The following is a 90530-nucleotide window of genomic DNA, read 5'->3' on the forward strand; positions in this document are numbered from 1 at the left end:
AATGGCGAATTCTACAAAGTCGGCACGAACGCGTTCAGCACTCTCTCGGAAGCGGTCAGCGCCGCAGAGGAGAACAGCGTCCTGACCGTCGCGGGCGCAAACTACGGCAGCGCCGCGCTCAACATCAACGCGTCCCAGACCTGGAAGGCGGGCGACGATGCCGCCATCACCGGACTCGCTACAATCAACATCGCTGACGGCGTCACGTGGAACAACCTCGCCGCGATCGACATCGCCGCCGGTTCCACCCTGAAGCTCAACGACCGCAACAACACCAATCCGGACAATGGCGGCATCTGGCGCGAATACACGTTGAACGGCAGGATTACCGGCGGCGGCCGCCTGGAATACATGAGCAGCCAGACGAATGCGAACACCAGCCTGATTCTGGGCAACGGCCTGTATGCCGGTGCGGCGGACGGCGCCGGCATCGCGGTTGGAGCGCGCCGTCTCTACCTGAACGGCAACGGCGCGAATGTCACGGTCGTCAGCTATGCTCCCAACATGATTCTTGACGGAATCTGGGGCGGCAGTGCCGTGGCGGGAGCCGCGATCAATCAGGACCTGACGGTCAAGGTCGACGGAGTCGGCTTCTCCGGAGTGACCGACGGGATTTACGGCGGCGGCCGGGATGCCGACATCATCGGCAATATCAGGGTCGAGCTTGCCAATATCCCCGGCGGCAATGCCAAAATTGACGTATTCGGAGGCAATGTTCTGGACAGCGTCGCCGGAGACCGCGGCGTAATTACCGGCAATATCTCCATTACGATCACCGACAGCACCGTGGGCCGCGTGTTCGGCGGCAGTGAAAGCGGCGGCAGCATGACCGGAAACACTTCCGTGACGCTGACCAACTCGACCGCCGGAGCGGTCTACGGCGGCGGCGGCGGCACCTTTGCGGTGAACGGCAACACGTCGGTCACGCTGACCGGCTCCACCGTCGGCTCCGCGACCGGCGCCGGAACCGTCTATGCCGGAGCCATGCAGACAGACGGCAAGGTGACCGGGACCGCCATCCTGATCGTGACGGATTCCACTATTTACGGACGCGTCGGCGGCCCCAACGGCAGCGTCGGGCGCACCAGCATCACGTTGAACGGCAACACCGTAGTCGGCGGCGACAAGGTGTATGTCGAAAGCATGGCCAGTTCGGTGTTCGGCGGCACGGTCGACGAACGCGGCGGCGCGGGTTCCACCTTTATCAGCGTCGGCGGCAACACCCGGCTGCTCGGCAGCGCCTTCCAGACCGGAACGGCCGGCGGCAATCTCTACGGCGGCAGCCGCCAGTATTCGTGGGTGACCGGCGACACCGAAGTCGAAATCAAGGATAACGCCTCAATCGCCGGTTCGGTGTTCGGCGGCGGCATCGGCAACGGCTACAAGGGCTATGACGGCGTCGGCGGCAATACGTCGATCACGGTTTCCGGCAGCGCCGAAGTCGTCGGCGACATCTACGGCGGCGGCGAAACGAGCAACGGCGACGACGGCGGCTACTCGGTCAAGGGCAATACCGAAATCACCATCCGGGACAACGCCGGTGTCCACAGCATCTACGCCGGAGGCAAGGCGGGCACGGTCGGCGGCACCGGCACGATCACCGTCTGCGGCGGCACTTTCGCGGCCGGTTCGGTGATTGACGGCGCCAATGTTGCGGGCGGCACCACCCTGAACCTTGAAAACGTCGCTTCGGTCGCCGATGTCACGTTCCGGAACCTGGCGCTGGTCAATGTGAAGCAGGATATGGCCTATTCCCTGAACCGGTTCGTGAACGTCGCGGAAATCTCGATCTCCGCCGGCAAGACCCTGACGCTGGATGCGGCCAACACCGATGTGACGCTCGGCTCGGACGTCACCGGCGACGGCAAATTCGCGGTAAACGCCCGTGATTTCTACGCCAACGGCAAAAGCGTTACACTGAGCGACAGCACCATCACCGGCAAGGTGACCGGGGCGACTTACACGACTCCCGGCGGCAAGGACTTCACCTCCACCGACCTGACGTTGAACAATGCGGCGGTAACCGGGGATGTCTACGGCGGCTCTTATTACACCGGCCATGTCGGTTCGGCCAAGGTCACCATCAACGGCGGCACCTACAACGGCCGCGTCTACGGCGGCAGCATCACCGACTATTACTACGATGAAATCACGGTGGACCATGCGGAAACCGTGATCACCGCCGGAACCTTCGCCAAGGAAGTCTACGGCGGCAGCGGGGCGGCTTCCTCCGTCAAGCTCGGTTCGAGCCTGACGATCTCCGGCGGCACCTTCTCCAATTCGGTGTTCGGCGGCGGGGGCGGCGGTTCCTTCGTCGGCGGTTACACGCTTGATGCCGGTAATATACCGGTGGAAGACGCCTCCCTGCCGAAAGCGGACAGCACCCTTACCATCACCGGCGGGACCTTCAACACCAAGTCCTCGAACAGCATCGGCGGCGTCTACGGCGGCAATGCCCACGGTTTCGTAACCGGCAACGCCTCCGTTGCAGTGACCGGAACGGATACCGTCAGCATCACCGGTCCGGTTGTCGGCGGCAACAACGCCTCCAGTCCCTCCGGCCGGGCGGCCAACTACATCGGCGGCAACGCCTCCGTAATCATCGGCAACGCCCATGCGGTGATTGCCGGAAACGTGGCCGGCGGTTCCAGCAGCCGGAAGTACGAGGGCGGCGGCTCCGCGACGCTGGTCAAGGGCAACAGCTCCGTGACCATCTCGGCCGGAACGGTCAACGGCAATGTCTACGGCGGCGGCTTCGGGATTTCCGGCGGCATTTCGACCGTGAACGGCAATACCTCCGTGACAGTTTCGGGAGGCACGGTGAACGGCAACATCTATGCCGGAGGCAATGAGTTCAGTACGGTCGGCGGCAACGTCACCGTCACGGTCAGTGGCGGCAATATCACCGCCGACCTGATCGACGGCTGCAACGTCTCGGTGGATGGGACCAGCACCTTCGTCTATGACGATGCCGCGACCTTCAGCGTCAGGACGGTCCGGAACTTCGACAAACTGGTCATCAACCGCAACGCCGACCTGACCGGAACCGAATTCAAGGAGATCGGCGCTCTGGAGCTCGGCGCCGGTGTCGATGATGTGAAGTTCGACAAACTCACATTCAGCGAGGATGCGTCATTGACGGTCGGAAAAAACACGACGCTGCGGGGCGAATTCACGCTCGGCAAGCGTAATTCGGAAGTCGTCCAGAAGGCCGATATTACCGGTACGATGACAGGCGCCGGCGGAGAATCCGTCCTGTACGTCAGCGGTAAGCGCGCGGAAGTGAATCTCTCCGGCGATATCAGCAATGCGGCTCACGGCATCAAATTCGGCGGCAACGAACTTATCGTCGATACGATCGGTTCAATGGACCTGAGCACCGGCAGCAGGCATACCTATTGCAACGGCATCTTCGCCAACAGCGATAATGGAGACCTGACGACTGTGGTCGGCCGTATGACCGGTCGAATTTCCGTCGAGGAATTCGGCGGCCAGTTCGCAAACGGCATTTTCATGGACGGCGGCGCCAGCAGCACCTTCAAATTGAATGAATTTGCAGCCGGCGCTTCCATCCGGGCTTACAGCGCCGGCGGTTTTGCCTCCGGTTTCAGCAACCAGGCGGATTTCGACGGTAATGCGCCTGCGGATGTCCGCGGTACGGCGGTCGCCCTGACGGAAATCGCCCCCCTGGCCGGTTCGATCGAAGCATATGCCGATCAATATGCCGCAGTCGGCGTCAACGTCTCCGGTGAAGCCAGAGGCGATCTGACGGTCGGAACCCTCTCCGGCAGCATCTACGCCGAACTCTCGCAGAGCTCCAACTATCACGAAGGAGCATACGGCCTGATGACCGGCACGGAAAACGCAGACGGCACTTCCATCCTGACGGTCCGCGATCTCTCCGGCACGGTTGCTGCCAATGCCGTCTCCGCGAAGAATGACGACGGCCGGACGATGGCATACGGTCTTGTCGCCGGCACCAGCGTCAATGCGACGATTTCCGGTACGGTCTTCGCCGGCAGCTATCAGGGCAATGACCTGATGGCGAAGCTCGCCGGAGTCCGCAACGGCAGCGTCGCGGCCGATTCGCTTGCGGCTTACGCAACCGGAATTGCGATTGTCGGCGGCAGCCGGAGCGATACGATCACGCTGAAGAGCGGCGCCATGATCTTCGGCGATATCGATCTTGGAACCGGTGACGATACACTGACGATGGAAAACGGCGTCACCGTGAACGGGAAGATCAGCCTCGGCGACGGCAATGACAAGATCACCGTCAACGGAACTTTCTCCGGAACGATCGATCTCGGCGGCGGCCAAAACACGCTGACGATTTCCGCTGCGACTGACCTGACGAACAGTACTCTCACCGGTACGCTTTCACGTCTGGAAGTGGCGGCCGGCAAGACCGGTACGGTAGCTGTCGATGACGCGCTCCTCGCCGCTTCGGGAGAACTCTGCATCAGTGTGGACGGCCGCAGCTACGACAGCACGGAAGCGGCGGTCAGCGTCACCGCCCCGCTGGATTCGAGCCTGTCGATTTCGATCGAAGTCCCGGCGGTCTGGGGCGGTGTGGAGAGTGCGAAAGAGATCATCCTGATCAGGAACCTGACCGGTTCGACCGGCGGGCTCGGCATCGACGGCATGACGATCACCGTCTTCGGCAAGCTCGGCAAGGTTTCCGGCGAACTCGGTTCCGCGCAGGTCGGCGGAGCGGCCACGGTCGATTTCGGCATGGGAGCGAACTGGGGCCTCAAGCTCAATGCAAACGGCGACCTGGTGTTCTACAACGATATGCCCCGAACCATGGCGGCATTCAACGAACCGTCGATCGCCTCGGCGATGAACTGCCTCGCGACCGAAAACATCGTCTCCGGCTGCGGCAGCACGCTCGACGCGCTGAACCTCAACCTGGACGCCGACAACAAGAAACAGTTGGCGTAAACAACAAATTCCAAACAACCAATAAGGATTGAGAGAAAAATGGAAAAATTCGACTACGAACGTCCTGAACTGATTGAGTTCAGTGATTGGAATGGCATTCAGGGAGCCGACAGCTCCGGCACCGGCGGAGAAGGCGGACAGCCCTGAGCCCCCTCCCCCGCAACTCCGGGCGGCGACAGTTTACCACTGCTGCCGCCCGGATATTTTTCCGCACAATTGCCGAAACCGCTTGACAAGAATACATTCATCCTGTAGTTTATAGTGATTATACAAGAATAAGCATTAAAGTGTGACAGTTCCTTTCATGGTCCGGTATCTGGATTTAAACAAGCGAGTACAATGGCAGGCGGAAAATGAGTCCACCGTGCTCCTGCTCGATAAGATGGGTGATATCGCCGGTCTATCCTTTACGGCCTCTCCGGAAAACGCTTCACCGCTTTTTGATTTTTCCCTGATTCCCGAACCGGTTTCTCCGTCGGGGGAAATCAAATGGATGGATACGCTTTATTTCGCCTCCGACAGCGACTGCCGTCACCTGCGCGCCATTGGCAGAATCCGCAACCGGACGCCGGAGGAACTGGGTTTCCTTTACCGCCGTCTCTTTTTCTACGGGCTGCTTTCCGAACTATTGGCGGGGGAACTTTTTTACTTTCACGGCGGCCTGCTGGTTCACAATGGTTCCGGAACACTGTTTTCCGGTCCCAGCGGAGTCGGCAAGAGTACGTTTGCCCGGCGGATCACCCCGGATTTTGAAGTACGCAGTGATGATCTGGTGCTGCTTTACCGCAAAACAGGCCAGTGGTTCGCCCATCCGGCCCCCACCTGGAGCATCTGGTTCGCCAATACGGCGCTGCCGCGCCGCTATCGGACGGCGGAACCGGTCCCGTTGCGGAATTTCATCCTGCTCGGCCGCGATCAGGTTGAATCCTTTTCCACCCGGCTGCCGCTTCCGCTCCGGCAGATCGGGCTTTCCCGGGCCTTGAATGACCTCGTCCATATCCTCGCCTCGCCGTGTCCGCCGGAGTTCCGCCGGCGTTTATCCCAAAATATCCTGCACGGCGCCTCCGAATTATGCCGAAGCCTGCCGGGCGGCTATTTCAAGCTGAACCTGACCGATGATCCCCGGAGCAATCCGGACTTCCGGCGGTTCCTCGACTCCTGATCTAACAACCAACTCAAGGAAATACCATGAAAGTCAATCCAGAAATCATTCTGCGTGAAGAGTTTGACGGCAGCGCATTTCTGTTCAATCCCGACGACGGCCAGATCTTCGGCCTGAATCCGACCGCGAAGTTCATCTGGAAAAGCTTGGCCCGCGACGAAACGCCGGAGCAGATTCTGGCCGGCCTCGCCGAACACAGCGCCTCCCCCCTCCCCCCGGAGGCGGAGAAAGACCTGAATGATTTTCTGCTCCAGCTGCAGGACAAAGGCTACCTGTCACGGAATTGAACCATGCCCAGTTCTCCCGTCTGGTCCGCCTCCTCTCCTGAAAACTCCGGCTTTACCGGGGTATGGCGTCTCCTGCGCCCGGAGCTGATTCCGGAAAAACGGCGAATCGCCCTGCTTGGGGCCATCGTGCTGATCTCCACCGCGATCAGCTACCTCTCTCCATGGCTTCAGCGCAAATGCATCAACGCACTGGAGATCCGGGTCTGGGAGCCGGCGGTCCAGTTCGCCGCCGCGGTCTTTTCCGCCATCGCCGCGGCCCGGCTGCTCGACGCGGCGGAGACCTATCTGGTCAATATCCTGAATACCCGGATCGGCCTCTCCCTGAAGCGGCGCATGCTCGGCAGCCTGCTCGGCCTTTCCGCCGCCAGCATTTCCCGGCTCGGCAGCGGTTATATCGCCGGGCGGCTGTTGAACGACCTCGATACGAGCAGCTATCTCTATTCCGGCGTGCTCTGTTCGGGGGTGCGCAATGCGCTGAAAATCATCGGCGGCTTCTGCTTCATCGCGCTGTTCGACTGGCGGATCGCCGCCGGATTGCTGCCCGCCCTCGCCTGTTACTGGCCGGTCGCCGCATTGTTCCGCCGCCGCCAATATCAGCTGGCGCTTGAAGTCTGCGAGCGCCGCGCCGAATCCAACCGCACCATCTATGACGCGCTGCGCAATATCACGCTGGTCAAGGCCGGGACGGCCGAACAACAGGCGAACGACCGGTTCCACAGCGAATTGAACTCCATCGAGCAGCTCCAGCTGCGCCGTTTCAAGCTGGACAACCTGTTCCGGGCCGCTCTGCTGCTTCTGCCCGGCATCTGCTACGCCGGAGTCGCCGCGCTCGGCATTCACATGATTCTGGCCGAACGCTGGACGCTCGGTGAATTCTGGGCGTTGAATTGCTATCTGTCCTATCTCTTCAATCCGCTTCAGGCACTGTGTGCCTCCACGGTCCGGGTCCAGCAGGCGGTTGCGGCGGCAGGACGGCTGCTGCAATTGCAGCGCCTGATGCCGGAGCCGGGCGGCGGTTCAAGAAAGGCCGACCGCCTCACCGGAAAAATCACAATCCGGCGCCTGAATTTCTCCTATGATGCCGCCACTCCGGTTTTCCGCGATTTTTCTCTGGAAATCTCTCCGGGCGAAAAGGTGGTGATCACCGGAGAAAGCGGTTGCGGGAAAAGCACTCTCGCCGCCTTGCTGCTCAGTTTCTACCGCCCCACTTCCGGGGAAATTCTTTTCGACGACCATCCGCAGCATGAGTACGAGCTTGCCACCCTGCGCCGCCGGATCGGTTACCTGAGCCAGGTCACCGAATTTTTCAACGGCACCATTCGGGATAATTTGAGCAGCGGACTCGATCGGGCTCCTGATGACGCCGAACTGCTTCAGGCCCTACGGACCGCCGGGGTCGACGAGCTTCTCCGCCATCTGCCGGACGGCCTGGACAGCCGGATTTTTGAAGGCGGAGCCAATTTTTCCGTCGGGGAACGGCTGCGGCTGGCGCTCGCCCGCGAGCTGTTGCGCGACAGCGATATCATCATTTTCGACGAATCCACCGCCAATCTGGACCCGGTGCACGAGCAGCAGCTGCTCGACGTGATCGACCGTCACTTCAGCACGAAAACCATTCTGCTGATCTCGCACCGCGAAAGCAGCATCGCCCACTTCTCCCGCCGGATTCATCTGGAAAAACTCCGGGAGCGCTCATGAACTACATCTATCACGGCAACAGCATGAAGCGCGTTTTTCAGGCGGGCGACGTGCCGGAACTGCGGGAAATTCCGTTCCATGAGTTCCGGCGCGGCGATATCGTCTGCTTCCGCCGCCCGGATGGAGCAGAGGTGATTCACCGTGTGTATCACACCGCTCCGGAGGCGCTGACCACATGGGGAGACAACAACCTTCGGCCCGACCCGGAACCGGTCCGTGCGGAGTGGAATCCCCGGCTGGCGGTCGGCTTTCGGCGCGGAGATAACCGTTTCCTTCTGCCGCGCGGACATGCCGGGATGCGGCAATTCCGGTTCAACCGCCTGCGATTCCATCTGCGCCGTCTGTGCGGCATTCCGTTCCGATTTCTCGCCCGCGGTGCGCGATGGTGGGGAATCCGGCAACTGGAGTACGAAACCTTCGCTCGGGACCGCCATTATTTTTACCGCGGCAAACCGATTGCCCGGAAGCGCAAAAACGGCCCCCTCGAATATCGCCGCTGGTATTACCGGTTGTTTTTCTTCATTCAGGAAGACGATTCCGTCTCACGCTGAAGAAACCGTTATTTTTTCCGCTCCAGCACTTGCAAAATCAACTTTATGGATTATGTTAAGTAACAGTTCGGCATATTGCGGGGTGGAGCAGTGGTAGCTCGTCAGGCTCATAACCTGAAGGCCAATGGTTCGATTCCATTCCCCGCTACCATTTTTCCAGCTCAGAAATGCCGAGAGAGCAACTGAAAAATGGCAAAGTCACAAGTTTGTGTAAAATTTGTGCAAATCCAGAGAGATGCAGCAACGACAGTCCTCCCTGTCAAATCACAACGGATCACAATGATCCAATCAGGGAGGAGTTGCCATGTCAATCAAAATCCGAAGCAAAAAGTTCCATTACCGTTTCATGGTTGCCGGAGTCAGTTATTCCGGCATCTGTAAAGGCTGTGAAATTCCGCCGGGAGCTTCTGCGCGGGAAATTGCCACTTTCAAAAAGCGCGCAGAACACTTTGAGGCATCCGAGCGTACCCGCATTCTTCGCGAAAATGAAGAGCAGAAAGAGATCGAACGGGATATCCGCCGCAACAAAACGGTCATCGCACTCGTCGAAAACTATAAGTATGAATTGACCGGCGGTCATCCTGTCCTCTTGGATGAAGCGTTTGAATTGGCCGCTCAGAAACCATCCAGACGTATCGCCCAACCCAGTTATGCCGGCTTGAAGAAAACTTACTGGCAGGATTTCTGTGCCTATATAGCGCACTTTTATCCCGATATCACGGAAATTTCCCATATCCAGCGTTTGCACTGCGAAGCCTATGTCAAATATCTGACCGATAACGGACATTTCCGGAAAGAAATCCGGTATACTGTTCAAAATGGTCACATGTCACGCGAAGTCTGCTATCACAGCCGTTATCGGATTTCGGCCAAGACGATCAAAGAAATCGTCTGCGTTTGCCGAGGGATCTTCACCCGCCTGATGGAAGATGCCGGGCTGATTGTCAATCCCTGGAACGAAGTTATCCTGCCGGAAGAAGAGAGCACTCCCCGGAGAATCTACACTCAGGAGGAAATCGCAAGAATCGCCGAAGGGATATCCGAAGATCCGCAGCGAATGTGAAACGTCTATCAAGGCCAATCCGATCAGTTTGATCTCTGGTGTCAATACGCCCGTTTCTGCCGTCCCCTCTTTCTGATCGGAGCTTCCGGTTGGCCTGAAGTCGATATCTGTACAATGACCTGGGATAATGTCGATTGGAAAGCGCGGGCCATCATACGTAACCGCAGCAAAACCGGAGCGAATATGGTTCTGTTTTTTACCCCCGATATAGAAAAACTGCTTCGGTTTTAGCCGCAAACCGGTCAATATGTCTTCCCGGAACATGCGGAAATGTATCTGCGCCATTCCGGTTGTGTTTCGTACCGTGTAATCAAATTCCTGAAAGGACTTGGCATCACGACTTCAATACAGATACCGGAACGCCGGGCCGCCAGCGTCAAAGATCATCACAGCCTTCGCCACTCTTATTGTACCCTGGCAAATAAAGCCAGAATTCCGGTCAGTGTCAGAATGAAGCTTGCCGGTCATAAAACGGTAGCGATGGCGGAACACTACGCCAATCACAACGATCTGGATGATCTACGGGAAGCCGCACAACATCTTCCTACTCTTTTGCCAGCCGCCTCTTCCGACGCGTACCCAACAGTCCGGCGGAACAGATTGGCTAATCTGGCATATACACTGCCACCGGAAACGATTGATTATATTCTTTCTCTTGCCATTCCTGCCAAATCAAGTTAATTTCTCTCTTTTTTGATTCCCGGCGAGGTCCAAGTTGAAAATCTTCAAGAAGTTTTCAACTTGACCTTTTGAAAAACTCCTTTTTACTCAAAATTATTTATGAAAGCAATGAAGATAGGTTTGAAATCAAAGTTGCGTGGAAAGGCGGTTCGTCTGATCGATATCTATTATCTTGCCCTCGACACAATATCCGCATTGTTGAAAAACTCCCCACCTCAAAACATCACGCTGGCAGACGGTGTGAAGAGTCTTCAAAAACATCTGCCCGCAGCCGAAGAAATTCTTCAAACAATGCCGGTTTCGGGAGTCAATGTGGAAAATCCACTTCAAGCCATGCAACTGTATGTTTCCACTGTAGAAACCGGAATCACTCGAAAGTTGCCGATTTATGCCAGAGTCCTCAAAAAATTAAATGAGGCGGTAGAAAGTTCCGATTTTTCCGATTCACAAAAAGAAAAGTTATTGGAAATTGCGGTTGAATCATATCTGGCCGGCTGGCTGGCTCTGCTCACTCAGTTCGATCTTTTCTCTGAAAAACTGGATGATCTTCTTGTGCAGACCCGGTGTACAACGCGCGAAGAGATGATGCACGAACTCCGAGAAAAACGTTCCATCGGTGAAATTCTACGGAGATTGGAAGAACTTCAGAAGGCCGACATTCAGGCGATAAAACCGAAGCATCCATTGACACTTGCAGAAAAAGTCGCCATCATCAATACAGCCTTTCGACGCCTTAGTGACCTTGGAATAAAACATTCGTTTACCGGAAGGACCATTCAAAATTGGGACAACGGCAGATGTCCCTATGAAGGATACAGTGCTTTGTTCAATGAGATTGAATTGGCTTCCTGGGCCCCAATAAGATCATCGGAGAGATTAGGAGCAAGCAGGCACTCCGCAATATTATTCCCGGTTTATCCGAAGAGGAGATGTCACGGCGGCTGAAGAAACACTGATTTTCTCATAATTCTTCAATGGTTTTATGACGCTTCTACTTCTGGGGCGTCTTTTTTCGTCTTAAAATCCGGAAACGATCCGGAAATGAAAACCAGAAGTATTGAACGTGATTTCGTGATTTTTCCTGAAGAAAACGGAAAAATCCGCTTCCCTGATGCAGGCGCGTTTGCAAACCGAAACGACAAACCAACATCAGGGAGAAAAATCAATGAGAATTCAGAATCAATCTCATGCCATCGTATTGAACACGGCGGTTAATCTGCTGCGCGAACACTATCCCGGCCTTACAAGCGAACAGTTGCATGCAACCTTGAGCCATTCGGAAATTCAGGGCAGCGTTCAGAAGAAGCTGACGCGCCGCGAATGCGCCGGGCTTCTGGGCGTGTCGGTCAACAGCGTGAACCGTTATATCAAAAACGGCAAACTGAAGGCGGTCAATATCAGTCCGCGACTGGTCCGCATTGATCCTGAAAGCGTTCGGGAGCTGTTGAACCATGGCATACCGGAGGATGAAATCATCGTTCCGCAATGCCATGGGAAGGAGGCGGCCAGATGAACACCGGTGCCGTCATTCCTGCGGAAATCCTGTCCCGGACGGATTTGCCCATCTACGTCAAACTCGTTTACGGCCGGATGAGCGTTCTGCTTGAACGGCATGGTTCGCTGGTTCTGACCACGGAAGAACTTGCGAACCAATGCGGCATCACGCCGCGTCAGGCGGCGAAGTCGTTGCGGTATCTGGTGATGCTGGAACTGATCCGGTTTCACCGCTCCCTTGATGACCGCAGATTGATCCATGTATTCCAGAAAATGAAGTAAACATACGGCGGCGAACGGGCAGTACGACCGTTCGCCGCATCCTGCCATGGATATTTTGATTTCCACCGAAAAACTGAGTTTGTCCCCGGAAATGCTCCGCGAACTTGCCACCTGTCGCAAGAGCTCGGAGGCGGCTGTTTATGCTTGTCAGCAAAAGATCATCGATGATGCCGAAAAGTTCCACCACTTCCACCGGAAACGGCACGAGAAAGCATTACGGCGGAGCATACAATGGGGAGCGGAATACGATGTTTACCTGCAAAAGTATCTTGTGGCGGGCCTCAAACTGAAAACCGCCCGAACCGCCGCCCGAAGGGATTTCATAGCCGCCCATCCACGTCCGAAAAACGCGGACGATCTCATCCGTACCGATGAATTTCCGGGACTCTCCGCTCCATCACTCCGCTATTATCATAGGGCGTATCAGACTTCATTACAATCTACTCCCGCAGAGTAATCCTGCAGATAAATCTGTAAAAAATGAATGAAAAGTAACCCAGTTGGCTCTTTGATATTTCGCTTTTTCTATGAAACGTCATGTAAGAAGTTCCGAATGCGACCGGAGGACCGGAGAAAACGTCAAATCGACGATACACCGAAATCGGGCTGAACCGGAGGAGAGTATATGACGGGAACCATCCGGCATCACCAGCAACCCCGCACCACCTTGAGGAACCGTGATGTCGATCTCGAATTCATCGCCATTTATCCTCCAATCGGAGAGGTAGCGGCAATATTCAGAACGGCAGGCGGAAACGACCGGCATCGGTTGTATTTCCAGATACCGTTTGCCGGGCTGCTCCCAACTGTGCCGAAAACCACCAAGGTAACGAAACATCCAGGCACTGATATCGCCGTACATGATGTGGTTACGTGATGAAGTTCCGTTCCACATTTCTCCGAGAGTAGTCATCCCCAGATCAATCCAGTGCGCCCAGCCGGGGAATTGGCGTTGTGTGAAAAAACGGAGCGCAAGATCAGCGCGGCCGTTTTCCGCCAGGACGCGCGGAATGTACTTTGCGCCGAGAATGCCGAAATCACACGCGTACTCCGTCTTTTCAGCGTATTCAATCAGAAATTCGAGTGCACCAAATTTCTCTTTTTCCGGAACCAGTCCATGATAAAGTGCGCAGCCTGTTGCAGTGAATTCGCCGATGCCGTTGCCGGTTCCATAGCGACCGCCTCCGAGATGAAATCTGCGATGAAATGCCTGAGCAATCGAATCCGCAAGAACCGTATAACGAATCTCGTCAGCCTTGTTGCCGAGCAGTTGGGCGAACTTCGCCAGATATTTTGCATCTCTGTAATAATAACCGGTCGAAGTGATTTGCGCCGGGCAGATTTTCTCCCAGTCAGGCGGGCACCAGTCGCCAAGACCGAAGAAAAGTATATGATCGGTTGCCATGAATTCGCAAAAACCAAGATACCGTTTCATTCCGTCATAATGTTCCCGAATCGCGCCGTCATCCCCGGTATGAAGATAAAGATCATACGGCAGGGAAAAGAGTACACTGTCCCAAGCCGGACCGCTTCCCCAGTTGAACCCGAAGCCCCCAGTCGGCGCGAGTGCAGGAAGCTGGCCGCTCCGGCGTTGGAGATCGCCAAGAATCCGTAACCAGCCGCGATAACCGGAAGCGGCTTCGAAGTTGAATAGTCCCGTTTCGGCAGCCAGCATCACATCGCAGGTCCACCCGCTTTTTTCACGGTGGGGACAGTCAGTCGGAATTCCTACATAGTTGGAACGGTAGGAATTGAGTGTCATGCTTTGAAGGCGGTTGAGCGTTGAATCAGATGTGACAATCTCTCCTGCCGTCTTGAATGCCGTACCGACCTCACGGGCTTCGATTTTGTGGATCTTTGCCCTGCCTCGGATTTTCGCCTCAATATACCGGAAACCGTGATAGGTGAAACGCGGTTCCCAAATTTCAGTCCCGCTGCCTTTCAAGATATAGCGATCGGTCTGGAATTCCCCGGAGTGGATATACATATCCTGATATTCCACGGAAAGCTCTCCAGCCGGAGTCAGCCGTTCAGCATAGCGGAGAATAATTTCCGCTCCTGCTTCCCCCTCGACAAAAATACGAGCCCAACCGGCAAGATTGCGTCCGGCATCATAAACATTGAATTTTTCAGTCGGCCGGGCGATGAATGTCGCCAGTACTTTGCATGGAGGCTGCAGTTCCTGCTCCAAGTCTCCTCCGGGAGGGGCGATCCGCATTGCCGGCGGCCATTTCGTATCGTCGAAACCGTTGGTACACCAGCCGGGCATTTCCAGCCGGGCATCATAGAACTCACCATTACGCAGAGCATTGAAAGTGATCGGACTCTCGCCGACACGCCAACTCTCATCAGAACACAGAACTTCACGCCCGTCCAGCTCCAGCTTCAAGGTCATTTTAGGACAATCCCGCCATGAAGCCGCCCAAAAGCACCATTCATCTTTTGTGTTAGGGTTGTACCAACCGTTGCCGAGAATTACGCCGACGGTATTCCGACCCGGCTTCAGATAAGCGGTCACATCATAAACCGCATAGTTAATTCGAGTCAGATAGTTGCTTGGAACCGGATCAAGCACACGATCTCCAACCTTGTGTCCGTTGAGATATAGTTCGTAAAAACCGAGACCGCAGATCAGAATACGGCCATTTTGAAACGAATTGCTGACTTCGAACTCACGACGAAAAACAGGTGCGTTTTCCCGGGTATCCACCTCGTATCCACGTTTCTTTCCTGGAGCAGCAATCCAGAAACCGAGCCTGATATTACAATTTTGCATGAGAACTCCAGACTTCACGGAATTGCGACTTTTGTACCGCCGATAAAAGCGACAGAAACATCGTCAGCCGTCAATTCCCGCAGATTCATGGAATCGACATGACCGTCCGCATAAGCAAGATTTGCCGTTTCATTATGGACAAGGCCGAGGCCGCCGCCGATATCAACACGCGGTTCAAAACAATAGATACCTCGGGATTCATCCCCTTTTTTCTGCGTATCAGCAAAAACCGGTATTTTTGTCGGGGCTTTCATACGTCCGGTTACCATGCCGAAAAAAGAGGGAGAATTTCTAAGAAAAAAATCACCATACGTTTCTTTCTTCATTGCGTACCAGTTGCAGGTGGAACTATTCGGCTGGTAAGCCTGGTCCGGATGATTGATACCCAAAGAGGCATTGAAATTATTCGAGTCGTTATTGGTGGATTGCGGAGTTGTTTTCGGACAATAAACCATTTTCACATCCAGATTAAGTACCTTGGTAATCCATCTGCCATCCCAAACATAATAAATGCCCTCATAATCGCCGGCATACAGAATCTGCGCTTTCATCAACTGATTCAACTTGCCGGAGCAGGAGGTTTTCTTCGCAGTTTCCCGCGCCTTGTTCAGCGCCGGGAGCAACATGCCTGCCAAAACAGCAATGATAGCTATAACCACAAGCAACTCTATTAGCGTAAATTTTTTGCCGTTTTCCTGCCTGCCGATAGCTGCAACACTGAATCTGGAATGAAGTTTCATTTGTCTTTCCTTTCCGTTGATTGGAGAATGAATTTCTTTACAACCGGGTCCTCAATAAAACTCCGGGCCATAACTTCGATACCACGAGTGTTAGGGTGGACACCACCTCCATATTCTTTTTTCATATTGCCGTTACCGTCATTCATAACCTCATACCAATCATGCAGTAAAATTTGCTCCTGCCTGCAATATTGCCGCAGCAGTTGATTCAACTTCACGGCTCGTTCCGGCTGCGGACGCGGCAGAATCGTGCAAACGATTACGTTGATTCGTGCCGAACGGAGACGTCTGATGATATATTTCAGGTCAGTCATTGCCTGAGTCGCAGAAGAATTGTTGGTCCCCAGTAAAAGCAACACCAAGTCAGGCCGAAGCGCAATTACATCGCTTTCAAGACGTTTTCTGGCGTTGATCGTGTCGTCACACGCCATTCCGCCGTTGCCGATCTCAAGCCCGGCCAATTTCCCTACTGTATCCTGCCATCTGCAGTGATGCGTAATTGAATCTCCAAAAGCCAGAATCCCGCCTTGATGTCCACCGCCGGCAATCTCCAGTTTTTCCACCGATACGGGAGCATCGAACGCCACGAAGCCGGAACGAAACAGCGTCGGCAGCGGTGCGCCTCCTCTCCAAATTTCTTTCCCGTTCACCTTGACGACAACCGAGGTGAATTCAGAGAGGACTTCCAGACTGTTCACCGCTGCGGTTTCCAGCTGGCGCCGGAAGACAACCTGTTCCGGCTTCCATACCGTCCCCTCCCGCCTCCGGACGGAAACGGTAAACAAACCTGTTGCCCCATCCAGTAGAAAGTAATAGCCGTTATCCGGTATGCCCACATGTTCCACCAGCCGCAGCCCCGCCTTGCCCTCCGGCTTCACAAAGCGGAAAGCAGTTTGAATTTTCACTTTTTTCAAAGCAGAGTACTGAGCCGCATAAAGCGCCTCAAAGTCGCCGCCGGAGTTCTGAAGGCCCGCACCGACATGCCGCCAAGCTCCTTCCTTGCTCAGTTTCCCCTGCAAACTGGCCCGGACCGGCCAGACCGTTTTTCCGGCGATCTGCGGTGTATACGGTTTCCCGTTCACGGTATTTCCCTGAAAAGTCAGCTTTTCGGCATTGATAATTTTAAATGCTTCTTTTTGCGGATTTACAATCCGGTTGTTGATAAACTCAATTCCGGAGGAACTCGCAATCGTAAATGCAGGCTGATGGCAATTGACCAATTCATTGTTCTCGAAAGTTACATGACGAACGTGACGGCCTGTGGCGATTTCGTTATCTGGATTCAGAACATAAAACTCAGTCCGGAGACCACCGGAATTGCGGATTTTGCAGTTTCGCATCAAAACGTTGATCGGCGGCGGCCCTTCACGCCAGGTCGTAAAAGCACCGATTTTTGAGGCAAAGGACTCGATATTGGCAATTGTTACATTTTCCACCAGTGCGTTATCACACTGAATTACCGGACCGCAATTACGATTGTCGGCAAACACGCAGTCGGCAATGACTTCCCAGGCGCCGGCCCGAAACGGATTGAATGCGACATCCGGCATTTCCCGCCTGGACTTTCCGAAGTAAATTTCTCTTAACTCATCTTCCGCCGGCGGTTCGCTGTTCAGAGAATCAAAAGACTTGATTCGACTTGGAATCTGTTCTTTGACCATGGTTGCGCTTACGTTGTATTTACCCCAGTTCCGCCGTACTGTCGTTTCCGTCGCGGTGAGGCCGGCCCGGATTTCTCCCGTGGCGGAATCATAGACATAAGTGATATCGCCGGCAAGGGCTTCTCCGCCGTGTGTAAGCAGTTGATGATCCTGTACGGCGGCGACATACCAGCCCCGGTTATAAGTGTTGATCGGGTCGTCGCCCATTGCACGGAATTCGCAGTCGATTACAGTTGGTCCGATTCCGCTGTACAAACCGGAATTAGCGGCATGGATACCATCGCCGTTGGTAGTAAAGCTCAGGCCCGGCAACGGAACAATTCGTACTTTTGAATAGGTGCTGGCGTGTGAAGCATGGTTGACCAGCGCCAGATCCCAGGAATTGTGAATCGTAATCCGGTCCAACATACAGAAACGGCTGCAGGAAAATACCACCACCGAACCGCCTCGACGTCCCGGACAGGCAATACGCATGCCCGATCGCACTTTATGAAACGGGCCGCGCCGAACTGCCATTCGGATTTTTCCTGAAGGCAACGTCACCAGACTGTCAGGTACGGGCCAAAGATCTCCCGTAACCAGTGAGCCGTCTCTCCTGAAGCACAACTTGGGGCCGCCGTACCCGGCAACCTGCGGCGCATCTGCCGGCAGGGAGGGAACGATATGCCTTCCGGTTATCGTCTGTGCTTCCGGGTCTACCGATTCCACCTCCATTTCCATGAAAGGAACGGTGCGGTTCAACAGAACCAGATTTCGCAGTTGAATATTTTCCGATTTAAAAACGCGAACCCCATTTTTCTCATTCACACCAAAAATCAAAGTGGTATCGGGCGTTTCACCTTCAACAGTAATATTTTTCTGATTGTGGAAAGCAAGATGGCTCTCCTCATTATCAACCCGGTGAACCTTATTGAGAAGATAACGTCCTTTGGGCAGGAATAGTTTCACCGGAACGCCATTCATTCCGGCGATCTTTGCAAGTGCTGTCTGAAAAGCATCGGAATCATCGGTAACACCATCGCCTTGGGCACCGAAATCACGGATGGAAAGAACTATCTCCTTCTGTTCACAGAACAGCCGGGCGAGTTTCTCTTCATCCGATAGATAAGTACAGAGATTCTTAAGATGTAAAATAGCACGTTCCGCAAAGAAAATATCATCCTTGTCTGCTGATTTGAAAGCGGATTCGATATAAGCGGCAAGTCGCTCTGCCATTTCCAGACGCCGGGAAATCCGTTTCCGTTGAATCGGAGTGAACGCCTCGCCGAACCGGGTTTGAAACCCGGCAATCCATTCTCTCTGTGCGGCAAGCTCTACCGGCAACTTCCGATGCAGCTCTGCAGCACGCGCCTCCGAGAAACCCTCCGGATCAAAACAACGAGCGGATTGCGCACTGACGGCTATCAGACTGCAACAACAGAAAAAAGCAGTCAGTAAGAACCTTTTCTTCATCAAAATCATTCCTTATCATTCCTTTCCGGTTATTTTCCCATGATGTCATGGACAAAATCATCTGCGACTTGATTCAAGTCGATATCCCAGTAATCCACAGGAAGAGAACAGAAGTATTCCAGGCCCAAGTTACGATGCAGAAGCAGTCGCAAATCTTCCGGAACACGGATTCCGAGTTCCAACACTGCTTGAATCGCACCTTGCACAGCGGAATCCGGCATCACGATCAATAAATCCGGCCGCGTCGAGCGAGTCAATAATTCCCTTGTGAAGTCATAAACCGCCGCACCGCAATTTTGCGTAAAGCCACCGCAGAGGGGGAATTGCCGTATATATTTCGGCATCAATTTGATTCCGATGCGCCGAAAGCGCTCTGGAAAATGTTCATAAATGTCTTCCGGTGCTATCAGAGCAACCCGCCTGGCTTCAAATTGTTTCACCAACCCGGCAACATGTTCCAAATGATAATCGATAGTGGGATAAAAGTACCGAATCGGAAAGTTACCGAAAAACTCACGCCAACTGATAACCGCAACAGCTTGAATTCTTCCGGCGGCAACTGCATCGGCCAAGTCCTGCGGCGGACTCTTCTGCTCGGAAAAGTCCCGATAATCATTGAACACAATGCAGGAAGCACCTTTGGCAGTCAATTTCTGTTCAACCAGCGAAGCAAACATGTAAGTGTACATAATGTTGCCATTCTGCCGCATGGAATGATCGATATAAATACCAATCCGGGTAAAGTCACCACGTTTGGGGGCAACAAATGTCCCATGCCCCTGCGAACGGGTCAGATACCCTTGAAGAACCAGTTCGTTAATCGCAAGTTTCACGGAATAGGGATTCGTATTCCAATATGCTGCCATTTCTCGCAACGATGGAAAGCAATCTCCGGTCGAAAACTGATTCGATTCAAGCTTTTCGCGCAGATAACTCGCCAACTCGACATGAAACCCTACATTCCGCGGAGGAATAAAATCGCAAAATTCTTTGGCCGCTATCTTTTTCATGAATATCTCCTGTACTTCTGTACCTGCGAAATTAATTATACAACATTTTACAAAAAAAAGCAATACCAATATTGAAAAATATTCAATTTTATTGAAACAGTTATAACTTTAATCGGAAATACTGCCTGGAAAAAATATCTTGAATGCTAACAAGCCGATCAAATCGTTTTTTGTTCCAGAAGCAGAATATCAGGCATGAAGCTAAGGCCAGTAAACAGTTCTTCCAACAAGCCAGGTTTCATTCTTTGCAAGCTATTCCACCGGCATAATCCTACACGCGAGCAGTTCGCCGCGGATGCAGTATACGCGCTCCGTTTCCATGCTTTCGAATAACGCTTCCATCGACTCGTCGGAGGCGAGCTGTACCATTCCAATCTCACAGATAAATTGGAGTGACAGAAAATCCTTTGATGCTTCGATATGCGTAACCATCGCCCAGGAGAGCAGATAGTTCCTGTTCTCCGTAGTGAGTTTAAAGCGCGGAAGCAGCGCTTCCCCCATACTTACGGTAAACCATTTTTTCATAATTTTTATGCCCCTTTTGATTGATTATTGGTGTTGAACTTTTATTACAGATCGAGCCCGCCTCGGTCTCGCGGATGCTCTCGCTCCCATTGTTCACGTCGGCGGTCGATTTCCTGTTGCTTTTCCATGATTACTTTCTGGAGTTTCCGGAACTCTCCGACGGTCATGCCGTCGAGATTTCTGCCTGCGGAGCTCGGGGGAAGCCCGCTTTCAATGTTTCGCCGGACAGCATTCTTCATCATCCAGCTGGCCGGATCGTGGAAGGTGATCCGGTCGATGAGTTCCGAGGCTTCGCGGCTGCTGATGTTCTCCGGAATCTTTTCAAGCCGTCCTTCTTCGTGAAGCTCCCGAAGCGTGCGCATCTGCCAATCCGCCATCGGGTTGCGGCGGCGCTCTTCGGCCAGCTTCTGCTGCCGTTCCTGCTCCCGGAGTTGTTCGAGCAGTTTTTCAGCGTCTTCCCGGTCCGGCTCCGCAGGCCACTCTTTCAGAAGTCCAGCCGTTGCAAACGACTTCAACTCATCCATCTGCCGGTCCGTGGCCGGGCTATCAGTGTTATCTGCATTCCCTTGCGGGGACGAAACTGCGCGGGGAATTCGCGCGTGCCGTGTATATCCGTGACGGGCGTTCGCCTGTCGTCCGGCCCGGTGCGGGAACCTATGCGGTCGGAGTGTTCGGATTTGAAGGCAGCTGGCACACGCTTCTTTGCACCAATACAACCGGGACATCGCTGTATGCGGACGCCGCCAACGATTTCCGTCCTTATGCGGACAGCGCGGACGGCTGGAACGTGTCGTTCGACATTCCGGGCATGACGCCCGCCGAAAGCAGCGTGGAGAGCGGTTCATGGACTCACTCCGTCCGGAAGTTTCAGTTCAAGGCTCTTGACGGCAGCCGGAAACATGATGTTACCGCATACTGGAGCGCGCCGGCGCCCGGAGTCCTTTATGATTTTCCCTCCGAAACCGTCGCCGTCTCCGACAACACGCTTCAATATCCTTGCGCTCCGGCCGGGATCATCGCGGAGTGTGACGGAAAGATCGGAATTTTTCCTGCGGAACACTTTGATCCGTCCCGGCTCAGCGCGAACTGGCTCGTCCTCTGCTGGGAGAATCCGGCAGCCAAGATGCCGGTTCTGCTGGTATTTGAAAAACGGCCGCACTCACTGCGCGTCACAGATGGAAGTCTGCGCATCGGGCGGAAAGGCGGCGTCGGCAAGTTCGCCGCGGCAACTCTGTACGGCGCGGCTCCGCAGGACCCCGCATGGGGCAGCTGGTCAACCGTTCCGGGAGAGGTGAAGGGACAGATCGCCGCAGTTGTTCCTCTGCTGACTTATTTTCCGCTTGAAATGGAGGAGTTTTACGAAAATGACCGGAAAGGGCGGATCACGGTCTGGAACCGTGTGATTTCCGCCGTGAAACTGGCTCCGCAGGCAAGTGAATATGTCCCTTTCCCCCCGCTTTTTTGCCAGGCTTTATCGGGAAAGAGTTCGATTGCCGGATGTGACCCGCTGGAGAAAAGCCCGCTGATGACCAAATTCGGCCCTTTCCGTTTCCGAAAGGGGAAACTGCTGAGTTACCGGCTGGAAGCTCCCGATCTGCTGGATCGCATCCCGCTGCGGCCCGACGGCGAGGAGGAGCTGATCGCCGAGTACAACCGCGTCATCAGCGAACGCTCCATCTCCGACGAGTGGCGGGAAAACCATCTCTCCGACCAGGCGCTCGGCCTGATGCACGGCTGGCTGCTGATGGATGAACGCAGCCGGAAAACGCTGAATGTCTTTCAGACTCCGGGACAGCTCGACCGCATTGCAGAAGGTGAAGCCTTTTACGGCCGGGCCCGCGCCGACGCCAGCTGGCTGATTCCGACATTTCATGTCGAACCGGCGACCGGGAAAAGCGCATGGCTCGCCGGCTGGCGCGGTTTCCGTCACGGTTCCCCCATGAAAGGAGACATGACGGCATTCAACATGCAGCTGCTGCAGTTTCCGCTGGCGCAGGGCAAGTGGTTCGGCCGGTGGGACCTGGTGGAACGGCACTGGAACCGGCTGCGGGAGTATTACTCCGCCGTTCCGTTCTGCCAGACCTGGCGCGCTCCCGGCATGAACTGTACGAATACAGGCATCATCCTCTCCAGCGATATGTACGGGGACGGGTTCCGGTGTTACTCCATCATGTACCGTCTGGCGCAGGCGATGAAAGATGAGGAACTGGAGGACAATGCGCTCTATCTTGCCGCCAAGCAGACCGCTTCGACAACCGCGCTTCTCAATCCCAATATTCCGGTTGTCGCGCGGCATCTGCACAATACCGGCGGGAAAGAGGTGCCGGACGGCGACGGCGGCTGGCATTTCGGAGTGGACAACCGGGGAATTTTCACGCTGGACTGGGAACCGGAAAATCCCAATGCGTGGAATGCGCCCTGGCAGCTGGCCGGATGCGTCAGCTATGACCACCCGTTCTTCGGCATGCTGACGCGTTTCCTGCCGGAAAGCACGCTGGCGATCCTGAACGAGCAGAAGCGGCGCGTGCCCGGCTTCTTCCTGCCGGATTATCTGGTGTCGCCCGCTTACGGCGCCCGCATCTGCAATGCGCACAATTCTTTGAAGCTCATGGCGTTTCTGCACGCTCCGAAAGCGGAAGTGCGCGAATTGTACCGTACCTTCGCCGTGGATTATCTCGCCGATGAAGGCCCGTCTTCCGTTCCTGCCGAAGCATGGAAAAAATATCACGGCGGCAGTCACTTCTGGGATTGGCCGCTGCGGGTGAACTCACTCCCGCACATCATCGCGCAGAATGATCCGGTCTGGATCGGGGATTTCGGCAGAATGCGGCTCTATCAGGGCTCCTACGACCGGGGAACGCGCACGGCACGAATTGAGCTCGGAGCGGAAACCGATGACACGCTGGTGATCGTTTCACAGGCGAAACCGGATGCCGTTTCGGTCAATCAGACTCCGGCGAAGTTTACCGCCGGCGCATGGGGATGCGACTATTCCATTCCGATTCCTAAAGGCGCGGCGGTCGTCCGCGTCGAACTGCCGGAACTGCCGGAACCGTCTCCTTTCAGTGGAACGATTCAGCCGACAATTGCGCTGTCTTCCGCACCGGCTCCGGCCGGAAAGCCCGCCGTTCAGATACCGGCACGGCAGTTCAAAGTCGGCAGGTGCGTGCAGGTCGACCTGACGAAAGTGGTCAACCAGCCGCTGAACGACTCTCTGCCGGATGCGCGGCAGGATCGCTGGAAATTCCCGGCGGCTGGAAAGCCGGTTCAAATCTGCGGAGTTCCTTTCACCTTCAATGCCAAAGGGCTTGTCATGCTTCGCGGGCATGAGAGACCGCAGAAGCCGCAATCGGTCCGGATTCCGGTTCCCGGAGACGGTTCGTTCCGCCGCATCTTCTTCCTGCACGGAAGCTGTTACAGCCGGAACGGTCGGGTGCTGACTTACCGTCTGCATTTCACGGACGGGCAGACGCGGGATATTGAGGTTTTCAATCGCGCACAGATCGGCGAGTGGAAAGCCAAGCCGGGAAGCGATTCTCTGGAATATCTTCCGGCGGCGCCGGCAAGCGGACTGTTTAAAGCCGCGGCTCCGGGACAGTGGGGCGAAGGGGTGGGCGGATATGTATTCGCCTGGGAGAACAATGTCCGGGCCAGAGGCATGACGGCGCAGGGCGTTGATCAGCAGGGGGCTGCTCGTCTGGAATCCATCGAAGCGTTTTCCGCGGGTGAAGGTGTTCCGCTCATTTTGGCCGTCACATTGGAGAAATGATCTTATGGACTTTCAGACACCGTGGTTTGATTTCCGGCTCACCGGCCTGGCGGACGGTTGGACGTGCGATTACACATGCCGCCGTGAGACGGAGGACGTCTGCATTGCCGGATTCCAGTTCCGCAACGTTCAGCCCGGCAGGCTTCCCGCCTGCCGTCTGGAGTTCCGGATCCCATGGCGGGACATGCAGATCAAGTGGATGCCCCGCAGAAACATGACCGACTGCCACCATTTTTTCCCCGGCTGGTGGAACGGCGGGAAATTTCCGTATGCCGTCACCCACAATCAGCTGCTTTACGTCTTTGCGAACGAAGCCGGACAAAACCGTCTGGCGTTCGCATGTTCCGAATGCTGCCGGGCGGTGCTGGCGACCTGCGGCGTGTCGGGAGAATATATCGAATGCGAACTCTTTTTCAACACGACCGCTTCCGATCCGGCGTCAGGATTTTCGTTTGAATTGAAATTCGACCGCCGGGAACTGGCTTACGATCGTGTCCTTGCCGATCTGGCGGAGTGGCAGGCCCGGCAGTATGCCCCGGCTCCGATTCCGGAAACGGCTTTTCTTCCGGTCTATTCCACCTGGTATCAGTTCCAGAAGGATGTGTCTCAGGCCGAATTGGAGAAGGAACTGCCGGAAGCGGCTGCCGCCGGATTGAAAAACATCATCATCGACGACGGCTGGCAGTGCGCCGGAAACGGCGGCGGCGATGACATGTCCTCCACGGGGGAATGGCTGCCGGATCAGACAAAATTTCCCGATCTTGCGGCCTTTTCAGAACGCTGCGGAGAGTATGGCGTCGGATGTCTTCTCTGGGTAGGGCTTCCGTTCGTCGGGAAAAAATGCGCCGCCGTTTACGAGAAATTCCGGGGGAAGTACCTGCTCGAAAACGATTCGTTTGCCATTCTCGATCCGCGTTTCCCGGAAGTCCGGCGGCACCTTGTCGGAGTCTGCCGGAGGCTGGTGTCGGATTACGGGCTGGCGGGCCTGAAACTGGATTTCATCGATCAGGTCCACCTGCTGGGCAGGAAAGATCCGATGGGGGAAGATGCCGCCGGACGGGATTTCCGTTCTCTGGAAAAGGCGCTTGACCGGTTGCTTGATGAGATCCATTCGGAATTGTGCAGCCTCCGGAAGGACGTGCTGATCGAGTTCCGGCAGTTTTACAGCGGGCCGTCCATCCGGCAGTATTGCAACATCCTCCGGGCGCAGGATTGCCCCGGCGATGAATTTCAGAACCGCATGCGTACCGTCGATCTGCGGTTGACTGCCGCCCCGGCGGCGGTTCACGCCGATATGATGACGTGGCATCCCGCGGAAAAAGTTCCGGTCATTCTGCGCCAGCTCCTGAATACGCTTTTCTCCGTGCCGCAGATTTCCGTCCGGCTCGCCGACGCGCCGGAGGAAGTCCGGCGGGCGCTGGCCGGTTATCTGAACTTTACGCAGGAATACCGTGAACTTCTGCAGAAAGGCCGTTTAAGCGCTTCGCATCCGGAGCATTGCTATCCTGTGGTGTCAAGCACGCTCGGCGATGAAATGCTGATCGCTGTTTATGCAGACGGACAGGTGATCGAGCCGCCGCGCGGCCTCGGGTGCGTGGTCGTCGTCAATGCAAGCTGGTGGGACGGTGTTTTTCTGCGGGTGCAATCCAGTGTGGCAGTGAAGATTTTCGACATATTCGGATCCCCCCTCCGGGAAGAAACGCTTTCACCGGGAATACGGGAAATCGCCGTCCCTTCGACCGGTTACGCATTGCTCACGCCGGACGGAGCCGACCGGCATTTTATTTCTGAACGCTGAAAGGGGAAAATGATGTCATATATTTCAATTGCCGCCTCGCCGCAGTATTCCACCGTTACACTTCAGGTCGGCTTGAAGGAAAGATTGCGCTGTCTCCATATTTCGGATACCCATCTGCTCTTTTCCGACGGGCGTGACTGCCAAGCAAAATACGATGTGGCGCTTCGGCGCTGGGGAGAATACGTTTACGCCAATGTAGGGCGCAACGTCACTTATTTTCTGGATGCGCTCCTTTACGCGAAACGGAACGGTCTCCTGCTGCTCCACACCGGGGATCTGATCGACTTCTATTCTCCCGCCAATCTTGAGGCGGCGGAACGGCTTCTGGAGCTGGCCGGAGTGGACTGTTTCCTGTGTGCGGGAAATCACGAATACACCAATTATTCCGGCCAGCATCCGGAGAGCCCGGAGGAGCAGGAGGAAGCACGCCGGGAAGTTCCGAAAATTTTTGCCGACAGACTCGATTTTGCTTCCAGAATCATCGGCGGAGTCAACTTTATCGCCATTGACAACAGCTCGGGATTTTTCCCGAAGGAATCATTCGACTTCTTTAATGCGGAAGCCGCCAGGGGGCTGCCGATGATTCTGCTGATTCACATTCCGATCTATACGCCCGGAGTGCTTGCGATGCTTCGGGACGAGGAAAACGTCAGGGATTTCAGCTTGTGCGCCATCCCGGAGAATCTTCCGGGTGCCGGTTGCAGATATGCTCCGACGGATGCCGTGACACTGAAATTTGTCCGGCGGCTGAAAAGCGAACCTTTGCTGAAAGCAGTGCTGGCGGGACACGTCCACGCTCATCGCAACCAGATGGATGAACTTGCTGCGAATCTTCCCCAGCTTGTGGCGGGCGGAGGATATTATGGCTGCGGCACGATTATTGAAATCAGTTGACCTGCCATCATCACAAGCAATCCTGTATGATATGCCAATAGATTATAAAGCAGTGATGAATGCAGATCCTTGATGCTGATCGCCCGGCGGCCTTCCGGCTTTTTCGTCGTTTTGATTCCAAGTCCTTCCAGAAAACGCTTGATTCGGTACGAAACCAGCGAAGCATCGTGCAGATACATTTCGGCATGTACCGGAAATACATATCCTCCTCGTCGCGGAAGAGTTTTCAGATAATTCTCCAAAGCCGACAGAATCGGAATTGCCATATCGACGCCGGTTTTGCGGCGCTTGCGGAAGATCATCCGGGTTGCCCATGAAATTTCATCCCATTTGAAAGTACAGATGTCGCCTTCGGTCAGACCGGTCACGGCGGCAACCAGAAACAGCGGACGGCAGAACTCCGAAAGTTCGTCATCCCGGAAAATGGCCCGCTTGATGAGTGCAAGTTCCGGTTCGGAGAAAATCTCCCGGTCGGTCTGTTTCCACTCTGGAGTAATCACATTTGCCCACGGATTCATGACGAGTCCGGCGTCTTCAGAAAGCTTTGTGAAAATGGTAATCTTCGGATAAGTCACTTTCATAAATGCCAGAAGATCATTCTCCAAACGCAGTTTCTGCCTGACGATATGTTCCGCCGGTATCTGCTTCGACGGTTTCTCCAGTGAAAGCGCAACGGTGTTCTTTGAGACGGAATTTGCCTTCAAAAAAATGCAAACGAATTATATACTTGTTATTCATATAATTCACAATACCTTAACTTGCCTTATTTACAAGCTAAAGTTATCATGGGTCTTGAATAATATTTCAGAGTAATGCCACCTCCTGCAAGAAGTAATTCTTGTGCAAAATTTGTGCAAAATAACCTTGAAATGTTATGGCGAATCCTCTATATTTACAATAAATCACAAGGGATGCTGTTTGAGCTCGCTTTGATGGATCTGTTGCGGGATTGTTCAGGCTCATAACCTGAAGGCCAATGGTTCGATTCCATTCCCCGCTACCATTTTTCAGTTTCAGCCAATCGAAAAGGATTGGCTTTTTTCATTTGTGTTCAGTAGATTACGCCCCAAGTTCCCGCCATCGGGTTGATCGCCGCCTTGTTCTCTTGTTTTTCACCGAATACCATTTTGCAATCAAGTTGGATAAACATCACGATATACAAAAATGGTCGTGATACTGAAGATAGCTCCAGATTCAGATAATAACGAGTTTGGATGAAGCGTTTGAATTGGCCGCTCAGAAACCATCCAGACATATCGCCCGATCCAGGTGAGGTAAAGGAAAAATTGGAAGCCGAAATTGTATGTAATGGAGAAGCGTGGGAAACGCTGTGATTTTTACAGGGGGGTCTGACAATTTTTGACCGTTGTGAAAAAGCGGTGCGGGCCGGGAAATTCCCGTAACCGATTTCTCGGTTCAACCGCTTCCCTGATACCCGGGTATCAGGGAAGCGCGTTTGATCGAATGATACCGACTCCCCGCCGGTCAGTTCGAACGCCTCGCCGCCGCCGTGAAGTTCGTGATATTGCTTGCGCTTTGGACCGTGCGCCTTCAAACACGCTCCATTGCGCCTCAAGTTCCCGTTTGAAGGCCAGCTTCAAAACTGTATGTCACCAATGTAACGTATGATTATTACTGAATTGTCTCCAATGTCGGGAGCTCATGAAGGTATTTTCTCAGTATCTCCTGCGAAAAGCCGTTGTTTTCAATGATTTCGCGGTAAAATGCGGCACTCGGCTTCGGAGTCCGTTCAAAGGTCTTGAAGTCCACATTCACGAGACCGAAGCGGGGCAGGAAGGAACTCCATTCGTAGTTGTCCATCAGCGACCAGTAGAGATAGCCGCGTACATCCATGCCCCGCTTGAGCGCATCATGCACCGCAGAAAGGTAAAGCGCCAGGTAGACGATGCGGAAGCGGTCGTCATTGCAGCTGCAGCCGTTCTCCGTAATGTAAATCGGCTTGTCGCGGAAACGTTCCAGCATGGCGGTCATGCCTTCGGGATACATCTCCTCCAGATAAAAATCCTTGTCGATCATCCGCAGCTTCTTGTGCGGAAAACGGGAAGCGGACAGATCCTTCCGGCGGGAATCGATGAGTTCCCGCGTATAAAGGTTGACCGCCCAATAGTCCGCCGCCCCTTTGAGTTCCGGGCACTCCTCCGCTTCGCCGAACGGCGAAACCAGTTCTCCGGTGGCGATCGCGTGCAGGAAGCAGCCGTTGTACTGAAAATCCCGGTACGCCGCCATGATCCGGTCCAGCTCGTCATAATAGCGGTACGGAAAAGTCTGTGTCGCCATATGCGCCGAACTGACCGGCACATCGCAAAGCGATTTGATCAGGCGGTAGGTTTTGGCATGGGCGACCAGATGGTTGAAGCCCAGCTGCGTGTCGATCCTGGTATGGGTGGATTCATTGATGACCAGATAGAAGTCGGCCAATCCGGCCAAGGTTTTCACGACCTCTTCCGCATAGCGTAGAAAATACGGAAGATTCTCCCGCTTCCAGAAGCCGCCCTTCGCCGCGAACCATTGCGGCACGGTGAAGTGGTTCAGCGTAACGAACGTTTTGATGCCGAGCTGCTTGAACAGTTCGCTCATCTCCTTGTAATGATCGAGCGCCGACCGGTCGAAGCGGCCTTCCTCCGGTTCCACCCGGCTCCATTCGACGGAGTAGCGATAGGCATGATGCCCCAGCGAAGCGACCAGTTGCGCGTCTTCCCGGAAAAGCCGCCAGTTGTCGCAGGCTTTCCCGGAGGGTTCTTCCCTTTTATCCTTCTGTTCCTGATACCAGGCGTCGCTGTGGATATTGTCGCCCTCGACCTGATGGCCGGCGGAGGCGCTGCCCCACAGAAATCCTTTCGGGAAACTGAAATCCGGCAGGCTGAAAACATCGTACATGATAGGCTCCTTTTGCTGATAACCTTGTTATAGAATGAAAACGTTTCCGACGAACCCGTGTTTGCTCAGCGGCAAAGCCCGGCCGCACGGCACGCCGGAGCCGTCCGCCGGGCGGTCGGCATAGGCCGGATTGTCCGCTGTCCGGATCAGCAGCGTATTGCGGCCCGGTTTCAGCTTCCCGCCGATCTCAAAACGGCACTGCGGCCCGATTTCGGCGCCGCAATAACTGCCGTTCAGCCAGAGCTCCGCACAATCGCCGCATTCGGGAATCACCAGTGTTTCCGCGGAAACGCCGTCCCAGTCGAATTCGGCTTCATAACGGATTTCTCCGCAGAAGCGGGTCAGGTTTTCCTCGACGGTGAGGTTGACCGCCGCTGAGTTTTCCCGGATGACCCGGAACGCCCCGGCGTCTCCGGCCTCGCGCAGGGAGATGCGGTAACGCAACGGCAGTTCGCGCATCGCTTTTTCCCCGGACCGGAAAAGCGGCAGTCCGGGTTCGTCCCGGTTGAAAATGACGACGAGCAGTTCCTGCGGGCGCACCGCGAGCCGGATGCCCTCCGGTTCCGCGGCCAACCGGAAAAGCCGGTTCTTCCACGGGTCGTAGAGAACGGCGTTCTCCGTCGCGGCCACCTGAAACCGGGCGTCCGTCCGGCCTTCGTTGCAGAAGAAATAACAAATTGCGCCGTCTTCGCCGCGCATGCCGAAGTAACGCAGTTCCGGCATCGCGGGGGAGATCCGCAGCCGTCCGGGACAGATGCCGCCGAGCCGTTCCGCCAGCGCCGGAACCGGAACGGCATACAGATTGCCGGGTAAAGAAGCCATTGCGGGAGAATCCGGTTCTTCGGTGCGTTCCGGCATCATTCCGGCGAACAGCAGGGGAACGCCCTGCGCCGCCAGAACCTCAAACCGCTCCAGCAATTTTTCCGGCAGGACCGTCGAACCGGGAACGATCAGCGCACTGTAACTTGCCGGGCCGACCCGCAGCCGGGAGTTTTCCGCTTCGGCGTCGCGCAGCAGCGTGTCGGCCGGGAGGATATCGTAATCGAATCCGCCCCGCGTCAGCGCCGCGCAAACCTCGTCCAGGGATGTCACCGCCCCCTGATTGACCCAGTCGCCCTCCGCATTGTAATAGATTGCGACATCGGCCAGGTGTTCGCCGCCGGCGAGCAGATGGCAGACCCGCTGGGCATAACGCATCAGCTTGCAGAAAATCCCGTATTGCGGATTGAAACCGCCGGCGTAAAACGCCGGGGCGAGGTAGCTCATGCAATAGCCCGGCGGCGTGAAACCACCACCGTTCCTGTGTTCGTCCGCATCCCCCCGGAACACTTCCGGCAGACACATCGAATAGGCGTGCGGAATATAGTGATTCACCCCGGAAGCGAGGTAAAAATTCAGGATCGCGCGCATGAACGACAACCCGGCATTCCAGCCGTAGGCGCCGAAAATCTCGCAGACCGAACGGCCGCGCATCCTCGGATTGTGCCGGGCGAGCGAAACCGCCAGCTTCGGCATGGTGTACTGATAGAAAAGCGTATTCTTGAGTTGAGTCCCCTGATTCAGCGCGTGGGGCATCGAGGTGATCCCCGGAATCGTCTGGCCGAGCACGGTGTCGATGCCTGCCATGTGCTGCCCGGCCATCGCCCGGAAAAAGTGCCCGCATCCCCAGCCGGTGCGCATATGCGCGCCTTCGTCTTCAAGGACATGCCCGATATATTCGACGCCGTGACGTTCGCACCAGTCGCCCAGCCGGCAGCTGTAATTTTCGCGCCAGAGGCCGGTGATCAGGTCCATATAGGCGAGCCTCAGGGCGGTGTCGCCGGGGGATACCGCATCCCACAATGCGGGCAGCCGGAGCATCAGCTCGTCTTCGGTCATCCGGCACCTGGCCGCGAGGAGCCGCGCCATGTCGGCGCTCCACGGATAAAGCCGCCGGAGCTGGCCCATCCGGTGTTCGGCATAATCGTCTCCGTATTGGCCGTCGCAGTTGCCGAACGCCGGTTCGTCGGAGAAAAATCCGGCAAAGACCGTGCCGAAATAAGCGGAAAAACGGTCATGGATCTTTTCATGCACCTCGTCGATCAGATGCCGGCAGGAGTTTGCCGAAACCATTGTGATATAGTTGGCGAACATCCCCTGCCGGGCGGGATCGGCGGTCATCACGAAATAGATGCGCCAGATGCCCTCCGGCAGGTCAAGCATGCAGAGGCCGTCTTTGATGCTGCCGCTCAGGTCGACCGGGTCGCCGGTGCACTCGCCGCTCCGTCCGTCGCGGCGATATGCCGCTATTGCGAGGATGGTTTCGGCGGCGGTATGTTCCGGCAGGAAAGCGGCTCCGGCGGAAAGCGGCCCGACGACATCCATCAGCTCAATCCGCAGGCATTGCTGGCGGAACGGCGCATTTTCCGGGCGTTTCAGGGAGTCGTTCGCGCTGCCGGTATTCACATGCGAATCGTCGAGCAGCCAGACGCGCATCCGGCAGGCGGCGGCATATTGCAGGACTTCTTCAAAAAGCCGCATCCACGGTTCCGTGCAGAACCAGTCGCCGCCGCGGTTTTCAAAGATGAACTCCGAAATGCCCGCGCGGCGGATCGCATCCATCTCCTTTCTGACCTGTTCCGCACTCTCTCCTGTATACCAGAGCAGCGGGATCAGGTAGCTGCCGGTCCGGTCCGACAAACACTCCGAAATTTTTTGAGAAATCATACTATCTCCTATGTACCCCAAAAAGTTGCCACCCTTCCTCCTTCGCCGAGGCTGCGGAGGACAAGTCGGGCTTGTCATCCACAGCGCTTGCGCGACGGATGATACTTTTCGGGGGCCCCGCTCTACAGTGTTCCGTGCGGCTCCGCCGTACCCACACCTTCGAGAAAGGAATCGTTAATACTTCGATGGTATTGACATACCATCTTCTTGCGGATCGTAAATCAACATAAGATGTGCCTGCCCGGGGCAAGCGGCAGTTCGCGGCCGCCGGGCAGCCGGGCCGAAGCTGGGAGTCCGGGAGGAACTTCCGCTTCCCAGTACAGTTCTCCCTCCGGCGTCAGGCTCCAGGAACTGGCGATACGCCCGAAGGGGGAGTCGAACACCGCTTCCACCGGCGAGAAACGGCGGTCCGGAATGATTTCGAAAACCAGGCCGTCATGACGGTAGTGGATTCCGGCCAGCCAGCTTACCAGAAATTCGGAAACCGCTCCGTAGGCATAGTGATTGAAACTGTTCATCGAAACGTCGCCGAACCCTTTTTCCCGCGAAAAGCTGTCCCACCGTTCCCAGAACGTCGTCGCCCCCTGCCTGACCTGAAAAAGCCATGACGGACACTCCCGTTGCAGCAGCAGGTCGCAGGCGCACCGGGTGCGGCCGAAGCGCGCCAATGTCGGCAGGATCAGGGCGGTGCCGAGAAATCCGGTCGAAAGTTTCGTCCCGTTGCCGCGAATCCGCTGCTCGAGCAGGTCCAGATTGCCGGTGACGGCGCCGGGGGCGGCCAGCCCGAATGACAGCGCCAGCACCAGCGCGGTCTGGGTCGCGGGACGAACCAGGCCGGCGCCGTCGGTGAACTTCCGCCGGAACGCCCGTTTCACATTTTCGGCAAGTTTCAGGAAATGATCGCGGTCGCCGGGAATCTGCAGGATTCCGGCCGCCTCGGCGACGTTTTCCGCACAATGGGCGAAATAGGCGGTCGCCACCAGCTCAGGCGGAGTCTCCTCCGGCGCGAGCCAGTCGCCGAACTGCCCTTCGCCGCCGATGACGAAATCCTCCGAGCGGGAAAGCTGGTAATGCAAAGCGCGTTTCATCGCCTCATAATTTTCCGCCAGCACCGCCGTCGAACCGTAGTGGCGGTAAAGAGCGCAGGGGAGCAGGGTCACGGCATCCCCCCACCCCGCCGCGCCGTCGTTGATGTGCAGCACCGCCGGAGCGATCGAGGGGGCGGCGCCTTCCGGCGTGAAGCCGTCCCGGATATCGCGGAGATATTTCCGGAAAAAAGCCAGACAGTCCATATTCAGCATCGCCGCGGGAGCGAAAATCTGCGCGTCACCGGTCCAGCCGAGCCGCTCGTCACGCTGCGGGCAGTCGGTCGGAATCTCCAGAAAGTTGCTGCGCTGTCCCCAGAGAGCATTGAGCCACAGCCGGTTGACGCCGGAGTCGCCGCATGAAAAGCGGCACCGATCCGGCATCGCGCTGTACATGACCAGCGCGGTAACGTCCAGCTCCTCCGGCGGAATCCGGTCGAACTGCCAGCCGTCTATCTGCAGATAGCGGAACCCGTGAAAAGTGAACTTCGGCACATATTCCGCGGCCTGTTCCACGGGACCTGCGCAGATGTAGCTGTCCTGCGAACGGGCTCCACGGTAATTCAGCGTGTAGAGCGAGCCGTCCGGCTCCAGAATCTCGGCGGTCGCAAAGGTGTACCGCCTGCCGGGAATCCCGCGCGGCCGCACCCGGAACGTGCCGGAGAAGTTCTGGCCGAAATCCCAGATGCAGACGTCTTTTTTCGGACGCAGCAGCCGGACCGGTTTCAACTCCCGCATATACCGGACCGGCGGGGCGCTTTTCTGAACGAGCCAGGGCGTCTCCGCAACTTCGCCGCTTTCGCGGGCGGCCTCCCACGCGCCGTCGTCGAAGCCGGGAGTATTCCAGCCGGGCATTTCCAGCCGGGCGTCGTAATCTTCCCCGTCATAGAGATCGGAGCCGAGGATCGGCCCGGTCGCCGTTTTCCAGCCGGAATCGGTGACCACGGATTCGCGCCGTCCGTCCCGGTAGACCAGCTCCAGATGCGCAAGCAGCTCCGGGTGCGGATGATAGACGTTGCGCATCCGCAGCACGGTGAGGTTGCCGCAGCACCAGCCTTCCGCCAGGATCACCCCGAGCGCGTGTCTGCCCGGCGGCAGGCGGTCGGAAAGATCATAGGAAAGAAACTGAATCTGTTTCCTGAAATCGGTCCAGCCGGGGGCGAGAAGATCGCCGCCGATCCGGGTTCCGTCCAGAGACGGTTCAAAAACTCCGCGCGCCGTGATCGAGAGCACCGCCCGGCGCAAACCGTCGCCGACGGTGAACTCGCGCCGGAAGTGCGGGGCCGGAGCCGCCGCCGCACAGCAGTTTCCGGCAAACCGGATCCAGCGCGCGCCGTGCCAGTCGCCGGGCGACAGCAACGCAACCTCAAACGTGTTTTCCACGGAAAAGGGCGACGGGCTGCCGTCCCGGTCGAAAACGCGGATGCAAAAGCTGACCCGGTCGCCGGCTTTCAGCCCGGCGCCCCGCCACGGGACTCCCCGGCAGGCGGTCCCGACGACCCGGCCGGAATCCCAGAGCAACCGCCCGTCCGCGCCGGATGCCACGATCTGATAACCGCCTTGCCGGGAATCGGGAGAATCCGTTTCGATGCGCCAGGAGAACTCCACCTGCGGCGACGCGACGAAAAGAAGCTCCCCGGTGCAGTCGCGGTCGTTGACCTGCACCCCGGTTACAGCCAGAATACTCATGGGGTCTTTTTACTTTACAGAGAATCCCGGTAACGGATGTCCAGCACAATCCCATCGGCATCAATGAGCTTGATCCGGTCGGTTCCGGCAAGTTCGGGCAGAGGGGCGCCGGGAACCAGTTCCACATTCTTCCGGCCGTCGGCGTCCGAAGCGACGAGTTTCGCTCCGGCAGGCATTTCCTTTGCCTGAAGTTTTCCGTCCTTCAGGGAGATGAGCCGGGGATATTCCGCGATGGCGATCGTCTTCTGCGGACGCACCCGGCAGCTGAGCATGCCGTCCTGCGGCGTCAGCTCCCGTCCGGTCGTCAGTTCGACGTAGTGGACGTCTTCGCGGGGGGCGACCTTCAGCAGCGGCTGATCGACGGTGTATCCGGTCGCGTTGAAAAGCGTCCAGATCCGCTTCCGGTCAGAGGCGAAGCGATTGGCGTAAACCCCTTTGGCGGCACTGTCGACCAGCGGCTCGATTTCGCCATAATCGAAAGCGTCGTTGTTGTCGAGCAGCAGCGACCGGATATGGTCGGGGTACTCGCCGGAGTTGTAAACGCCGACCGCATTCCACAGCCACAGATCGTGCGGAGCGGGCTTGTGGTCGCCCGCATCCTCGATGATTTCAAAGAGCTTGCAGTTCCGGAAATAGAAGCGCAGCAGATTGATCTGAGCCGGGCGGGCGAAGCTCCGGCGGGCGATGCCGTCGTAACTCAGCGCTCCGTCGAGCGTGGAAACCAGCATGTCGTAACCCGGAAACTCGGTCAGCAGCAGCACTTCCTTGCCGGAGCGGCCGAGTTTCTCCCGGATGCCGCGCGTGATGTAGGCGACCGCCTGAAGCACCGGATTGCCCCAGCCTTCATTCGAAAAGAGATGCTCGTGCATGGTGCTGAAGCAGAGATGCCCGCCGCCGCCGAATTCATCGAGACGCACGCCGTCCGCGCCGGTTTCCTCGACGACCCGCACCACGTCGTCGATCGTGTAATCGGCGAACTTTCCGGCATTAACGCACATGGCGTACTGGTGAAATTTGGCGACGATTCCCGGAGGCATGGTCGGATTGGCGACATCGTGCGCCGGAGCGCATTTGTACTGATGGTTTATGACCGCAAATTCGGGAACCATCTTCGCGTTTCTCGCGGAGGCGTCCATCAGCACCGCGTCGTAATAGAGCAGCGCCACCTGACCGGCATTCTTGAGATCCTGAAGATGCTGCCGGAAAGCGGGCAGCCCGCCCCACTGCGGATTGTAGCCGTCGTAATCGCCGAGCGCATACGAAAGCACTTTTTCGCCGGTGGCCGGATCGCGCCAGACCAGCACTTTTTCCACCCACGGGTCTTTGGCGAATCTGCCGATTTCCTCAAACGGCAGCTTCCAGTAGAGCGATTTGGTGAGCGTCCACCAGCTGCACAGCTCCCAGATGTCGGCGGGGCGTTTGTGGTGTTTCCCCTGATACGAGGTGTCGTACTTGCCGTCTTTCCAGAGCGGGGAGCCGAGCCCCATGCCGGCGCGGTAGTTCCACCGGCCGGTAAGCTTGCCGGGGAAGGCCTGCCGGGGCCAGACGCCGGACGCCCAGTCGGCGTAACGCTGCATCGCCGCTTTCCAGTTGCCCGCATGGGTGCCGATCACGGCGTCCGGCAGGGAGACCTTCACGCCGGGGGCGTAGGGGCGTTCGGCATAGTCGATCGCCATGCCCGCATACTCTCCCTCGGAAAGGGCGTGCGGCCAGTGGTGCTCCGACTCGAAAAATCCAGGCGTGGTGCCGGTGCAGAGGTGGTACAGATCGGGATGCTTCACCCCTTTTCCCTTGCGCAGGTTCAAAAACTTGTAGGAAGCCTCCGGGTCGTCGCCGCGCAGATAGACGCCGCCGCCGGAAGTGCGTGAAAAGAGATCGACCATCTGCCACCAGGCGTCGTTCTGGCCGTAGGCGCTGCGGAAGCGGCAGTTTTCGCCGCCGATGATGCCGCCGCCGAAGGGAAAGCAATAGAAATCGTCTTCCGGCTTTGCGGAGAGCGTGATCCCGTCCAGATGCGGAAAGGCCAGTGCAAAGTCGGCGCCGGACTCCCCGCGGTTCGTGACATCGAGCTTGAAACGCAGTTCATCCCGTTCCGCGATGACCGAAACAGTGCATTCCAGTCTGGGTTCTTCCAGAAAAACGACCGCCTGAAAACCGTTCGACAGCGACTTGACCGACGTCACTTTTCCGTCCCGGGCATCGTAGGTCCTGCCGCCGGCATGGATGCGGAAAATCCGGGTTTCATCTGCGGCTTTCAGGATGTTTCTATTGACTTCCGCACAGAACAGGCTCTTGAGCGCCAGTGCGGGAGCAAGCTGGAATTCCGCCCGAATCGCCTCATTTTCAAGGATGGCGGTCGAGTTGTCGATCCGGCAGGAGGGTGCGGCGCCGGTGCGCACGCCGGCGGGAGCGCTCACTTCGGGCGTCATATCGGGGCGGGCGACAGGCCACTCCAAGGCGGGGGCGAATGACGCCCTCACCGACCGCACCTTGCCGTTGCGGCACTCGACGGCGAACGGAACTCCCGTGTTGAAGCTCAGCGTATTGCCGCTGCGGGTGAAAGCGACCGCGGCGCCCTTTTCGTCAACTGCGGAAAATTCAGCACCCGGCTCCGTGGCAAACGCAAGGGTCAGCGGCCGGGATTCATCCCAGTGCCGCCGCAATTCCAGACGGAAAAGCTCCCCTTCGTCCGCCGCATAAGCGAACAGCTGTTCGGAGTCGCCGACGATGCCGTTCCCGGCCTTCCACTCCGCGCTCCCCTGCTCCCCGACGCTGGAGAGCCTGAGCCGCATCATGAATTCGCCGCACTCCTGATTCTGCTCGCGGTTCCAGTCACGGCTCCAACTTTTCCCGCCGTCGCGGCTGACGGAGCTGGCGGTATTCTTCACGCTCCGGTCGATGCTGGGATAGATGAAATCGTCGCCGTCATCGACTTTGGCTACCGAAATCGAAATCTCCTCACGATTCAGCAGCAGCGACTTGTCGATCGGAATTTCGACCCAGTCGTTGAGTTTGTTGGAAGTCGCGCTGCGGGCGGGCAGCCGCGGATCGGCGGTATTGAGCACGATCTCCTTTCCGCCATCGAACCGGATGCGGAATTTTTCAGTCAGGCCGTTCGGTGCCTCTTGGTTGAGCGCCGTGCTGTAATCGAATACGCCGATGTGCAGCTTCAGATAGACCTTGTCCGCCTTTTCAAGGCTTCCGGCGGGGAGCTTCGTCAGCGGGAACACCTTCGCGGCGATATTGCCGGGACCGTTGCAGGGCAGGACGTCGAACGGATTCAACCCGCCCCAGCTGTTGTTGTCATTGGCCAGCTCCAGCACGCCGGGCCGGGGGGAATCCACCCGCCAGGAACCGGTCAACTTCTCCGAATCGACCAGCTTGAGCCGCATCATGAATTCGCCACTGCGTTGATGCGTGGCGCGATTCCAGTCACGACTCCAGGTTTTACCTCCGTCGCGGCTGACGAAACTGGCGGTATTGTTCACATTCCGATCGACGCTGGGATAGATGAAATCGTCTCCGTCATCGACCTTGGCGACCGATATAGCGATCCTGTCGCGGTTGAGCAGCAGCGACTTGTCAATCGGAATCTCGACCCAGTCATTGAGTCTGTTGGAAGTCGCGCTGCGGGCCGGCAGCCGCGGATCGGAGGTGTTGAGCACGATCTCCTCGCCGCCATCGAACTGGATTCGGAATTTTTCAGTCAGACCATTCGGAGCTTCTTTATTAAGATCCTTGCTGTAATCCAACACACCGATATGGAGCCTCAGATAGACCTTGTCCGCTTTCGCGAGGCTCCCGGCAGGCAGCTTATCCAGCGGAAACTCTTTTCTTGCAATGCAGTTGGAACCATTGCACGGCAGAACATCGAAGCCGTTCAGCCCGCCCCAGCGATTGCTGTCGTTGGCCAGCTCCAGCACGCCGGGCAGGGGGGAGTCCACCCGCCACTCCGCGCCGATCAGCGGCAGTAATGCGACAGAAGCAATTGCGGAGGCGGTAATTCTTTTCAATTCATTGTACATCATCATTTTTTCCTGCAGATAGTTTGATTCAGGGAAGCACGACCTTCACGGACGTGCTGTTGAGGATATATGCTCCCGGCCAGACTTTTCCATCGTTTCTCCACTGCTGGATGTCACCGGCTGAAATAGCGGAAACGTGGCCGTCGGCCCAGCCGATGTTGGCTTTCTGGTTATGCCGCAAATCAATGCCGGAAGCGCCGGTGGTAAGGGAGAAAGAGTAAGCCTGCATCATAGTGGAGGTCTCCCAGGTATCGGCATAAATCAGGAACTGGGAAGCGTTTTTGATTTTGGGGAAAGAGATAATCGTCCCCTCCCCCAGTCCCACGGTACTGGGATGCACAAACGCCTGCGGATTCTCGTTGTAGTTCGGCGTATGCGCCGGCCCCTGCTCGCCATCCGTCGCATTGCCGGGCACACCGTAGATCGCCCCGAACTTTGTGCTCTCCTCATCTGAATTCGGCTCGGGAATCGCAGCAGCAGGCACAGCCGGACAACTGGCCACCTTGAAAGAGGGAAGACGGCGCGGATAAAGACCCGCCTGCCCCCAGGCAGTCACATACGTGCCGCGAACCATGCAGTTCAGGAGTGTATGCCAGGCCGCTCCATTTCCTTTCAGGAACGCAATGCCGTTATAGTCATCGGCATACTGTTGCGTCGCGAGCATGCACTGCTTGAGGTTGTTTGTGCAGCTGATTGCTTTCGCGCTGTCGCGAGCGCGGTTGAGGGCCGGCAGCAGCATGCCCGCCAGAATCGCAATGATCGCTATTACAACGAGCAGCTCAATAAGGGTGAAATTGTGTTTTTCCGTACTTACCGTCGTTTTCATAATGGAATGTTCCTTTCTGACTTCCTGCAAAAGTCGCTTGAGTTTACGGATAAATTGTTCCGTCAACAATATTATACTATGAGACTGCTTGTTCAACAAGTGCAATTCTCTTATAAATATGGATTTTTCTATCAAACCAACGCTACCGTTCCGGTTTCGGTGCCCCGCCGGAAACACCGTCAATCCCCGGATGGATCCGTTACCGGCTCCGCAGATTCTTCGCCGGCGTTCCGGCCGTTGACCACCCGCCCGTCGTCCGCGTCATTGCGTTTCCGGGTGCGCAGCGCCCGGAACAGCTTCACCACATCGGCGGCGCCTCCGATCAGGAACCAGATGGTCGTGCCGATGCCGAGCCCGAATCCCAGCATCACATAGCCCCGCCACAGCCGGAGCCAGTGCAGCGGCTGCCAGCCCAGCACGAAGTGTCCGAGCGTACCTGCGACGAAGGCGACTGTCCAGAGCAAAGTCCACAGGAGCGACGCGAAAAAGAGCAGGCGGTCAAACCGTGTGAATTCATCAGTCAACCCGAAGATCCTCCAGATTTTACCGGCGGACCATACCTCCCGGTGTTCGCCGGAGATGTCGTACTTGCCGCGATGAAGCATTTTTTCGAGGTTGAAATTTTCCGTGCCGTGCACCTTGCGGTCGATATACGAAACGATGAAATAGCTTGCGAACCCGGTCAGGGTGATCGCAAACGCGAGGACCTGGCTGTTGACCGGGAAGCGTTCCCGGCGGGCGAGCAGCCACTGTGCAGCGGATTCCGGCGCATGTTCGGCCAGCACCGGAGCGAGGGCCGGCCAGCACTGCTGCAGCGCGATGCTGCCGAGCGCCAGTCCCGAACCGAGGATCATCGCCACCCAGGCGCCGAGCGTCGAACCGCTCCGGCTGTACAGGCCGCCGATCAGCACCGCGCCCGCGCCGCCCGTGAAAATCGCACCGGTGATCTGGAAGAAAAGCAGAATGTATTCGGTCTGCTTGAAGAGCCAGCTGAAGAAGAAAGCAAAAACTCCGACGAAGACGATCGACAGCCGCAGCAGCAGGATATGCTGTTTTTCGGTGAACGGTTTCTTGCGGAAGGGCATGATCACATCCTGCACGAAGATGGACCCCCAGCTGTGCATGTAGGAGTCATCGGTCGAGAGCATCGCCGCCAGCATCAGCGCCGCGAACAATCCGAGCAGTCCGGGCGGCAGGATGTGGGAGAGAAACAGCGGCACGCGCGCCTGGCTGACCTCCTGCCCGTGAAGCGTGCCGAGCGTTTCCGCAACCGTCTGTGCGCTGTCGGCATATTGCGGGCTGTTGAAGAAAGTAAAGGCGCAGATCGGGATGAAAAGCAGCAAGGCCCACTGCACCAGCTGCCGCCATACTCCGAGAAAACGCGCCATTTTCGCTTCATGCGCACTTTTGGCGGCGGCCGCATAACCCGACTGCCCCTGCCAGGTGCCGCTGGTCAGCACCACCAGCACAATGCCCATCAGGAAGAACCAGATGTTGAAATCCCGGATTCCGGTCGTGTCGAAAGGGTTGAAAAGCGATTGTCCCGGATTCTCCGCCGCATGCACGGTCAGCGTCTCGAAAATCGTCTCCCAGTCGAACCGCATCACCATGAAGATCATCAGGATCAGGAACACGATATTGCAGAAGGTTCCCTGGATGAAGTCGGTCAGCATGATCGCAAGCTGTCCGCCGCAGATCGCGAACGTGACGCCGAGCGAAATCACGAAAAGGAGCAGACATACGTAGGTGCTGAACACGAAGGGAATCCCGGCGATCTGGAAGCTGTCGGGCAGCTTGCAGAAAAACATGAAGAATTTGACCGAAACCGACGGGAAAATCCCGTAGTTCAGCACGCCGGAGAGCCATCCCAGCATTCCGCTGAACACCCGGAAGCGGCGGCTGTAGCGCACCTCGAAAAACTGCGCCATCGTAAAGCAGCGCGTCTCCCTGAAGCGGTAATAGACCCAGCCGCAGATCGACATGAGCAAAGCGATCGGCCCGGAAAGGAATCCCCACCAGACCGGGGAAAATCCCGCGATATAGTACTGTTCAAACGTCGCGATGATCGAAATCGCGCCGATGCCGGCGATGCCGTCGGTGACGGCCAGCAGATACCGGCCCGCGCAACGGTTGGCGGCAAGAAAATCCGCCGTGCTTTTGACCTGGCGCTGGCTGATGATCAGTGTGGCCGTCAGTATGAGCAGCAAAGCTCCGACAATTCCCCAGTCGAGCAGTTGCATGGAGGAGGTTCCTTTCCGATTTGTTTTTCCGCCGTTCCGGTCTTCCGGCCGGATGACGTGTTTGTGAAACTGTTTGCAATTGGTTTGATTACGGGCTATATTGTACCGTAAAACCAGAAGAAACACAAACACGATACTCTTAAAAATATGGATTTTCCGGGCAAAACCAGAAAACGCGCCTCGTCGATTTACTGCCTGAAACTCAAAGGTTATTCCGGTGGCTATCACGCCACGGCGCTGAAATCGGTTCATTTCATGAATGACTGGGAAAAGGAGCTGTCCCACACGCAGTATCACAAGCATAATTTTTATGAGCTTGCGGTCGTTCTGCGCGGCGCCGGGACCCATCTGACCGACAGCCAGAAACTGCCGCTGCGCCCCGGCAGCGTTTTCCTGCTCCATCCGGGCGAAAGCCATGCCTACGAGTATTCCGAGCCGCTGACATTGATGAATTTCATGTTCGACTCGCAGATTCTGCGCCCCTACCGGAAATCCCTGAGCGGGCTCGCAGGCTACCCGTTGCTCTTCTGCCCGGCGGAGGAACGCCGTGAACTCTGCGTGGATTCCGCCACGCTCGCGGAACTCGATATCCTGTTGCACGCGATGGCGATGGAAAGCCGGCAGCGAAGTGCCGGCGCGGAGCTGCTGCTGATTTCACACCTGCTGAATCTGCTGGTGCTGGTGCTACGCAAATCCTGCAGTTATGTGGAAAGGGAGCGCTTCAACAGCGACATCGGAATTGCGGTCGCGTTCATGCGCCGCAATTATCAGGAGGAGATCAGCCTGCCCAAACTGGCGCGGCTGGCCAATTTGTCGGAAAGTTCGTTTTTCAGGAAATTCCGCGAGGAGATGAAAACTTCCCCGATGCAGTGGCTGCTCAATCTGCGGATCCGCAAGGCGATGGAGTTCCTGATCCGCTCCGACATGAACATCGGAGAAATCGCGGCGGCGACCGGCTTTTCCGACTCGCTCTATTTTTCGCGGCAATTCCGCAGGCAGGTCGGAGTCTCCCCGAAAAATTATCGAAGCCAGGCGCACGGCCCCCGCCAAATCATTCACGGGCTGCAGACTCTGGAGGAAATCGGCGACATCTAGCGCGCCGTTTTCCTGCGAGTTCATCACCCCGAAGCGTCTTATTTCTGTCGCCGCTCCGTCGCGGGCGCCGGAACGGCTGCGACCAGTACGGAAGTATTCGGCGTTTCACCGGAATAATATGCCAGATAATGCTTCCTCCCGATGGCGGTGGCGTTCACATTGCCTGCGTCAACCGTGGCGGAGTCGCCGAAAACGATGATTTCAGGATCAGGCCACGCCAGAGGCTTGCCCCAGATCTCGTCGATTTTCGCTACTCTCCGTTTGAGCATCCCCCGGCCCCTCTGGTAATAATAATTGCTGACCAGCCCGGTTTCCCGGTCATAGATCAGACTCGGCGTCGACATCATAACATCGGTGATATTCGTCTTGCTGCGTTTCCACGTCTTGCCGTAATCATCGGATTCCATCTGAAACTGCGCCCGCTCCGCACTGTCGGGAGAGTATTCAATCCTCCCGACGGCGAAAATTCTGCCGTCTCCCAGATAAACCGCTGACGGCTCCGTCATCCACTCTTTGTGCGGCAGGGCATCTTCAACGGTATATTGCGTCCAGGTATTGCCGTTGTCCCGACTGACCAGCGTGCCCCATGCGTTCAATTTTTCCGCACCGTAGTTGCCGGTGAACCAGAGCGCCATCAGGCCGACCGTCGGCACATGAAACACATCGGTGATCTGCATCGGCACCGGATCAAGATCCGGCATGACGACGTATTCGAAATGGACCCCGTCCGCAGTCCGGTAGAGATCGTGCCGCCGTTCGCCAATCCCCTGCCGCCTGACCCAGAACAGCAATTTTCCGTTTTCATCCAATCCCTTGCCGATGGGAACCTCCCCGTAAACGGTATCCGCCGTCACGATTGCTTCGGGAGACCAGGTTTTGCCGAAATCGACGGAACTTCTCACATAGACATTCCTTTTCGGCTCACTGGTGACATGTGCGCTGCCGCGCGAATAGGTGCAGACAAGTTTATTGCCGTCGGCCTGCATCATCGGCCATGAATTGTAACCGGGACGGCTTTCGACCGTGAATGGTATAATGCTTTCCCGGACGGGAGTGAACGTTGCCGAAACCAGGCCGGTATCGTGCTTGAAGGTATCGCCGAAATCGCCTGCGCAGCGTTCGATGGAAAAACTGATCGGCAAATCCGGTTTTACCGGACAACAGGATTCCAGAAGAATGGTTCTGGATTCCATCGGCCTGCCGGTGAGCCGGGTCCTGACCGGCGGGCCGGAAAATTTCGTAACGACCTCTCCGGATTCCGGATGTTTCTGCACCAGGCGGACTCTGTAGACATCTTCAAAATCCGAAACCGTTTCATCAGCAACGGAGAGTACGGCTATTTCAACCTGCATGCCCTTGTATCCCGCCGGAATTCCCTCGCACTTTCCCGAAACGGCTGTTTTACCGCGCTTTCCATCAAAAATCCAGACCGGAGTTTTCCGGGAACCGGCTTCAACACTCTTTTTCGTCATTCCCGCATTTGCCGCCGCTAATTCATCTGCCTGAAAAGTAAACGAAGTACGGGATGGCTCTCCTGCATTGCAACCTATAGCCAAGCCGATTCCAATTGCAACTTGCCAGATTTTTTTCTTCCGGATCGTTTTCAACAACATGCACCTACCTCCATTTTTCATTTTCTGCCGTCAGATACCAGATATATCTCCCAGCTTAGGTCATATAATAAATCAGAAAGCCCGGCACACCAAGTATGATACTCTTAAATTTATGGATTTTCAAGGCAAAGATAGCTTTTCCGGCGCAACGGTTCGGTATCAGGGCGGCGTTGTTTGATTTCCCGTGCAGAACAAATATTCTTTCACTCTGCAAGCACAAGTCGAAAGAACGGAGCAGTAGTGATACTTAAAAATAAAATGACATGGTGTTTTCTCTGTCACGGCAGGAAATGGGACAGTCCGGGACGCCAGCCTCCTCGCCCTCCCCGCCTTTTTTTGGCAAACTAAATGCAACTGGTCCGACTCAAGGGGGTGCGTTTACTTTTTCAATTCCCAGAATAACTTTTTCCATTCTTTTTTGCACTCCCCTCTTGACAATCGCGGGCAATTGATTCATAATATATCATGTTAACATAATAACATAACAACTCATGAAGGGCTCTTTCATGCCGACCGTTGCCAAACCCGTCAAATACAGACAGATTTACGAGGAGCTGAGCCACCGCATCCGCTGCGGCGCCCTGAAGCCCGGCGAGCAGCTGCCCTCCACGCAGGAACTGGCCGAATATTACAGCACGTCCATCCTGACTATCCGGCAGGCGATCACCCACCTGACGCGGGATGGCTTCACCACCGCGATTCAAGGCAAGGGAACGTTTGTTTCGGCACATGAAAAGGCCAAGGCGGAAGTTCCGGCCATCCAGTTTTTCAGCGGCTCCTTCCACGGCGACCTCAGCCGCGATCCCTTTGTGGGGCCGCTGCTGCTCAACCTCTGTTCACAGGCGGCCCGTCAGGGGGCCAGCGTCAATGTGACCGTGCTGCCGCCGCATCAGACCCTGAGCGGGTACGTGCGCGAATACGGTGTCACCCCCGCCATGAGGAACGGGACGATTCTCAACCTTTCTTCGGAGCTGCTGCAGACCAACCGTGAAGCCGAGCTGGAACTGCTGCGCCGCGAACGGGTTCCGTATGTGGTGATCCCGCTGGACGACGCCGCGACGGACATTCCGCAGGTACGTTCGGACGGGCGGAACGCCTGGGGGTTCGCCCTCCGCCGGCTGCTCGATTACGGACACCGCGACATCATGCTGCTGCCGGGACACAACTCCTATGCCGACGTGCAGGAAGCCTGCCGCAGTCTCGATCTGCCGGTCACCCCGGAGCGGTTCCAACTGATCACCCCGTGGGAGGAGGAGTCGGGCCGGGCGGCCGCCTGGCGGCTGCTGCAGGGCGGGCCCGACTTCTCCGCCGTGCTGGTGGCGGGCGACCGCGCGACGATGGGAGCGATCCGGGCCATTCAGGAAAGCGGCCGGAGGATTCCCGACGACATCTCGCTCTTTTCCTACGACCGTTATGCCTGGATGGACGCCGCCTCCCCGATGAAGATCACCGGAATGCAGCAGGATATCGATGCGATGGCGCAGGCGCTGCTCCATTTGCTCGAGGAACAGCGCCTGAGCGGCAGCGAAGTTCCCCGCAGTATCTCAATCCCGATGCAGTTCGTCGCCGGCGAAAGCTGTATCCTCAAAGCGGAAAACCTTTAGAATGAACCCAAATACATCGAAAGGAACCATCCCAATGAAGACTTTCCGTCGTTACTCATTTACATTGATTGAGTTGCTGGTTGTAATAGCCATCATCGCAATTCTCGCCGGAATGCTGTTGCCCGCGCTGAATAAGGCGCGCGACACCGCACAGGGAGCCAAATGCCTCAGTTCCATCAAGCAGGTCTGGAATTTCGGGCTGCTCTACTCCAGCGACTACGACGACTGGTTCGTGCCGTGGGAGGTGCGCAGCACTGAAAAAAATGAAAACCTCCGCTGGCACCGCAATCCGGCTTTCCGTTCCTATGCCGGTCTGGCCAAGCGGGAGTGGGACGACGCACTCTACCCGCGTACTTTCGCCTGCCCGCTCGCCACAGTCGGCGAACAGAACGGTTTCATCGATCTTGCCTATGTGTACGGCATGGTTCACTTCGGCGGCGATCCGTGTTGGCCGGGAAATACCAATTCCGCCTCCACCATGTTCAAGCTGACCAAAGTCAAGCGCCACGCCGAAAAAGTCTGCATGGCGGATGTCACCGCCTCCGCGCAGCTCAGCTTGTACAACAATACTCCGGAACCCTTCTGGCAGAAGGGCAATGAAATGGGCCTAGAAAATCCCCCGGGAGAAAATGTAGCCTACCGCCACGGCAGTCAACAGAACGCCAATGTCGCCTTTTTCGACGGCCATGCTTCTCCCCGGCGACATTATACTCTGAATTGGAAAATGAATTCCACAACCAATCCGACTTGGACCATCTGGTTTCCCTATGCCCTCACGAACAACGATGTTATCTGGTAAATTCAGGAGCAATCATAGTATGAACAAACTGTTGCAATACACGGCCGGCGCACTTGCCGGAATCGCGTTCACCGCCTCGGCGGAAGTCGTTTTCCAGTGCGGTTTCCGGAATCCGGAGGATCTGAAATCATTCTCCGCCTGGCAGGTGGAGCCGGAAATCCGTCAGGACGGCGTCGTGCTCTCCGTTCCGCAGCGCGTCAATAACGCCAGTCTCACCCTGAAACTGAATCCGGCCGATATTGCCGGACAGCGATTGAACTTCAGCGTCGAAGCCCGCGGCACCGGCATCGCCCCGGCCCGCGAACCGTGGAATGGCGGCAAATTCCAGTCCAACATCGAAGCTCCCGGCCACCACTCATGGCCCAGTGCCAAGATCAAGCTCGGGAACTTCGACTGGGAAACGCTCGCTTTTTCCGCCGATATTCCCGCCGATGTGACCAACGCCCAACTTACACTTGGTTTTCAGGATTCCTATGGGAAGCTTGAATTCCGCAACTTGAAAATCGAGACGGCCGCCACATTGCTCGACCTGCGCCGCGCCGCCAATATGGGCTTCGCGGACCCGGTCGCCGGAGACGGCAAAGGCGGCTGGTCCGATCAGGGGCCGGACAACGACGCGCGCAATTTCAAATGGCGCTCCCCGGCCACTTTCGCCAACGTGCCGTTTGCGGTCATCGATCCCGCGAAGAACAATGGCCGCTCCGTCCTTACCATGCGTGCGGCGAATTTTCCCGCCGGACTGGAAGAAGCGGAAATCCCTGCCCCCGCCGGAACCGTCGGCAACCATCTTTATTTGCTGCACACCCTCTGCTACAACGTCCCCGGCGCCGTCGGGAGCGTGGAGGTGACCGGCAACTCCGGCAAACGCCAGACTTTCGAGGTTCAATCCGGCCGCGATATCGGCGACTGGTGGAACCCCAAGCCGCTGGCCAACGCTTTCCCGGGGGCACTCTGGCCGAACAACTCCGGCGGCCGTGTGGGACTGTACGTGTCGCACTTCGAGCTTGATCCGGAGCTGAAAGGCGTGAAAAGCCTGCGTTTCCGCAGCGCAAACCGTTCCATGATCTGGATCATCGCGGCGGCGACGGTCTCCGGGCACCGCTACGATCCCCCGTCCACCGAACGCGTCGTGACCCGCGCCGACGGCCGCTGGCAGGAGCTTGCCCGTCCCGCCACGCCGGGAATCGTGCCGGGATCGGCGCTCGACCGCTCCTTCCTGTCGCAGGAGAACGCTCCGCAGGACCGGATCATCGTCAATGCCGACGGCCTGTTCGCCCGCGAAAGCGCCCCGGAGACGCCGGTCCGTTTCCTGACCGCCGCCGAGGCGCACGACACCATCTTCAAGGAGTGCGCCACGAAGGAGAAAACCCGCGAATACGTGCGCCAGTTGAAACTTCACGGCTACAATATGACCCGGCTGCACTACTTCGACGAGATGCTCATGCGCGATGCCAAGGAGCCGCTGCAGTTCAACGCCGAAGTGCTCGACCGGTTCGACTACTATGTCCACTGCCTGAAACAGGAGGGGATTTACCTCAATATGGATGTGATGTCCAGCCCGGTCGGCTACACGCCGGGTTATGCGTGGGCGCCTGACCCGCAGGGCCGCAGCTTCAACTTCGACCTCTACTTCGATGAAGGAGTGCGCCGCAACTGGGCGGAAGGGGCGAAAAAACTCTTCACCCATGTCAATCCCTACACCGGCAAAAGTCTGGTCGACGATCCGGTGCTGGCGGTGCTGACCTGTTACAATGAACAGGAGTTCGCGTTCTTCCGCAACTATCGCAACTGGCCGAAGATGGCCCCGGCATGGCGGAAGTTCCTGCAGAAAAAATACGGCACGGTCGAACAGCTTCGCGCCTCCTGGGGTGAAAAGCTGCCCGCAGGCGTGACCGGCTGGGATCAGGTGCCGCTGTTCAAGGCCGAGGAGATCCGCGACTCCGGCAACCGGGGAATCGACATCGCCCGCTTCCTGACCTCCCTCGAACAGAATCTCTACCGCTGGTATGCCGCCGAATTGAAAAAAATCGGCTACTCCGGGATTCTCGCCAACTACGACATGGGACAGGAGCAGCGTTACCATCTGGTCCGGCAGGAGATGCCGGCGGTCTTCATGCACTCCTATCACGCCCACCCGTCGGCGTTCATTTCGGAAGGCTCCGCCATGCCCCAGACCAGTTCAATCGCCAACGCGGGCGGCGTCATCCGCGGCCTCAACAGCATGCGCCAGTACCGCAAGCCTCTGCTGATCACCGAACATGGCCATGTATTCTGGAACAACTACCGCTACGAGCAGGCGTTCGTGACCGGGGCCTACGCCGCGTTCCAGAACGTCTCCGGGCTGACCTGCCATGCGAAGCCGGTCTCCGTCATTCCGGCCAAGCTCTACCAGATCCGGCCGTTTTCCCTGATGTTCGACCCGGTGATCGGCGCGTCGGAATTCCTGACCGCTTTCCTGCTGCGGCGCGGCGACGTCCGCCCGGCCGACGGCCGGGTGCGGATCACGCTCGACCCGGAAGAACTCTACCGGGCGCGGACCTTCAACGACGGCATGAATTCCGCCCACTCCCGGCTGACGCTGCTGACCGGCGTTGCCACCGAGGTGCTCAAGCCGGGCGCGCAGCCCCTGCCCCCCGAAACGGATGAAGTCGTGCTGAAAACCTCCGGCGGAACCGCGGTCGTCAACAATCTGGCCGGATTCTCGCAGGTCGTCGACCAGCCGGGCAATCCCTTCGACCTCAACACCTTCGTCGCGGAGCTGAAAAAGCAGAAACTGCTGCCGGAAAATAACCGCAGCAACCCCAACGACGAAGTCTTTGAAAGCTCCACCGGCGAACTTCTGATGGATTGCCGCCGCAACTATATGAGTGTAGACACGCCCCGGCTGCAGGGAATCTGCGCCGAAGCCGGCTCCAAAGCACAGCTCTCCGATCTCGGCGTCGATGAGCTGACCACCCGCGGCAATCTCGCCGTGGTCAGCGTCGACGGCGACCGCCCGCTCCGGCAGGCGAAGCGGCTGGTGGCGGTCTACGCGACCAATGCCCTCAACTCCGGCATGGAATTCGATGAAAAGGAGCGGGTCACGCTGCGCAAGATCGGCCAGGAGCCGACGCTGGTGGAAACCGGGCGTTTCCGGCTCCGGCTCCGCCACGACCGCGCGGACCGATTCAAATGTTTCGCGCTGGGCATCGACGGAACCCGCCGCGCCGAACTGCCGGTGACGGCCAAAGACGGTGAACTGATGCTCGATATCGACACCGCCAGGCTGCCCGGCGGCCCCGCCCTTTACTTTGAACTGGCGGAAAAATAAGCAGTCAGAGACGATTTCAGGCCGCCGCCCGGTTCTCCGGCGGTTCCCCTACCGGAACCGGGCTTCGAGGAACAGCGATTTTGCGGAACGCTTTTCGCGGATGGCGGCGAGCAGCCGGCGGGCCGCCTCCCGGCCGCACTCCGACAGCGGGGCGGCGACGGTATGCCGATCCGGCGGCAGGCCGGCCAGCTTCAGCCCGTCGCAGCCGATCACCGGAATCGACAGCCGCCTTTCCTCCAGCCAGGCAAGCATTTCCGGCAGCTGATGGTCGTAAGCCGCAATCACCGCATCGGGAACCGAACGTTTCAGCAGCGCCGCAAGCGCCGGTGCGCCGAGACCGGAGAGCGGGCGCACATCTTCGATCAGTTCAGGATCGACCTGCCGGTGGTGCTGGACGGCTTTCAAATACGCATGGAACTTGCCGAGCTGCGCCGGGGAGATGAAAGAACGGGTCTGCCCGATAAACGCGATTCTGCGGCAGCCGAGCTGCTCCAGATGGTCCACCGCCTGCCGGATTCCCCGGGTAAAGTCGAATGCGACCTGCGGAACCGCCGGGTCCTCCACCGGATCGCCCGCCGCCAGAAAGGGCACGCCGGAGCTTCGCACCGCCTCAAACAGGCGCGGTTCGGCGATACCGAGCACGATCTTCCCGGCGGAGGGGCACATCGTGAAACCGGCGAGCTTCAGCAGCCCGGTCGCCCGGTCGGCTTCAAGCATGTTCAGCACCGGCCGGAACGCCTCCCGGGAGAGTTCCCCCACGATGCCCGACCAGATTTCGCCCCAGAACGGATGGGTGAATATACTGGTGTATCCTTCAAAGATGATTTCGATCAGCTCCGCACCGTTCCGCTTCTCCTGAACCGGTAGCCGGGTGCCGCTGTGCCTTCGCCTTTCGAGCCGCCCTTCCGCGACGAGCCTTGCAATCGCCTTGCCCATCGTCTTGACGTTGACGCCGAATTCCGCCGCCAGCTCCGCTGTGGTCGGCAGCAGACTTGTGTAAATCCCTTCCTGAATCCGCCGCCGCAGTTCCGCCACGATGGCAGGCTGTTTATACTCGATCATGACATCCCTTTCCGGTTGTTTTATTATAACCATACACCCGTAATTCCCGAAGTCAATATAAAACCATATTAAACGCATATTATTTCAATATTTTTTATAAGAAACACTTGTTTCAAAATCCTATAACCATATATTATAACCATACAGAAACCCAAGAAAGGAGCGGTTCATGGCACATCACGCAAAGACACCCGCAACGGTAATCGAGCGCCCCGGAGAAGCTTCATTCCGGGAGGTCACGCTGACCCCGAAGCGGGAAGACACCGTCGTCTGCAGGACGCTGATGAGTGCGATCAGCACCGGCACCGACATGAAAACCTACCACGGCATGCAGCACCCCGAACAGTGCTATTACCCGCTGGTTCCCGGCTATGAGAATATGGGAGTGGTCGTCGAGGAGGGCTCCTATGCGCCCGGCTTCAAAAAAGGCGACCGGGTGATGATCAACGAATGCCGCAAATATCTGGACTGCTGTGCGGCCTGGGGCGGCGGTACACTGCTGGTCCACAAGGACTCCGACAACGCCGGAGGCGCGGGCGATCCGCTCTGCCGGATACCGGACAATGTGACCGATGAGCAGGCGGTGCTGGCCTATTTGTTCTGCGTCTCACTCAAAGGAGTTCAGCGGCTCGGACTTACGGGTGATTTCAACGGCTCGGTGCTGGTATTCGGCGCGGGCATGAACGGAATCGGCGCGGCCCAGATCATCCGGCTCCAATCCCCGAACGCCACGGTCGTCATCGCGGAGCCGCACCCGTATCGCCGGGAGATCGCCCGCCGCTATGCGGATTATGTGATCACTCCCGACGACGCCGGGCTTAAACAGCTTGAGGAGATCACCGGCGGCAGGAAGGCCGACAAAATCATCGAATGCTCCGGCAACCCGGCCGTTCCCGGGATGCTGTACCGGTTCATCAAGGACGGCGGCTGGAAGGATGACGACGAGCCGGGGCACATCCACCTGAACGGCGACTATCCGGAAAAGCTGCTCTTCGACCACTATCACCGCTGGTTTGTGAAAAACGTCAATCTGTCGATGACCTGCGCGATGAAGTGGAGCGGCAAAAGCCAAGTCCTGCAATGGATCAGCGAAGGCAAGCTCGACACCTCGCACCTGCCCTGTGAAATCTGGCCCGCCGGAAAAGCCAGGGAAGCGTTCGCCTATCAGTCCCGGAAAGGGATGGAGTGCTTCAAGATTCTTTTCGACTGGAGGGAACTGTAATGCAGTACGGTCTCGCCGCCTGGGGGCTTCGCGAGGAGCCTCTTGAATCCCAGCTCGCCATCACATCCGGGTTCGGCCTCGACCTGCTGGAATTCTCCATCGCCAACTACGACAGGGATGTTCTCCGCCCCGGCGCGACCGACGGCGAAATCGAACGGGTCAAGACGCTGTTCAGACAACATGGCGTCCGCCTCGAATGCGGCTGCACCGGCAACGATTTCACCGGCGACGATGTGGAAGAACAGGTTGGAAAGGTTATCGGAGTTGTCGATATCGCCGCCCGGCTCGGAATCCGTTACCTGCGCATCTTCGCCGGATTCAGTTCCGACAGCGTCATGTACGGCGAGCGTCTGGACCGGATGCTCGCCGCACTGAAAACGGTCAACGCCCACGCCGCCGCGAAAAACGTCGTTCTCTGTGTGGAAACACATGGCGGCGTGACGGCTTCTCCCGGCGGCGCGCAGGTCCATTTCAACAGCGTCAGCACCCGTGTCGACCGCTGGCGCGAACTACTGGAAACCGGTGTCGCCGTCACCTACGACCCGGCGAATCTGGCGGCGGCGGGCCAGGGAGAGCCGGCCGCATTTTTCCGGCGCTTCCGGGAACATATTCCGTACATCCACCTGAAGGATTTCCGGGATGTACCCGGCGGCGTGCTGCCCGCGGCCTGCGGCGAGGGACGGCTGGACTGGCCGGAACTGATGGCCGCACTGAAGGAGTTTGACGGCCCGGCGATGATCGAATACGAGCTGACCGGCGACGTCCGGGACGGCATGCGCCGAAGCCTCGATTTCCTGAAACGTTTTTAACTGCATATAAAGGAATTTACGATGTCTCAAAAGATTATTTTCATGCCCCATGCCAACATCCAGTATTCGCAGCTTGACCCGGCGCGCCGCGCCTGGGTATGCGAACACTGCTACCGGCCGCTTTTCGAACTGGTCCGAGACGGAGAATACCGCATTGCCTTCGAGGCTTCCGGCCGCACCCTTGAAGTGATGGCCGGGGAAACTCCGGAAGTGCTGGCGCTGCTGAAAGAACTGATCGCCGACGGCAGGATCGAGCCGGTCGGCTCCCCGTTCATCCATGTGATGCTCGCCAATATCCCGCCCGAGGTTGCACTGCATTCACTGAAGCGCGGACTCGACGCCTGGGAAGCCTATACCGGCGTGCGTCCCGAAACCGGCTGGAACCCGGAATGCGGCTGGGCCGGCAGCCTGCCGGAGCTTTACAAGGAGGCCGGTTTCAACAATCTGGTCATGGATGCCGACAGCTTCTTCCTCTCTTTCCCGGAAATCCGCGAAGCGACCGGCCTTGCTTACGATGTCCAGGGACACAGCAACAAAAACCATCTTTTCAAAATCGAGGAGTATATCAGGAACAGGCCGGAATACCTCCGGTTTCTGACCAATCCGTCGGTCGCTCCGAACGGATTGAACATGATCTTCCGAAGCGACTGCATGGCCAACCCGATGCTGTGGTATCTGATGGGAGCCACCGAGGGATGCCGCGAAACTCCGGTCGGGCTGGATGAAATCCAGTCGATGCTTGAAACATGGCGCGGGCGGATCGGCCATTCCGGCAGTTTCATCATGCCTTATGCGGAAGATGCCGAATATATCGGCTCCTCCGCCTACTTCTACGTCAAGCAGTTCAATCAGGCGCGCTTTTTCGAACCGGAACCGGGTTCAGTCACGCGGTTCAGGCAGCTGCTCGACCTCGCCCGCAATACCGGTTACGAGCTCTCCACACCCTCCGATGTGATCGCCTCCGCCGCGACTCCGATCGTCAACGACCGGGTCGACTGCATCGAAAACGGTGCGGCATGGCACGGCGGCACCAGCAAGGCATGGGCGAACACCAGTTATTCCCGCATTCTCGACCCGGTCTGCCGTTCACTCTACGACGGCGTCGTCGCACTGCGGCAGATGCTCGGCAATGTCCCGGAACTGGAAGAGGCGATGAATGCAATCGAATCCAGCTATGTTTCGGATTCGCGCTGGCCTCCGCTGCCGACCTCGCCGGGCAGGTTCAACGTTCAGGAGACCATTGATGATCTCTACGCCGCGAACGACCTGCTCGGCAAGGCGATGGCAAACGGCGGCATAGCCGAAAAGCGCGCCGTTTATTCCGCGCCATTGATGAAAACCCAGATCGCCGCCATCGAAACGCTCCTGATGAAGCAGGATTACTTCGGCGAAAAATAAGAATCCCTGATTCAACGTCAGGCGAGAAGTTCAGGAAAAAGCTGTTGCTTTGAGGACTGGTATGGCTGAGACAATGTTACTGCGCGGCGCGCACTTTCAATTGACCGGACGCTGCAATCTTCACTGCCGTTTCTGCGGACAGTCGAAGGGAATGCTGGCGGCGGGAGAATCCGAACTTCCCGTGGAAACGTGGCTGCGGCTCGCCCGCGAAGTCAGGGCGCTGGCCGACACCCCGGAACCGGAAATCACCCTCTGGGGCGGCGAACCGCTGCTCTATTCCGGTTTCCCCCGGCTGGCCCGGCGGCTCAAGGAGGAGGGATTCCGGGTCGCGGCGGTCACCAACGGCACTCTGATCGACCGGATGCCGGAGCTGCTGTGCGAATATCCGGACGTGATCCATCTCTCCATCGACGGCTTCGGCGCGGTGCATGACGCGGTGCGCGGTTCCGGCGTGTTCGACCGGGTGCGGCGGAATCTGGAGCTGATTCGGGAACGCAGAGGCAAACTGATTTTCCTGACCACCGTTTCGGATGCGAACGTCGCGGAGCTGGCGGAGCTGCCGGAACAACTGGCGGAGCTGGGCCCCGACGAAATCGTATTGCAGCAGCTGATGTACCTGACCCCGGCGGAGATCGCCGCCTACCGGAAGTTCAGCGCGGAAAACTTCGGCTGCGACTATCCCGAACTGAAAGCGTGGCGGCGGGAGGATGATGCGGCCTATCTGGCCATGCTGAGACGGCAGCTTGCCACGCTGGCGAAACGGAGCCATCCGGTTCCGGTCCGCTTCACGCCGCACAGTTATCCGGACCGGCTGCCGGATGCGCCGGCTTGTCAGGCGCCGTTCCGCCGGGTGCATATCCGGCACGACGGAGCGGTCGGCTTCTGCACGGATTACTTCGGCTTCTCCGCCGGCAACGTCAAAGAGCTGCCGCTGGAAGCGATCTGCCGAAGCCCGGCTGCGGAGCGTTACCGGGCAGCCGTCCGAAGCGGCGAACTGCCCATCTGCGACCACTGCCCGTGGAGATTGCAGCAACTCTGATTTGCCGCAGAGAGCGGCAGCCCCCCCTTCGCCAGATATCAGGGATCTCGCCTTCTGCGTACGGCCGGGGCGAAATCCCATTTTAGAAAATTTTCACATGGCGTTAATTCATATTTGATCCTAAATAGATATGAAATCAGGATAAAAAAATACAATTTATTTTATTTTTGGTCTTGACTTTTGTTTTCATTTGGCCCATAATTAAAATGTGCAAACAAAAATGTACAGATTGGAGCCCCAAATGATCAAAACCAACGTCACAGTCTGGAATGAGTTCCGCCACGAAAAAAACGATCCGCTGGTGCGGAGCGTCTATCCGGAGGGCATCCATGCGGCGATCGCCGCCGGAATCGCCGCCGATGACCTCGAAATCCGGCTTGCGTCGCTTGATGAACCCGACCACGGACTGCCGGATGCGGTGATCGCTTCGACCGATGTGCTGATCTGGTGGGGGCATGCGGTCCATCATGAGGTCCGGGACGACATCGTCGCGAAGCTCCATCGGCGCGTGCTGGAGGGAATGGGCCTGATCGTACTGCACTCCGGGCATTTTTCAAAGATTTTCCGGGCCGTCACCGGCACGAGCTGCTCGCTGAAGTGGCGGGAGGCCGGCGAGAAGGAACGGCTCTGGAATGTCGCTCCGACTCATCCGATCACGCAGGGAATCGGCGATTATTTCGAGCTTCCCCACGAGGAGATGTACGGCGAACGCTTCGACATCCCGGAGGACGGCAAGCCGATATTCCTGGGCTGGTTCGAAGGCGGCAACGTCTTCCGCAGCGGGATCACCTTCGAGCGCGGCTACGGCAAAGTCTTTTACTTCCAGCCCGGACACGAATCCCACCCGACCTACCGCGATCCGAATGTTCTCCGGGTGATCGGCAATGCGGTGCGCTGGGCGAAACCGGTGTTTTTCCGCGAGTTGGGCGGAGTGCGTTATCCGGCGCTCGAAGAGCTTCGTTCCGCCGCACATTAATTCATATTTGATCATAAATAATGAAAATACCACAATGGGAACCCGGAATTACGCCAATATTTCTCTTGACAACGAGCTCTTTCGGCCTCATAGTAGGAGAGAAACCAACCAAAACGCAGGGGTGCCCATGTCTTTGAAGGATGTCGTCGAGAAAAGCCGTGAATTGCGGCAGAACAATAAGATGCTGAAACTGTTGGAACTGATCTGGAAAAATCCGGGAATCGCCCGGCGGGACCTCGGACCTCTGGCCAGGTTGAGCCGCGGCGCGGTCACCTCCAACATCACCCAGCTGATTGAAGAACAATATGTGGTCGAAGGAGAATCCGACCCGGAAAATGAAAACCGCCTCGGCCGCGGTTCCATCGGTCTGTACGTCGCGCCGGATTTCTTTTATACGATCGGCATCCTGATCCTGTCGGATTTCACCGCAGTGCTGTACGACGCCTCCGGCAAAGCGGTCAAGGTCTATCATGAACCGTTCAAAATGCAAAAAGAGGGAGCCTACCGACAGACTCTGGAAGCCCTGCAACGGGCGATTCCGCAACTGATGGGAGAGGCCCGGACTGAAGTGGTCGCGCTCGGCATCGCCTGCACCGGCATCATTGATTTCGACAGCGGCGAAGTGTTCTCCTCAAGCAGCTTCCCCGGAATCGGCCCGTTCAATCTTAAAAATTTCATCCGCGAACTGTGCGGGCTTGATCCATTCCTGATCAACATCTCCCACTTGAATCCGATCATGGAGAAGCTCTGGGGAGCGGCGAAAAACATCGATAATTTCATCACGGTGGACGACTCCTGCACGGCCGGTTTTTTCCTGAACGGCGAATTGTTCCGGGGCTGGCAGAAGCACGCCGGGGAACTGGGATACATGAAAGTGACGGAGACGGCGGAAATCGCCAACGACGGCCGGGGGGGAGTGGTGGCGCTCAAAGCCCTCTCCCACGTCCTGTCCGACCAGCTTCGGAGCATGATCGCCAACGGCGGCCGCCCGAAAATTCTTGAATACATGGATTCGCCGGATCAGGAGATCACCACCGAACTTCTGGTACAGGCCATCGAAGGCGGCGACAAATACGTCGAGCAGAAGATGGCCGAACGCTACGAGGTGATCGGCGAGGCCATCGTGAACACCGCCTATATGCTGAATCCCGAGGCGATCTTCCTCGAAGCATGGACGGCGCGCTGTCCGCAGTGCACCCTAGATATCGTCGAACGCAAAATGGGCAGCTACGGATTGAGCAACTGGCATCTGAGCACCCGGATCCGCAGCTGCAAATGCACGATGAAAACGGCGCCGCGCGCGGTGGCGTATCTCGCCGCCGAGGTGGTGTTCCGCAACTCCGATTCCCGCAGGGCGGAGCAGGAAACCGAAGTCGAGTAACGGACGGAAAACGCCAAAATATAAGGAAATGAGGTGAAACCATGAAAAAGAAAATTATCACACTGATCAAATTTCTGATGAGTTTTTCTTATCGCCTCCGGCCTCCCGTCTCTTCGCCAGCTCCCGCTCTGCGCAAAAGAGAGGCGGCAAGGTGCCGCTGCCGGGTAACGGGATGTGTGTCGTCACTACGTTCCTCCTACTTATCCCGCTGGGGAGCGCTGCTCCCCCGGCCCCTCGTTCCCGCTCTGCGTAGAAGAGAGGGGTTCGGGGGAGAGAAAGCGGCGACCAGCGCCGCGTCTCTCCCCGTACCAAACAATCTCAGCATCTCCCTTATTTCCAGCAAGCTCTCACGCCTCCGCCAATGCTCTGCAAGCGGCAAGCCGGAGCAAAAACGTGAAGTCGTCTTTCCGCAGAAAAGCGGGAAGACAACTTCACGTTATTGCGGATCTTCCTTCCCCGCCGGCCGACCGCTGCTCCGCCTGTCGACCGTCCCGTACCCGGCACCGGCACCTTGCCGGTCGTGGTCCAGCGGCGAAAGCGCTGGTCGCTCCGACAGGAGCGAAATCCTCCGTCGGAGACTATCCCGCTACAGTTTTACGCTGATTGAGCTGCTTATCGTGATAGCTATTATCGCGATTCTGGCGGCGCTGCTGCTGCCGTCACTGCAGAAAGCGCGCCGGAAAGCGCAACAGGCGGGCTGCGCGTCCAATCTGAAACAGGTGGGCGTGCTGTTCCAGGGATACGGCGACTCGTTCAAGGGCTACCTGCCGGTCACCTATCAATGCGAATGCGGCCGGTACTGGTCCAACATCCTTTATGTGACGATGCAGCTCAATACGACGCTGATCGGAGAATTCGGAAACTGCTATCTGGGACATCCGGGCTACAATAACCCGCTCGGTTACTGCAATGAGGGATGCACGGCAGAAAAGGGAACGGTGTTTCACTGTCCTTCACAGATTTCCGGGGCGGAGGGGAACAATGCAGGCGGGAACATGAAATATCCGGTCTCCTACGGGATGAACCCCTTCGGTTACACGGCGGGCTGGACCACGGTCAACTCGCGCAAGATGAGCTGGGTGCGCCATCCTTCGGAGGCGATGCTGGCGATGGATGCGGGACACCTGCTGCTGGAATTCTGGACTTTACGGGACATGCTCACATTGGCGCAACGCGGCGCTCCGACTCCTTTCCTGTCCAACAACGGCGATGTGCATAACGGCGGCGCGAATGTGCTGTATGTGGACGGCCATGTCGGGTATGCGAACTATTCGCGGTTGTTCAACGACCAGCCGACCACGACGATCTGGTCCACGCGCTTCTGGTCGTGCAATCCCACTCATAACGCAATGTGATTTCAGAAAGGATCCCGCAACATGAAACTGCTGCTGATCAGCGCGTTGTGCCTGCCGCTCGTGTCGGGGGCGGCCGAACTGACGATTCCGGAGGAACCGGCGTTCACGGAACCGGCTCCGCTGCCGCCCGCGCAATTGCCGGAGGGACGGCTGCACAAGCCGGTTTCACCGGAATGGGGGTGCCGGTCCCTTGACGGAGAGTGGCGTTTCCGGAAAGTTCCGTTCGTGAAAGGACGCGACGAACGGAACGACGAAGGCATCCGCGACCGGCTGTTCGCGGCGGGCGTCGACGATGCGGGGTGGGAGAGGATCACGGTGCCGGGCAGCTGGTGGCTGCACAACGGCTGGGACGCCTCACCGGGCAAGCTCGGTTATTACCGCCGCACCTTTGAAATAAAGCCGGAAGAGACCGGCCCGAACCGGCGGGTCATCCTCGACTTCCGGCGGGTTTCGGACCGCGCCGACGTATGGGTCAACGGCAAAAGCGCCGGGGAACCGCATTTCGGGCGTGCCGCGAGTTTCCAATATGACATCGGCGCACTGGTGAAACCGGGAAAGAACGAGCTGGCGGTGCGCGTATACGACTATCAGGGCGGCTCTACCGGCTGGCGGGCGCATATCGGCGGCATCTGCGACGGCGTGCGGCTGCTGACGCTGCCGGGCGGCTGTTTCGTCTCCGGGGCGATGATCACGCCGGACCTGAAAAGCGGGACAGTGGCGATCCAGGTCCGGACGATCGCGCCGCAACCCGGTCGCGGGCTGACCGCCGAAATCGTGGACCCCGAAAGCGATACCGTGGTCGCTTCGCGGCAATTCGGCGGCTTTGCGGTTCCGGCCGGAACCGGCTGGAGCGAGCTCGGTACGGTCGCGATCCCGTCGCCCCGGCTGTGGACTCCCGGGGACCCGTTCCGTTACGTGCTGCGGCTGCGCGACCCGGCGGGCAACACGGTCGGTTTCGAGCCCTTCGGTTTCCGTGAATTCAAAGCCGAAGGGGAGTGGCTGATGCTGAACGGCAGGAAATTCAAGCCGCGGATGTTCACGTATACGACCCAGTGGGTCCGCCGCGTCCATAACAACATCGGCCATTCGTCGGAACGGCTGCTGCGGATGATGAAGGATCAGCTGCATGTGAATATGATCCGGCCGCACAGCATGGACGGCACGCCGTTCGAGGGCCTGTACGAAATCTGCGACCGGATCGGAATGCTGGTCTACTTCGACTGGAGCGGTCCCGGCGGACATCAGGCCTATGACAAAAAGTGGAACGACAGCATTCTCGAAGCCGCGCCGGAACTGGAGGCGTTCATCCGCGACAACTACAACCGCCCCTGTCTGGCGATGTGGTCGCTCGGCAATGAAATCTACGAGGGGCACTACAACCTCTATTTCTCGCAGAATCTGGATAAGCTCTACGGCATGGTCAAAAAGCTGGACCGCCAGAACCGGCCGGTGTGCAGCTCCTCCGGGCGGCAGTCGATCGAGGCGTTGCAGTCCGGACTGCTCAAGGAGCGCACCGACGTCGCGGACGATCACCAGTATCGCGGCTCCTACTGCGGCTCGTGGCAGGAAAATATCGGCCATATCACTTATTATGCGCAGGTTGCGCGACATCACTTCAACCGTCCGATCCCGAAAATCGACGCTGAATACGGCGTACCGGGAGATTGCGCCCGCTACCGGGGCGACCTGACGCAGCAGGCGGTCGCGGCGGTCCTCGCCATGCCGCGCGACACGGCGGCGTTCAAGGAGGCTTATGCGAAAATGCTGCGCGATCCGCGTCCCGAAGTCGGCGGTTACCTGCGCCTGCTCAGCAACTATGCGACGCCGGACGACTACGCGGCCAAGAAGCCGCTCTACCGGAAATACGGTTTCCGCTACGCGAAGCGCCCGATCGAAATCTACCGCCGGGCGGGCGTGGAGTGTCTCGGCGGCCACACCAATATCCAGTGGTACGATCTGGTCCGGGAGTTTCCCGACGGCTATCACGTCGCGGACCTGCCGCAGGCGCCGCCGGAGGAGTGGCGGGTGATGCCGCCCTTCTACTGGATCGCCCGCTGCTACAATCCGACGCTGGTTTCCGCCGGGGTGTTCAACCAGCAGCCCTACGCGGGGCGGGACGAAAAAGCCGAGGTGTTCGTGACCAACGACCTGAATGAGGACGGCGATTTCGAAGTCGTGTCGCAGTTCCGGCTGGAAAGCGGCACGGTCATCACGCTTCCCGCGCTGAAATTCGGCACGGTTCCGGCGATGGGGCAGAAGAGCCTGATCCTGGAATACCGCACCCCGGACTGCCGCCGGATCGAGCGCGGCCGGCTCGAACTCTATTTGTTCCGCGACGGCAGACGCGTCGGCGACAACTGTTACGATCTCTCGATCTTTCCGGCCCGCAAGACCGGGCTGCCCGCCCGCTGCGCCCTCTACGACAGCGCCGGAGCCAAATTCCGCGGCCTGCTGAAAACCCCGACCACAACCGGCGTGTTGCGGCAGCTCGGCTGCCGGGCGCAGGCGATCAGGAACTTCGACCGGCTGGATGAATTCACACATCTGATCATCGGCGGCAACTGCTTCGACCAGATCGTGTTGGACAATGGCGACCGGCTGTTCCGCTGGGTGAAGAGCGGCGGCAAGCTGCTGGTGATGGAGCAGAGCCTCTGCGGCAAGGTGCCGTTCCTCGCGAATTACAGCGTCGTCTCCGGCAATCCGGGCACGCTCGCGACCTTGGTGGACCCGGCCCATCCGGTGTTCAAGTCGCTGCGTCAGGAGGAGATGGACAGCTGGATCGGCAATCAGGGCCGGATGAGCCGTTTCGCCCTGGCTCCGCTGGATGCGGGCATGGTGGCGGTCTCGCCGCTGGCGGCCAGCGGCGACCCGGAGTGTTACAAGGCAATCCTGTGCGACGTGAAGGTCGGGCGCGGCGAGGTGATCCTGTCCCAGCTGGCCGCTTCGGAGCGGATGCGCGAAAGCGGCGCGGCCGGGGAGTACCTGTGCAGCCTGCTGGAATACTTCGCCGCGCCGGACGTTTCAAAATTCGCGATGGCGGTCCCGGACGCCGCCTCCGGGCGGGTCCGTTATCTGGCGGACAAAGACGCATTCCATTTTGACCTCTCCCGAGCAGTGAACCGCTCCTTCTCCGACGACAAAGCCGGGGACCGGCAGGGCGGCTGGACCGATTTCGGCGCGAGCGCGGATTTCCGTTCGATTCCGACCGGAGTTACACGGCTGCAGGGCGGAGTGCCGTTCCGCATTCTCGACCCGGCGAAAAACAACAGCAGTTCCTGCATTGTGCTGAAAGGAGAAAAACGGCCGTACTTCCCGGAACGCGCCGATATCCCGGTCAACGCGCTGCTGAACACGATCTACGTGCTGCATACCGCGATGTATGCGAATGAGCCCGGCCCGGCGGTGCGCTATATCCTGCGCTACGAGGACGGCAAAACCCATGAATTCGCGGCGGACACCCGTTACGACCTGCCGGACTGGTGGGAGGCGAAGAGCCGCCGCAACGCCGAGGTGGTGTTCCGCGACGGCGAAAAGGGGCTGTTCGTCAGCGAGTTCGTCAACCCGCGTCCCAATGTGAAAATCACCGGCCTGGAGATCGTGTCGGCGGGGAAAGCGATTCCGGTGGTAGTCGCCGTAACCGGCCGTATCCGGCTGTCTTCGACCATCTCGGGGGTTGGTGAAAAATGATTGAAAGGAGTATCGCCATGTGGTTCAAACCGTTATTGTCGGCCGGAATCTGCGCCGTGCTTTGCACCGGGGCCGCCGCCGGCGCCCTGACCAAGCCCTTCAACTACCGCGGAACGCAATACCGATTGACCGTGTCGCCGTCGGGCAGGCTGGAGAACTGTTTCACCGGCAAGGAGAAGTTCTTCTCATCTCTCGAACTCTACGGCAGTTACGAGCATCCGGGCGAATCCTACGACGACCGGATGTTTCAGGGAAATGCGTCGCCGGTTTCGACCGCAGTGGAAAAGCGGGACGGAAACCGGGTCCGGCTGGTCTCCACCGGCATGCTCGGCAACGCGAAGGTACGGCAGGCCGCCGCGTTCGAGCAGACGGTCGACCTGGAACCATCCGGCTTTACCATGCATTGGAAGGTTACGTCGAAAGTGCCGATGAAGACTCATACGCTGGTGTTCAGCGCGATCATGCAGACGCCGGTTGAGCCGATGATCGACCTCGGCATCGTCGCCGGATCCCAGCGCGATCAGGTGATCACGATTCCCGCGTCGTGCGAACGGAACAAAGGACTGCGCAAGTACGGCATCGGCATCATGTGGTTCTCGTTTCCCGACGCGATTCTGAACATCGTCGCCGGGGAAAAATCCTGTTTCACCGCGCTTGACTGCCGCAGTTGGGGCGAGCCGCTGTTCCGGCTGGATTTCACGCCGGTTTCGGCCTGGAAGAACAACCTTGCCGAATACCCCGCCGGAACCGTGTGGGAGTGGTCTGTCGCATTCCGGTTCGAACCCTATGAAGATTGAAGAATTACAAAACTCAGGGAGATGGAAGCCATGTTGAGAAGAAATTTTACGCTGATTGAACTGCTGGTTGTGATAGCAATCATAGCAATTCTGGCCGGGATGCTGCTGCCGGCCCTGAACCGGGCGCGGGAAAAGGCCCGCGCCGTCACCTGTCTCGGCAACCTCAAGCAGTGTGGAACGCAGGTCATATCCTATGCGAATTCCAACTGGGGAGTCTTTCTGATCTGGGATGAGAGCAAAATGAACACCTGGGCCGATTTTATTGCCGGAATGGCCCCGGACCCCGATGACGGGCGAACATCGCCGCTGATGAAGTCACTCAGTTGCCCTTCGAAGCCGCTGCCAGACTGGGACGGCACCTATACCGGAATGCGCTGGCATACTTACGGCGTCTGGAATTTGACGCAGTACATCGGCGAAAAATGGTGGATCGGAGGAACCGTCAACGCGGCTCAATCCATTCTCCTTGACAAGATGTCCCGGCCCAGCATGACCCCATTGCTGGCGGATACCTTGAATAAGAACAATAAACAGAGTTTTTTCTTCCATCATTCGGCAATCGATTCACTGATCGCGAGCACTGATCCGCTGGTCAGTTTCCGCCACGGCGGCCAGGCGAACGCCTGGTTCGCGGATGGCCAGGCCGCCGGGCATTTTACCGGAGAATTGCGGGATAAGATGCGCAACAGTCTGACCGGCAGATCAACCATGGCGATCTACGGTTACGGAACCGATTACTCCGCTCCCTTCGCGTTGTAAAAAAGAACGGAATCATGATCATGAGCAAGCTCCTGCATCTGTATGTAATTCTCGGAACCATTTTCTCTCTGGAAGCGGCACCGATCCCGGCGAATCCGCCCGTCACAGCCTGGCCGCAGCTGCTCCGGCAGGGAAAACTTCAGGGCTCGCCGGAAAGTTCATTTGCCTGTGACGGAGAAATGCTGGTGTTCTCGGTGCCGGCGGGGCGCGGGGGCTCCATGACGTTTCCGGTGACGGAACCTTCTGCCGGGGAATCGTTTACAAGACTGGAACTCGAATTGGAGAACCGCGGTGATACCGGAACCGGCTTTACAATCCGGCTGCGCTCCGCCGACGGCCGTGCCGTGACGGTTCACTGCCGGATCGAGGCAGGGCAGTGCAAACAGGCGGTCGCCCCGATGCCGCGCGACCGGAAAACACTTGAAACCCGATATGCCGCACAACTCCGGGATTTTCCGAAGATGGCCGGATTGCCGGGCGGACTCTTTGAAAACTGGGAATCCGTCGATGCGGGCGATCTTGAAGCGGTTACGCTTGAATTCCCGGAGGCGGCGGCGCCGCTGACGCTGCGGATCGGGCAAGTACGCTTTTCACATCCGGCGGCTCCGTCTCTCTATGCGGCCGCCCCGGAACGGTTCTTCCCGTTCATCGACCGCTACGGTCAGTACATCCACGAAGGATGGCCCGGCAAAGTGAAGTCGGATCAGGAGCTGAAGCTGGCGTGGGAAGCTGAAAAAAACGATCTCGCCGCCCACCGCCGCCCCGCCTCCTTTTCAAAATTCGGCGGCTGGCGCGAAGGGCCGCGTTTCAAGGCTACCGGCTCCTTCTACCCGAAGAAGTACGACGGCAAATGGTATCTGGCGGACCCCGAAGGTTATCTGTTCTGGTCGAACGGCATCAACTGCGTCCGTGCGGAAACCTATGGAACGCTGGTGGAAGGGCGAGAACGTTTTTTCGCCGGACTTCCCGAAGCCGGAACTCCTTGCTCCGCTTTCTTCCACAATACGGAACGCTATGGCGGAAAGCATCTCGCCTACAATTTCGCCGCCGCGAACCTGTTGCGCAAATACGGCCCGGACTGGCGGGACCTCCATCTCGGCCTGACCGGTAAAAGGCTGGCGAGCTGGGGATTCAACACAGTCGGGAACTGGTCGGATTATGCCGGAAAAATTGCGGATTTTCCTTACGTACTGACACTGGGACACGCCTGCCGCAGCTCCGGCGGCTGGAGGGACGATCCCTTTGACCCGGCCCACCGGGAGAACATCGAACAGGCGCTCCAAAGCGGCAGGTACGACGCGGCGATCCGGGATCCGTACTGCATCGGCTTTTTCTCCGGCAACGAACTGCCGTGGTCCGATCCGGTCACCTACGCGGGCAACCTGCTGCGGGAAAAGAAGAGTCCGGCCCGTTCCGCCCTGACCGACGCGCTGAAACGGAAATTCGGGAAGATCGAACAACTCAATACCGTACTGGATACCGCTTTCGACAGTTGGCGGGAGCTGGAGGAAAATCCGGTAAAGGCGCTTCCCGACCTGACCCCGATCGAAGCGGAATGCCGCAATTTCTACCGGACCGCATTGGAACATTACTTCCGCCCGATCAGGGATATGATCCGCCGTTACGCGCCGGGCAAGCTCTATCTCGGCGTGCGTTTTATGCACTACCCGGATATCACGCTCGGCGAAGTCGCCGCCGACTTCTGCGACGTGGTCAGCATGAACCGCTACTCCTATGACGAGAGCGAAATGCGTATTCCCGGACGGGATGTGCCGATCCTGGTCACGGAATTCCACTTCGGCGCACTTGACCGCGGCATGTTTCATCCGGGCCTGCGCTGGGGCGGCGACCAGCAGGATGTCGCCTGGTGCTACACCGAATATATGAAGGCGCTGCTGCGGAATCCCGCCTGTGTGGGCGGACACTGGTTCCAGTACGCTTCGCAGCCCTTCACCGGCCGCTGCGGCGACGGCGAAAACGCCCAGATCGGCGCGGTCGACATCACCGACAATCCCCGCCCCGAATTCCGCGCCGCCCTGCGGGAAGTCGGTGAACATCTGTACCGCTGGCGCGCCGGTGCGCAACACTCCGGCGACGGCGGTCCGGTGATCGTGCTGCCGCCGGACGCGATCCCGGCGGAACGGACCGCGGCGCAGGAACTGCAGGCGTTCCTTGAACAGATTTCCGGCGAAAAGCCGCCGATCGCGGAACGTGCCGATGCCGGCCCGGCGATCCACATCGGCCAATCGCCGGAAGCGGCGCGGGCACTCGGAGTTTCCGACTGGAAGCAGCTGAAACCCGACGAGATCATCCTTAAAACGGTCGGAAACCGGCTGTATCTGGCGGGCGACCGGCCGCGCGGCTCGCTGTACGCGGTCTACGAACTGCTGGAACGGGCATACGGCGTCCGCTTCTGGAGCCCGGCGGCAACCCGGGTGCCGCGCGCTTCCCTGCAGCAGCTCCCCCGCATCGACCTCCGGTACGCGCCGCCCTTCGAGGTGCGCTCCGTCGGCAGCATCCTGACGCGCAACGATTTCCGATATGCGGTGCGGCTGCGCCACAACGGGCAGAGTGCGTTTGTCCCGCCGGAGTGGGGCGGTCTGGTCACGCTGCTGGGCAACGTGCACACCTTTTCGGAATACCCGGACAATGCGCTGATCCCGCGCGACTCCGGCTTCCGCGAACATCCCGAATGGTTCGCCGAGCGCGACGGCAGGCGTGTGCCGAACGGCCAACTGTGCCTGACCAACCCCGAGCTGCACCGCGAACTGGTCCGACGGGTGCGGGAACTGCTCCGTGCTGCGCCGGAAAGCCGCTATATCTCCGTGTCGCAGAACGATAACGACGATTTCTGCCAGTGCCGGAGCTGCGCCGCCTTCGTCGAAAAACACGGCAACCAGTCCGACCTGTTACTGGACACGGTCAACGCGGTCGCCGCCGCGGTCGCGGAGGAATTCCCCGCCACGCTGGTCGAAACGCTGGCCTACCGTTATACGCGCACGCCGCCCGCGACGGTGAAAGCGGCGCCGAACGTGCTGATCCGTTACTGCACCTTTGAGGCCGACAGCTTCCGGCCGCTGACCGCAAAGCAGAATCGGCAGTTCTTCCGCGACCTCGCCGCATGGAGCAGAACCGCGAAGCAGCTGATGATCTGGAACTACATCGCGAATTTCCGCAAATACTATCTGCCGACACCGAACTGGCGCGCGCTCGGACCGGATTTGCGCACCTTCCGTTCCTTCGGGGCGATCTCCGTCTACGAACAGGGCGCGTGGAACGGCGGCGGCTCCGTCTCCGACCTGCCGGAACTGCGCACCTGGCTGACGGCCAGACTGTTGTGGAATCCAGACCTCGATACCGACACGCTGATCGACGAGTTCCTGACCGGCTATTACGGGCCGGGCGCCGATGCGGTGCGCACCTACATGAAACTGATGAACGGCGCGGCCGACCGGCACCCGGAAGTGGCGGGCAGCGGCTTCCTGTCGACCACCGCCGCGTGGCTGGAGGAGAGTACGCTGCTGGAAGCATGGCAGGCTGTGGAGACGGCGGCGCGGCAATTCCGCAACGATCCGGTTTACGGTCCCCGCCTCGCGATGGCCACTGTGCCGGTCGGCGCGGCCCTGCTGGAACGGCGCAAGCCGCTGGAAGCATGGAAGATCACCGTCCCCGATCTGCGTAAACTATCCACCGCCGGCTACCTCGCCGAAACCGTCGCGCGAATGAAGGCGGGCGGAGGCGACCGTCTGCGCGAGGAATCGTTTCACAATACGCCGGATGAGTGGGCCGCAGACCTGACTGCCGAGATGCAGGTCTTCAATCGGGTACTGCCCAATGACGGCCCGGCCCCGGCGGTCGCCGCCGGCAAACCGGGAGCCGCATGGTGGCGCGTCGAACGGATCGCGGACTTCCATGAGGTCGGGCGCAAGGTGTTCCCGGAGAACGACCCGGCGGCAAGTACCGGACGGGCGGTACGGATCGCCGATGCCGAACCGGGCTGGAATGTTCAGGTACGGCGTTTTCCGCACGGCCGGTTCCGGTTCTGCGCGGAGGTCCGCGGCGACCTCGCGAAGAATGCTTCCGGCGATGCGCTGGAGATCGTCGCCTTCAACTGGAACAGCAAGGAAAAGACCACCCGGCGATTTCCGGTTTCAAAAATCGGCCGAAGTCATTACCGGATCGTGGATTTCGGACCGGTCACCCTGCGGGACGACCTCGGCGTGATGCTGATCCCGGCCCGAAACCCGGCCGTGCGGAATCTCCGGATCGATCGGATCATCCTCGTACCGGAACGCTGAGGGGGCAAACAATGCGCAACGGCATTCTGGTATTGGCGGCGCTGCTGCTGGGCGGAGCGCTGTGGGGCGGCGCGATCCGCGAAGAGGGCGGCGAAACCGTGATCACGCTGAAAGTGCCGTCGCTGCCCAACGCCGCCTTCACCGACGCGAGCACCCGCAGCGACGTCGCAATTCACGAGGCGTTCCGGCGCGACTTCCCGGAACTGTTCCGGCGCAAATACCGGAAGCGTTATCAGGCCGAGCCGCAAAAGTATGGAAAATTCCGCTGGGAACGGGTGCGGATCGAGCTCGAGGCGGCCTCCGGCATTCAGGTCGAAGGGGTTGAAAACGACCTGCTGGCGATCGCCGGCGGGATGGCGCCGGACATCCTTTCGATCAACTTCCGCAAATCGGACAATTATATCCGCAATCACTTTCTTTACCCGCTCGACGAATACTACCGCACCCTCTCCCGGGAGGAGTTCCGCGAGCTCGTCCCGGAAAAGCTGGTCCCGGTGATCGCCCGGCGCGGCGACGACGGGCGACAGCACTGCTGGCTGGTGCCGACCGGGGCGCTGCTCGGACGGGTGCTGCTCTACCGCAAGAGCCTCTTCGACGAACGCCGAATCGCCTATCCCGATGCAGCCTGGACCTGGCGGGAGCTGTATCAGGCGTGCCGGGAGCTCACCGATCCGGCCCGTGGCGTCTACGGCCTGGTGATGGGCCAGGGGAGCGCCGAGGCCTGGTACTGGCAGACCTTCCTGTGGGGCGCTGGGGGCGACAGCACCGCATACGATCCGGCGACGGGCGAATGGCGCTGCGCGTTCGATTCGGAGGCGGCGGTCGAGGCGCTCGACTTCTACACCCGGCTCTGCTCGGAACGGTGGACGGACCGGCGCGGCCGAATCCGGCGCGGCTACGTATTGAAGGATCCCTCCGAACAGAACGCCAAATGGGAGCGCGGCGAAATCGCGATGAAGTTCGGTTATGTCGACGAGCGGATGATCGCGGCGGTTTCACCGGAAGCCGTCGGCATCGCACCGGTTCCGCTGGGGCCGGACGGCAAGACCCGCGGCTCCGAAATCAACTGCATCATGATGGGAATCTTCTCCGGGGTGAAGGAGCCGGCGGTCCGTGACGCCGCGTGGGAGTACATGACCTACCTGACCGACCCCGAAGCGCAGCGGCTCCGGACCCGCATTCTGGTGGAGGCCGGTTTCGGCCGCTTTGTGAACCCGCGTTACCTGGACCGGTTCGGCTATTCCGAAATACGGAAACTCACCCCGCCGGGCTGGATGGAGACCTTCAACCTCGCGATCGAATCCGGCCGCCCCGAACCTTACGGCCGGAACAGCAATTTCCTCTATCAGATGATGACGCCGCCGATCCAGCGCGCCGAGCAGCTGTCGGTCAGCGACCGGCTGCCCGAAAACGGGCCGGAACGCCGCCGGGTGCTCAAGCAGCTGCTGAGCGACGCCAACGCCAGGGCTGACGCCGTGATGAACGGCCGGTTGTCCGATGCGGAGAAATCCCGCCGCCGGCTCGCGGCAGGCGCGGCGCTGGCGGTGATCGCGGCGGGGTTTGCGCTGGTGCTCAGGAACGTGCGAAAGCTGTACGCGCCCGCCGCTCCGGCAAAAAGCGACGGCAGGCGGGAGACGCGCAAATACCTGTGCGCCTATCTGTTGCTGCTTCCGGCGCTGCTTACCATCCTGGTGTGGCAGTACATACCGCTGGCCCGCGGTTCGCTGATGGCGTTCTACGACTACAAAATCATGGGGAGCTCCACCTTTGTCGGCTTGGACAACTTCGCAGCTTTGCTCTTCGACGGACGCTGGTGGATCACGCTGTGGGATTCGCTGCGGTACAGCTGCCTGACGCTGGCGCTGACCTTCCTGCCGCCGGTGGCGCTGGCGATCGGATTGCAGGAGGCGCCGTGCTGCCGGATGCTGTTCCGGCTGCTCTACTACCTGCCGGCGGTGATCTCCGGCATTGTCACGATGGTGCTGTGGAAGCAGTTCTACGAACCGAGCGAAAACGGGTTGCTGAACCGGGTGGTGATGAATATCCCGGCGATCGGCTTTCTGGGAATCGGCCTGCTGCTGTTCTGGCTCTGCCGGGAGTTTGCGCGGCGGCTGCGCTTCCATGGCCGCTGCGGACCGATGCTGCTGTTTCTGGGGGCCGGACTGCTGCTGCTTTACACGGCCGCGTCACCGGCGCTGCCGATCCTGTTCCCCGGCGGAGCCGCATGGCCGGAGGCGCTGGCGCAGCTGCCGCGCCGCCTGTTCGACTGCACCCGGGAGCCGTACCGCTGGCTGGCCGATCCCTCCACCGCGATGGCGGCGTGCGTGATTCCGGTGCTGTGGGCCGGCATCGGACCGGGATGCCTGATCTATCTGGCTGCCCTCAAAGGGATTCCTAACGATTACTACGAAGCGGCCGATGTGGATGGCGCCACCTTTCTCGACAAAATCCTCTTTATCGTGTTTCCGATGCTCAAGCCGTTGCTGATCATCAACTTCGTCGGTGTGTTCATCGGTTCCTGGGTCGGCGGCACGCAGATGATCATGGTGATGACCGGCGGAAGCGCGCGTACCGAGGTGACCGGCCTGTACATCTGGTATGAAGCCTTCACCTTCCTGCGCTACGGTTCGGCGACGGCGATGGCGTGGACGCTCGGCGTGATCCTGATCGGCTTTACGGTCTGGCAGATGAAAATCCTGGCCCGGGTCGAATTCAAAACCTCCGGAAGGTGAAGAAGATGGGAATTATTTCAACAGTCGGGCGCAACAGCTTCAAAGTCAGGATGCTGCTCTGGGGAATCGGAACCGTGCTGCTGCTGGGCGCGGCGACGATGATCTATCCCTTCGGGCTGATGATCGCCGGGAGCAGCAAAACCCCGGTCGATGCGGCGGAAAACCGGCTGATCCCTTCCTTTCTGACCGACGATGAAGCCTATTACCGGAAGGTGATGGAGGCGTTTTTCAACGAGCGCGAGATTCAGTTCCGCCAGACCTATCGAATTGATGCCGATACGTTTGCGCAGCTTTCCCCGCCGGAGTCGCCATCCTCCGGGCTGGTGGCCGACTGGCTGGAGTTCCTGAGGCGGAATCCGTATCCGCCCCGCTGCTACACCCCGGCGTTCTGTTCGGTCCGGACCTCGAACCGCACCCAGCCGCTGCTGTTGCGGAAATTCAAGCGGCAGCTGCAGGAGAAATACCGAAGCGTGGAGGCGTTGAACCGGGAGTTGCAAACCTCGTTCCGGAGCTGGGATGAGTTCTCCGTCCAGACTCCGGTGTTCGACCTCCGCACCAGCGTGCCGGAACGCAACCGGTTCCGGGCCGCCTTTGAAGCGTTTTCGGAGACGCTCCCGCCGGAACTGCGGAGCTATACCCTGCCGGAAGGATGCTACGTCAAATCCTATTTACAAATGCTGTACACCGACTCCATCGCCGCCTACAACCGGACTCACGGGACGGCTTACGCCAGTTGGGATCAGGTGGGGCTTCCGGCCGCCTGCCCGGAGCGCGGCACCGGACCGGAACGCCGCGACTGGGAGACATTCATGCGGGAGCTCCTGAATCCGATCTGGATCCGGCTCGCCCCGGCGGAGCTTCCGGCCTACCGGCGCTATCTGGAAGCGCGCCACGGCCGGATCGGTGCGCTGAATTCATTGTACGGCAGTAACTACCGGGAGTTCTCGGAGCTTCCGCTGCCGGAACCGGCCACGCTCGGAGGGGCGGCGCTGACCGATTACACCGAATACATTCAGGGCTGGAGTTCTCCGGCCGGCGGCATCCGGCACCGGGCGGCTTTATCGAGCCTGCAGCCGGACGGCCCGGAATTCGGCTTCCGCCGGTTCCTGCGGCGGAAGTACGGCACGCTCGAAGCATTGAACCGGCAGCTCGACACGCACTTTTCCGACTGGAGCCGGATCTGGCCGCCGCAGCGGGAGCTTCACGCCGGGCATGTGATGGCGCACAAGACCGGATACCGCCGGGAATTCGCGGTACGCAACTTCATTGCGGTCGCCGAATCCGTCATACTGCAGGACCGGGTGATGTTCAACACCTTTCTGTACTGCGCGTTAGCGGTGCTCGGCGCGCTGATCGTGAATCCGGCGGCGGCCTATGCCCTGAGCCGTTTCCGGCCGCCCTCGACCTACAGGCTGCTGCTGTTCATGATGGTCACGATGGCTTTCCCGCCGATGGTCACGCAGATACCGAGTTTCCTGATGCTGCGGGAGTTCGGACTGCTGAACAGCTATGCGGCGCTGATCCTGCCGGGGCTGGCCAACGGCTATTCGATCTTCCTGCTGAAGGGATTCTTCGACTCGCTGCCGAAGGAGCTTTACGAGAGCGCGATGCTTGATGGCGCGGGCGAGGTGCGGATCTTCTTTCAGTTCACGATGAGCCTGTCGAAGCCGATCCTCGCCGTCACGGCGCTGGGCGCTTTCACCGGCGCTTATGGCAACTTCATGATGGCCCTGCTGGTCTGTCAGGACCGGAAGATGTGGACGCTGATGCCGTGGCTGTACCAGCTGCAGATGAACAGCGGCCCCGGCATCGTATTCGCGTCGCTGCTGGTCGCGGCGATCCCGACGTTCCTGGTCTTCCTATGTTGCCAGAACGTAATCATGCGCGGCATTGTAGTGCCGGTTGAAAAGTGAGCCGTTCCCGCTTCAGCGCGCCATCAGCGCGAACACGCCCCACCCCAGGTATTCACGCGTGTACGTGACATGGCGCCGGGGCTCCGAAGTCAGCAGGACCCGAACCTCTTTCGCGAAATCGTCGCCGGGATTTTCCGCGAGCCAGCGGCGCATGGTGAGCCATTTGGCCGCCTCGTACCTGTCCCAGCCCTCCTGATCGGCGAGGACCATTTCCACAACATCATAACCCAGCTCGCCGAAGGAACCGACCAGTTCCGGAAGCATCAGGAAATCGGAGATGGAACCGGCAAGGCACTCCCCGGCAACCTCCTCCGTCGGCGGCAGTTGCCGCCAGTAGGGTTCGCCGATCAGGAGGATTCCTTCAGGGAGGAGGCTCTTCGCCAGAAGTTCGATGGTGCCGGCGACTCCGCCTCCGATCCACGTGGCGCCGAGACAGGCCGCCACACCGGCCTTTTCGGCGGCGACGTAACCGGCGGCATCGCCGTGAATGAACTCTACCCGATCGTCGACTCCAAGCTCCTCTGCCCGGCGCTTCGCCTGTGCGGAGAACAGCCGGCTCATATCGACGCCGACGCCGGTAATGCCGTAATCACGCGCCCAGGTGCAGAGCATTTCCCCGGAACCGCTGCCGAGGTCGAGCACGCGGGTCCCCGGCTCCAGACGCAGCACGGCTCCGAGGGTGGCGAGCTTTTCCGGGGTGAACGGGTTATGGATGCGGTGAGCGCTTTCCGTAACAGTGAAGATGCGCGGGATGTCCATACAAAAAAATTCCTTTCAAGAGGCTGTGTGACTGCAGGAACACGCCGCCTCAGGCTGTCGCATTCCGTTCCATGAATTGTTCCAGATGTGTCGTTAAGAGCTTCGCGCTCTCCGCTTTTTCCATCTCATCCGCCGCAGCGTCCGCCAGGCTCATCAGCAGATAAAACGGCGCATAAAATTCAACCGCGAGCAACCGGGGATCAGCTTTTTTCAAAGCCCCCTGCCCCATCAGTTCGCGGAACAGATCTTCCATATAGCTGACCGGCCCGCCGGCCAGGATTTTCTGATACAAGGCCGCCATTTCGGGATTTCCATACTGCTCCAATACCAGCATCCGGCGAAAATCACGGGCGAATTCATCCGTGGTCCAGAACCGGAACTGCGCCTCGGCGAACGCCCTGATCCTGCTGACCGCGGTATTCCGGTAAGCCTGCGGCTGTTTTTCAAACACCTCCTCCGGAACCTCATACTTCCGGGCGCGTCCGACATCCATCCGGCACATGCGCTCCACAATGCTGTCGAATATGTCCCGTTTATTTTTATAATGCCTGTACAAAGCCCCTTTGGTGATCCCCAGCTCTCCGGCGATTGCGCTGACGGAAACCGCCTCATAGCCATATTGCGCAAACAGCCGGAGAGCAGTACGCAATATCTTTTCCTTTGTTCCGGTCATCAGAAACTTCCCCCCCATCACAGTAAACGATCGTTTACCCGCTTAATATAGTGAACAATCGTTTACTTGTCAAGAGAGCATGACAAATTTTCTTTAAATTTCCCGGATTGTCCGCACCTGTCCTGCTCCGGCAGATGACAAGCCGCAGAATTTCCGGCAGTCCGGCACGTGATTGCGCATCCGGTTATAAGACGCCTGCAAACTTTTCCACGAGCCTTTCACGGAATACTTCGGCGGCTTTGGAGAAAACCTGATATTTCTTCCAGACGATGCAGGAGCCGGATTCCAACATCGGATTCAGAGGGCGGAAGCATAATTTGTCTCCGGCGATATTATTCCTGTGTTCCAGCGTCAGCGCGCAGCCGAGTCCCCGTTCCACCAGAAGCGAGGCGTTGTAAATCAGGTTGTGAACCGCCGCGATATTCAGTTTGTCGAGATCGTCGCCGAACCATTCGGCATAGGGATTCCGGACGGCTTTGTTGCGGAGGTCGCGCCGGGAACAGATCAGAGGGAGTTTCCGCAGATCCTCCGGCGTAACGGATTCCTTTTCCGCCAGCGGATTATCCCGGCGCATCAGCACGCCCCACGCATCTTTGACCGGCAGAGCGATGCTGTCGTAACTGGCGATATCGACCGGCTGGAGCAGAACGCCGAAGTCGAGCAGTCCGTTGTCAAGGCGCTCCATCACATCGCCGGCGACTCCGGTATACAAGTGCCAGCAGATACCGGGATAATCCTCATGAAGTTCGGAAATCGCATCTGCAACCAGATCCATCGCCTTACTCTCCCCGCCGCCGATATAGACGTCGCCGGAGACGTTTTCACCGATGGCGTTGAATTCGGCTTCCGTTTTTTGCACCAGCGCCATGATCTCCTCGGCGCGGCGGCGCAGCAGCATCCCTTCCGGCGTCAGCGTGATATGGTGGGTTTCGCGGTTCAGGAGTTTTTGCCCGAGTTCCTCCTCCAGATCCATCATCTGACGCGAAAGCGTCGGCTGGGTCACATGCAGGTAATGGGCCGCCCTGGTAAAGCTGTTCTCCCGCGCCACAGCCAGAAAATAACGTAACAGCCTGAGTTCCATATTTTCTTCTCCTTTCGGGTTGCCATTACGATAGCATGCAATTCCATGCTTTTCAAGCATTATTTCTATAATAAATAAGTATTTGCTATTTATGGCGTTTGCATTACATTGAATTATGGAAACAGGAATCCGCATTTACGAAATGCAGGACCGCAATCTTCAAAAGAAAGGAAACAAAATGAACAAAAAGGCGGTGGCGTGCATGATGGCGAGTGCCGTGTTCTCCATGTTCGGCAGTCCGGCGGAAGCGTCAGCCGCTCCGGCGACGCCATCGCGAACTGGGTCAATGAATCCGTAACCGTCAGCAAGTGAGGCAAATCATGAAAAAAATCGCTCTCTTTGGAACTCTTCTTTCCATCTTCTGCACCGTCAATCACCTGGAGGCAAACGACACCATGAACGCATTGAACACGAAAGAACAGAAAATCGTCGCCATCGCCGCATATACGGCGCGCGGCGACATGCCGAATCTGAAAACAGCACTGGCGGAGGGACTCGACGCCGGGCTCACGGTCAACGAAATCAAGGAGGTGCTGACCCAGCTCTACGCCTACTGCGGATTCCCGCGCAGCCTGAACGCGCTCGGCAACTATATGGCGCTTCTCAAGGAACGCGAGGCGAAAGGGCTCAAAGACGCACCGGGGAAACTGCCCGGCCCGCTTCCGGCGGGGAGGAGCATCGACTTCGGCGCCGCCAACCAGACAAAGCTCTGCGGCGCGCCGGTCCGGGGGGCGCTCTTCGACTTCGCCCCGGCGATCGACGAATACCTGAAAGCCCACCTGTTCGGCGACATCTTCGGGCGCGACAACCTCGACTGGAGAACCCGCGAAATCGCCACTGTCGCCGCGCTCGCCGCGATGCCGGGCGTGGAGAGCCAGTTGAACTCCCACATCGCCATCGGCAAACACAACGGCGTCACGGATGCGCAGGTCGCGGAAATTCTGGAAACGGTCAGAAGCAGCACCGTCAGCGCCTTTCCGCGCGGCGGAGAGAACACGGCATACGCAAAATACTTCAGCGGCAAATCCTATCTCGCCCGCCTGACGAAAGACGGCCGCCTGAACGTTCCGGTCGCCAATGTCACGTTCGAACCGGGCTGCCGCAACAACTGGCACAGCCACACCGGCGGTCAAATGCTGATCGCGGTCGGCGGAGTCGGCTACTATCAGGAGCGCGGCAAGGCGGCCCGGCGTCTGATTCCCGGCGACGTGGTGGAGATTCCGCCGGAGGTCGATCACTGGCACGGAGCCGCGCCGGACAGCTGGTTCTCGCATCTGGCGATCGAATGCAACCCCGCGACCAACAAAAACACCTGGCTGGAACCGGTCAGCGACGCCGATTACAAGGCGGCGACCTCCGGCAAATGAACAGGAGGCGGCGGGATGAAGCATCTTCCGATGGGATGGCTCCTGCCGGCGGCGGTTCTGTTTGGATTCACAATGTCGGGAACCGCCGCCCACACCACTGAAAAAGAGGCAAACATGAAGAGCGGAAAAACAGCGAAAGTGACGGCGGAAAGCATTGTACGGCTGTCCAGAATCACCGTCGATCCGGAGCGTCTTGCGGAATATCTCGTGTTTGCGACTGAATGCGGGAGACGGTCCATGGCGGAGGAACCGGGCGTACTGATGATGTATTCGATGCAGGACAAGGCGCATCCTGAACAGATCACCATTCTGGAAATTTATGCGGACTCCGCCGCTTACGAGCGTCACATCAAAACCCCGCACTTTCAGAAATACAAACAAGGGACGCTGGCCATGGTCCGGAAACTGGAACTGCTGGATCAGACGCCTCTGGTCCCGGAAATGAAAATGAAGTGACAATATGAACCGGCGCGAATTTCTCAAAACATCCCTGATGGTAACGGCGGCGGCCGCCGGAACCGCGTTTCTCGGCGGCTCCCTGCTGACCGCGGCATCGGCGCAAAATTCCAACACTGGAGTAAGAAACGGCAAAATGAAAATACTGGTCATCACGGGCAGCCCCCGGAAAAACGGCAATTCCAACACCCTCGCGGAACACTTCATCAAAGGAGCGCAGGAGGCCGGACACGAAGTCGTCCGTTTCGATGCGGCGTTCAAAGAGGTGCATCCCTGCATCGGCTGCAACCGCTGCGGCATGAACGGCCCATGCGTATTCAAGGATGATTTTGAATTCGTCCGCAAACATATTGTCGATGCGGATCTGGTGGCTTTTGCGACGCCGATGTACTATTTCGGCATCTCGGCGCAGATCAAGACGGTGATCGACCGTTTCTATGCAGTCAACGGGCGGATTCACGTTCCGAAGAAAGCGGTGCTGATGATGACGTATGCGGACAACTCCAGAAAGAAGGAAAGCGCGATCATCAGCCATTACGAAGTGCTGCTGGACTATCTCGGCTGGAGCGATGCCGGACAGATCATCGCTCCGGGCGTCTGGCCGGTCGGCGCGATCAATCACACGGACTTCCCGGAACAGGCATACCGGCTCGGAAAGAACGTATAAGGAAAAAATTCATGGACAGACGCGATTTTATCAAGACGCTCGGCATCGCGGGCGGCGCAATGCTGTTGGCCGGAACGGCCGGCGCGGCAGCGGCCAAGACGACGGCGCCCCGGAAAAACAGCGGGATCGATCCGCTGCTGTCCGGAGTCTGCGACATTCACATACACTGTTCGCCGGACACCCGGCCGCGCTGCATCGATGAATTCACGCTGGCGGAACAGGCGAAGCAGGCCGGCTACCGGGCGGTCATGTACAAGTCGAACGACTGGAGCAGTCACGACCGCGCTTACCTGATCCGGCAGGCGCTCCCGGATTTTGAAGTATTCGGAAGCCTCTGCATGAACCGCGTTCACGGAGACAGAGTCAATGCGTATGCGGCGGAACAGGCGGTCAAGACCTCCGGCAGGCTCTGCCGCTGCATCTGGATGCCGACCCTCTCCGCAGCTTATCAGCATCAATGCGACAAACTCCCGGGGCCGGGAATCCCGGTGCTTGACCCGCAGGGCAAAGTCCTGCCGGAAGTCATCCGGGTCATGGAGATCTGCGCCGAAGCGGATATCATCTTCGCTTCGGGACACAGTTCGCCGCAAGAGAGCCTGAGCCTGGCGAAAAAAGCGCGGGAGGTCGGTGTGAAGAAATTCGTCGTCACCCACGTCAACTCGCTGATCTGGAAGATGACGCCGGACCAGATCAAACAGGCGGTCGACTTCGGAGCTTTTGTGGAGTACTGCTATCTGCCCCGTCTCTGGGGCCCCGGCACCGGCAACCCGCAGTTCGAGCGCCAGAGCCGCGAGGAGTTTCTCAACTATGTAAAAACTGTGCCGGAACGCAGTTTCATCACCACGGATCTGGGACAGCAGGGCAATCCGAATCCGATCGACGGAATGCGGCAGTGCGTCCGCGAACTGATTGAAGCGGGAATCCCGCAAAAAACGATCGACCTGATGGTGCGAGACAATCCGGCGCATCTGATCGGGCTGACTGCATAAGAAACGTGGAGGAAACACCATGAATCGACGTGAATTTCTGAAATCAGCGGCGCTGGTGACCGCCGCCGGAGCAATGTTCGGCAAAGGCTCCGTGCTGAAAGCGGCGGAAGCCCCGGCGGGGCCGGTCTTGAACTTCAATCCGCAAATGCAGTACCGCCCGATGGGGCGTACCGGCGTCAACGTCTCCGCGCTCGGCTTCGGCCTGTTGCGGCTGCCGATACTCGCAGACGGCAAGACCGTGGACGCGGAGCAGAGCGTCGCCATGATCCGTCGCGCAATCGAAGGCGGCGTGAACTACATCGACACCGGCCGGGTCTATCTCGGCGGGCAGAGCGAAGCGGTCGCCGGGCAAGCGCTCAAAGGCGGCTGGCGCGACCGGGTTTACATCACCTCCAAGTCGCCGTGGTGGATCATGGAGCGGCCGGAGGATTTCGAGAAGTTCTTCGACGAATCCCGCCGGGCGATCGGAACCGACGTGATCGACTTCTACCACATCCACATGATCATGCACCGGGGCTGGAAGGAGAAGGTGATCCCGTTCAAACTGATCGACAGGATCATGAAGCTCAAGGAGCAAGGAAAGATCCGTTTCGCGGGCTTTTCGTTCCACGACCGGCTCGGACTGTTCAAGGAGGTGGTCGAATCCGCCCCTTGGGACTTCTGCCTGATCCAGCACAATTATCTCGACTATGAATATGAAGCGGGATGTCTCGGCCCGAAGTACGCCGCCGCCAACGGCATGGGACTGGCCGTGATGAAGCCGGTCCGCACCGGATTCCTCGCAAACCTGCCGCCGTCCATGCGCGCCGCACTCCGCTCGACCGGAGTTGAAAAGCCGGACACCGAATGGGCGCTCGACTACCTGTGGGATATCCCGGAAGTCAGCGTCGCGGTCAGCGGCATGGGCTCGATGGCGGATGTCGAAGCCAACCTCCGCTACACCTCCAAAGCGAAGCCGAACATGCTCACGCCGGATGAACGCAAGGCGCTTGGAGCGGCGATCAGGGCGTTCCGGCAGGCCCCCGGCCACATCGACTGCACCGGCTGCTATCAGTGCATTCCGTGTCCGCACAACGTGGCGATCGGTTACATTTTCGCTTACGTCTACAACAACTATCTGCTGCACAAGAACAAGAAGAAAGCGCTGTTCGACTACACGGTCTCCATGTCGCCGATCCAGCGCGGCGCGCCCGCGTCGGCGTGCGTGAACTGCGGCGCCTGCCTCGCGAAATGTCCGCAGAAGCTCAACATCCCGGAGCTGCTGAAACGGGTCAGAAACGATCTCGAAGCGTAATCATAAGAAGGAGAAATTCACCATGTCGCTCGGTTTTACGGAAATCATTCTGATCGCACTCTTTATCCTGATCGTATTCGGCGCAAAACGCATCCCTGAACTCGCCCGCGCCTTCGGCAGGGCCTCCTATGAATTCAAAAAAGCGAAAAACGCGCTGTCCGCCGAAGGGCAGGAGTTGATGGACGCAGCGGAAGAGACCGCAGCAGAGGAGGACCGCCGAAAACTCCATTGAGACTTCCGGCGCAATAGAAAGCTGCATAATATACCTTTCAGGCATATCATGACATTACAAATAAGTATTTGCTATTTCTGTATTTCATTGTAAATTGAACAACAGAGAACATGACAAGGAGGTGATCCATTTGAATGAAGTTCAACCAACGGACCTTCCGCTTCTCCGGAATCTGGAGGATGCCGGATGTGATGCGGAAACGGTCGAAAAGTATTTCCAGCTGCGGCAGGCGGGAAAAATACGCGATCAACAGCGATTGCTGTCGAAACAGCGACGCCTGCTGCTGGAAGCCCTCCACGCGAACCAGCGGAAAATCGACAACCTCGATTACCTGCTGTATACCCTGAAAACCACACCCCGATCATCATAAAGGAGCCTGAACATGCAATCACCAACGACAGCCTTTCTCGCCGGCGCTCTGCTGCTCGCCGTCAACCTTCACGCTGAAAACCAGAGGACGAAAATCATGAACAACAACATCACCCCGCAGAAATTGGTTCTTACACAGGAGTGGGACAAGACCTTTCCCAAAAGCGACAAGGTGAACCACCGTAAAGTCACTTTCGTCAACCGTTACGGCATCACGCTGGCGGCGGACCTCTATGAACCGAAAAACGCCGCCGGAAAACTCGCAGCCATCGCGGTGAGCGGCCCGTTCGGCGCGGTCAAGGAACAGTGCAGCGGCCTCTACGCCCAGACTCTGGCGGAGCGCGGTTTCCTTACGATCGCCTTCGACCCGTCGTTCACCGGCGAGAGCGGCGGAACTCCGCGCCGGATGGCTTCGCCGGACATCAACACGGAGGATTTTCAGGCCGCGGTCGACTTCCTCTCCACTCAACCGAACGTCGATTCTGAACGGATCGGAATCCTCGGCATCTGCGGCTGGGGCGGTCTGGCGCTGAATGCCGCCGCACTGGATACGCGGATCAAAGCCACCGTCGCCTCCACCATGTACAATATGAGCCGCGTGAACGCCAACGGTTATTTCGACGCCGCCGACAATGAAAAAGCCCGCTATGAAACGCGCCAAAAGCTGAATGCGCAGCGTACGAAAGAGTACGCGCAGGGCTTCTACGAGCAGGGCGGCGGCGTGGTCGAACCGCTCCCGGCGGATGCGCCGAAATTCGTGAAGGACTATTACGACTACTACAAGACGCCGCGCGGCTACCATAAGCGGTCGGGCAACTCCAACGACGGCTGGACGGTCACGGGCACGATGTCGTTCCTGAACCAGCCGATTCTCGCCTACTCCAGAGAGATCCGTTCGGCGGTGCTGCTGATCCACGGCGAAAACGCGCATTCGCGCTACTTCAGCGAGGACGCCTACCGGGATATGTCCTCCTACACGGACTACCGCGACAACAAGGAACTGCTGATCGTTCCCGGCGCATCGCACACCGACCTCTACGACGGCGGCGGCAAAAACGCGATCCCGTTCGACAAGCTCGACCGGTTCTTCACCGAACATCTCAAAAAGTAACCCATAAACTGCGGACCGGGTTGTTCCATGCGATAAAAAATCAGGAAATTTTCAAAACGCTTCTTGGCTTCGGGCCGTTCAAAGCGTATAATAACCCCCAAACAAAAAAGATTCCAAATCGCAGAGACCCGGTCCCATGAATGAGAAAAGCAATTCCCCGGCAGCCGTGAAAATCCGGGGAGCAAGAGTACATAACCTTAAAAACATCGACGTCGATGTCCCGCTGAATCAAATCGTCGGCATTGCCGGGGTCTCCGGCTCCGGCAAATCCTCCCTCGCTTTGGGCGTGCTGTATGCGGAAGGCTCAAGACGTTATCTGGACGCACTTTCCACCTACACCAGAAGACGCATGACCCAGGCGGCCAAAGCGCAGGTGGACGAAGTGCTGTATGTCCCGGCGGCGCTCGCGCTGCACCAGCGGCCGGGCGTCCCGGGCATCCGCAGCACTTTCGGGACCGGGACCGAGCTGTTGAACAGCCTCCGGCTGATGTTCTCCCGGCTGGCAAATCACCGCTGCCCGAACGGGCACCTTCTGAAGCCGTCGCTGGCCGTCGCCGCGGGGCAGGAGCTGGTCTGCCCCGAATGCGGAGCCGCTTTCTTCGCGCCCTCCGCCGAGGAGCTTGCCTTCAACAGCCAGGGGGCCTGTTCCAGATGCGGCGGCACTGGAACCGTCCGCACCGTGGACCGGGCGACGCTGGTGCCGGATGAATCGCTTTCGATCGATCAGGGCGCTGTCGCGCCGTGGAATACGCTGATGTGGTCGTTGATGACGGATGTCTGCCGCGCGATGGGGGTCCGCACCGACGTCCCTTTCCGGGAGCTGACGCCGGAGGAGCGCGAGATCGTCTACAGCGGCCCCGCCGAAAAGCGGCACATCCTGTACAAAGCCAAAAACACCAATCAGGCCGGAGAGCTTGACTTCACCTATTACAACGCCACCTACACCGTCGAAAACGCGCTGGCCAAGGTGAAGGACGAAAAAGGCATGAAGCGGGTGGAAAAGTTCCTGAAACAGGAGGTCTGCCCCGAATGCGGCGGCACGCGCCTGTCGGCGGCGGCGCGCGCCCCGAAGCTGCGCGGAATCGGCCTCGACGAAGCCTGCCGGATGACGCTCGCCGCGCTTGTCGATTGGGTGGCCGGCGTTCCCGCCGCGCTTCCCTCGGAAATGCGCCCGATGGCGGAAAGCATCTGCGAATCGTTTCAAAGCGCCGCCCGGCGGCTGCTGGAGCTGGGGCTGGGCTATTTGACCCTCGACCGGGCCTCCTCCACTCTCTCCACCGGCGAGCGGCAGCGCATGCAGCTCGCCCGCGCGGTGCGCAACCGCACTACCGGCGTGCTGTACGTGCTTGACGAACCCTCCATCGGGCTGCATCCTGCCAACATCGCGGGGCTGAACGGCGTGATGCACGACCTGGTTGCCGACGGGAACTCCGTCCTGCTGGTCGATCACGATACGCAGATTCTGTCGGAAGCGGACTGGATCATCGAACTTGGCCCGCAGGCCGGCGCGGAAGGCGGGCGCGTCATCGCGCAGGGGACGGTTCCGAAGCTCGGACAAAGCAAAGACTCCATGATCGGCCCGTTCCTTTCCGGGAAAGCCGAAGTGCATGTGAGAAAAAACGCCGGTGCGGACCGGATGTTCGAAGCCGGGAGAATCCATCTTTCCACCGCCGCCATCCACACGGTGAAACCGCTTGAAGCCGATATTCCGAAAGGAAGGCTGACCGTGGTCACCGGGGTTTCCGGCTCCGGCAAGACCACCCTGATTCTGGAAAGCCTCGTCCCCGGCCTCGAAGCCGCCGTCACCGGCGCGGCATTGCCCGCGCACGTCCTCTCCCTCAAGGCGGAAGGCATCGCCCGCGTCAAGCTGATCGACGCCACGCCAATCGGCATCAATGTCCGTTCCACGGTAGCGACTTACGCCAACGTGCACGACGAACTGCGGAAAATTTTCGCCGGAACGCCCGACGCCAGACGCCTCGGCTTCAAGGCCGGGGATTTCTCCTACAACACCGGCAAACTGCGCTGTCCGGTCTGCGACGGCACCGGGGAGATCAGCCTTGACGTGCAGTTTCTGCCGGATGTGGACGTGCCGTGCCCCGGATGCCGCGGCTCGCGGTATGCGAAAGAAGCCGGCGCAATCCGGTATGTCAACCGCTCCGGCGAAACCTGTTCCCTGCCCCGGCTGATGGCGATGGATGTCAATACGGCGCTCAAAGTCTGCGGGGACCTGAAAATCGTTCACCAGCGGCTGCAGGTCCTGCAGAAGCTCGGCTTGGGCTACATGACCCTCGGCGAAGAGACGCCGAGCCTCTCCGGCGGCGAAGCCCAGCGGCTGAAGCTGGCGAGCGAACTGGGCAGAACGCAGTCGGATTCCGTTTTCGTATTCGACGAGCCGACCATCGGCCTTCACCCGCTGGATGTGCAGGTGCTGCTCGGCGTATTCCAGACGCTCATCGAAAACGGCGCGACCGTCGTCGTGATCGAACACGATCAGGATATGATCCGCAACGCCGACTACATCATCGACATGGGGCCGGGCGGCGGCGAGGAAGGCGGCCGGATCGTCGCCGCCGGCACTCCCGACGAAATCATGCGCAATCCGGCCAGCATCACCGGCAGGTATCTGAAGTGAACGCCCCCCTTGCCGGAATCACCGTGATCCCGGCAAAGGCCATTCCTCCCTGTTGCCGGCGGGTGCGGCGGCAGTACGGAGCGCCGCAAGCACCGTTCCCGCATAGAAGCGGTGCCCGAAGTCATTCGGGTGGTTCACCCCGTTGCCGGTCAGGTCAAGGAACTTTTTGCTGCCGAAGCACTTCTCCCAGTGTCCGCCCACATCGACAAAAGCGATGGCCGGATCGTTCTCCGCCACAGCCGCCAGCTCCCTCGCCAGCGCCCGTGTCGCGGCGGGCGGCGTATTCGCCCACTGCGCATTGCCCGGCATGGAGCCGATCAGCACAAATTCCATCGCCGGATTCCGCCTCCGGGCGATCGCGGCCAACTGCGACGCCGCCTCCCGGAACCCGGCGGGGGGAACACTCAGCAAGTCGTTCATGCCGTAGGCGATAAACAATAGGTCAGGCGTAAAGTCATTCAACCACGAATCCAGATGTGCGACGCCGTGGCGGCAGCCGGTGCCGCCCACTGCGAAGTTGCGCATTTCCGCCGCGTGCAGCCGTTCCGCAACCAGCTTTGCATAAGGCGGTTGAAAGGGAGGAACCCCGATGAACCCCGTCGCGTTCCACCCTTCGGAGATGCTGTCGCCGATCAGGGCGACTCTGCGCACGCCGTCCCGCCGGAAGCGGGGGAGTTTCCCGGCAGGAAGCGGAGGCGGCTCCGGGATCTCCGCCTCCGTCCGGTAATCGATTTCAAGCTGGTGCCGGGCGAAGAAGTCCCTGCGGTCGAAGCGGATCAGGCCGCCGCCGGGCCCGCCGGGGAGCGCATTCGCTCCCTCCGCCGGAAACAGCACCGCGCCGTCCGCGGGAGGATACAGTTCCTCCCGTTCCAGACGCGGCGCGGCCGATCCGGCGGGGTGCGTCACCTCACAGCTGCCGGGAGTCCATCCCAGATCCGTCCCCGGCCGGAACTCCTCGCCGGTGGTCGAATTATAAACCCGCACCACCTCCGTCGCCGGAAACGCCAGCGCGGCATGGTCCCCCGCCGCGAACAGCACGGTTTCTCCTTGAACCAGCGTCATTTGCGCACCTCAAGCACCTGTTTTTCATAGATGCGGATTTCGTCGAGAAACCCGAGTCCGGCCGGAACGTCGTTCGTCAGGCAGAAGTACTCCCAGACTGCCCCCCACGGCAGCGACCTGGCCTCCTCCTGCGCCGCCAGCCGGGCGGTGAAATCCCAGCGCGCTTCCGCCTCGCGGGCGGCGGGCGGCTCCAGCAGAGCGACCAGCAGCGCCTTCTGGAAATCGCGCGCACCGATCACCCACGCGGCGACACGGTTGATGCTCGCGTCGAAGTAGTCCAGCGCGAAATGCACCTTATCCTGATAACCGTAGGCAACCGCTTCGCGGGCAATGGATAACAGTTCGTCATTCAGCACCGTCACGTGGTCGCTGTCCCAGTGAACGCCGCGGCTGATGTGCAGCAGCACCTCGTCGATCAGGCTGAACACCGCCGGAAGTTTGTCCGCGACCGATTCGGTCGGGTGGAAGTGGCCGGAGTCGAAACAGGGCATCTTATGCCGCTGCGCCGCGTACAGCAAATAGAAGTCGTTCGAGCCGACCGTGCAGGACTCCGTGCCGATCCCGAAGAGCTTCGACTCGACCGCGTCCCGTTCCAGCTCCGGCGCGAACGGTTCTTCAAAGCAGGCGTCCAGCGCGTCGCGCAGCCGCAGCCGGAAGCCGAAGCGGTCGGCGGGGGTGTCCTTGAACCCGTCCGGCGCCCAGAAGTTGCAGACCGCCGGAGTGCCGAGCACCCGGCCGAACTCCGCGCCGATCCGGCGGCAGGCCCGGCCGTGGTCGATCCAGAACCGGCGGATTCCGGGATCGGGGTGGGAGAGTGAAAAGCCGTGATCCAGAAGCGGATGCGAATAGAACGCCGGAGCGAGGTCAAGGCCGATCCCCTTTCCTTTCGCCCACTCCAGCCAGCCGGAGAAGTGCTCCAATGTAAAGCCGTCGCGATCCACGCCCGGCAGCATCCGGTCCACCTGATGCCCCTGCAATCCCACCCGGTGACGGCCCGGAATCAGCTTCAGCGCCACATCGAGGTCGGCGCGCAGTTCCCCGGCATTGCGCGCCCGGCCCGGATAGTTGCCGGTCACCTGGCAGCCGCCGGTCAGGGTGTGGCCGGTGTTCTCAAATCCGGTCACGTCGTCGCCCTGCCAGGCGTGAATCGACAGCGGAATGGCGGCCAGGCGCCGCAGCGCGGCATCGGCATTCACGCCGCATTCGGCGTAACGTTCCCGGGCGAGTGCAAAGGTCTGTTCAATCCGGTTCATTCTGCATCCTCCAATTGTACAAGGTGGGTTCCTGTTTCAAGTTTCGAGCCGTCGGGCAGCACGGCGGAGCAGCCCTCCGGAATACGCAGTTCCGCTTCGATCCCCTGCCCGCTGCGTTCCAGACGGACCGCGATGTTGCCGCGCGGCGTCGGAATCCGCCCCTCGGCGAATGTAAGATCCAGCAGCGCGGGGCGGAAAGAAAACTCCGCGAAACCGGGCGCCACCGCCGTCACTCCGAGAATGCCGGTCTGCAGAAATTCGAGCGGCGACGTACCGAAACCGTGGCAGAGGCTGCCGCTGCGGTTCTGCGAGGCACGGCCGATCTGGTAAACCCCGGCCTCGTAGAGAGTCGGGAAACCGGTCCGCGCCATCCGGCCCCAGTGGCGGCGGATGCGTTCCAGCCCGGCCTGCCGCCTGCCGTGCCGGATCATCGCGCGGAACACGTAGAAGTGCAAATAGAACTCCGGCTCCAGCAGCGTTTCATCCGTCAGCGCTGCGACGAACCGCTCCCGTTCCAGCCCCGCCAGCAGCGCCAGCGCGTGAGCGAGCTGGCTGGAAACCGTCGTATCCTCATCGCCTCTTTTGACCGGATCGGCCAGATAACCGGTTGCGGGGGAAAGAAATGCCGGTTCGATCGCGGCGGCGGTCCGCCGTTGCCGGCGCTCGTACTCCTGACGTTTCCCCGAATCGTACCCGACCAGTTCCGCCGTTTCGTTGAAACACTGCAACGCACTCACATACAGGCTGTTGATCATCGATTCACGGCAGTTGCTGAAACAGTAATCGTTCAGCTCAAAGCCCCAGTCGAAAAAGTTCCAGTACCCCTTCGGGGCGGAAATCAGGCCGCCGGCATCGGCCAGCCGCTCAAAGGCTTCGATAATCCGTTCCATGCAAGGGAGATAACGCCTGACCGTCCCGCCATCCCCCGACGCCATCAAATAGTCGTACAGCATCGTCATCAGAAAAAGGTTGGTCGCGGGCAGCATGAAATTCTCATTCTCCGGCTGCGGACAGAGTCCCGGCACCCAGCCCTCCGGGGTCTGCTGCGAAAAGGCCAGCTCGAACGCCCGGCGGTGTATTGCCGAACTGCCGAACGCCGCCAGCGTGGTCCGGTTCTCCACGACCAGGTCGTTGACCCAGAACGCGCGCTCCCGCCACGGGCAATCCATGAAGATGTCGGTGGTGCAGGATTCGAGCGTTTCGACACACATCTCCCAGATCCGGTTCAACTCCGCGTCGCTCGAATGGAACCGGCCGCGATGCACGTATGGATAGCGCATTCCGGTCGCGCCGACCGAACGGATACAGACCGGACGGCCGAAGTTGCGGAACACCAGCTGCACCACCTTGAAACCGCGCTCCAGTATCACCGTGCCGATCTCATTCTCCCCTTCCCGCAGGATATAGCGGTCGGTGAAACGGTAGATCGGGCGTACGAATTCCGACTGCACCCGGCCCTCGTCAAGTTCTTCCCCGTAAACGATATCAACCACCGTTCCAGCCGGAGCCTCCGCGACGACCCGCAGCCGCCCGATCAGTTCGCGGTCGAAGTCGAACACCAGCGCCGCCCCCTTGCCCGCCGGATCGGGCATGATCCGGTACATCCCGCCATCCGCCTCCTGCTGCAGCCGTCCCGGCGGCAGCGGCTCCCACGGTTCGCGGTTCAGGTACACCGGAAGTTCATCCAGCGAAGGCGCATCCCCCGGAGCCACCGCCGCGCAGTTCAACAGGTCGGTCGGACGCAGGAAAGTCTCGACCAGCGCCGGAACGTTGCGCGGCTTCAGCTCTTTGCCGCACAACTTCTCATCCGTGACCACGGCAGCGTTTTTCCACCCCTCCGTCACGCCGTTTTTCCACTCATCCGACGCGAGCCGCAGGTCGCGGTGCACCATGAAACCGGTCTGCAGCGAAAAGAGCGGCACCGGAGTTTTCCATTCGGGCGCGAGGCGCAGCTTCCAGTCGGGGCCGGTCCCGACCACGCCGGGAATTTCCAGCCGGAGCGCCGGAGCCGCCGGGGCGACGATGAAGTTCTCCCGGACCGGCGAATACACCAGAGCCGCAATCACATTGCGCCCCGGGCGCAGCAGCGGCGCAACCTCCAGCGTATCGAAGTAACAGAGCTTCGCGGTGCCGCGCACCGGGCCGGAGGCAACTTTCAATCCGTTCAGCCAGAGCACATAGCTGGTATCGGCCGCGATCCGCAGCAACGCCGACTCCGGCACTTCGTCCAGTTCGAACTCCCTGACCGCCTGAAAGTAACAGTTTTCATAGCCCGGCTCCAGCTCCGGCCCGATCCAGTCGGCCTGAAAGCGGAAACCGGCAACCGGTTCCATCACCAGATGATCCATTCGGCACACTCCTTTTTGTTGCTTTTCATATATTGATAATGTCCCAAATTTTGTGATGGGATGTGTTGTTTGACAAGGTTGCATCTGCCTTTTATTTTGAGTAACTCAAAATCTCAACATAAAGGGAAT

General features: G+C 58.7%; 63 protein-coding genes, 1 tRNA gene and 2 pseudogenes. 43 read left to right on the plus strand and 23 right to left on the minus strand.

Annotated elements, in window-relative coordinates:
- The 13 genes and pseudogenes from C8D82_RS21255 to C8D82_RS13560 form a co-directional block, all read left to right on the plus strand.
- Positions 1 to 4944, plus strand: a 4944-nt coding sequence (locus tag C8D82_RS21255; RefSeq protein ID WP_165833075.1) for a beta strand repeat-containing protein, incomplete at its 5' end; no start/stop codon positions are given.
- A gap of 493 nt (positions 4945 to 5437) precedes the next feature.
- Entirely contained in the window at positions 5438 to 6106 is a 669-nt protein-coding gene (locus tag C8D82_RS13510; RefSeq protein ID WP_133245202.1) for a hypothetical protein, read from the plus strand.
- Positions 6107 to 6132: 26 nt separating this feature from the next.
- The gene (locus tag C8D82_RS13515; RefSeq protein ID WP_116884821.1) at positions 6133 to 6393 is read left to right on the plus strand and encodes a PqqD family peptide modification chaperone; all 261 of its coding nucleotides are present in this window, start codon (positions 6133 to 6135) and stop codon (positions 6391 to 6393) included.
- A gap of 3 nt (positions 6394 to 6396) precedes the next feature.
- The gene (locus C8D82_RS13520; protein ID WP_116884822.1) at positions 6397 to 8091 is read left to right on the plus strand and encodes an ABC transporter ATP-binding protein; all 1695 of its coding nucleotides are present in this window, start codon (positions 6397 to 6399) and stop codon (positions 8089 to 8091) included.
- Entirely contained in the window at positions 8088 to 8642 is a 555-nt protein-coding gene (locus tag C8D82_RS13525; protein ID WP_116884823.1) for a S24/S26 family peptidase, read from the plus strand. Before C8D82_RS13520 ends, C8D82_RS13525 begins: the two co-directional genes overlap by 4 nt.
- A 76-nt stretch (positions 8643 to 8718) precedes the next feature.
- Positions 8719 to 8793: transfer RNA gene (locus tag C8D82_RS13530), tRNA-Met, on the plus strand.
- Between the two features lie 153 nt (positions 8794 to 8946).
- Positions 8947 to 9705, plus strand: coding sequence for a hypothetical protein (locus C8D82_RS13535; RefSeq protein ID WP_116884824.1), 759 nt, complete (start codon positions 8947 to 8949; stop codon positions 9703 to 9705).
- Between the two features lie 255 nt (positions 9706 to 9960).
- Positions 9961 to 10386 (plus strand): annotated as a pseudogene (locus C8D82_RS13540) (hypothetical protein); the annotation flags it as partial.
- Between the two features lie 99 nt (positions 10387 to 10485).
- Positions 10486 to 11331, plus strand: coding sequence for a hypothetical protein (locus C8D82_RS13545; RefSeq protein ID WP_133245203.1), 846 nt, complete (start codon positions 10486 to 10488; stop codon positions 11329 to 11331).
- A gap of 96 nt (positions 11332 to 11427) precedes the next feature.
- Positions 11428 to 11601 (plus strand): hypothetical protein, encoded by a 174-nt coding sequence (locus tag C8D82_RS21260; RefSeq protein WP_165833076.1) that lies wholly within the window; start codon positions 11428 to 11430, stop codon positions 11599 to 11601.
- On the plus strand, positions 11552 to 11899 hold the full coding sequence (locus C8D82_RS13550; protein WP_165833077.1) for a helix-turn-helix transcriptional regulator: 348 nt from the start codon (positions 11552 to 11554) through the stop codon (positions 11897 to 11899). Before C8D82_RS21260 ends, C8D82_RS13550 begins: the two co-directional genes overlap by 50 nt.
- Complete coding sequence (locus tag C8D82_RS13555; protein ID WP_116884828.1) at positions 11896 to 12162, plus strand: hypothetical protein; 267 nt, start codon at positions 11896 to 11898, stop codon at positions 12160 to 12162. The genes C8D82_RS13550 and C8D82_RS13555 overlap by 4 nt, the downstream gene beginning before the upstream one ends.
- Before the next feature lie 46 nt (positions 12163 to 12208).
- Positions 12209 to 12619, plus strand: coding sequence for a hypothetical protein (locus C8D82_RS13560; protein ID WP_133245204.1), 411 nt, complete (start codon positions 12209 to 12211; stop codon positions 12617 to 12619).
- A 78-nt stretch (positions 12620 to 12697) separates the two neighbouring features.
- Here the strand turns inward: C8D82_RS13560 and C8D82_RS13565 are convergent, their stop codons facing one another.
- From C8D82_RS13565 to C8D82_RS13590, 6 genes are all read right to left on the minus strand, one after another.
- Positions 12698 to 14938: an alpha-L-rhamnosidase gene (locus tag C8D82_RS13565; protein WP_116884830.1), complete on the minus strand. Its 2241-nt coding sequence runs from the start codon at positions 14936 to 14938 to the stop codon at positions 12698 to 12700.
- Between the two features lie 14 nt (positions 14939 to 14952).
- Positions 14953 to 15678, minus strand: coding sequence for a type II secretion system protein (locus C8D82_RS13570; protein WP_116884831.1), 726 nt, complete (start codon positions 15676 to 15678; stop codon positions 14953 to 14955).
- Positions 15675 to 18800 carry a GDSL-type esterase/lipase family protein gene (locus C8D82_RS13575; RefSeq protein WP_116884832.1) on the minus strand — a complete coding sequence of 1042 codons (3126 nt, stop codon included), beginning with the start codon at positions 18798 to 18800 and terminating at the stop codon, positions 15675 to 15677. Before C8D82_RS13575 ends, C8D82_RS13570 begins: the two co-directional genes overlap by 4 nt.
- Before the next feature lie 20 nt (positions 18801 to 18820).
- On the minus strand, positions 18821 to 19801 hold the full coding sequence (locus C8D82_RS13580) for a GntR family transcriptional regulator (protein ID WP_116884833.1): 981 nt from the start codon (positions 19799 to 19801) through the stop codon (positions 18821 to 18823).
- 252 nt (positions 19802 to 20053) lie between these two features.
- On the minus strand, positions 20054 to 20326 hold the full coding sequence (locus C8D82_RS13585; protein ID WP_116884834.1) for a hypothetical protein: 273 nt from the start codon (positions 20324 to 20326) through the stop codon (positions 20054 to 20056).
- 44 nt (positions 20327 to 20370) lie between these two features.
- Positions 20371 to 20850, minus strand: coding sequence for a hypothetical protein (locus tag C8D82_RS13590; RefSeq protein WP_116884835.1), 480 nt, complete (start codon positions 20848 to 20850; stop codon positions 20371 to 20373).
- Positions 20851 to 20930: 80 nt separating this feature from the next.
- Between C8D82_RS13590 and C8D82_RS22465 the strand changes: the two genes are divergently transcribed.
- Genes C8D82_RS22465 through C8D82_RS13605 form a run of 3 tightly spaced genes read left to right on the plus strand, consistent with a single transcriptional unit; the run spans position 20931 to position 26787 of the window.
- Positions 20931 to 24095: a hypothetical protein gene (locus tag C8D82_RS22465; protein ID WP_116884836.1), complete on the plus strand. Its 3165-nt coding sequence runs from the start codon at positions 20931 to 20933 to the stop codon at positions 24093 to 24095.
- A 4-nt stretch (positions 24096 to 24099) separates the two neighbouring features.
- Positions 24100 to 25893, plus strand: a complete 1794-nt coding sequence (locus C8D82_RS13600; protein ID WP_116884837.1) for a glycoside hydrolase family 36 protein — start codon at positions 24100 to 24102, stop codon at positions 25891 to 25893.
- A 9-nt stretch (positions 25894 to 25902) separates the two neighbouring features.
- Positions 25903 to 26787 carry a metallophosphoesterase family protein gene (locus C8D82_RS13605; protein ID WP_116884838.1) on the plus strand — a complete coding sequence of 295 codons (885 nt, stop codon included), beginning with the start codon at positions 25903 to 25905 and terminating at the stop codon, positions 26785 to 26787.
- Here the strand turns inward: C8D82_RS13605 and C8D82_RS13610 are convergent.
- The 9 genes from C8D82_RS13610 to C8D82_RS13650 form a co-directional block, all read right to left on the minus strand.
- A complete protein-coding gene (locus C8D82_RS13610; RefSeq protein WP_133245205.1) occupies positions 26754 to 27392 on the minus strand; it encodes a site-specific integrase in 639 nt (212 codons plus the stop codon). The genes C8D82_RS13605 and C8D82_RS13610 overlap by 34 nt on opposite strands.
- Positions 27382 to 27525: a hypothetical protein gene (locus C8D82_RS21265; RefSeq protein ID WP_165833078.1), complete on the minus strand. Its 144-nt coding sequence runs from the start codon at positions 27523 to 27525 to the stop codon at positions 27382 to 27384. Before C8D82_RS21265 ends, C8D82_RS13610 begins: the two co-directional genes overlap by 11 nt.
- 313 nt (positions 27526 to 27838) lie before the next feature.
- Positions 27839 to 28342 (minus strand): hypothetical protein, encoded by a 504-nt coding sequence (locus C8D82_RS20750; protein WP_133245206.1) that lies wholly within the window; start codon positions 28340 to 28342, stop codon positions 27839 to 27841.
- A gap of 77 nt (positions 28343 to 28419) precedes the next feature.
- Entirely contained in the window at positions 28420 to 29685 is a 1266-nt protein-coding gene (locus C8D82_RS13625; protein ID WP_116884841.1) for a glycoside hydrolase family 1 protein, read from the minus strand.
- Positions 29686 to 29712: 27 nt separating this feature from the next.
- Entirely contained in the window at positions 29713 to 32391 is a 2679-nt protein-coding gene (locus C8D82_RS13630) for a glycosyl hydrolase family 2 protein (RefSeq protein ID WP_116884842.1), read from the minus strand.
- Positions 32392 to 32612: 221 nt separating this feature from the next.
- Positions 32613 to 35165, minus strand: a complete 2553-nt coding sequence (locus tag C8D82_RS13635; RefSeq protein ID WP_116884843.1) for an alpha-L-rhamnosidase — start codon at positions 35163 to 35165, stop codon at positions 32613 to 32615.
- A 14-nt stretch (positions 35166 to 35179) separates the two neighbouring features.
- Positions 35180 to 39196 carry a DUF6259 domain-containing protein gene (locus C8D82_RS13640; RefSeq protein WP_133245207.1) on the minus strand — a complete coding sequence of 1339 codons (4017 nt, stop codon included), beginning with the start codon at positions 39194 to 39196 and terminating at the stop codon, positions 35180 to 35182.
- 22 nt (positions 39197 to 39218) lie between these two features.
- Positions 39219 to 40016 carry a prepilin-type N-terminal cleavage/methylation domain-containing protein gene (locus C8D82_RS13645; protein ID WP_116884845.1) on the minus strand — a complete coding sequence of 266 codons (798 nt, stop codon included), beginning with the start codon at positions 40014 to 40016 and terminating at the stop codon, positions 39219 to 39221.
- Between the two features lie 179 nt (positions 40017 to 40195).
- Positions 40196 to 42256, minus strand: a complete 2061-nt coding sequence (locus C8D82_RS13650; RefSeq protein ID WP_165833079.1) for a sodium:solute symporter family protein — start codon at positions 42254 to 42256, stop codon at positions 40196 to 40198.
- 147 nt (positions 42257 to 42403) lie between these two features.
- Between C8D82_RS13650 and C8D82_RS20755 the strand changes: the two genes are divergently transcribed.
- Entirely contained in the window at positions 42404 to 43351 is a 948-nt protein-coding gene (locus C8D82_RS20755; RefSeq protein WP_133245209.1) for an AraC family transcriptional regulator, read from the plus strand.
- Positions 43352 to 43389: 38 nt separating this feature from the next.
- On the opposite strand, the gene C8D82_RS13665 is transcribed toward C8D82_RS20755, so the two are convergent.
- The gene (locus C8D82_RS13665) at positions 43390 to 44823 is read right to left on the minus strand and encodes a sialidase family protein (protein ID WP_116884848.1); all 1434 of its coding nucleotides are present in this window, start codon (positions 44821 to 44823) and stop codon (positions 43390 to 43392) included.
- A gap of 647 nt (positions 44824 to 45470) precedes the next feature.
- On the opposite strand from C8D82_RS13665, the gene C8D82_RS13670 reads away from it, so the two are divergent.
- Genes C8D82_RS13670 through C8D82_RS13680 form a run of 3 tightly spaced genes read left to right on the plus strand, consistent with a single transcriptional unit; the run spans position 45471 to position 50677 of the window.
- On the plus strand, positions 45471 to 46568 hold the full coding sequence (locus C8D82_RS13670; RefSeq protein ID WP_165833080.1) for a substrate-binding domain-containing protein: 1098 nt from the start codon (positions 45471 to 45473) through the stop codon (positions 46566 to 46568).
- Between the two features lie 34 nt (positions 46569 to 46602).
- Positions 46603 to 47367 carry a type II secretion system protein gene (locus tag C8D82_RS21270; protein ID WP_207776134.1) on the plus strand — a complete coding sequence of 255 codons (765 nt, stop codon included), beginning with the start codon at positions 46603 to 46605 and terminating at the stop codon, positions 47365 to 47367.
- A 19-nt stretch (positions 47368 to 47386) separates the two neighbouring features.
- Entirely contained in the window at positions 47387 to 50677 is a 3291-nt protein-coding gene (locus tag C8D82_RS13680) for a beta-galactosidase (protein ID WP_165833082.1), read from the plus strand.
- Between the two features lie 48 nt (positions 50678 to 50725).
- Here the strand turns inward: C8D82_RS13680 and C8D82_RS13685 are convergent, their stop codons facing one another.
- Positions 50726 to 51739 (minus strand): GntR family transcriptional regulator, encoded by a 1014-nt coding sequence (locus C8D82_RS13685; RefSeq protein ID WP_165833083.1) that lies wholly within the window; start codon positions 51737 to 51739, stop codon positions 50726 to 50728.
- Between the two features lie 169 nt (positions 51740 to 51908).
- On the opposite strand from C8D82_RS13685, the gene C8D82_RS13690 reads away from it, so the two are divergent.
- The 13 genes from C8D82_RS13690 (at position 51909) to C8D82_RS13750 (ending at position 74105) form a co-directional block, all read left to right on the plus strand.
- The gene (locus C8D82_RS13690; protein ID WP_116884852.1) at positions 51909 to 52961 is read left to right on the plus strand and encodes a zinc-dependent alcohol dehydrogenase; all 1053 of its coding nucleotides are present in this window, start codon (positions 51909 to 51911) and stop codon (positions 52959 to 52961) included.
- Positions 52961 to 53770, plus strand: a complete 810-nt coding sequence (locus tag C8D82_RS13695) for a sugar phosphate isomerase/epimerase family protein (protein ID WP_116884853.1) — start codon at positions 52961 to 52963, stop codon at positions 53768 to 53770. The genes C8D82_RS13690 and C8D82_RS13695 overlap by 1 nt, the downstream gene beginning before the upstream one ends.
- Positions 53771 to 53791: 21 nt before the next feature.
- The gene (locus tag C8D82_RS13700) at positions 53792 to 55168 is read left to right on the plus strand and encodes a glycoside hydrolase family 38 N-terminal domain-containing protein (protein ID WP_116884854.1); all 1377 of its coding nucleotides are present in this window, start codon (positions 53792 to 53794) and stop codon (positions 55166 to 55168) included.
- Positions 55169 to 55229: 61 nt separating this feature from the next.
- Positions 55230 to 56207, plus strand: coding sequence for a radical SAM protein (locus tag C8D82_RS13705; RefSeq protein WP_116884855.1), 978 nt, complete (start codon positions 55230 to 55232; stop codon positions 56205 to 56207).
- Between the two features lie 241 nt (positions 56208 to 56448).
- Positions 56449 to 57183: a ThuA domain-containing protein gene (locus C8D82_RS13710; protein WP_116884856.1), complete on the plus strand. Its 735-nt coding sequence runs from the start codon at positions 56449 to 56451 to the stop codon at positions 57181 to 57183.
- Between the two features lie 127 nt (positions 57184 to 57310).
- Positions 57311 to 58564, plus strand: a complete 1254-nt coding sequence (locus C8D82_RS13715) for an ROK family transcriptional regulator (RefSeq protein ID WP_165833084.1) — start codon at positions 57311 to 57313, stop codon at positions 58562 to 58564.
- A 176-nt stretch (positions 58565 to 58740) separates the two neighbouring features.
- Positions 58741 to 59919, plus strand: coding sequence for a prepilin-type N-terminal cleavage/methylation domain-containing protein (locus tag C8D82_RS22170; RefSeq protein WP_277353643.1), 1179 nt, complete (start codon positions 58741 to 58743; stop codon positions 59917 to 59919).
- A 21-nt stretch (positions 59920 to 59940) separates the two neighbouring features.
- On the plus strand, positions 59941 to 63606 hold the full coding sequence (locus C8D82_RS13725) for a glycoside hydrolase family 2 protein (RefSeq protein ID WP_116884859.1): 3666 nt from the start codon (positions 59941 to 59943) through the stop codon (positions 63604 to 63606).
- A 17-nt stretch (positions 63607 to 63623) separates the two neighbouring features.
- Positions 63624 to 64403, plus strand: coding sequence for a hypothetical protein (locus C8D82_RS13730; RefSeq protein ID WP_116884860.1), 780 nt, complete (start codon positions 63624 to 63626; stop codon positions 64401 to 64403).
- Positions 64404 to 64433: 30 nt separating this feature from the next.
- Entirely contained in the window at positions 64434 to 65162 is a 729-nt protein-coding gene (locus C8D82_RS13735; protein WP_207776135.1) for a type II secretion system protein, read from the plus strand.
- A gap of 20 nt (positions 65163 to 65182) precedes the next feature.
- Positions 65183 to 69460, plus strand: coding sequence for a DUF4838 domain-containing protein (locus C8D82_RS13740; RefSeq protein WP_165833085.1), 4278 nt, complete (start codon positions 65183 to 65185; stop codon positions 69458 to 69460).
- A gap of 11 nt (positions 69461 to 69471) precedes the next feature.
- Positions 69472 to 72192, plus strand: a complete 2721-nt coding sequence (locus C8D82_RS13745) for an extracellular solute-binding protein (protein WP_116884863.1) — start codon at positions 69472 to 69474, stop codon at positions 72190 to 72192.
- 5 nt (positions 72193 to 72197) lie between these two features.
- Positions 72198 to 74105 (plus strand): carbohydrate ABC transporter permease, encoded by a 1908-nt coding sequence (locus tag C8D82_RS13750; protein ID WP_116884864.1) that lies wholly within the window; start codon positions 72198 to 72200, stop codon positions 74103 to 74105.
- Between the two features lie 12 nt (positions 74106 to 74117).
- On the opposite strand, the gene C8D82_RS13755 is transcribed toward C8D82_RS13750, so the two are convergent.
- The 3 genes from C8D82_RS13755 to C8D82_RS13765 all read right to left on the minus strand — a co-directional run bounded on the left by C8D82_RS13755 (position 74118) and on the right by C8D82_RS13765 (position 76618).
- A complete protein-coding gene (locus tag C8D82_RS13755) occupies positions 74118 to 74864 on the minus strand; it encodes an SAM-dependent methyltransferase (protein ID WP_116884865.1) in 747 nt (248 codons plus the stop codon).
- Positions 74865 to 74913: 49 nt separating this feature from the next.
- Positions 74914 to 75537, minus strand: a complete 624-nt coding sequence (locus tag C8D82_RS13760) for a TetR/AcrR family transcriptional regulator (protein ID WP_116884866.1) — start codon at positions 75535 to 75537, stop codon at positions 74914 to 74916.
- A gap of 184 nt (positions 75538 to 75721) precedes the next feature.
- Entirely contained in the window at positions 75722 to 76618 is an 897-nt protein-coding gene (locus C8D82_RS13765; protein WP_116884867.1) for a LysR family transcriptional regulator, read from the minus strand.
- 320 nt (positions 76619 to 76938) lie between these two features.
- On the opposite strand from C8D82_RS13765, the gene C8D82_RS13775 reads away from it, so the two are divergent.
- From C8D82_RS13775 to C8D82_RS13815, 10 genes and pseudogenes are all read left to right on the plus strand, one after another.
- On the plus strand, positions 76939 to 77985 hold the full coding sequence (locus C8D82_RS13775) for a carboxymuconolactone decarboxylase family protein (protein ID WP_206212560.1): 1047 nt from the start codon (positions 76939 to 76941) through the stop codon (positions 77983 to 77985).
- Positions 77986 to 78000: 15 nt separating this feature from the next.
- Positions 78001 to 78441 carry a putative quinol monooxygenase gene (locus C8D82_RS13780; RefSeq protein WP_116884869.1) on the plus strand — a complete coding sequence of 147 codons (441 nt, stop codon included), beginning with the start codon at positions 78001 to 78003 and terminating at the stop codon, positions 78439 to 78441.
- 1 nt (position 78442) lies between these two features.
- Positions 78443 to 78499, plus strand: a pseudogene (locus C8D82_RS22335) (twin-arginine translocation signal domain-containing protein); the annotation flags it as partial.
- Between the two features lie 78 nt (positions 78500 to 78577).
- Entirely contained in the window at positions 78578 to 79108 is a 531-nt protein-coding gene (locus C8D82_RS13785) for a flavodoxin family protein (protein WP_207776136.1), read from the plus strand.
- Positions 79109 to 79119: 11 nt separating this feature from the next.
- Positions 79120 to 80097, plus strand: a complete 978-nt coding sequence (locus C8D82_RS13790) for a DUF6282 family protein (protein ID WP_116884871.1) — start codon at positions 79120 to 79122, stop codon at positions 80095 to 80097.
- Positions 80098 to 80116: 19 nt separating this feature from the next.
- A complete protein-coding gene (locus C8D82_RS13795; RefSeq protein WP_165833086.1) occupies positions 80117 to 81391 on the plus strand; it encodes an aldo/keto reductase in 1275 nt (424 codons plus the stop codon).
- Between the two features lie 22 nt (positions 81392 to 81413).
- Positions 81414 to 81623 (plus strand): twin-arginine translocase TatA/TatE family subunit, encoded by a 210-nt coding sequence (locus tag C8D82_RS13800; protein WP_116884872.1) that lies wholly within the window; start codon positions 81414 to 81416, stop codon positions 81621 to 81623.
- A gap of 130 nt (positions 81624 to 81753) precedes the next feature.
- On the plus strand, positions 81754 to 81993 hold the full coding sequence (locus tag C8D82_RS13805; RefSeq protein ID WP_116884873.1) for a hypothetical protein: 240 nt from the start codon (positions 81754 to 81756) through the stop codon (positions 81991 to 81993).
- A gap of 96 nt (positions 81994 to 82089) precedes the next feature.
- The gene (locus tag C8D82_RS13810; protein ID WP_419643051.1) at positions 82090 to 83103 is read left to right on the plus strand and encodes an alpha/beta hydrolase; all 1014 of its coding nucleotides are present in this window, start codon (positions 82090 to 82092) and stop codon (positions 83101 to 83103) included.
- A gap of 136 nt (positions 83104 to 83239) precedes the next feature.
- Positions 83240 to 85738 carry an excinuclease ABC subunit UvrA gene (locus C8D82_RS13815; RefSeq protein ID WP_116884875.1) on the plus strand — a complete coding sequence of 833 codons (2499 nt, stop codon included), beginning with the start codon at positions 83240 to 83242 and terminating at the stop codon, positions 85736 to 85738.
- Between the two features lie 18 nt (positions 85739 to 85756).
- Here the strand turns inward: C8D82_RS13815 and C8D82_RS13820 are convergent, their stop codons facing one another.
- Genes C8D82_RS13820 through C8D82_RS13830 form a run of 3 tightly spaced genes read right to left on the minus strand, consistent with a single transcriptional unit; the run spans position 85757 to position 90401 of the window.
- On the minus strand, positions 85757 to 86800 hold the full coding sequence (locus C8D82_RS13820; RefSeq protein ID WP_116884876.1) for an SGNH/GDSL hydrolase family protein: 1044 nt from the start codon (positions 86798 to 86800) through the stop codon (positions 85757 to 85759).
- Positions 86797 to 88053: an L-rhamnose isomerase gene (locus tag C8D82_RS13825; RefSeq protein ID WP_116884877.1), complete on the minus strand. Its 1257-nt coding sequence runs from the start codon at positions 88051 to 88053 to the stop codon at positions 86797 to 86799. Before C8D82_RS13825 ends, C8D82_RS13820 begins: the two co-directional genes overlap by 4 nt.
- Positions 88050 to 90401: a family 78 glycoside hydrolase catalytic domain gene (locus C8D82_RS13830; protein WP_116884878.1), complete on the minus strand. Its 2352-nt coding sequence runs from the start codon at positions 90399 to 90401 to the stop codon at positions 88050 to 88052. The genes C8D82_RS13825 and C8D82_RS13830 overlap by 4 nt, the downstream gene beginning before the upstream one ends.
- Between the last annotated feature and the right edge of the window lie 129 nt (positions 90402 to 90530).

Source organism: Victivallis vadensis (assembly GCF_003096415.1).
Classification (GTDB): Bacteria; Verrucomicrobiota; Lentisphaeria; order Victivallales; family Victivallaceae; genus Victivallis; species Victivallis vadensis.

Bases quoted from the DNA above. Each gene is read 5' to 3' on its own strand.
- C8D82_RS13510 (WP_133245202.1), top strand. From the start codon at position 5,438: ATGGATACGCTTTATTTCGCCTCCGACAGCGACTGCCGTCACCTGCGC.
- C8D82_RS13515 (WP_116884821.1), top strand. From the start codon at position 6,133: ATGAAAGTCAATCCAGAAATCATTCTGCGTGAAGAGTTTGACGGCAGC.
- C8D82_RS13520 (WP_116884822.1), top strand. From the start codon at position 6,397: ATGCCCAGTTCTCCCGTCTGGTCCGCCTCCTCTCCTGAAAACTCCGGC.
- C8D82_RS13525 (WP_116884823.1), top strand. From the start codon at position 8,088: ATGAACTACATCTATCACGGCAACAGCATGAAGCGCGTTTTTCAGGCG.
- C8D82_RS13535 (WP_116884824.1), top strand. From the start codon at position 8,947: ATGTCAATCAAAATCCGAAGCAAAAAGTTCCATTACCGTTTCATGGTT.
- C8D82_RS13545 (WP_133245203.1), top strand. From the start codon at position 10,486: ATGAAAGCAATGAAGATAGGTTTGAAATCAAAGTTGCGTGGAAAGGCG.
- C8D82_RS21260 (WP_165833076.1), top strand. From the start codon at position 11,428: ATGAAAACCAGAAGTATTGAACGTGATTTCGTGATTTTTCCTGAAGAA.
- C8D82_RS13550 (WP_165833077.1), top strand. From the start codon at position 11,552: ATGAGAATTCAGAATCAATCTCATGCCATCGTATTGAACACGGCGGTT.
- C8D82_RS13555 (WP_116884828.1), top strand. From the start codon at position 11,896: ATGAACACCGGTGCCGTCATTCCTGCGGAAATCCTGTCCCGGACGGAT.
- C8D82_RS13560 (WP_133245204.1), top strand. From the start codon at position 12,209: ATGGATATTTTGATTTCCACCGAAAAACTGAGTTTGTCCCCGGAAATG.
- C8D82_RS13565 (WP_116884830.1), bottom strand. From the start codon at position 14,938: ATGCAAAATTGTAATATCAGGCTCGGTTTCTGGATTGCTGCTCCAGGA.
- C8D82_RS13570 (WP_116884831.1), bottom strand. From the start codon at position 15,678: ATGAAACTTCATTCCAGATTCAGTGTTGCAGCTATCGGCAGGCAGGAA.
- C8D82_RS13575 (WP_116884832.1), bottom strand. From the start codon at position 18,800: ATGATTTTGATGAAGAAAAGGTTCTTACTGACTGCTTTTTTCTGTTGT.
- C8D82_RS13580 (WP_116884833.1), bottom strand. From the start codon at position 19,801: ATGAAAAAGATAGCGGCCAAAGAATTTTGCGATTTTATTCCTCCGCGG.
- C8D82_RS13585 (WP_116884834.1), bottom strand. From the start codon at position 20,326: ATGAAAAAATGGTTTACCGTAAGTATGGGGGAAGCGCTGCTTCCGCGC.
- C8D82_RS13590 (WP_116884835.1), bottom strand. From the start codon at position 20,850: ATGGATGAGTTGAAGTCGTTTGCAACGGCTGGACTTCTGAAAGAGTGG.
- C8D82_RS13600 (WP_116884837.1), top strand. From the start codon at position 24,100: ATGGACTTTCAGACACCGTGGTTTGATTTCCGGCTCACCGGCCTGGCG.
- C8D82_RS13605 (WP_116884838.1), top strand. From the start codon at position 25,903: ATGATGTCATATATTTCAATTGCCGCCTCGCCGCAGTATTCCACCGTT.
- C8D82_RS21265 (WP_165833078.1), bottom strand. From the start codon at position 27,525: ATGAATAACAAGTATATAATTCGTTTGCATTTTTTTGAAGGCAAATTC.
- C8D82_RS13625 (WP_116884841.1), bottom strand. From the start codon at position 29,685: ATGTACGATGTTTTCAGCCTGCCGGATTTCAGTTTCCCGAAAGGATTT.
- C8D82_RS13630 (WP_116884842.1), bottom strand. From the start codon at position 32,391: ATGATTTCTCAAAAAATTTCGGAGTGTTTGTCGGACCGGACCGGCAGC.
- C8D82_RS13635 (WP_116884843.1), bottom strand. From the start codon at position 35,165: ATGAGTATTCTGGCTGTAACCGGGGTGCAGGTCAACGACCGCGACTGC.
- C8D82_RS13640 (WP_133245207.1), bottom strand. From the start codon at position 39,196: ATGATGATGTACAATGAATTGAAAAGAATTACCGCCTCCGCAATTGCT.
- C8D82_RS13645 (WP_116884845.1), bottom strand. From the start codon at position 40,016: ATGAAAACGACGGTAAGTACGGAAAAACACAATTTCACCCTTATTGAG.
- C8D82_RS13650 (WP_165833079.1), bottom strand. From the start codon at position 42,256: ATGCAACTGCTCGACTGGGGAATTGTCGGAGCTTTGCTGCTCATACTG.
- C8D82_RS20755 (WP_133245209.1), top strand. From the start codon at position 42,404: ATGGATTTTCCGGGCAAAACCAGAAAACGCGCCTCGTCGATTTACTGC.
- C8D82_RS13665 (WP_116884848.1), bottom strand. From the start codon at position 44,823: ATGACGAAAAAGAGTGTTGAAGCCGGTTCCCGGAAAACTCCGGTCTGG.
- C8D82_RS13670 (WP_165833080.1), top strand. From the start codon at position 45,471: ATGCCGACCGTTGCCAAACCCGTCAAATACAGACAGATTTACGAGGAG.
- C8D82_RS21270 (WP_207776134.1), top strand. From the start codon at position 46,603: ATGAAGACTTTCCGTCGTTACTCATTTACATTGATTGAGTTGCTGGTT.
- C8D82_RS13680 (WP_165833082.1), top strand. From the start codon at position 47,387: ATGAACAAACTGTTGCAATACACGGCCGGCGCACTTGCCGGAATCGCG.
- C8D82_RS13685 (WP_165833083.1), bottom strand. From the start codon at position 51,739: ATGATCGAGTATAAACAGCCTGCCATCGTGGCGGAACTGCGGCGGCGG.
- C8D82_RS13690 (WP_116884852.1), top strand. From the start codon at position 51,909: ATGGCACATCACGCAAAGACACCCGCAACGGTAATCGAGCGCCCCGGA.
- C8D82_RS13695 (WP_116884853.1), top strand. From the start codon at position 52,961: ATGCAGTACGGTCTCGCCGCCTGGGGGCTTCGCGAGGAGCCTCTTGAA.
- C8D82_RS13700 (WP_116884854.1), top strand. From the start codon at position 53,792: ATGTCTCAAAAGATTATTTTCATGCCCCATGCCAACATCCAGTATTCG.
- C8D82_RS13705 (WP_116884855.1), top strand. From the start codon at position 55,230: ATGGCTGAGACAATGTTACTGCGCGGCGCGCACTTTCAATTGACCGGA.
- C8D82_RS13710 (WP_116884856.1), top strand. From the start codon at position 56,449: ATGATCAAAACCAACGTCACAGTCTGGAATGAGTTCCGCCACGAAAAA.
- C8D82_RS13715 (WP_165833084.1), top strand. From the start codon at position 57,311: ATGTCTTTGAAGGATGTCGTCGAGAAAAGCCGTGAATTGCGGCAGAAC.
- C8D82_RS13725 (WP_116884859.1), top strand. From the start codon at position 59,941: ATGAAACTGCTGCTGATCAGCGCGTTGTGCCTGCCGCTCGTGTCGGGG.
- C8D82_RS13730 (WP_116884860.1), top strand. From the start codon at position 63,624: ATGTGGTTCAAACCGTTATTGTCGGCCGGAATCTGCGCCGTGCTTTGC.
- C8D82_RS13735 (WP_207776135.1), top strand. From the start codon at position 64,434: ATGTTGAGAAGAAATTTTACGCTGATTGAACTGCTGGTTGTGATAGCA.
- C8D82_RS13740 (WP_165833085.1), top strand. From the start codon at position 65,183: ATGAGCAAGCTCCTGCATCTGTATGTAATTCTCGGAACCATTTTCTCT.
- C8D82_RS13745 (WP_116884863.1), top strand. From the start codon at position 69,472: ATGCGCAACGGCATTCTGGTATTGGCGGCGCTGCTGCTGGGCGGAGCG.
- C8D82_RS13750 (WP_116884864.1), top strand. From the start codon at position 72,198: ATGGGAATTATTTCAACAGTCGGGCGCAACAGCTTCAAAGTCAGGATG.
- C8D82_RS13755 (WP_116884865.1), bottom strand. From the start codon at position 74,864: ATGGACATCCCGCGCATCTTCACTGTTACGGAAAGCGCTCACCGCATC.
- C8D82_RS13760 (WP_116884866.1), bottom strand. From the start codon at position 75,537: ATGACCGGAACAAAGGAAAAGATATTGCGTACTGCTCTCCGGCTGTTT.
- C8D82_RS13765 (WP_116884867.1), bottom strand. From the start codon at position 76,618: ATGGAACTCAGGCTGTTACGTTATTTTCTGGCTGTGGCGCGGGAGAAC.
- C8D82_RS13775 (WP_206212560.1), top strand. From the start codon at position 76,939: ATGAAAAAAATCGCTCTCTTTGGAACTCTTCTTTCCATCTTCTGCACC.
- C8D82_RS13780 (WP_116884869.1), top strand. From the start codon at position 78,001: ATGAAGCATCTTCCGATGGGATGGCTCCTGCCGGCGGCGGTTCTGTTT.
- C8D82_RS13785 (WP_207776136.1), top strand. From the start codon at position 78,578: ATGAAAATACTGGTCATCACGGGCAGCCCCCGGAAAAACGGCAATTCC.
- C8D82_RS13790 (WP_116884871.1), top strand. From the start codon at position 79,120: ATGGACAGACGCGATTTTATCAAGACGCTCGGCATCGCGGGCGGCGCA.
- C8D82_RS13795 (WP_165833086.1), top strand. From the start codon at position 80,117: ATGAATCGACGTGAATTTCTGAAATCAGCGGCGCTGGTGACCGCCGCC.
- C8D82_RS13800 (WP_116884872.1), top strand. From the start codon at position 81,414: ATGTCGCTCGGTTTTACGGAAATCATTCTGATCGCACTCTTTATCCTG.
- C8D82_RS13810 (WP_419643051.1), top strand. From the start codon at position 82,090: ATGAACAACAACATCACCCCGCAGAAATTGGTTCTTACACAGGAGTGG.
- C8D82_RS13815 (WP_116884875.1), top strand. From the start codon at position 83,240: ATGAATGAGAAAAGCAATTCCCCGGCAGCCGTGAAAATCCGGGGAGCA.
- C8D82_RS13820 (WP_116884876.1), bottom strand. From the start codon at position 86,800: ATGACGCTGGTTCAAGGAGAAACCGTGCTGTTCGCGGCGGGGGACCAT.
- C8D82_RS13825 (WP_116884877.1), bottom strand. From the start codon at position 88,053: ATGAACCGGATTGAACAGACCTTTGCACTCGCCCGGGAACGTTACGCC.
- C8D82_RS13830 (WP_116884878.1), bottom strand. From the start codon at position 90,401: ATGGATCATCTGGTGATGGAACCGGTTGCCGGTTTCCGCTTTCAGGCC.